This is a genomic window from Vibrio ostreae (assembly GCF_019226825.1).
Taxonomy (GTDB): domain Bacteria; phylum Pseudomonadota; class Gammaproteobacteria; order Enterobacterales; family Vibrionaceae; genus Vibrio; species Vibrio ostreae.
The window spans coordinates 691633-806975 of record NZ_CP076642.1 but is presented as its reverse complement, the minus strand read 5'-3'; the positions used below and the strand labels follow the sequence as shown (position 1 = coordinate 806975).

The 115343-nt window shown below is 50.1% G+C and carries 102 protein-coding genes and 5 pseudogenes (2 of these 107 only partly in view); 59 read left to right on the top strand and 48 right to left on the bottom strand.

The features are described 5' to 3' along the window. Window positions 1-841, top strand: partial view of a 1-acyl-sn-glycerol-3-phosphate acyltransferase gene (locus KNV97_RS03490; protein WP_136483815.1) — the 3' portion only. Its footprint begins 266 nt before the window's first position; only the last 841 of its 1107 coding nucleotides appear in the window; the start codon falls outside the window, past its left edge; it ends in the stop codon at window positions 839-841. A 66-nt stretch (window positions 842-907) separates the two neighbouring features. Here KNV97_RS03490 and KNV97_RS03485 read toward each other — a convergent pair whose 3' ends face one another. Together KNV97_RS03485 and KNV97_RS03480 are read right to left on the bottom strand one after the other, a co-directional pair. Beyond that, on the bottom strand, window positions 908-1507 hold the full coding sequence (locus tag KNV97_RS03485; RefSeq protein WP_218562125.1) for a hypothetical protein: 600 nt from the start codon (window positions 1505-1507) through the stop codon (window positions 908-910). Window positions 1508-1725: 218 nt separating this feature from the next. Next, a complete protein-coding gene (locus KNV97_RS03480) occupies window positions 1726-2028 on the bottom strand; it encodes a YfcZ/YiiS family protein (RefSeq protein ID WP_136483816.1) in 303 nt (100 codons plus the stop codon). A 589-nt stretch (window positions 2029-2617) separates the two neighbouring features. On the opposite strand from KNV97_RS03480, the gene KNV97_RS03475 reads away from it, so the two are divergent. After that, on the top strand, window positions 2618-3079 hold the full coding sequence (locus tag KNV97_RS03475) for a TetR family transcriptional regulator (protein ID WP_136483817.1): 462 nt from the start codon (window positions 2618-2620) through the stop codon (window positions 3077-3079). Between the two features lie 123 nt (window positions 3080-3202). Here KNV97_RS03475 and KNV97_RS03470 read toward each other — a convergent pair whose 3' ends face one another. Genes KNV97_RS03470 through KNV97_RS03460 form a run of 3 tightly spaced genes read right to left on the bottom strand, consistent with a single transcriptional unit; the run spans window position 3203 to window position 5878 of the window. Further along, a complete protein-coding gene (locus KNV97_RS03470; protein ID WP_218562124.1) occupies window positions 3203-3985 on the bottom strand; it encodes a heme ABC transporter ATP-binding protein in 783 nt (260 codons plus the stop codon). Then, on the bottom strand, window positions 3985-5016 hold the full coding sequence (locus KNV97_RS03465; protein ID WP_218561526.1) for a FecCD family ABC transporter permease: 1032 nt from the start codon (window positions 5014-5016) through the stop codon (window positions 3985-3987). Before KNV97_RS03465 ends, KNV97_RS03470 begins: the two co-directional genes overlap by 1 nt. A gap of 7 nt (window positions 5017-5023) precedes the next feature. After that, window positions 5024-5878, bottom strand: coding sequence for a heme/hemin ABC transporter substrate-binding protein (locus tag KNV97_RS03460; protein ID WP_218561525.1), 855 nt, complete (start codon window positions 5876-5878; stop codon window positions 5024-5026). 349 nt (window positions 5879-6227) lie between these two features. Between KNV97_RS03460 and hutX the strand changes: the two genes are divergently transcribed. The 4 genes from hutX to KNV97_RS03445 all read left to right on the top strand — a co-directional run bounded on the left by hutX (window position 6228) and on the right by KNV97_RS03445 (window position 9840). Further along, complete coding sequence (gene hutX, locus KNV97_RS03455; protein WP_136483820.1) at window positions 6228-6725, top strand: heme utilization cystosolic carrier protein HutX; 498 nt, start codon at window positions 6228-6230, stop codon at window positions 6723-6725. 17 nt (window positions 6726-6742) lie between these two features. Next, window positions 6743-7273, top strand: a complete 531-nt coding sequence (gene hutZ / locus KNV97_RS03450) for a heme utilization protein HutZ (protein WP_218561524.1) — start codon at window positions 6743-6745, stop codon at window positions 7271-7273. Between the two features lie 444 nt (window positions 7274-7717). Next, window positions 7718-8179 carry a hypothetical protein gene (locus tag KNV97_RS21900; RefSeq protein ID WP_256611367.1) on the top strand — a complete coding sequence of 154 codons (462 nt, stop codon included), beginning with the start codon at window positions 7718-7720 and terminating at the stop codon, window positions 8177-8179. A gap of 5 nt (window positions 8180-8184) precedes the next feature. Beyond that, complete coding sequence (locus tag KNV97_RS03445) at window positions 8185-9840, top strand: methyl-accepting chemotaxis protein (RefSeq protein WP_256611364.1); 1656 nt, start codon at window positions 8185-8187, stop codon at window positions 9838-9840. A 67-nt stretch (window positions 9841-9907) separates the two neighbouring features. On the opposite strand, the gene yjeH is transcribed toward KNV97_RS03445, so the two are convergent. Next, window positions 9908-11173: an L-methionine/branched-chain amino acid transporter gene (yjeH, locus tag KNV97_RS03440; protein ID WP_218561523.1), complete on the bottom strand. Its 1266-nt coding sequence runs from the start codon at window positions 11171-11173 to the stop codon at window positions 9908-9910. A 301-nt stretch (window positions 11174-11474) separates the two neighbouring features. Between yjeH and KNV97_RS03435 the strand changes: the two genes are divergently transcribed. Both KNV97_RS03435 and KNV97_RS03430 read left to right on the top strand, forming a co-directional pair. After that, the gene (locus KNV97_RS03435; RefSeq protein ID WP_136483824.1) at window positions 11475-11933 is read left to right on the top strand and encodes an Lrp/AsnC family transcriptional regulator; all 459 of its coding nucleotides are present in this window, start codon (window positions 11475-11477) and stop codon (window positions 11931-11933) included. 77 nt (window positions 11934-12010) lie between these two features. Then, window positions 12011-12625, top strand: coding sequence for a LysE family translocator (locus KNV97_RS03430; RefSeq protein WP_136483825.1), 615 nt, complete (start codon window positions 12011-12013; stop codon window positions 12623-12625). Window positions 12626-12766: 141 nt separating this feature from the next. Here KNV97_RS03430 and KNV97_RS03425 read toward each other — a convergent pair whose 3' ends face one another. From KNV97_RS03425 to KNV97_RS03400, 6 genes and pseudogenes are all read right to left on the bottom strand, one after another. After that, window positions 12767-12979: an FxsA family protein gene (locus KNV97_RS03425; RefSeq protein ID WP_218561522.1), complete on the bottom strand. Its 213-nt coding sequence runs from the start codon at window positions 12977-12979 to the stop codon at window positions 12767-12769. Between the two features lie 89 nt (window positions 12980-13068). Further along, on the bottom strand, window positions 13069-14589 hold the full coding sequence (locus KNV97_RS03420; protein ID WP_218561521.1) for an EAL domain-containing protein: 1521 nt from the start codon (window positions 14587-14589) through the stop codon (window positions 13069-13071). 484 nt (window positions 14590-15073) lie between these two features. Further along, on the bottom strand, window positions 15074-18199 hold the full coding sequence (locus KNV97_RS03415; protein ID WP_218561520.1) for a DUF748 domain-containing protein: 3126 nt from the start codon (window positions 18197-18199) through the stop codon (window positions 15074-15076). 288 nt (window positions 18200-18487) lie between these two features. Next, a pseudogene (locus KNV97_RS03410) lies at window positions 18488-19925 on the bottom strand (glyceraldehyde-3-phosphate dehydrogenase). A gap of 355 nt (window positions 19926-20280) precedes the next feature. Then, complete coding sequence (locus KNV97_RS03405; RefSeq protein WP_218561519.1) at window positions 20281-21327, bottom strand: porin; 1047 nt, start codon at window positions 21325-21327, stop codon at window positions 20281-20283. After that, the gene (locus tag KNV97_RS03400; protein WP_240798134.1) at window positions 21324-21764 is read right to left on the bottom strand and encodes a hypothetical protein; all 441 of its coding nucleotides are present in this window, start codon (window positions 21762-21764) and stop codon (window positions 21324-21326) included. The genes KNV97_RS03405 and KNV97_RS03400 overlap by 4 nt, the downstream gene beginning before the upstream one ends. 117 nt (window positions 21765-21881) lie before the next feature. Here KNV97_RS03400 and KNV97_RS03395 point away from each other — a divergent pair, with 117 nt between their 5' ends. After that, window positions 21882-24536: a hybrid sensor histidine kinase/response regulator gene (locus KNV97_RS03395; RefSeq protein ID WP_218561518.1), complete on the top strand. Its 2655-nt coding sequence runs from the start codon at window positions 21882-21884 to the stop codon at window positions 24534-24536. A gap of 14 nt (window positions 24537-24550) precedes the next feature. Here KNV97_RS03395 and KNV97_RS03390 read toward each other — a convergent pair whose 3' ends face one another. Together KNV97_RS03390 and KNV97_RS03385 are read right to left on the bottom strand one after the other, a co-directional pair. Beyond that, entirely contained in the window at window positions 24551-26359 is a 1809-nt protein-coding gene (locus KNV97_RS03390) for a putative bifunctional diguanylate cyclase/phosphodiesterase (protein WP_218561517.1), read from the bottom strand. Window positions 26360-26662: 303 nt separating this feature from the next. After that, window positions 26663-27133 (bottom strand): dCMP deaminase family protein, encoded by a 471-nt coding sequence (locus KNV97_RS03385; RefSeq protein WP_136483833.1) that lies wholly within the window; start codon window positions 27131-27133, stop codon window positions 26663-26665. Between the two features lie 984 nt (window positions 27134-28117). Here KNV97_RS03385 and KNV97_RS03380 point away from each other — a divergent pair. The 4 genes from KNV97_RS03380 to yddG all read left to right on the top strand — a co-directional run bounded on the left by KNV97_RS03380 (window position 28118) and on the right by yddG (window position 31022). Then, window positions 28118-28696 carry an exopolysaccharide biosynthesis protein gene (locus KNV97_RS03380; protein ID WP_240798135.1) on the top strand — a complete coding sequence of 193 codons (579 nt, stop codon included), beginning with the start codon at window positions 28118-28120 and terminating at the stop codon, window positions 28694-28696. Between the two features lie 32 nt (window positions 28697-28728). Beyond that, window positions 28729-29127 carry an OsmC family protein gene (locus tag KNV97_RS03375; protein ID WP_218561516.1) on the top strand — a complete coding sequence of 133 codons (399 nt, stop codon included), beginning with the start codon at window positions 28729-28731 and terminating at the stop codon, window positions 29125-29127. A 343-nt stretch (window positions 29128-29470) separates the two neighbouring features. Further along, a complete protein-coding gene (locus tag KNV97_RS03370) occupies window positions 29471-30043 on the top strand; it encodes a sugar O-acetyltransferase (RefSeq protein WP_136483836.1) in 573 nt (190 codons plus the stop codon). A 52-nt stretch (window positions 30044-30095) separates the two neighbouring features. Then, the gene (yddG, locus tag KNV97_RS03365) at window positions 30096-31022 is read left to right on the top strand and encodes an aromatic amino acid DMT transporter YddG (protein ID WP_218561515.1); all 927 of its coding nucleotides are present in this window, start codon (window positions 30096-30098) and stop codon (window positions 31020-31022) included. Between the two features lie 140 nt (window positions 31023-31162). Here yddG and KNV97_RS03360 read toward each other — a convergent pair whose 3' ends face one another. Then, a complete protein-coding gene (locus KNV97_RS03360; RefSeq protein WP_218561514.1) occupies window positions 31163-32059 on the bottom strand; it encodes a cation diffusion facilitator family transporter in 897 nt (298 codons plus the stop codon). Between the two features lie 385 nt (window positions 32060-32444). Further along, entirely contained in the window at window positions 32445-33323 is an 879-nt protein-coding gene (locus KNV97_RS03355) for a LysR family transcriptional regulator (protein WP_136483839.1), read from the bottom strand. Between the two features lie 272 nt (window positions 33324-33595). On the opposite strand from KNV97_RS03355, the gene KNV97_RS03350 reads away from it, so the two are divergent. The 8 genes from KNV97_RS03350 to KNV97_RS03320 all read left to right on the top strand — a co-directional run bounded on the left by KNV97_RS03350 (window position 33596) and on the right by KNV97_RS03320 (window position 40803). Continuing rightward, complete coding sequence (locus KNV97_RS03350; RefSeq protein WP_218562122.1) at window positions 33596-34177, top strand: class I SAM-dependent DNA methyltransferase; 582 nt, start codon at window positions 33596-33598, stop codon at window positions 34175-34177. Window positions 34178-34409: 232 nt separating this feature from the next. Then, window positions 34410-35027 carry a thermostable hemolysin gene (locus KNV97_RS03345; RefSeq protein WP_218561513.1) on the top strand — a complete coding sequence of 206 codons (618 nt, stop codon included), beginning with the start codon at window positions 34410-34412 and terminating at the stop codon, window positions 35025-35027. Further along, entirely contained in the window at window positions 35024-36532 is a 1509-nt protein-coding gene (locus KNV97_RS03340; RefSeq protein WP_256611350.1) for an AMP-binding protein, read from the top strand. Before KNV97_RS03345 ends, KNV97_RS03340 begins: the two co-directional genes overlap by 4 nt. A 54-nt stretch (window positions 36533-36586) precedes the next feature. Continuing rightward, entirely contained in the window at window positions 36587-37270 is a 684-nt protein-coding gene (locus KNV97_RS21895) for a TenA family transcriptional regulator (protein WP_256611347.1), read from the top strand. A gap of 10 nt (window positions 37271-37280) precedes the next feature. Continuing rightward, window positions 37281-38087, top strand: coding sequence for an SDR family oxidoreductase (locus KNV97_RS03335; RefSeq protein WP_136483842.1), 807 nt, complete (start codon window positions 37281-37283; stop codon window positions 38085-38087). A gap of 13 nt (window positions 38088-38100) precedes the next feature. Continuing rightward, window positions 38101-38739 (top strand): tetratricopeptide repeat protein, encoded by a 639-nt coding sequence (locus KNV97_RS03330; protein ID WP_218561512.1) that lies wholly within the window; start codon window positions 38101-38103, stop codon window positions 38737-38739. Next, window positions 38739-39395 carry a response regulator gene (locus KNV97_RS03325; RefSeq protein WP_136483844.1) on the top strand — a complete coding sequence of 219 codons (657 nt, stop codon included), beginning with the start codon at window positions 38739-38741 and terminating at the stop codon, window positions 39393-39395. The genes KNV97_RS03330 and KNV97_RS03325 overlap by 1 nt, the downstream gene beginning before the upstream one ends. Further along, the gene (locus KNV97_RS03320) at window positions 39385-40803 is read left to right on the top strand and encodes an ATP-binding protein (RefSeq protein WP_136483845.1); all 1419 of its coding nucleotides are present in this window, start codon (window positions 39385-39387) and stop codon (window positions 40801-40803) included. The genes KNV97_RS03325 and KNV97_RS03320 overlap by 11 nt, the downstream gene beginning before the upstream one ends. 373 nt (window positions 40804-41176) lie before the next feature. On the opposite strand, the gene KNV97_RS03315 is transcribed toward KNV97_RS03320, so the two are convergent. Both KNV97_RS03315 and KNV97_RS03310 read right to left on the bottom strand, forming a co-directional pair. Next, a complete protein-coding gene (locus KNV97_RS03315) occupies window positions 41177-42151 on the bottom strand; it encodes a LysR family transcriptional regulator (RefSeq protein ID WP_218561511.1) in 975 nt (324 codons plus the stop codon). Window positions 42152-42252: 101 nt separating this feature from the next. Further along, complete coding sequence (locus KNV97_RS03310; RefSeq protein WP_136483847.1) at window positions 42253-44238, bottom strand: acetoacetate--CoA ligase; 1986 nt, start codon at window positions 44236-44238, stop codon at window positions 42253-42255. A 227-nt stretch (window positions 44239-44465) separates the two neighbouring features. Here KNV97_RS03310 and phhA point away from each other — a divergent pair. From phhA to KNV97_RS03280, 6 genes and pseudogenes are all read left to right on the top strand, one after another. After that, a pseudogene (gene phhA / locus KNV97_RS03305) lies at window positions 44466-45259 on the top strand (phenylalanine 4-monooxygenase). Continuing rightward, window positions 45252-45581 carry a 4a-hydroxytetrahydrobiopterin dehydratase gene (locus KNV97_RS03300; protein WP_136483848.1) on the top strand — a complete coding sequence of 110 codons (330 nt, stop codon included), beginning with the start codon at window positions 45252-45254 and terminating at the stop codon, window positions 45579-45581. The pseudogene phhA and the gene KNV97_RS03300 overlap by 8 nt, the downstream one beginning before the upstream one ends. 674 nt (window positions 45582-46255) lie before the next feature. Then, the gene (gene ectA / locus KNV97_RS03295) at window positions 46256-46804 is read left to right on the top strand and encodes a diaminobutyrate acetyltransferase (RefSeq protein ID WP_218561510.1); all 549 of its coding nucleotides are present in this window, start codon (window positions 46256-46258) and stop codon (window positions 46802-46804) included. Between the two features lie 17 nt (window positions 46805-46821). Continuing rightward, complete coding sequence (gene ectB / locus KNV97_RS03290) at window positions 46822-48087, top strand: diaminobutyrate--2-oxoglutarate transaminase (RefSeq protein WP_136483850.1); 1266 nt, start codon at window positions 46822-46824, stop codon at window positions 48085-48087. 9 nt (window positions 48088-48096) lie between these two features. Then, window positions 48097-48489 carry an ectoine synthase gene (locus KNV97_RS03285; protein ID WP_136483851.1) on the top strand — a complete coding sequence of 131 codons (393 nt, stop codon included), beginning with the start codon at window positions 48097-48099 and terminating at the stop codon, window positions 48487-48489. A gap of 127 nt (window positions 48490-48616) precedes the next feature. Further along, complete coding sequence (locus KNV97_RS03280) at window positions 48617-50047, top strand: aspartate kinase (protein ID WP_136483852.1); 1431 nt, start codon at window positions 48617-48619, stop codon at window positions 50045-50047. A gap of 194 nt (window positions 50048-50241) precedes the next feature. Here the strand turns inward: KNV97_RS03280 and KNV97_RS03275 are convergent, their stop codons facing one another. Continuing rightward, window positions 50242-51582 (bottom strand): aminotransferase-like domain-containing protein, encoded by a 1341-nt coding sequence (locus KNV97_RS03275; RefSeq protein WP_218561509.1) that lies wholly within the window; start codon window positions 51580-51582, stop codon window positions 50242-50244. Window positions 51583-51918: 336 nt separating this feature from the next. Here KNV97_RS03275 and KNV97_RS03270 point away from each other — a divergent pair, with 336 nt between their 5' ends. The 3 genes from KNV97_RS03270 to KNV97_RS03260 all read left to right on the top strand — a co-directional run bounded on the left by KNV97_RS03270 (window position 51919) and on the right by KNV97_RS03260 (window position 54587). Continuing rightward, window positions 51919-52782: an NAD(P)-dependent oxidoreductase gene (locus KNV97_RS03270; protein ID WP_136483854.1), complete on the top strand. Its 864-nt coding sequence runs from the start codon at window positions 51919-51921 to the stop codon at window positions 52780-52782. 26 nt (window positions 52783-52808) lie between these two features. Continuing rightward, entirely contained in the window at window positions 52809-53594 is a 786-nt protein-coding gene (locus KNV97_RS03265; protein ID WP_218562121.1) for a TSUP family transporter, read from the top strand. Window positions 53595-53759: 165 nt separating this feature from the next. Then, window positions 53760-54587 carry a Cof-type HAD-IIB family hydrolase gene (locus KNV97_RS03260; protein ID WP_218561508.1) on the top strand — a complete coding sequence of 276 codons (828 nt, stop codon included), beginning with the start codon at window positions 53760-53762 and terminating at the stop codon, window positions 54585-54587. 138 nt (window positions 54588-54725) lie between these two features. Here KNV97_RS03260 and KNV97_RS03255 read toward each other — a convergent pair whose 3' ends face one another. From KNV97_RS03255 to KNV97_RS03250, 3 genes are all read right to left on the bottom strand, one after another. Further along, window positions 54726-55163 (bottom strand): ribosome recycling factor family protein, encoded by a 438-nt coding sequence (locus KNV97_RS03255; RefSeq protein ID WP_218561507.1) that lies wholly within the window; start codon window positions 55161-55163, stop codon window positions 54726-54728. Window positions 55164-55435: 272 nt separating this feature from the next. Then, window positions 55436-55690 (bottom strand): prephenate dehydratase domain-containing protein, encoded by a 255-nt coding sequence (locus KNV97_RS21890; protein WP_256611337.1) that lies wholly within the window; start codon window positions 55688-55690, stop codon window positions 55436-55438. Next, complete coding sequence (locus KNV97_RS03250; protein ID WP_256611335.1) at window positions 55644-56156, bottom strand: prephenate dehydratase domain-containing protein; 513 nt, start codon at window positions 56154-56156, stop codon at window positions 55644-55646. The genes KNV97_RS21890 and KNV97_RS03250 overlap by 47 nt, the downstream gene beginning before the upstream one ends. Window positions 56157-56331: 175 nt before the next feature. Between KNV97_RS03250 and KNV97_RS03245 the strand changes: the two genes are divergently transcribed. Then, window positions 56332-57180, top strand: a complete 849-nt coding sequence (locus KNV97_RS03245) for a helix-turn-helix domain-containing protein (RefSeq protein ID WP_136483858.1) — start codon at window positions 56332-56334, stop codon at window positions 57178-57180. An 86-nt stretch (window positions 57181-57266) separates the two neighbouring features. On the opposite strand, the gene KNV97_RS03240 is transcribed toward KNV97_RS03245, so the two are convergent. Both KNV97_RS03240 and KNV97_RS03235 read right to left on the bottom strand, forming a co-directional pair. After that, entirely contained in the window at window positions 57267-58376 is a 1110-nt protein-coding gene (locus tag KNV97_RS03240) for a succinylglutamate desuccinylase/aspartoacylase family protein (protein ID WP_218561506.1), read from the bottom strand. Between the two features lie 134 nt (window positions 58377-58510). Next, the gene (locus KNV97_RS03235) at window positions 58511-59281 is read right to left on the bottom strand and encodes a transporter substrate-binding domain-containing protein (protein WP_168796971.1); all 771 of its coding nucleotides are present in this window, start codon (window positions 59279-59281) and stop codon (window positions 58511-58513) included. A gap of 269 nt (window positions 59282-59550) precedes the next feature. On the opposite strand from KNV97_RS03235, the gene KNV97_RS03230 reads away from it, so the two are divergent. Continuing rightward, complete coding sequence (locus tag KNV97_RS03230) at window positions 59551-60525, top strand: GGDEF domain-containing protein (protein ID WP_218561505.1); 975 nt, start codon at window positions 59551-59553, stop codon at window positions 60523-60525. Window positions 60526-60606: 81 nt separating this feature from the next. Here the strand turns inward: KNV97_RS03230 and hemB are convergent, their stop codons facing one another. Then, entirely contained in the window at window positions 60607-61593 is a 987-nt protein-coding gene (gene hemB, locus KNV97_RS03225) for a porphobilinogen synthase (RefSeq protein WP_218561504.1), read from the bottom strand. Between the two features lie 339 nt (window positions 61594-61932). Between hemB and KNV97_RS03220 the strand changes: the two genes are divergently transcribed. The 3 genes from KNV97_RS03220 to KNV97_RS03210 are packed head-to-tail and all read left to right on the top strand — an operon-like array spanning window position 61933 to window position 64785. Continuing rightward, complete coding sequence (locus KNV97_RS03220) at window positions 61933-62967, top strand: TRAP transporter substrate-binding protein (protein WP_218561503.1); 1035 nt, start codon at window positions 61933-61935, stop codon at window positions 62965-62967. Between the two features lie 8 nt (window positions 62968-62975). Then, entirely contained in the window at window positions 62976-63485 is a 510-nt protein-coding gene (locus tag KNV97_RS03215; protein ID WP_136483864.1) for a TRAP transporter small permease subunit, read from the top strand. Between the two features lies 1 nt (window position 63486). Beyond that, window positions 63487-64785: a TRAP transporter large permease gene (locus KNV97_RS03210; protein WP_136483865.1), complete on the top strand. Its 1299-nt coding sequence runs from the start codon at window positions 63487-63489 to the stop codon at window positions 64783-64785. Between the two features lie 106 nt (window positions 64786-64891). Here KNV97_RS03210 and KNV97_RS03205 read toward each other — a convergent pair whose 3' ends face one another. From KNV97_RS03205 to proV, 7 genes and pseudogenes are all read right to left on the bottom strand, one after another. Next, window positions 64892-65107 (bottom strand): hypothetical protein, encoded by a 216-nt coding sequence (locus KNV97_RS03205; protein ID WP_136483866.1) that lies wholly within the window; start codon window positions 65105-65107, stop codon window positions 64892-64894. A 210-nt stretch (window positions 65108-65317) separates the two neighbouring features. Then, on the bottom strand, window positions 65318-66667 hold the full coding sequence (locus KNV97_RS03200) for a magnesium transporter (protein WP_136483867.1): 1350 nt from the start codon (window positions 66665-66667) through the stop codon (window positions 65318-65320). Continuing rightward, window positions 66664-67230 (bottom strand): mechanosensitive ion channel family protein, encoded by a 567-nt coding sequence (locus KNV97_RS03195; RefSeq protein ID WP_136483868.1) that lies wholly within the window; start codon window positions 67228-67230, stop codon window positions 66664-66666. Before KNV97_RS03195 ends, KNV97_RS03200 begins: the two co-directional genes overlap by 4 nt. Before the next feature lie 148 nt (window positions 67231-67378). Further along, complete coding sequence (locus KNV97_RS03190) at window positions 67379-67870, bottom strand: MarR family winged helix-turn-helix transcriptional regulator (RefSeq protein ID WP_136483869.1); 492 nt, start codon at window positions 67868-67870, stop codon at window positions 67379-67381. A 314-nt stretch (window positions 67871-68184) separates the two neighbouring features. Beyond that, window positions 68185-69189, bottom strand: a complete 1005-nt coding sequence (gene proX, locus KNV97_RS03185; protein WP_136483870.1) for a glycine betaine/L-proline ABC transporter substrate-binding protein ProX — start codon at window positions 69187-69189, stop codon at window positions 68185-68187. Next, window positions 69186-70277 carry a glycine betaine/L-proline ABC transporter permease ProW gene (gene proW / locus KNV97_RS03180; protein ID WP_407701881.1) on the bottom strand — a complete coding sequence of 364 codons (1092 nt, stop codon included), beginning with the start codon at window positions 70275-70277 and terminating at the stop codon, window positions 69186-69188. The genes proX and proW overlap by 4 nt, the downstream gene beginning before the upstream one ends. Window positions 70278-70294: 17 nt before the next feature. Next, window positions 70295-71481 (bottom strand): annotated as a pseudogene (gene proV, locus KNV97_RS03175) (glycine betaine/L-proline ABC transporter ATP-binding protein ProV). Window positions 71482-71801: 320 nt separating this feature from the next. Between proV and KNV97_RS03170 the strand changes: the two are divergent. The 3 genes from KNV97_RS03170 to speB all read left to right on the top strand — a co-directional run bounded on the left by KNV97_RS03170 (window position 71802) and on the right by speB (window position 75818). Then, window positions 71802-72659, top strand: a complete 858-nt coding sequence (locus KNV97_RS03170) for a TPR end-of-group domain-containing protein (protein ID WP_136483872.1) — start codon at window positions 71802-71804, stop codon at window positions 72657-72659. Between the two features lie 318 nt (window positions 72660-72977). Further along, window positions 72978-74888 carry an arginine decarboxylase gene (speA, locus tag KNV97_RS03165; RefSeq protein ID WP_168796972.1) on the top strand — a complete coding sequence of 637 codons (1911 nt, stop codon included), beginning with the start codon at window positions 72978-72980 and terminating at the stop codon, window positions 74886-74888. Further along, entirely contained in the window at window positions 74889-75818 is a 930-nt protein-coding gene (speB, locus tag KNV97_RS03160) for an agmatinase (protein WP_136483874.1), read from the top strand. Window positions 75819-75907: 89 nt separating this feature from the next. On the opposite strand, the gene KNV97_RS03155 is transcribed toward speB, so the two are convergent. Further along, entirely contained in the window at window positions 75908-76393 is a 486-nt protein-coding gene (locus KNV97_RS03155; RefSeq protein ID WP_218561501.1) for an Lrp/AsnC family transcriptional regulator, read from the bottom strand. A gap of 153 nt (window positions 76394-76546) precedes the next feature. Between KNV97_RS03155 and KNV97_RS03150 the strand changes: the two genes are divergently transcribed. The 10 genes and pseudogenes from KNV97_RS03150 (at window position 76547) to KNV97_RS03105 (ending at window position 87574) form a co-directional block, all read left to right on the top strand. Further along, window positions 76547-77776, top strand: coding sequence for a trans-sulfuration enzyme family protein (locus KNV97_RS03150; protein ID WP_218561500.1), 1230 nt, complete (start codon window positions 76547-76549; stop codon window positions 77774-77776). 172 nt (window positions 77777-77948) lie between these two features. Continuing rightward, a pseudogene (locus tag KNV97_RS03145) lies at window positions 77949-78759 on the top strand (transporter substrate-binding domain-containing protein). Between the two features lie 75 nt (window positions 78760-78834). Next, complete coding sequence (locus KNV97_RS03140; protein WP_136484010.1) at window positions 78835-79779, top strand: amino acid ABC transporter permease; 945 nt, start codon at window positions 78835-78837, stop codon at window positions 79777-79779. Further along, a complete protein-coding gene (locus tag KNV97_RS03135; protein ID WP_456119789.1) occupies window positions 79772-80524 on the top strand; it encodes an amino acid ABC transporter ATP-binding protein in 753 nt (250 codons plus the stop codon). Before KNV97_RS03140 ends, KNV97_RS03135 begins: the two co-directional genes overlap by 8 nt. A gap of 457 nt (window positions 80525-80981) precedes the next feature. Further along, window positions 80982-82155: pseudogene (locus KNV97_RS03130) on the top strand (serine hydrolase). Window positions 82156-82372: 217 nt separating this feature from the next. Next, entirely contained in the window at window positions 82373-82720 is a 348-nt protein-coding gene (locus KNV97_RS03125) for a helix-turn-helix domain-containing protein (protein WP_136483879.1), read from the top strand. A gap of 536 nt (window positions 82721-83256) precedes the next feature. Next, window positions 83257-83457 (top strand): DUF1656 domain-containing protein, encoded by a 201-nt coding sequence (locus KNV97_RS03120; protein ID WP_136483880.1) that lies wholly within the window; start codon window positions 83257-83259, stop codon window positions 83455-83457. Between the two features lie 8 nt (window positions 83458-83465). Continuing rightward, window positions 83466-84329: an efflux RND transporter periplasmic adaptor subunit gene (locus KNV97_RS03115; protein ID WP_168796973.1), complete on the top strand. Its 864-nt coding sequence runs from the start codon at window positions 83466-83468 to the stop codon at window positions 84327-84329. A 5-nt stretch (window positions 84330-84334) separates the two neighbouring features. Then, the gene (locus KNV97_RS03110; protein ID WP_136484013.1) at window positions 84335-86401 is read left to right on the top strand and encodes an FUSC family protein; all 2067 of its coding nucleotides are present in this window, start codon (window positions 84335-84337) and stop codon (window positions 86399-86401) included. A gap of 456 nt (window positions 86402-86857) precedes the next feature. Next, window positions 86858-87574 (top strand): carbonic anhydrase, encoded by a 717-nt coding sequence (locus KNV97_RS03105; protein ID WP_218561499.1) that lies wholly within the window; start codon window positions 86858-86860, stop codon window positions 87572-87574. A gap of 753 nt (window positions 87575-88327) precedes the next feature. On the opposite strand, the gene KNV97_RS03100 is transcribed toward KNV97_RS03105, so the two are convergent. The 9 genes from KNV97_RS03100 to KNV97_RS21870 all read right to left on the bottom strand — a co-directional run bounded on the left by KNV97_RS03100 (window position 88328) and on the right by KNV97_RS21870 (window position 97274). Next, complete coding sequence (locus KNV97_RS03100; protein ID WP_218561498.1) at window positions 88328-89425, bottom strand: NAD(P)H-dependent flavin oxidoreductase; 1098 nt, start codon at window positions 89423-89425, stop codon at window positions 88328-88330. An 85-nt stretch (window positions 89426-89510) separates the two neighbouring features. Beyond that, window positions 89511-90125: an outer membrane beta-barrel protein gene (locus tag KNV97_RS03095; protein ID WP_136483883.1), complete on the bottom strand. Its 615-nt coding sequence runs from the start codon at window positions 90123-90125 to the stop codon at window positions 89511-89513. A gap of 275 nt (window positions 90126-90400) precedes the next feature. Then, window positions 90401-90766, bottom strand: coding sequence for a SpoIIAA family protein (locus tag KNV97_RS03090; protein WP_136483884.1), 366 nt, complete (start codon window positions 90764-90766; stop codon window positions 90401-90403). Window positions 90767-90896: 130 nt separating this feature from the next. Next, window positions 90897-91529 (bottom strand): response regulator, encoded by a 633-nt coding sequence (locus KNV97_RS03085; RefSeq protein WP_136483885.1) that lies wholly within the window; start codon window positions 91527-91529, stop codon window positions 90897-90899. Further along, window positions 91529-92914: a sensor histidine kinase gene (locus tag KNV97_RS03080; protein ID WP_218561497.1), complete on the bottom strand. Its 1386-nt coding sequence runs from the start codon at window positions 92912-92914 to the stop codon at window positions 91529-91531. The genes KNV97_RS03085 and KNV97_RS03080 overlap by 1 nt, the downstream gene beginning before the upstream one ends. Before the next feature lie 172 nt (window positions 92915-93086). Beyond that, window positions 93087-94646: a methyl-accepting chemotaxis protein gene (locus KNV97_RS03075; protein WP_218561496.1), complete on the bottom strand. Its 1560-nt coding sequence runs from the start codon at window positions 94644-94646 to the stop codon at window positions 93087-93089. A 277-nt stretch (window positions 94647-94923) separates the two neighbouring features. Then, window positions 94924-95964, bottom strand: a complete 1041-nt coding sequence (locus KNV97_RS22310) for a putative transporter (protein ID WP_256611319.1) — start codon at window positions 95962-95964, stop codon at window positions 94924-94926. Further along, a complete protein-coding gene (locus KNV97_RS22305) occupies window positions 95961-96581 on the bottom strand; it encodes an aspartate-alanine antiporter-like transporter (RefSeq protein WP_256611317.1) in 621 nt (206 codons plus the stop codon). The genes KNV97_RS22310 and KNV97_RS22305 overlap by 4 nt, the downstream gene beginning before the upstream one ends. A gap of 558 nt (window positions 96582-97139) precedes the next feature. Further along, window positions 97140-97274: a hypothetical protein gene (locus KNV97_RS21870; protein ID WP_256611315.1), complete on the bottom strand. Its 135-nt coding sequence runs from the start codon at window positions 97272-97274 to the stop codon at window positions 97140-97142. Window positions 97275-97460: 186 nt separating this feature from the next. Between KNV97_RS21870 and KNV97_RS21865 the strand changes: the two genes are divergently transcribed. The 4 genes from KNV97_RS21865 to KNV97_RS03055 all read left to right on the top strand — a co-directional run bounded on the left by KNV97_RS21865 (window position 97461) and on the right by KNV97_RS03055 (window position 99237). Further along, on the top strand, window positions 97461-97784 hold the full coding sequence (locus KNV97_RS21865; protein ID WP_322972657.1) for a 2'-5' RNA ligase family protein: 324 nt from the start codon (window positions 97461-97463) through the stop codon (window positions 97782-97784). Beyond that, a complete protein-coding gene (locus KNV97_RS21860) occupies window positions 97684-98007 on the top strand; it encodes a 2'-5' RNA ligase family protein (protein WP_256611896.1) in 324 nt (107 codons plus the stop codon). The genes KNV97_RS21865 and KNV97_RS21860 overlap by 101 nt, the downstream gene beginning before the upstream one ends. 134 nt (window positions 98008-98141) lie before the next feature. Next, the gene (locus KNV97_RS03060) at window positions 98142-98498 is read left to right on the top strand and encodes a hypothetical protein (RefSeq protein ID WP_218561495.1); all 357 of its coding nucleotides are present in this window, start codon (window positions 98142-98144) and stop codon (window positions 98496-98498) included. Window positions 98499-98658: 160 nt separating this feature from the next. Further along, the gene (locus KNV97_RS03055) at window positions 98659-99237 is read left to right on the top strand and encodes a DUF1294 domain-containing protein (RefSeq protein WP_136483892.1); all 579 of its coding nucleotides are present in this window, start codon (window positions 98659-98661) and stop codon (window positions 99235-99237) included. Here KNV97_RS03055 and KNV97_RS03050 read toward each other — a convergent pair. Next, the gene (locus tag KNV97_RS03050) at window positions 99234-99596 is read right to left on the bottom strand and encodes a DnaJ family domain-containing protein (protein WP_136483893.1); all 363 of its coding nucleotides are present in this window, start codon (window positions 99594-99596) and stop codon (window positions 99234-99236) included. The genes KNV97_RS03055 and KNV97_RS03050 overlap by 4 nt on opposite strands. Before the next feature lie 303 nt (window positions 99597-99899). Between KNV97_RS03050 and KNV97_RS03045 the strand changes: the two genes are divergently transcribed. Beyond that, window positions 99900-100427 (top strand): DUF3750 domain-containing protein, encoded by a 528-nt coding sequence (locus KNV97_RS03045; protein WP_136484014.1) that lies wholly within the window; start codon window positions 99900-99902, stop codon window positions 100425-100427. 234 nt (window positions 100428-100661) lie between these two features. On the opposite strand, the gene KNV97_RS03040 is transcribed toward KNV97_RS03045, so the two are convergent. From KNV97_RS03040 to KNV97_RS03020, 5 genes are all read right to left on the bottom strand, one after another. Beyond that, window positions 100662-101660 carry a branched-chain amino acid aminotransferase gene (locus KNV97_RS03040; protein WP_136483894.1) on the bottom strand — a complete coding sequence of 333 codons (999 nt, stop codon included), beginning with the start codon at window positions 101658-101660 and terminating at the stop codon, window positions 100662-100664. Window positions 101661-101995: 335 nt separating this feature from the next. Then, window positions 101996-103021, bottom strand: a complete 1026-nt coding sequence (locus KNV97_RS03035; protein ID WP_407701880.1) for a phospholipase A — start codon at window positions 103019-103021, stop codon at window positions 101996-101998. 286 nt (window positions 103022-103307) lie between these two features. Continuing rightward, window positions 103308-104210: a protein translocase subunit SecF gene (gene secF / locus KNV97_RS03030; RefSeq protein ID WP_218562097.1), complete on the bottom strand. Its 903-nt coding sequence runs from the start codon at window positions 104208-104210 to the stop codon at window positions 103308-103310. 3 nt (window positions 104211-104213) lie between these two features. After that, on the bottom strand, window positions 104214-106049 hold the full coding sequence (secD, locus tag KNV97_RS03025) for a protein translocase subunit SecD (RefSeq protein ID WP_218562096.1): 1836 nt from the start codon (window positions 106047-106049) through the stop codon (window positions 104214-104216). A gap of 176 nt (window positions 106050-106225) precedes the next feature. Beyond that, window positions 106226-106711: a hypothetical protein gene (locus KNV97_RS03020; RefSeq protein WP_218562095.1), complete on the bottom strand. Its 486-nt coding sequence runs from the start codon at window positions 106709-106711 to the stop codon at window positions 106226-106228. A 338-nt stretch (window positions 106712-107049) separates the two neighbouring features. Here KNV97_RS03020 and KNV97_RS03015 point away from each other — a divergent pair, with 338 nt between their 5' ends. From KNV97_RS03015 to KNV97_RS02990, 6 genes are all read left to right on the top strand, one after another. Then, window positions 107050-107502 carry a pyridoxamine 5'-phosphate oxidase family protein gene (locus KNV97_RS03015; RefSeq protein ID WP_168796974.1) on the top strand — a complete coding sequence of 151 codons (453 nt, stop codon included), beginning with the start codon at window positions 107050-107052 and terminating at the stop codon, window positions 107500-107502. Between the two features lie 219 nt (window positions 107503-107721). Beyond that, window positions 107722-109335 (top strand): sensor domain-containing diguanylate cyclase, encoded by a 1614-nt coding sequence (locus KNV97_RS03010; protein WP_218562094.1) that lies wholly within the window; start codon window positions 107722-107724, stop codon window positions 109333-109335. A gap of 123 nt (window positions 109336-109458) precedes the next feature. Continuing rightward, window positions 109459-110106 (top strand): 5,6-dimethylbenzimidazole synthase, encoded by a 648-nt coding sequence (gene bluB, locus KNV97_RS03005; protein ID WP_218562093.1) that lies wholly within the window; start codon window positions 109459-109461, stop codon window positions 110104-110106. A 550-nt stretch (window positions 110107-110656) separates the two neighbouring features. Next, window positions 110657-111274, top strand: coding sequence for a TetR/AcrR family transcriptional regulator (locus KNV97_RS03000; protein ID WP_218562092.1), 618 nt, complete (start codon window positions 110657-110659; stop codon window positions 111272-111274). A gap of 78 nt (window positions 111275-111352) precedes the next feature. Further along, window positions 111353-112468 carry an efflux RND transporter periplasmic adaptor subunit gene (locus tag KNV97_RS02995; RefSeq protein WP_218562091.1) on the top strand — a complete coding sequence of 372 codons (1116 nt, stop codon included), beginning with the start codon at window positions 111353-111355 and terminating at the stop codon, window positions 112466-112468. Continuing rightward, window positions 112465-115343, top strand: partial view of an efflux RND transporter permease subunit gene (locus KNV97_RS02990; protein WP_218562090.1) — the 5' portion only. It continues 181 nt past the right edge of the window; only the first 2879 of its 3060 coding nucleotides appear in the window; it begins with the start codon at window positions 112465-112467; its stop codon lies off the right edge, out of view. Before KNV97_RS02995 ends, KNV97_RS02990 begins: the two co-directional genes overlap by 4 nt.

Below are 115343 nucleotides of genomic sequence, written 5' to 3'. Positions count from 1 at the left end.
GCATGGTGTGACATACAGTGGCCTCGACAAGCTGGATAAAAGTACCTCGTACCTGTTTATCTCTAACCACCGTGATATCGCGATGGATCCGGCGCTGGTAAACTATGGTCTTTATGTTTCCGGGCATCGCACTGTACGTATTGCAATCGGCGATAACCTGCTGAAGAAACCATGTGCCACTGAACTGATGAAGCTGAACAAAAGTTTTATTGTGAAACGTTCCGCCAAGGGCCCGCGTGAAATGATGAAAGCGCTGGGTACCTTGTCAGCCTACATTAAGCATTCGCTGGAGACCGGTAACTCAATCTGGATTGCACAGAAGGAAGGCCGTGCCAAAGATGGCAACGATTATACCGATCCGGCGATCCTGAAAATGTTCCATGTTGAAGGACGTAAACAGAAAGCTGAGTTTGCTGATTACATTCAGTCACTGAAAATCGTGCCGGTCTCTATCTCTTATGAGAATGACCCGTGTGATATTGCTAAAGCGCGCGAACTGTATGAGAAGGCCACGCACGGCAAGTACGAAAAATCAGAGTTTGAAGATATCGAAAGTATCATTCAGGGTATTGTCGGTGAAAAAGGCCGTATCCATGTCGCGTTTGGCGATGTGATCGATCAGCCGTATGAGACTCCAGAGGCACTGGCGCAAGAGATTGACCGCCAGATCCACACGCACTATAAGCTGTATCCGATTAATCTGCTGGCCGCAGGTGAAGAACATGAAGATATCACGCCAGCGGTGCGCGCTAAGCTGCAGGAGAAACTGGCCCATCTGCCTGAAGGTGCGCATCCTTACTTGCTTGATAGTTATGCCAACCCGGTGCGTCACCGCAAGTAACACCTGATAATAAAGGACAAAAAGAGAAGCAGCTGCTTCTCTTTTTTGTTCCCGAATGGTACTGGCTCAGCGGGCGACAGCGCCGCCCAGGGTAAGATTAGCTGGCCAGTGGCTGATACGGTTACCGCCCAGATAGATATTGCCATTAACGGTTAAGTTATCCGGCAAGGCGCTGATTTGCGAGCCGCCAATAAACAGATTCCCTTCCACGACTAATCCATCCGGCAGTTCGGTTAAAGGGGTGCGCATGACACTCAAGTCGCCTTTCACTCTCAAACGCGGCGGCAATCCAACCAGTGGCGTGTCAGTCAGATTGAGATAACCGCCAAGATTAATTCCAGCCGGCCAGCGCTGGATTTGCGAACCGAGTAAGTTGGCGTAGCCGCGAATAAATGTACCGCGTGGCACTTGTGCCAGTTGACTGTTGGCTGCATCCAGGCTGCCTTCAATTTTCAGCCCGCGAGGCAGTTTAGTGATGCCTGTTTTGGCGATACTCAGATTGCCCTTGAGTTCCATGTTGTCTGGCAGTGCGGTGAAAGGCTTATTGCGTAATTCCAGATTACCGTAGTTATCCAGATAATTCAGGATTTGATAGTGGTCGAGTGGTTCGGCCGATGCAGAGAGGGCGGCCAGTAATGTGAGCAGAGCGATGAGCGGGTAGTGCATGCCGATGTCAGCAATCCAGACAATAGTGATGGCTTCAGTATCGCCAGCGTGCACAGTGGCTGCAATGATAGAGGCGGAAAAATCATCATCAAAGCGCACAATGTCACAAAAATGGTCACAATAATGGTGATAACAAAGCGAGTCCTGACGGCTCGCTCTCCTGTCAGGCCCGGAATGCGGCTCCGGGCTGACGTTAACCATTCCCGATAATTGGGTTATTAACGTGCCAGCGAGCGGGATCTGAGCTCGAAAATTAATTTTTCCGCACTGACTTCAAATTTGAATCGCACGTGCATCTCTTTGGCATCGTCGGCTAACGGCATGACTTCGTGCTCAACGTTTTTGTTTACCTGCTCAGCCAATGTGAGGTACTTGTCCAGTTCTGCGCGCATTTGCGGCTCTGAGTCGGCAAAAATAGTTACTTCAGCGACATCATCCCCTTCGCGGATGATGAAGCCCATTTCACCGGCGACACCACATGCTTCACACACTTCCTGTTCTCGGTAGGTTTGGTTGCTCATCTTACCATCCTCTTACAAATCATGAGGGTATCTTACTCCGCTCGCTCTGGCCCGGCTATGGTTGTTTTAAGCAAAAATGCGCGAAAGTTTGCGCCTGATCAAGGATGAGTGAGTTGCACGATTTTCTGCTGCCAAATCTCTTGGTTTGTGAAAGTTGATCAGATTCTCACTCAGCCTGGAGACGTAGTGAGTGAACTCTTTTTTGGGCGCCTAATCGGTGTGAGTGGCACTTTTGTGACAATTCTGAGTGTGAGTTTAGTCAATTTATTGTAAGTTTGGGTGTCATTAATTTGGCGTAGCTTACTGAAATTTATTGCCTTAACTAAAGGTTTATTAGATGATTCACGGGTCGGAAATATTGATGTGTCGAATTTTATCGGTAACTCACCGATGTTTAAGCGGGTGTTTTCATCCATTCAATGAGTGCATTGGTCACTGTGGAGGTTGGCTGATGTACGTCCTCAGGTGGTTCGAGCCGTTGATGCCACCACGTTGTGCAAGGCATTGATAAAACGTAATCAATGATATTTATCATTGGAAACCAACATTGTATGGAACTACATAAAAGTACATAAGAAGAGCCTTAACCATGCCAAAGCGTAGCAAAGAAGATACCGAAATCACCATCCAGACCATCATGGATGCGGTTGTCGAACAGTTATTGACCCTCGGCTATGACAAAATGTCATACACCACTCTGAGCCAGCAGACCGGTGTGTCACGTACTGGAATCAGCCACCATTTTCCCAAGAAAACCGATTTTGCTTCAGCACTGGACGGCCGTATGTTCAGCCTGTTTGTTGAGCATCTTGATTTTGATAATGGCCAAGAATCCTTTGTTTCAAGCTGGATGAAAGCGCTGGACAACTCAGAATTTGTTGCCATTCTTCGTCTGGTTTTCCAGCACGTCGTGATTGCTGAACGTGCACAGGAGTTCGCCTACAATGGCCTGGAACGTCTGTACAAACTGGCTGACGAAAAACTCGGCTCAGGCAGTGATGAAAAAGTCGAATGGTTGATTGGTAAATCTCTTATTACCATGAGTAAGTAATTCGCATGAGTAAGTAATTATCATGAGAACGTAAGCATCATCCAACGTCAGCATCATGAGAAAAGTAATCAAAAGGCCAGCATGAAGACATGCTGGCCTTTTGATTTTCAATACCAATAACGCTTACTTGGCAGGATAGACGACCGGAAAGGCCAGGGTCGGATGCGCAGCGATGACGGCCCGGAAACCATAAACCTGTTGTATGGTCTGTGTGGTGAGCGCCTGCCAGGGCGCGGCATCACACACCAGTTCACCTTCACTCAGCAGCAGCATACGATCAGCATATTGTGCAGCGAGGTTGAGATCATGCAGTACTACAATCACGGCGCACTGTTCTTCGGTTGCCAATTGACGGACGATTTGCAGCGTGTTGTGCTGATGAGCCAAATCCAGTGCCGAAGTGGGCTCGTCGAGCATTAAAATTTTCTGCGATCCGGCCTGATGAAGCTGGGTCAGCACCCGGGCTAAATGCAGGCGCTGTTTCTCTCCTCCGGACAACGATGGATACAGGCGGTGCGCGAGGTGGGCGACATCGGTGACATGCATATAGTGTCTTGCCAGTTCGGTCACTTGTTGACGACTGACACTGAGCGGAATCGCCCCCAGCTCCACCACTTCCTGTGCGGTGAAGGCAAAGCTGAGGCTGCTCGACTGCGGCAGCAGGCCAACATGGCGTGCCAGTTCACTTTTCTCCCATTGTTGGCGGCGCTGACCAAATACCCGAATCTCTGCTTCGCTGGCTATCTCGCCACTCAGCAGCTTAAGCAGGGTGCTTTTACCGGCACCGTTGGGGCCCAGTAGCCCAATGACCTGGCCACAATCAATATCCACATTAAGATTATTCAGAATAACACGTTGCCCGAATTGAACGTGCAGCCCGCGGGCCTGAATGGCCGGAGTGCTCATCACGACAGTTTTCCTTTTTGTTGAAACAGTAGATAGAGGAAGAAGGGGGCCCCGATCAACGCGGTGACAATACCAATCGGCAGTTCAGCCGGAGCGATAATCTGGCGCGATACCATATCCGCGATGGTTAAGAGCAAAGCGCCGAGTAAGGCCGAAACCGGGACGAGGTTGCGGTGATCCGGGCCAACCAGCATACGCCCTAGATGAGGCACGACCAGGCCGACAAAACCTATCATGCCGACTGCACTAACGGTCACGCCGACACCAAGGGCAGACAGGACAATCATATTGCGTTTGAGACGTTCAACCTCAATGCCCAGATGACGAGCTTCTGACTCACCAAGCAGCAGCGCATTCAGCGCCAGGGTGTGGCGAGAGGCATAACTCAACAACAGCAGCAATGTCACCGCGCACAGCGCGATATTGGACCAACTGGCCGCCGCAAATGAGCCCATCGACCAGAGGGACAGATCACGCAGCATTTGATCGTCGGCGACAAAGTTGAGGTAGCCCACGCCTGCTCCTGATAGCGCACTGATGGCAACACCGGCCAGCAGCATCATGGTGACCGAGGTGCCGAGGGAACTGGTGCCAAGGCGATAGACCAGAATAGTCGTCAGAGCTCCGCCGACAAATGCGAACAGAGGCAGCCCTAAAGTATTGAGCCAGGTTGGACTGCTGCTCAGGTTCGCCAGCATGACAATCGCGATGGCAGCCCCAAGCATGGCCCCCGCGGAAACACCGATAATACCTGGCTCTGCCAGCGGATTGCGGAACAATCCCTGCATCACGGTGCCACACAGGGCGAGAATAGCACCGACCAGCATACACAGCACCGTACGCGGAAAGCGGATTTGATGGATCACCATCTGCACATGGTTAGCCACATCACTGGAACTGAGCAGCAGGCTTTTCAGGCTATCGCTGACACTGATGGCCATCGGTCCGACTGTGATTGAATAGACCGCGCTGAATGTCACCAGCAATGTCAGCACCAGCGAGGTCCATGAAAGGGGGATCTGCCTTAACATTGTTGTGCTACTCCTGAGGGTACAAAATAGTTTGCAGACGCTGGGCTTCCTTCAGGCTGTTGAGGCCCAATCCGCCGACCAGTGCGTGCCCGTCAAGGGTAATGATCTGTTTGTTCTGGCCAGCCGGTGTTGCCGCCAGCAGAGGCAGAGATTGCAGAATCGCGTCCGGTCCGCCCAACTTGTCATAGCTGCGCCCGCTGACCAGGATGACATCGGGTTGCATCTGAACCAGAGCTTCCATCGACAGCGGTTTATAACTGCTCACTTCACCGGCTGCCGGATTGGTCGCGCCCGCCAGATTGATGATTTCGTCCGGTACTGTCTGGGTGCCGGCGACATTGGCGGCTCGTCCTTCATGAATCAGCAAAAACAGAACTTTTTTGCGTGCTGATTGTGGTGGCTGGTGGGCCGACAGGTGATCAATAGTGTGTTGTACGGTTTGTTTGAGCTGGGTGGCATTGGCGGAATGCCCGGTCAGCGCGGCAATTTGATCGATACGCTGCATCAGCCCTTGTGGTGTGACATCGCTGTTAATCACGTCGACTTCAACACCGGCTGCGCGTAATTTCTTTAAGGTCGCCGGTGGCCCCATTTCATCTGAACCAATCAGACGGGTTGGTGCTAAAGATAGAATACCTTCGGCAGATAGCTGGCGATGATAACCGATTTTTGGCAGGGTCAGCATATCTGGCAGAGTACTGGTGACATCAACAGCAACCAACTCTTGCTGGGCGTTGAGAGCCAGCAGCAGTTCCGTGACGCTGGCACCTGCGCTGATAATACGTTGTTCGGCCTGTACGCTATAGGAGAGCAGGGAAAACAGAGTGGCGGCCAGCCAGGCTAAACGTGTGGTGACTTTCATGGCATATCTCATTTTTTGGTTTTGACAGAGAAACTCGGGTTATGTCCCCGTAGCACGACCGGTTGAAAAACCTCTTGCTGCGCAGCACGTGTGGTGTGTTTTACGGCGTTATGGTTCACTTTTACCGGTACGGCGCAAGTATTTAACAAAATGCAAATAAGATCAATTATCAATTGCATTCTCATTTGTGTCGATTTATGCTTTGGCCACTTCTGCACAATGCCTAGTACCTAATGCGTAAGCACAATGCAGGCAAAATGCAGATGGTCAGTTCTGGCCTGTGAATCAGGCAAACATAACGGTCTTGGTGCGCAGGCATCACAAGATCGTCAGCACAGCGGAAACCAACATGGAATCTTTAGCACAACAAGTCGCTCAACTGCTCGAGAGTGAGCCTTCTTTGTTGCCTGCGGCAATAGCCCAACAACTGAATGTTTCTGAGTATGAGGTGGTGAGTGTATTGCCGTCCGGTATGGCGACTATTTTGGATGGCGCACAAGCAGAGTCAGTGCTCACTGATTTGGCCGATTGGGGCCAGGTGACCACAATAGTTCATTCATTTGGATCTATTTTTGAAGTCAAAGCACCGTTGCCAAAAGGGAAAACGGCGCGCGGGTACTACAATTTAATGGGGCGGGAAGGGCAACTGCACGGCCATCTTAAGCTGGATTTGATTGCGCACATTGCTTTGGTCAGCAAACCGTTCAACGGGCGTGAGAGCCACTATTTTGGCTTTTTTACCGAGCAGGGTGACAGCGTATTTAAAGTGTACCTTGGCCGTGATGAGCAACGTCAACTGCTGGCGGATCAGGTCGCACGGTTTAAAGCATTACAACAAAAACAGTGATAGGTTCGGAGAAATATATGAATCAGCAAGTTAAGCAAGAAAGGTTGCAAGGAAGACTGGAGCCGGAAATTCACGAGTTTCGGCAGGAACGCTGCACTTTGCAGCTGGCAACCGTAGATGGAGAGGGTAAACCGAATGTCAGTTACGCGCCATTCGTGCAGAACCAGGCAGGTTACTTTATTTTAATTTCTCATATTGCCCGCCACGCACGTAATCTCTCCGTCAATCCACAAGTTTCCATCATGATGATTGAAGATGAAGTGACGGCCAAACAGCTGTTTGCCCGTAAGCGTCTGACATTTAATGCTGTGGCTCAGGCGGTAGAACGTGACAGCGTGCTTTGGCTGCAAGTGATCGAGCAGATGGCTGAACGTTTTGGAGAGATCATCGATAACCTCAAACAACTGGACGATTTCACCCTCTACTGCCTGAAACCGGAACAAGGCCTGTTTGTGAAAGGATTCGGTCAGGCTTATCAGGTATCTGGTGATGATCTGGTCGATTTTGTTCACCTCGAACAAGGGCATCGAAAAATCGTCAATCAGTAATGTTATCAGTGAAAAGAAAGGCTGCAGGCGCAGCTTTTTTTGTGCCTGTACGCCAGTCCTGAGTGGGTGACGATGGCTTATTGCTGCGCCATAATGGCGCGACTCAGTCTGCATCATAATGAAGCAAGTGGACCGTTTTGTAACTTGTTTCATGGCACAGCATGGTGGCAGGTTTGTTTATCTCATATTTTTCAGTGCATTACGATAATACATTGCGCACCGTTTTGGTGCTTTACCTGGTGTTTGCATCGGTTAACTGCACTCGGGTTGTGCAATGGGCCGGACGTAAGATACCTGACAAAAGACTAAATGACTGCAACGAGTGTCGTTTCATAGCGATCTGTTTTGTTTCAACATGTTAATCCAGAACAGTGTAATAATGTCTCATTTTTGGAACGAGCATTGCATTATCCAGATGAATAACAATAACATGGATGGTGAATTATGCAGTTAACGTTAGAGGAAAAGCGCTGGCTTCCTTGGTTTGGAACGACCGGTAAGTTGGCGATGCGCAAAGCCTGCTTTTTTAACCGCAGTCGCATCTCCTCTTTGCAACAGACTTTTGAAAATATTGCCAACACACGCGTCCAGATACTGACCACCTGGGCTGAAAATGAATGGTCATTTTTACAAGATGCTGCCTTGTATTTAGCCGGTAAACCGCGACACGAATACGGGGAAGCCTTACAAAGGCTACTTAAACGCAGCAGTGACTTTTCCGAACTTTTTCTGGTTTCCCCGCAGGGCATCATTTTTGAATCCACTTATCGGGCTCAGCAGGGAAAAAAGAGCGTTTCTGCCGCCGCGCTTGAACTCGGATTAACACAACCTTTTTGCATGGTCCTTATTGTGATGACGTCACCGAGGCTATCGGCGCCTCAAGCTCATCGTTTCACGATGAGGTGACGCTGATGTTTTATCAGCCGGTGAGCATGGACGGAGAAGTGATCGCCTGTTTATGTGGTCGGGTGCCTAATGATGTGATTGGTGATCTGATTCAACGGGAAGCGGGACATATCTACAGTGAATCGGGAGACAATTACCTGTTTATGGTGCAGTCGCATTTTGACCCATCGATAGCGCCCGGCGTCGCTTTATCCCGCTCCCGCTTTGAAGATAACCGTTTTTCTCATGGCGAAAACCTTAAAGACGGAGTGCATACTCGTTGGGGAACAGTCAAAGTACAGCGTCATACCGAGTTTGAAATCGTGTTTAATGATCCGGCGACCAGACAGCTCCATCCCGGGGTTCGGGAAACCATTCGCAACGGCCACAACCTGTATGTGGAATATCCCGGCTACTCCGATTACCGCCATATTCCTGTAATCGGCAAAGGAGTGACGTTTACTATGCCGGGATCTTTGGATCGCTGGGGAATGATGTGTGAATCCGATCTGGAAGAGGTCTACCGGCATCGCTCGTTGTCGCAAAAGTTGGATCAGCAGTTTGGGTTAAGTATTTTCGCACCGTTACTGTTGCCGTTTGCGATCAGCTATTGGTATCCGCTGGCGGAATGGCAATTGCTGGTGCTCTCACTGCTGATGGGCACGATTGCCGTTGGCTTGTTTCATCGCATGACCTCGCGCCCGATCGCGAATAATCTGGAAAGTATGACCCAGGTGATGCAGATTTTGGCTGAAGGGGATGGAAACCTGACCCGGCGACTGGATGCGAATCGTTTTAAAGCAGATGAAACCGGCGATCTCGGGCGCTGGACCAACAGCTTTATCGATAGTCTGGAGGCGATTATCAAAGAGTTGGTGTTTGCCAGCCGTGAAGTACAGAGTGTTTCCGGATCGATGCTGCGTCGCAGCCAATTGTTGTTATCCAGCAGCGACACTACCGCTACCTCGATTACCGATATGCTGGCGTTGGCGGGAATCCAAAGCCAGGAGATCAACCGAGCCAACGAAACCGCAACCGAAATGAACCTGCTGATGCAGGCAACCGTGGAAGCGGCGCAGCAGGACTATCAACAGGCAACAGAGAGCGCACAGCAGATCAAAGCGATTGTACAGTCGTCAGCTCAGACGGTGAACGAAGTGAATGACGAGATGCAGAAAATCGGTGGCATCGTGGATTTAATTACCGAGATTACCGCCCAAACGAATTTACTGGCACTCAATGCTGCCATTGAAGCTGCCCGGGCTGGTGAGCATGGGCGGGGATTTTCTGTCGTGGCAGATGAAGTACGGACATTGGCCAGCAAGACTGCACAGGCAGCCAACAATATCGGTGATTTAATGAAAGCATTGCACGACCAGTCACAGCGGGCAGTTCAGTCGATGCAGGAAGGGATCACCAATGTAGAAAACAGCACTCAGGTGGTGGACGATTCGGCCCGTAGCGAACAACTACACCACTCTGCCAGCGGACTATTTACCCTTATTCAGGTCATAGCCCGTAATAGCGAGGAACATCGTCAAACCGCAGACTCGGCCCAGCATACCGTGATTCAGTTACAGGAAGCCTCCTCGCAGCTTTCGCGTCGCACCACTCTGATGCAAAATTCGCTGCAGCGTCTGGATCAGTTAGTTGGTCGTTTCGAAGTCAGTAAAGCCTCCTGAGTACAGTGATAAGCCGGATGGAAACATCCGGCTTTTTTTGGCCTGTGTGCCGATGTCGGTATCGTACTTACTGTTCGTCAAAGCTTTGCTGCGGGGATTTAGTCTCCTTTTTCCACGGCACAGCCAACAAGGTAAAAATCCCGAGAGCGTAGAGCATCGACCAACCAAGGCAGATAAACACCGCGGTACAGAGGATAAGCGCGATACTGGCGAGAACTTTAGCTAAGCCGTTGAGTAGCTTAAATGCTGCAAACATCGCCAGCAGATAGACCAGAACAAAAATACCGTTAGCCAGTTTGAGGAACAGTTCCAGATCCAGCCCGGATAATTCCCTGACCCCGCAAAAAACCAGCAGCACTAAACCGACTATCCAGGTGGCTGTTGCGGGAACGCCGCGTGAGGAGAGCCGCGCCAGAGCACTCTTGGGACGATAGTCGCGCGCTTGTGCCCAAACCATGCGCGCCAGGCTTTGAGTATACAGATTAATACTGGCGAAGCAGGCGAGAAAACCAATCACACTGATAACGCTGGCCATCTGGCGGCCAAACAGTTTATCGCTAAGCCACGGAATGGAGGCGCTGTCGAAGTGCGGGCTGCCATACGCCCCAAACTTAAGGATCACCGCTGAGCAAGCCCAGTAAGTGGCACCTGCGACGAAACATCCCACCAGAATGGCGAGCGGAAAATCTCGCTGCGGATTCTTAAATTCTTCCCCCATGTGGGCAAAGGCCTCGATGCCGACAAAACACCAGAACATCACGCCCAGCGCTGCGCCGATTGGCCATAGTGATGAGGCGTTTAAGGCTGGCATTACCAGATCTTTGCTGCCGATATCCCCGACCCAGAAAAATGCGGCAACCAGAGTAAAAATGCTGAGGGCAATCAGAGTCTGCAGTCTGCCAGATGACTTACTGCCTGCCAGATTGACCCCAATCAGCAAAGCAACAGTCAGGGTTTGGGCGATCAGCGGCGCATCCAATGGGGCCGGTAGTACGGGTTGCAGAAAACCGGCGGCGAGGGCAATAGCCGGTGGCACACCGACCGGAATAACACTCACGAATAACCAGGCCACCGCGCGCTCTAAACGAGGACTAAATGCCTGACGTACAAAATATGCGGTGCCGCCGGCATTCGGATAGCGTTTACCTAAAGCGGCGAAAGTGAGGGCAATCGGGCAGATAGCCACGAACAGAATCAGCCATGCCCAAAGAGAGAGATGACCTGCAATACCCGCCGCGATGGCCGGGATCATAAACAGACCAGTGCCCATTAATGTGGTGGAGAGTTGTCCGATACCGGATAATAAAGTGATATCTTGTCTGAGTTGCTGCACCGTGTCATTCCCTGAATTTTTGTTATACCAAAGTCACCGGCCACTTAGTCGAAACCGTGCAGATCACTTGGGTGGAAGCCGCTAGAATACTCGGTTCATCAACAGGATGCAGCAGACAAAGCGCTCGGCTTGACCGTCAAAATGACGGTTTTTAGCGTCGGCAGAGTCACTTTGACGGTTGACTAAGCAAAAGGGGAAAAGCAACGGGTGGCCGGATGACGAAAATTGTGTCAAATTAACCACTAATCAACGGGATAAGTTGGCGGCGGCCTGTAGGCCGACCCAGGCGGAAATAATAACAATGGATAAATTTGATAACCAGATCATCACGTTACTGCAGCGCGACGCACGTATGTCAGTCAGTGATATCGCACGAGAAGTGAGTCTGTCCCGCTCGGCGGTGACGGCCCGAATCAAGAAGCTTGAACAAGATAACGTCATTCTGGGCTACCATGCGCAAATCGCCCACCCCGAACACCACAATAATGTCAGCGCCTACTTTGCGTTGAAATTTGATATGTCAGCGGATCTCTATTCGTGCGAAAAGTATGCCGAAAAGTTGTATCGTATCCGCGGGGTGAAATGGTGCCATGCGATCAGTGGGGAAACGGACCTGATGATTTATGTTGAAGCGCAAAGCATGACGCAGCTGAATGCGATTCGTGATGAGCTGCAGCAAAATCCTCAGTTGCGTAATCTCAGAACCCACACGGTACTAAAAGAGCTGTTTAACACCACTAAGCAGACGGAGTTACCTTAAGTGTTGGCAAGCTTGGACGGCATGGCGGGACTGATGCTGACACTTTTCTCTGATTAATTATTGATAAGGAATTCTCTATGACCTTCACGGTTTGGCTTTCACTGTTTACCATTTGTATTTTAGGGGCGATGTCTCCCGGGCCAAGCCTGGCGATGGTGGCCAAACACAGTCTGGCGGGCGGGCGAAAAAACGGGTTGGCAACGGCCTGGGCCCATGCCTTTGGAATTGGCGTCTATGCGCTGATGACGATTGTTGGTTTGGCCGTGGTATTGCATCAGTCGCCTCTGGTGTTTAAATCCATTAGTTATGCGGGCGCTTTTTATCTGGCCTATCTGGGGTTTAATGCTTTGCGTTCGAAAGGGGGGGTGGCGGCTAAACTGGAGTCCGGCCAGACGGTCAGCGCCTGGCAGTCAGCGAAAGAAGGGCTGATGATTTCGTTACTGAGCCCGAAAATTGCACTGTTCTTTATCGCGTTGTTCAGTCAGTTCGTTGCGGTCGGTCATGACTGGGGCAGCAAAGCGGTGATAGTGGCAACGCCGCTGATTGTGGATGGGTTGTGGTACACCTTGATTACTTTCCTGCTTTCCAGCCCGCGTTTGCTCGATAAATTGCGCGCCAGGGCGGTTGCGATTGATCGCCTCTCCGGACTGGTGCTGATCGCCCTGGCGGTGCGTGTTATTCTTACCGTGTGAAGTCTTTTAGCGGCTGAAATAGTCTGGTCGTGGCGGACATTTTACCGGTGATAAAACGCCGACCCGTGACAAGCCGCTCATAATGAAAATTAGCCTGGTGTAAAATTTAACAGGCCAGCAGTCATCACCGACACAGCGTGTTTATCGCTGCTGGTCGGTAATTTCTTCGAACTCACCTTCAATCACATTAGCGTTATTTTGCGCCGGATTAAACGGGCGACGCTTAAGCTGTTTCTCAATACGCTTGCCGGTGATAATCGCAACCAAGGTCAGCGGGATAGCCAATAACAGACCAAACATGACGGCAAAAAAACCGGTCACCAGCGTCAGAGTGGTAACAATAAATCGCGACATAAGTGGCTCCTTTCTATTCATGAGTGGCCAGCATAACGCCGCCAAGATGAATTAAACATGAACGCCGATAATACTCTTATCTTGCGATGTTAGTGTGAATAAGCCAGTTCGGAAGACGCCACTTGCTGTACATCGCCATGCTGCGCCAGATAGTCCAGCCATAGTGGTTGCGGCAGCGGTTTTGAGAATAAATAACCCTGAATATAATCCACGCCTAACTGCTGGAGGATGGCAAGTTGCTCCTGAGTTTCCACGCCTTCGACAATGACGCGCATTTTCAGGCTCTCGGCTAACTGCAGCATGGAAATCAGCACGTTGTTCAAGTGGGGTTCATGGCCGAGGTTTTTCACAAAAACCTGATCAATTTTTAGGGTATCGAAGTGGAATTGACGCACAAAATTGAGGCCGGAATACCCGGTGCCAAAATCATCCACGAATAAACGCATACCTGAGTGGCTCAAGAGGCGAAAATTGCGGTTCACCATATTTTGCTCACTGTCGCTGAAATCACCATTTTCTGTGATTTCAAAAGCGATATTTTTGGCAAAACTGCTGTGGTTAATACAGCGTCCGATGATCTTATCGGTAAACTCCGTCGAGCAAATTAACTCGCGGGCAATATTGACACTGACATATTTATTCTGCATCAGATGCGGATAGTGCTCGTGTAATGCAGTGGCTTGATCGATAACAAAGTCGGTCAGTTGTTCGATAAAGCCCAATCTCTCCGCGAGGGGGATAAATATATTGGGAGGAATAAATCCCTGAGTCGGATGGTTCCAGCGCAGCAACGCTTCACAACCTGCAACGGAACGGTCAGAGCTTTTTACGATTGGCTGAAAATAGACTTCAAACTGTTTGGCTTCCAGCGCATGTAAAATAGAGCTCTCCAGACTTTTCTTCTGAATCACTATCTTGCGTTTATACAGATAGCAGGAGAGCAGAGAGAAGTAAATGCATAGCAGTACCCAGATTTTGCTAAGTAAATAGCTAATATAGGTCTTAACGGTAAAGAAAAACTCTATTTGTAGCGGAAAGATGTCAGAATTGAAGACCATAGATTTAATATAGTCCTGATGGTTCTGGCCTAAAATGTGGTACTGGTAGACTTTAATATCGAATATCAGGTCTTCCTGATTAATGATGCCGTTAATCAATCGGGTCAGGTAACGCGGCGGAATCACCATGCTGATACCATTGAATTGATTGTCGGAGTAGATATATAAGATCGAATTTTGCTTAGTGATCGCTGTTCTGGTGAAAGCCAGTGTCTCATGAGTCGGAGAATGGATAATTCGATCGAAGATGGTGGAGTAGATCTGAACCTGTGAATAGCCTTCGGTACTGGTGCAGTATATCGTTGGCGATCCTTTAAACACGCCAATCTCTTTGGCGTAGTCAGACATAAACACCGTTTGTCTGAGCTCTGGAGCAAGTTGGCTACAACTTTGATCAGCACTGATTAGATTGAGTATGTGTTTGGTCTCTGTGCGGGTTTGTTCGAGAGCATTTTCGATATCTGCGATGGATTGCTTGCCAAGATGAGTGAATAGCCGTTCGCTGTTGTAGAGACAGAATATAGAAAAAATGATCAAAGATAGGCTGATCATAATAATTTGATGTCGTAGGGGCTGGTTATTTAACTTGCCCAGTAACGAACTGAACTTTGTTTGTGCTGAAAACATAGAGTTAATAAATCCATCACTGCGCACTCTACTTATGCGAAGAGTTATGCTGATATTGGCTAACAATGGATGTCAGTCAACAAATTGTCATTGCTGGAAAATTGACAGGCCACAGTATATACATCGAGATGATCTTATATCACTGAAACGCTGTCAATATGTAAAGCCATTTTCTCGCCTAAGTTGTTTTTCAAGTTTTGTCATTGTAATAAACAGTATTCAAAAACCCTCTGATAATTTTTATGAATAAGTAGTGAGGTCTCTGTCAAATAATTTGTTTTCAACATGATTTGGTATTTATTTTTATCTTTGGATCTGTTTCAACCAGGATGAACTGGCTAGATAAAATAAAACGCCCCGATGAAACGGGGCGTGTGACTTTAATAACGACCTTTAACCACTACCGACGTTATTTAGCATCCAGAGTCAGGTCTGCGCCGTTATCTTCTGTACGCAACCGGGTTTTGCTGTCAAGCAGGAAAACCCGCTCCGGCGCAACCATTGCTTCATCCACTAAATAGGTCTTAATCGATTTTGCCCGCTGTTCGGCCAGGTTCGCCAGCTGGCTATGGCTGATATTGACCGAGTTCACCAACTGGTTGTAGAGGCCCAGCATCAAGGTCGTGTCGATCTGCTCATCAGAAGGTGAATCCGTTTGCCCTTGCTTGAGTTGCTGCACGACCTTATCACGTTCATCGCTAAGGTCGAGATTCAGGTCAGATTCAGCCAGCGCAGTGACGGCATCCGCCAAAGGTTCGGACTGGGCGATATAGCTCGGACTGAAATCCGCTGGCAGGGTATTGAGTCCGCTCTGCTCCAGCATGCGCTGCTGGATATGCTGCTCGGCCATCGCACGGCTGTCATCATGCTCATTCACGGCTGCAGCAATACTCAGCGTCAGTTGCGGACGTGAGGCCAGTGCCTGTGCCAGTTTATCCAGGCGCTGTTGCTCATCAGTGCTCAGAGAGGCGTCTCCTAACGCAAAGGTGACATGATCAAGTTCTTCATCCGAGCCGACCAGATTGGCCAGCAGAGAGAAAGGTGCGGTCACCGCTTTAACAACGATGTTGGACAAGGCTTTGAAAATAATGCTGCCAAAACTGAAGTCCGGATCATTCACGTCTCCTGAAACCTGAACGCCAAGGTCGATGACGCCGTTTCGGTCCTGCAACATGGCGAGCGCCAGTGAAACCGGCAGACTGGTGGCTAGCTTAGATTCGCTTGGTTTACCGAGCTTGAGTTGGTCGATGACCAAATGGTTGTCGCCTTTGAGTTGATTTTCTTCAAGTTGATAATTCAGCGCCAGCGACAGCTGCCCCTTATCGATGTAGTAACCGGCGTAGGTCCCTGAGTAAGGGTTGACCGAGGTCAGCTCGACGCTTTTAAAGATCAGGTTTAAATCCAGGTAAGGATTTGCAATCAATGGGTTAATTTCACCTTTGAGTGACACGGGGGCGTATTTGTCGATTTTACCGGCAATATCAACTTGAGCTGTCGTCCCTGGCGTGGACGACAGGTTGCGGACAGAACCATGCAGCAGCTCAATACCGGAGGCAAAATTCGGGGTCAGTGAGTTGTCAGCAAAATAGGCCGAACCGTTGCTGAACGTAATGGCTTTAACATCAACCGCAAATGCCGAGGAGTCCTGCTTGGCTGTTGTTGATGGGGCTGGATTCACCGTTGATGATTTGGCAGTTTCAGATCGGCTGTTAGCGTCCCTATTGACCACAATATCGCCAATGTTAGTGCGTTTATCTTTCGCGATCATCACCTTGGCATAGGGTGCATCAAAGGCGATGGTGTCGATTTGCAATGACTGCTTCTGAGCATCGAATATCATGCTATTGATGTTCATTTTTTGCCACTGAACCAGCGGCTGATTATGCAGGGTGTCTTTGACCAACAGATTGCTGATATCGGCGCTGCCTTGATAGATAGCACGGCCTTTGTTATCAGCACTGTAGTGGCCCTGAGTTGCCAGTTCTCCTTTGGTGAGATGCAGATTCACATAGGGTGCCAGGTAAGGCTGGACCTGGGTTAAATCCAGTCCGTTAATCGAGAGATCACCTTCTGCGCTGAGTTTGGCAGCATCAACCTTGCCTTTGGTGCTGAGCTCTCCGCGCGCATGTTGCGGGGCAGCGTTGTCGCCTGAGCTGACAGCCAGTGCGATGTTGTAATCGATAGGTTTAGCCAGATCACTTTGGATTGGGCCAGTGGTGACAGAGAGCGGGTAGAACCGCCAGAAAACGCCTTTGCTCTGCACACTCTCTTTAATATTTACATCGGTATCTGTCATGGCAAAGCGTGCCAGTTTGACCAGCCAGGGCGCAGAAGTGGTGCTGGTGTCTGTGGCCGCTTGTTGTTCAGCACTGGTTTGACTTTGTTCATTATTGGCTGTCGGAGACGTGGCTGTCTTCTTAGTGGTAAATAGCTGGGCGAGATCCAGACCCTGTGCTGATGCTTCACCTTCAACCCACAGTCCTTTGAGCTTTATCACATCAACGTCAATCTGCTGGTGATCGCCGTTAACCCGTACGTTTTGCACATCAAGGCTTGGCAGTTTGATTTTAGCCTGGCTTTGATCGCTCACCACCAGATGTTTGAGTTGGAGCTGGCCTTGCGTGACCTGATAGTGGAAGTTGTGATCTCGTTCGCCAGCACTGAACTGAGCGGACAGGTTGATCGCTCCGCCAGTGACGGCGGCCTGCATTTGGTCGGCAGTAAATGGCCAGAAAGGTTTAAGCGTGACCGATTTGAGTTCAAGTGTGCCATCTATTTTAAACGGCCTTAACTGGAACTGGCCATTTAAAGCCAGCTGGCCTTTATCTGCGCCTTCAAGCATCAGCGAATATTGGTTGCTGACAACTGCCGCACCGTGCTTGTCAGCCTTGTGTGCTGCGACTGGCTGACTGATAGCACGGCTGTCGAAGTGGTTTAGGTTGAGATTAAGGCCGGCATAGCTGAGATCCGCGCCAGTAAGGTTGTCATGAAAACGGACCTGACCGTCTGAAATATTGAGACGTTGTACCCGGATGGCCGGGAGTGCTCCTGGCTGTCCGGCCGTTTCAGTTGCGACCGTTGCTTGACTGGCATTACTTGCCAGAGTGTCAAGTATATCGCTGAAATTGAAGCGGGTCTGGTTATCGTCTGCCAGACGTTGCAGCACAATCTGCGGCGAACTCAAGGTTATATGGTCAACAGTTGGAGTCAGCGCAAACAGGCTTTGCCAGAAATTGAACTCCAGTTCGAGTTCATCAAAGCGGGTAAAGCTATCGTTGCCATTGGCTTCCTGAATGGAAAATCCTTCAATGCGTGCTCTGAGCACGAACGGGTTAATGCTCACCTTGTGCACATTCACATGGCGTCCAAGCTGTTCACTTAACAGCTCAGGAGTTTTGGCTTCAATCAGCGCCGGGATGATTGCACCCAAGGTGACAGCATAGAAGGCGTAAGCAGACAAAGCATAGGTTGAATAACGCAATAAGCGCGGTGCTTTCTTAAAACGTAGTAAAGCAGGTGACAGTGGATTTGGCATAGCAGGCGAAGGTCCGGTTAAACATCAATGCGAAGACTCAATGTTATACGGATGGCTGTCATCATGCTACTCAAGGTACTTAATTCCGACGGAAAATTCTCAATAAAAAATCAGGTTTTACAGCTGGTTAACCGATGGCGCAAAAAAAGCCGCCCACATCAGGAAGGGCGGCAAGTACGGGGGATACCGTCAGAGGAGAGTGAAGCAGAGGGACTTACTGGTTCACCGCCATCCTCAGGATGAATTGTTATTATGTTGTGGAGACGAATATGTTTTCAGATGAATAGCTTACACCTGAGGATAGGTTTTGTAGCGTACACCCATCATCTGTTCCATGCAGTGCACTACCTGGCAGCTGTAGCCGAATTCGTTGTCGTACCATACATACAGGACACAACGATTACCCTGAGCGATGGTTGCAGCGCCGTCAACAACACCGGCATAGCGTGAACCAACCAGGTCGGTGGAGACAATTTCGGTCGACTCTGTGTAGTCAATTTGTGCGGCGAGTTTTGAGTTCAGAGCCACGTCGCGCAGATAAGCATTTAGCTGTTCTTTATCGGTTTCTTTTGCAAGATTGAGATTTGCGACCGCCATGGATACATTTGGTGTCGGGACACGAATCGAGTTACCCGTTAGCTTACCCGCCAGTTCAGGCAGGGCTTTAGACACGGCTTTTGCTGCTCCGGTTGAGGTCAGTACCATGTTCAGCGATGCTGAACGGCCACGACGCTCACCTTTGTGGAAATTATCAATCAGGTTCTGGTCGTTGGTAAATGAGTGAACGGTTTCAATATGGCCGGATACCACACCATACTTATCGTTCATTGCTTTCAGCACCGGTGTAATGGCATTCGTGGTGCAGCTGGCTGCAGAAATGATGGTATCTTGCGGGGCAATGACAGATTCATTGACACCGAATACGATGTTTTTGATGTCGCCTTTACCCGGTGCCGTCAACAGTACTTTGGCTGCACCTTGTGAATCCAGATGCTGGCCCAGACCTTCTGCATCACGCCACACACCGGTGTTATCGACCACCAGAGCATTGTGAATACCATAATGGGTATAGTCGACATCGGCCGGGGAGTTGGCGTAAATAACCTGGATATAGTTACCATTGACGATCAGTGCTTTGTTCTCATCATCAATCACGATGCTGCCATTGAACTGGCCATGTACTGAGTCTCGGCGTAGCAGACTGGCGCGTTTCTCCAGATCGCCCTCTTTACCGCCTCGCACGACAATAGCGCGCAGACGCAACGGGTAGCCAGGGCCACTTTTCTCAATCAGTAAACGCGCCAGCAGGCGGCCGATGCGACCAAAACCATACAGAACCACATCTTTTGGCTCGTTCATCACCGCGCCGTTCAATGCTTGTTGCAGTTCAGTGGCGAGGAAATCGTCCAGACCATGCGTATCATTATGAGTTTGCCAGAACCGGTGAGCGAGTTGGCCAATATCAATCCGGCTCGGGGAAAGAGCCATCTGGGTCAACTTTTCAACGATTGGCATGGTTTGTTGTAGTGACAGCGCTTCGCCAGTGTAGCGGCGCGCGATGCGATGAGTTTTGATGATGTCGATGGTGGCGGCGTTGATCAGGGTTTTGCCAAACAGGATGATTTCCACCCCTTTGTTACGATAAAGCTGGGCAATCAGGGGGGGACATTGATTCAGCAATCGTCTGGCTGGCCTGCCAGTCTTGGAGGTGTTTCTCTGGACTCATTTTTACTCGGGACCTTTTCACGTTTTGTTGAGCTTTACGTTGGCCTGTAGGGGGACAAACGTCAGCAATTTCTACCCACAGTTTTTACTGTGTTTGGTATCGGGGGAGCTTGTTGTTTTTGAGTGGTCAGATTGTAAAGGTCGAAGGGTTATTCTGCTAGTAAAAATAATGGCCAGATTTTAAGCTTATATTTGTACATAAATTAGTGAATTTAGTTGCCTTGATCGGTATTTATGCGTATTGACTTTAACAAAACACACAACTTATTTTGTGGTAATTTAGTTTCATATCTACACTTTTTACTCTCATTGCAGCTTTCATTTCATAAAACTGTAATTTATGTCTCATAACCCCCTTAAAAAGTAAACGAGATAGCGGCTGAAAAAACCTCTACCTCGGTTTCTATGTCACCCATTGGATTCTGGATGCGGGTGAAGTGACCATTGATCATATTTTCTTGACTGGTGATGTATTGCCACTCCGCGTTAAGCGCCACATTAGCGGTAATGTTGTAGCGTAACCCGAGCAGATAGGATTCATTATGGTTGAGTTTACGCCGCTGTCCGTACTGAACATAAGGCTGCCACGGGCCGAACTGGCGAGCGACTCCCAGATACCAGTTGGCATAGAGCGTGCGGTCGTAAATGAACTCTGAGAAAACGTGATAATGTGCGAGTGAGTAATTGATGCCGAATGCGAACAGGTCGAGATCATAATGGTCAATGTTAGTGTTGTAGGCAGCAAGATTGGCTTCGCTGGTGATGTAGGTCAAACGATACTGATTCTCTTCCTGATACCAGTCGGCGGTAAAGCCAAAAGCAGCATCCGCAGCCAGGGTATAATTGGTGTCATATAAGCGGTAATCGTTGTCACCGGGGACGGCCATAAAGGTCGACAGCCGCAATTGTGACGCGTCACTGACCGCTTTATTCCACTCAAATGATGCTCCGTCATAGTGGGTGATACCGAGCAGGCTGTCATAGACATCATGCGCCGGACGAATCCACGGATACGCGACGGAAACGTAGTTGTATTCAGACATCATGAACAACGGCAGCCGCAGTCGTCCGACTTTAGCGCTGTATGCTCCCCATGCCGACTCAACATAAGCCCATTCCAGCTCCGGATCGGACAGATGATCCTGTGGTCGCTTAACCGCCTGCACTGAGGCCCGCCAGCGGTTGTTGATGAGCCAGTCGAGCTGCAAGCCGAGCGTCGTGTCGCAATCAAAGCACCAGGCGTCGGCGATTTCTCGATGGACAAAAACCGGCACTTTACTGTCGGAGCGTGTGGCGGACAGGGTGCCAAAACCGCTGAGTCTCAGTTGTTCACCGAGATGAATCTGTGCTGATACCACGGGTGACAAAAGGATTATGCCGAGGAGTGTTGACGCTGTTTTCATAGTGGTTCCTCACTATCAAAGACATAGAGGACAGACAGCTCTTCCCTAAGCCAGGAAACAGGAATATAGGCGATGCCATTCTTATTATGATTGAGCCAGTTAGTCACAGACTGCGGGTTATTCTCCGCCACTTCGGACGGCGCCCGGTTGCGGCCGGAGAACGTCTGGCGGGCCCAGATAGCCTGCATCTGAGCCGGACTTTTGCCCAGTAAGGTGTAATAAAAGCGGTTGCGCAGAGCTGAGCCTTGGGTCAGATCAAGTAATACAATATTGACGTTATCGATATGGCTGACATGACCGCGGTAGATCATTTTGACCTGGCTGCTTTTCAGCTTAGGGAGGGCCTTGTTCAGCGTGACGATGGCATAGCTTTCGGCAAGTGCGCAGGCACTGCACAGCAGCAAACAACACGACAGAAGAAATCGGATTCGCTTCACTACAATGTCTTTCCTTGACCTAACTGACTCAACTTTATTGAAATTATCGGCGCAAACGTAGGGAAGAGTGACTATGTTTAACTGTAGGCTAGGTCTTCTCTTTATCAAGGTGCGGCAATGTTTATTGTTAATCGCTTCTCAATAAAAGCGCGGCTGGTGCTTTTGTGCTTATTACCTATGGTGGTAATAGCTTGGGGAACGTGGACGCTATTTAGTCAGTTTCAGTCCCAGTTATTGGCTTATCAAAGTTCGACCCAGAAAGTGACTGCGCTCAATTATGTTGCCAATGCCACGCACTCGTTTTATCACCTATTAAGTCGTCGGCTGAACGATGACCCGCTGGATTTCTACATTGAACAGTTGGAGTCAGAGCTTAGCCAACTGAGTGAATTTTTTGCTCCTTCAGTGACCCGGCTGGTGGCGGCAAATTCCGATCTGTTAATTCGCAATAATATTGCAGAACTGAGAAGTATGGCGCAGGAGGTTCGGACGGCGCCACTCGAAGATGTCAGACAATATGGCACCTGGGCTTTTGATTTAATTTATGAGCTCAATCTCGAAATTCAGAAAACCATTAATCACGACGCTCCGGCAGAGATCCATCATTTAGATACGATTTATGATGAACTCAGTTGGTTTCTGTACTGGATGCAACGTGAAGCCTGGTTTCTACGCGATTTAGCGCGTTCGGAAACGCTGACCAAACAGCAGGTTGGACAATATTTGCGCATCGCGGAAAATGAACAATTGTATCTGGAGCGCTTTATCGACTCCGGGGCCAGCTCAGTACAGTTGGAACAGATAGTCAAATTGTTTGCTCAGCAGGACTTTAGACAAGGGGCATTAGTGCGGGAAAAAATTCTGCAGCAGGATGTCTCCCCATCTGAGCTGGCCGGTTATGTAAAAACCCTGGATAATCGCCAGGCATCGATTCAGAAGCTGTTTGTCGGTTTCTCCGATCATCTCGCCGCGCAGATCGCTCATCGCTCCCAGCAGGATCAGCAGCGTATCATTCTGGTCAGTGTGGTGGTGTTTCTGGTATTTATGTTGCTGCTGTTCCTCGGACTCGGTACTTTCTATCGTATTTCTACCAAGCTGAACCGTATCCTCGATACTATGTGGCGGATGCAGGACAAACGGGATCAGGTTCAGTTGATTGACATTGATGGTAATGATGAGTTTTCCGACTTCGCCACCAATCTCAATCACATCATCGAAGAAGTTCAACTGCATGAAGCTTCTCTGATTCAGGCCAAAGAGGACGCGATTGCGGCTAACCGGGCCAAAAGTTCTTTTCTGGCGAATATGTCCCATGAAATCCGTACTCCGCTCAACGGTATTATTGGTATGACCGAAGTGTTGGGAACGTCAGGGTTGACGGCTAACCAGCAAGATATCTTATCTGACATTGATAGCTCTTCTCAGGCGTTACTCATATTGCTGAATGATATTCTCGATTTGTCCAAAATTGAGGCCGGCAGTCTGACGCTCACCTCGAATCCGTTTAACTTTGCTGAGCTGGTGTATGACACGGTAAACCTGGTGAATCTGCGTGCTGTAACGCAACACGATGAGCTGTCTATACAGCTCGATCCTGCCTTGCCTTTGTTGGTTGTCGCGGATGAATTCAGGGTCAAGCAGATCCTGATGAACCTGCTGTCCAATGCGGTGAAATTCACCAAAGATGGAGAAATAAGCGTTGAAGTCAATTTTCTTGCCGAGGATACACCGCAAATCCGCTGCAGTGTCACGGACAGCGGGCGTGGTATCGCGAAAGACAAGCTGACGACTATTTTTGCTCCGTTCACGCAGGAAGACGACAGTATTACCCGCCATTTTGGCGGCACGGGGCTGGGCTTGGCGATCTGTAAGCAGTTGATTGAAATGATGCGAGGTACATTATCGGTCAACTCGACCAAAGGGTTGGGCAGTAAATTTGAGTTTATTATTCCAGTAGTGTTGCCTGATGAGCAGCCTGAACCGGTTCAGTGCTTGCAGTTCTCGCTACTGGTGGCAAATGGCACCTCATATGTTGCAGCGATTCGCCGCGAGTACCAGCGCCTGGGAACCGAGTGGGCAGAAGCTCAGACAGTGGCTGACCTGACAATGATGGAATTCAGTAAGCCGGTCAGTCATGTGGTCTATTGTCAAAGTCTGACTCAGCGTAGTGAGGGCGATATTGCGTTGTTGCGGCAACGTTTTCCGCACGCCAGTATTATTTTCTGTCAACATCACCTGTTCACCCATCGCAGTCAGGTGGATAACGTGGATGGTTGGGTTACGCTGCCTTTTCTCGGCACTCGTTTTGAACGTCTTCTTGCCAATCAATCCGATGTCGCACCGGGGGCAGTAGATAGAACGGTACTTGAACAAAGTCCTGCCGCTGAGCCAAGCTCAAGTTGCATCCTGATTGTGGAAGACAACCTGATGAATCAGAAAATCGCGACTTTCTTTCTTGAGAAAGCCGGCCTGAGCTATGTGATTGTCAGCAATGGTCAGGAAGCCGTGGATGCCGTCACCCAGGGCGGTAGATTTGCGGCCATTTTGATGGACTGCATGATGCCTGTGATGGATGGATTTACTGCCACACGCCGGATCCGTCAGTGGGAAGAAGAGAATGGTATGGCCAACACACCGATTATCGCCCTGACAGCCAGTGTCCTTGATGAAGACATTGCGCACTGCTTTGAAGCGGGGATGGATGCTTATTTGCCCAAACCTTATAAGTCCAAACAGCTATTTGATATCTTTAACGAACTCGAAGTGGCTTAGTTGCTTTAAGTGGTTTAGTTACGACCCATTGCAAGTGTCCGAGTCGCCTGCTCGCGCGTAATCAAAGTAATGAATTCTTCTGCTATCAAAGGCGGAGAGTAGTAATAGCCCTGATAGTCGTCACACCCTTCCTCAGCCAGTAGTGACAACTGTTCACGGCTGTTTACCCCTTCTGCGGTGACCACTTTACCGAGATTATGGCCGAGTTGGATGATGGTTCTGACCAGCATATGGTCGTGGTGATCGTCAACACAGTCATCAATGAAAGATTTGTCGATCTTAACCACATCAATGGGCAGTTGTTTTAAGTAATTTAGCGATGAGTAGGCAATACCAAAATCATCGATTGCAATGCGCACGCCAATACGACGTAACTCTTCACAAGTCTGGCTGACACTTTGTGGCTGTTTCATTAGGGTGGTTTCGGTGATTTCGAGCTGGAGTAACCGGGCATCGAGCTCTGTATCCCGCAGAGTTTGGGAGACGACCTGAAAAATATCGTCATAAAGAAACTGGACTGTAGATACGTTAACGGCAATACAGATATCGTGACCCTGTTGCTGCCAGGCTTTGGCCTGGCGACAGGCAGTCTCAATGACCCAGCGTCCGATCGCAATGATTTGCTGGCTTTTTTCCGCAATTGCCACGAACTGCTCCGGGTTAACCTGACCTAAATCCGGATGGTGCCAGCGTATTAACGCTTCAGCACTCGTCACTCGTCCGCTTACAACGTCGACTTTAGGTTGATACTCCAGATGTAACTGCTGGCGGCTAATCGCCGTGCTCAGTTCACGTTCGAGCTGATAATTACGGATGGTTTCTCCGATTAACTCTTCATCAAAATGCTGTACCAGATTCTTGCCTTTTTGTTTGGCGCGCTGCAGTGCGATATCCACATTACGGCACCAGATATCACTGTCGTACATCGCATCGTCAAACAGCGCCACGCCGATGCTCATTGTCATGCTGTAGTAGCGCTGATTGAGAAAAAATGCCTGGCTGCAGGTGGCGAGAATACGGTGTGCGACCTGATCGGCTTTGGCCCGGATGTGTTGGTCACCTTTTATAATGAGCGCGAACTCGTCGCCACTGAGACGGTACAACTGGTCACAGCCAAGATTCAGCTGGTTCAGACGTTGCGCCAGCCCTATGAGCAGTATATCGCCCTGATGGTGGCCCAAAGTATCGTTAATCAGTTTGAAATCATCAATATCCAGCTGCAACAACGCATAATGCTGGTCGCTGTTATATTGGGATTCCAGACGCTTGGTGTCATTTAAAAACGCGGCACGGTTGGCAAGGCGGGTAAGAAAATCGGTCAGACTGTCGCGTCGATAGCGTTCGATCTGAGACTGCAGTTTGTGTTTGTAGTGCACGCCGAGCGTTGCCAGTATTGAAATAGAGACAAGCTCTATCGCATCCAATAAGTAGTCACCGAAATTCGCCGAATTGAAAGAGTGATGAGATAAGCTGGATATGACCAAAAGCAGCGCGGCGATGATTGGCCACAGGGTGCCCGGAAACAGAATCAAATAGCTTAGAGGGATCAGGATAAAGGTTTCCTGAAGCGCGGCAGATGGCGATAGCTGGCTTGCCAGGGTGACACAGCCCAGAGCCGCGAGTGCTGCCAGCATCTTGAGCTTTGCGTTCGCACTGATAAAAGCCAGTAACAGGCACAGCGGATAGGCATACAGATAAGGTGCCACTGTTTGGGGCACCACCAACAATGAATAACTGACAATAGTGACGGCAACAAGATAAAACAGAGGCAATACGCCCCGTAACAGCGATCTTGAGACGGTCTGGCTGGTTGCAGATAACATGTAAGTTCCTGTGAGTAATTCTGCCTTGGCGCGACATTTGTCTCGATTCCAGGCGCGTTGTGACAACAAGATGACGGCGAGCGCCAAAGGTGATGCAACAATTTACTTGGAGTGTAATTCAGGAATAGCGAATGTAAGTCAATATATTGACAGCTTTGGCTGAAACCTAGTGCTAGTCTCATTTGGGAGACGGTCTAACGGCCGGTGTTCAGAATAATCGCTTGAGCGCGAGAGTTTTTCAGCGCAAAAAATAAGCTCTCCGTGTGGAGAGCTTACTGATTCATGATGACGCCGGACAAAACCTTATGAGGGCAGGCGAATCTCTGTAATCGAGCTGAGTTCTTCAATTGGCAGCCAGTTTACTTTTACGCCTGCCTGAAGAAACATATCCTGGCTGACTTGGATCTTGTCACCCCAGCGGGACAAAAAGTCCTCTGATTGTTCCGGACAGTGCACGGCAGCGATTCCTGTCTGGATTATTTTTGCCGCACAGTTCGGGCACGGAAAGTGAGTGACATAGATTTCACAACCGTCGAGATCCCGTTTCGCGAACAAAATAGCATTTTCTTCTGCATGCAATGTCTTGAGATATTTCATATCGCGGTCATCGGTGTTTGCGCTGTCTGAAATACCGTGTGGGTAGCCGTTAAAGCCGACCGAAACGATGCGGTTTTGTTTCGTGATCACCGCTCCGACCTGAGTCGAAGGGTCTTTACTCCAGGAACCAACGAGTTCTGCCATTTGGTAAAAGCGTTGTGCCCATTTAGAAATCATTGTGTGGTTTCCTCACCTGAATCGTTATTGGTAGTCACGTAGGTTATTTATGTGACTAATATCCTTAATTTAACTGAATGAGTCTAGAAAAAATACGTGCTCACAAGGTCAAGATGGGTAATTGCTGGCTTATTGTGCGCTTTATGATTGGTTTCCGCGCATTAATAGTGAGATCCAAATCAACTTTTATTCGGGGGCGACTTTAGTACCGATTGACCATTTTAGGATTGGCTTTGTGCGAGATCTCTTACATGTCATGTAAGATTTTAGCTGTTAATTCGTAAGGTAAGTGAGATGATGTAAATGTAAGTAATTGTTTGTTATAGATTAGTTTTTAACTGATACCGATTCTCAGCTGGAAGGGCTGTTTTTAGCGCTTGCTCAAATTGGCCGATATCGTAATCTCAAGTTGTCAGCAGGATGCAGACATGGAACAGGAAAGACCCAGGGATAGGTCATCTTCAGGATGAAGATTCGGTTATTCAGGATGAATGATCGGCATGGATAGCAAAGGACATAAGCTGGATGCGACGTAACCAGGATGGTTATGAAGGAAGGTTTATGGACGGCTTGAAGGACATAAGCGTATGTCTGTCAGGATGACAGAGTCAGGGACACCGCTAGGACGGCGATGAAACGGAATGCGCTGAAGGACACAGCAAACTATCAAGGAATTGATGCAGGGAGCACCTCTAGTAGCCGGATTGCTGCGAGTAAGAACTGAACCCCACCAGGCGCGAGCTTGGTGGGGTTTTCTTTATGGGCTGATAATAAGCTGACATTGGTGCGCTGAGTTTATGGCAAGTTACATCGCACGCAATCATCGTTATCTCAACGATGCAAATTGTCTTGTTGATGGCAATAGTCTGGTCGATGAAAACAGTATTATGAGTTAAACAGTGTCGTCAGTTAAATAGTGTCGTTGGTTAATAAATAGTGTCGTTGGTTAATAAATAGTGTTGTCGGTTAAATAGTGTGGTGAGTGTGGAAAAAACCTCTGAGTTGTTAGTCAAGACCCTGCAACAGCATCCTGAAACCTACCTTTCGATTGGAGAATTGCTGGAATCGCTCAAACGGCGTTCTTATGGCGCGCTGTTAATCATGTTGAGTCTGGCCGGATTAATTCCCGGCATTTCATTTTTCGCCGGATTTGCCATTTTTTTGCTGGGTCTGCAAATCATTGTTGGCTTCCAGTCCCCGCGCCTGCCAAAACTAGTCCAGCGCCGTCGTCTTAACCGTCATAAAACCCTGCGTTTTATCGAAGAGATGCGGCCTTGGCTGGAGCGGGTAGAGCAATACATCAAACCGCGTTGGGAACCTCTGTCTAACTCAATGGCGCGACGCGTTGTTGGCGTGGTTATTTGTCTGCTATCTGTTGTCGCAGTGATGCCACTGCCTTTTGTGAACTTTCCCCCTAATATCGCGATTATCTTGTTTGCGTTGGGTATCATTGAGCGTGACGGTTTGTTCATGCTGATTGGTGGCGTGCTGAGCGTCTTCGCTGTGTGGGTGGGATATCTGTTAATGCGTATAGCACTCAACTCGCTGATGTTGGTATTATAAGGCGTGTTAACGCAAAAGAAGTGATAGTAACTATGGAAGCACAAGTTAAGTGGGTTGAGGATTTTAAATTTATTGGTGCATCTCAGTCCGGCCATTGTGTGGTGATGGATGGTAACGGCGGTGCGACTGCGCCAAGCCCGATGGAAATGGTGTTGATGGCTGCTGGTGGCTGCAGCTCGGTTGATGTGGTTGATGGCCTTAAATCTGCCCAGCAACAAGTACACAGCTGCATTGCAAAACTGACTACTGAGCGTCGTGATACGGCGCCGCGTCTGTTTACCAAAGTCAATATTCACTTTGTGATCTCCGGCCTGCAACTTGATGAGTCGGTGGTTGAAAAAGTCACCGCGGATTCTCTGCAAAAATACTGCTCGGTATGTCTGATGCTGGGCGCCGGAGTGGAAATGACTCATAGCTGGGAAATTTGCTGATCGGAAGCGTTCCTTAAAAGAAGCAGTGCTTAAAAATGAAAAACCGGGTCAAAGCCCGGTTTTTTCGTTCCTCAAATTCAGTGCTTTGACTATGTTTAGCGCACGTTTGATAAATCTATCATTACTAGTATGGCCGTCAAAGGTCACATCACTGAGTGGTATGCCGATCAGGGGTACGGTTACGTCACTCCTGAGCAGGATGCCCTGCGTATCCAGTTTTACCGACAGGATGTGTCCCCCTCGGTCAATTCTAAACAGGGAAAGCTAACCTGCGAGTTTTTCTCTTTTTTCCGTACGCAATCCGGGTACCCTTGCAGTCATAACATGAAACATGAGGTGCCCGATGAAAGAATTAGAAAAGATGATTGCCGGTGAGGTTTTCGATGCTAACGATGCAGCTATCGCGACTTTACGTCAGCGAGCGACCGAGCTGAAAGTTGAGATCAATCAGAGTGTGTGTGATGTTGAGCGGCACAAGTTGCAAACAGAACTGTTTGCTGCGTTTGGTGCCGACAGCATTGTCCAGGCACCGTTTTACTGTGAATTTGGTAAGACGATTACGATTGGTAGCCGAACTTTTATCAACATGAATGTGACCATGTTGGATAATGCACCTATCAAGATTGGTAATCATGTGCTTATCGGTCCTAACAGCCAGTTTTATACCCCTTCTCACTCTCTTGATTATCGACATCGCCGTGAATGGGAGGCGTTCAGTCAACCGATTGTGGTCGAAGACGATGTCTGGATTGGCGGCAACGTCGTCATTAATCAGGGAGTGACGATTGGTGCCCGGTCTGTGGTGGCGGCCAATTCTGTGGTCAATCATGATGTGCCGCCGGATACTCTGGTTGGTGGTACACCTGCGCGTATCATTCGTTACCTTAATAGTGGTAGGGATACTTCTCTGTGCTGAAAATTTCAGTTAAAGTTCGTTCTCTTTTCTGATTACTTTTCCGGAGCCTGTTTTGGCACTGCACAGATGTACCGTTTACGGTGTTGCAGCCATATTGTTATGGAGTTGCGTTGCGGGTTTAGTTCGTATGGTCGCGGAGCAGTTCAGTCCGACTGGCGGGGCTGCCCTGATTTATACGGTTGCCAGCGTGTTTCTGGTTGGGGTGATGGGGATCCCCCGCATTAATCGTTTCTCCTTGCGCTATCTCATTATCGGCGGGGCGCTGTTTGTCAGCTACGAGATTTGCCTTGCTCTGGCTTTGGGGATGGCACACTCTCGTCATCAGGCGTTGGAAATGTCGGTGATTAACTACCTGTGGCCAGCATTGACCGTACTGCTTACCGTTATCTCCAGTCGGCAGCCTGTCAGCCGTTGGGTTTATCCATGTATTCTGGTCGCTTTTCTCGGCGTTGCCTGGGCGATATCAGGTGATAGCGGTTTATCGCTGAAGCAAATTGCCGGCAATGTGTCGGGTAATCCGCTGGCGTATACCATGGCGGCGCTGGGCGCAGTTATCTGGGCGGTGTATTGCAACGTCACCCGGGTGATTGCCAATGGTCAGAATGCAGTCACTCTGTTTTTCATTGCTACCGCGGTGACCCTTTGGGTGAAATATGTGTCAGGAGATGAACCAGCGCTACAGTTCACCGTGCCGTCCGCTGTGACGCTTGTACTCACAGCTGTGGTGATGGGCAGCGGCTATGCACTTTGGAATCAGGCGATTCTGGCCGGTAATATGTTGCTGTTGGCGACCTTGTCTTATTTTACCCCGGTATTTTCGACTCTCTTTTCCTGCCTGATTCTTGGTGTGGTGCTGGGCAGCCATTTCTGGCAAGGAGTGGTGATGGTGACGCTGGCATCTTTAGTCTGCTGGTGGGTGACACGTCATAGTTCATCGGCGAAGCCGCCAGGAGTATCCCCAACTCAGAGAACGGTTTAGCGATCGCTGCGGTTAACTTGTCACGGCCTGGGGTTCTGGACATGACAAAAGCGACGTGGTTTGGCACGTCGCTTACTATTTGCTTGCTTAATTAACCCTCATTAACCGAACGTTGGCCTGGCTAACCTCAAGTGGCGATCTCAAGTAGCAATGTTGACTGTGATTTGCAGTTTCAGCGGTAGCTTGGCCAGACGTTTCTTAATGGTTTCTCGCGTCTGTTCAATATCTTCCAGCAGAATCATTTCACTGCTGTCCGGGTAAATATCAACGTCGACCCAAAGTTCACGACCTACTTTGGTCACACCGGCCAGTTCAATCTCCTGATCGGACTCTTTACCGGCATCAAACACGCTTTGGTCAACGGTTTGACAAATCTCTTTACTCGGCGCCATCAGGAAGATTTCGCGCAGCGCTGAAGTCAGCATTTGGAACGGTACTTTGATGAAGTAAAATGACATCGCTAACATCATCATCGGGTCTGCATACACAGCGTAAGGTGCCAAAGGCGTTAATGAAATTCCCCAGGCAATGACGAAGCCTGCGGTGACTGCAACACTCAGCATGGCATCCATCTGCCACTGCTTCACTTCAGCATCGATAAGGCCAGAAGTACGGCGTTTATTCAGTGCTGCCATGTACCACCATGCAAAACCACAACCAATAACGTTGATGGCACCGAATGCAGTGGCAATAGACGCATCAACTTCGCGCCCGCCGGTGAACATGGCCCCAATCGCAGAGTAAAGCGAGTAGCCCACCACCAGCAGAATAACGGCACCTTTAACCGCAATCACGGCAGGTTCTAGCACCGCGCGTCCGAACGGAAATCGTTCATCAGACGGTTTCATAATGTAACGTGATGTCGCGAGCGACAATAATGTTAACAGCAGGCTGACCAGTGAATAAACACCATCAAACATAATCACCAGTGAGCCGACGAGCAGACCAATCACTAACCCGCCGCCTGCAAAAAGGGATGCAAAAAGGGCAGAGAGGGTCAGGACACGCTTTTCGTTATAAGTTGTTCGAGCACACATTTGATTTATACCTGTAAGAAACTGACGTTATTCTCGCCTAAAGCGGGCCTTTTACAACGACGATTTGTACTTTTGGTTGGTTGGTGTTTAACCGATTTTACTTTTGTTTAATAAAATCATAGAGATAGAATGTTTTTCTGCTGTCAGTAATATTGACACTGAGTGGCATGTCGCCCTGTTGAGCGGAATAGACAGCGCGTCAGTCAGACTGCTAATGCGCAGCCCAAGGCCAATTCAACGTTGAGCTGCATGTTATCAGTGGCATGAAGAAAGGGGGACTGATGCGATGGTGAACATTGGAACTGGTAGCCGGCGATTAAGTGTCTATTATTAATTAAAACAAATAGTTAAATTCAGACAAGGCCGCAGGGAATCAAACAGATAGCTAGAAATCAAACAGATAGTCGCTCAGTTTATCCGAAAGCCAGGCCATGGCCGGATCTTCAGTGCTGCCGGTCAGGGTAAACATACAATAGTCTTCCTGAGTCAGACCGTAGGTATGGCGAATCACCGCCAGGCGTTGCTCACGCAGATGGTTGCGGATCAGTGGTTCAGGCAGCACCCCCCAGGCGCTCTCGGTCAGTATGGTACTGAGCATGTATTCAAAACTGGAAAATCCGATATAACGGCGTGAAAATGGTCCCAGGCTGGAATTATCCTGTTCGTTAAGATAGACCATGACCGCCTGCATCGATTTACGCAGGTCTTCATCGGTCACTCGCTTGATTTTGGTGAGTGGATGGGTGGCACTGCATACCGACATCATGCGGATTTTACCCAGTGGTTGATAGCTGATGCGCGCATCGTCCAGGCGTTCATAATCAACGCCAAAAGCAAAATCGACCTGTTGGGTCGCGACCAGGCTGGCCAGGTCACCGCTGGAAGCCAGCACCAGGTTAAACGAGGTGTTGGGGAACAGTTTATTGAGCGAGTGGGCGAGCTCCTGCCAAACCGTGTCAGGCAACGAGTCGTCACGGGCAATCCAGACTTCAGCGGCAAATTCATCTGAGACCTGCGAACAGGTGCGTCGAATGCGTGTTGCGGTAATCATTATGCTTTCGCAATCTTTATAGATTGCTTTGCCCGCTTCCGAAAGGCTGACATTGTTGCCGGTACGCACGAACAGTTCGACGCCCAGTTCACTCTCAAACGCTTTGATGGCCATGCTCAGTTTGGTGCGGTTGCACTCCAACTGGCGGGCTGCCTCGGACACCGAGCCGGTGTCTGCAATAGTACAGAATGCTTCAATCTGCGACAGGTTCATAACGGTCTCTGGGAGTTAAAGTGTGTGAATCATATACAATTTTATCTGTGCTGCCTATGTGCTGAATTTATCACCAATTGACACAAGTAGAGACACTGCAGCACAAGATTGTGTGGTAACTCTATGAACTTCGCTTTATTTTGGTTTAATCTTGGAGTGTTTGAGTCGTCTCAAACAGAGGGATTCGTTTGGTTTAACCCCAATCCTGAGTTCGGCTGTTTGAGTTTACTTGGGCACAAAGCCTGAAGACAAGAAGTTACACGGAGGCCATGATGGCACAAAACTGGGACGAATATGCAGCGAGCTGGGAGCAAGATGAAGCGACCGTGGTTTTCGCCAACAACGTCTTTGAGCAACTGAATAAGCTGACTTCCCTTGAGGGCAAGCACGTGCTTGATTTTGGTTGCGGCACCGGATTATTGAGTCAGTGGATGTCGCCGTTGGCGAAAGATATCGTTTCTCTGGATTCGTCAGAGGCGATGATTGAAGAGCTGGATAAAAAAGAACTGGCGAATGTGGAGCCTGTGGTGGATCACCTGACCCGCGGTTTGGTGGCTCAGCATCCGGCATTTCGTAAACAATTTGATTTAGTGGTGGCGTCATCCGTGTGCGGTTATGTCGCTAATCTGGATGAAGTGGCGGAAATTATTTACTCGCTGCTGGATGAAGGCGGTTTGTTTGTGCATTGGGACTGGCTGGTGGCGGAAGATGATCCTGAGTTTGGCCTGAGCGAGTCAGAGGTTAAATTAACGCTGACTAAGGCCGGCTTTAATGATGTTGAAACTGTCACTGCGTTTGAAGTGACCACACCACACGGTGTGATGCCAGTGATTATGGGTATCGGCCGCAAATAAAGCTGCGTGATTCAGCCTTTCAATTTTTTAAACCGCAGCCGTCAGTTGCGGTTTTTTATTGCCAGTCGGTTATTTCTCTCTTCTTTTGTAGTATTTACTCAAATTTATTTTATTACTTTTCAAATGATTACATCTTCCTCTTGCTTTTCTTAAGAAAAATGTGTGTTTCTTAAGTTTTCCTTAAGCTTGTGTTTTTAAGCTCTTTAGGTAAGTCACCAAAGAGGGCTTTTGAATGAAAGATTTTTTTCAGGATCATCCACTGCAACTTGCGATCGTTGATCGTAACCATCCTGATCGCGCACAAGTTGAACACTACATCGCTCAGCGTTATTCGCTGGCGTTTGATGCCCGGCTTGACACTTTTATGCCGACGTTTATGGCACTGATGGATAACAACCAGATTAAATCCTTATGCGGCTACCGTGTCGCCGGTGATGAACCGCTGTTTCTGGAGCAATATCTGGACCAGCAAGCGGATGTTTTGCTGACGCAGGTATTTGCTAAGCCGGTCGACCGGCATCAGCTGATTGAATTTGGTCAGTTAGCCTCTTTCTCGAAAGGTTTCTCTTCGCTGCACTTTTTACTCATGACTCAGAAACTGGTCGAGCAAGGTTATGAATGGTGTGTATTCACCGCGACCGATCCGCTGTACGCCATGATGTCCAGACTGGGGCTCGACACCGTTATTCTGGCCGAGGCTGACCCGTCCCGTATCCCGGACGCAGAAACGATCTGGGGAAATTATTATCAGTATCAACCTCGTATCGTGGCGGGACATCTGAATGGTGCGCTGCAGCAGCTGCAAGCGCTGTTCGCTGCGCGTCAGCACCGTTTGGGCGGCATTTTATGATGAATCAAATTATTACCACTTTAATTCAGCGTGCGCAGCATACGCCGGATGACACCGCATTGAGCGGTTCTCGGCACGGATTACAGCAGCAGACCCGTCTTAGCTACAGTCAGTTACTGGTGCGGGTTCAGCAGGCAGCGGAGCTATTGCAAGCCTGGTCAGTGAATTGTATTGCGCTGCGAGCGGATAACAGCCTCGATTGGGTGATTGTCGATTTGGCCGCGATGTATGCGCGGATCCCGATTGTTCCGGTGCCGATGTTTTTCAGTGAGGCTCAGGTGGCGCATACCTTACAGCAATCCGGTGCTGACCTCCTGGTCGGAGAGTGGCTTGATAGTCATGGTATCGCCGATGATCGGATTGAAGGTTTCGATGTCTGGCGTTTGCCAAGCGGGTTGCCACAGTGGCTGCCAGACAGCAGTAAGATTACCTTTACTTCCGGTTCTACCGGGCAGCCGAAAGGGGTTTGTCTGGGGCAGAAGCAGTTGATTGAGGTCAGTTGTGCCCTTGCTGCTGCGATTCAGGCGGACGTGCGTTGCGAGACCCATTTGATCATGTTGCCGTTATCGACTCTGCTGGAAAACATCACCGGCGTCTACGTGCCGATCTTGCTTGGCGCCAATTCAGTCGTGCTATCTGGTTCGCAGGTTGGCTTATCCGGCTCAAGCCAGTTTGATGCACGGCAATTCGCCGCGGCTCTGGAGCAATATCAGCCCAACAGTCTGGTGCTGACCCCAGCGCTGCTGATGGCACTGATTCAGGTTGCGACCCTGCAACCAGCCCTGACCCGCAGCCTGACGTTTGTGGCGGTTGGCGGCGCACGAGTGTCCCCGCCATTGTTGCAGCAGGCTCAGGCATGCGGCATTCCGGCTTACGAGGGCTATGGCCTGTCAGAGTGTGGGTCGGTGGTCAGTGTGAATACACCATCGCATTCTAAACCGGGTACAAGCGGCCGTGTGCTGTCTCATGTAGCGGTCAGAATCGCTGACGATGGTGAGGTGCTGGTGCGCGGTAATCTTGCTCTCGGTTATATCGGTGAGCCATTCGGTCATGCGTGGCTGGCAACCGGTGATTTAGGGTCATTAGACCAAGACGGTTTTCTCACCATCAACGGACGCAAGAAAAACCAGATTATTACCGCTTTCGGACGCAATGTGTCGCCGGAATGGATCGAATCGGAAGCGCAAGCCATGCCAGCTTTAATGGGCATGATCGTGGTCGGTGAGGGGCAATACGGACTGACAGCCGTTCTGGATGGTGACATCAGCGATACCATCATCGGCAGTGTTACCAGGCTTAATCAGCACCTGCCTGATTACGCACGCATTACTCGGGTGGTGACTGCACCGGGGTTGAAACACAGGGCAGGGCTGTTTACCAGTAATGGGCGTCCGGTTCGCCAGCGTTTAGAGCAGTGGTTGCATCAACTGGATGAGCAGGAGCCGGGTATCGTTTCCACCGCCGTTATTTATCCAGGTTCACGTAATTTATCCAAGTTTACATAGTTTATCCAGGTTCACATAGTTCGTCCGGCGATATCAATTCACGAGGAATCCAATATGACTGCATTTTTTGACCGACTAAAACAAGAAACGTCCGCAGCCCAGCAGGCGATGCTTCAGGCGCCGATTTTTGCCCAGTGCGCACGAGGCGAAATTGATCGTGCCACTTATCTCGCATTTCTGACCCAGGCTTTTCACCATGTAAAGCACACTGTACCGCTGTTGATGGCCTGCGGCGGCCGGTTGCCTGAAAAGTATGAATGGCTGCGTCAGGCGATTGGTGAATACATTGAGGAAGAAAAGGGACACCACGAATGGATTCTCAATGATATCAATGCTTGCGGTGGCGATGCGGCGGCGGTGCGTGCCAATCGGGATGCAGGGCGTGTGGGTGTGTCGGTTGAACTGATGGTTGCCTACCTCTATCACCAGATTGATCGCGCCAATCCGATGGCTTTCTTTGGCATGGTCTGGGTGTTGGAAGGCACCAGTGTCGGGGTCGGTGGTCAGGTTGCGGCTTTGATCAAACAAACGCTGAATCTGCCGGAGCAGGCGATGACGTATCTGACTTCGCACAGCACGCTTGATCAGGAGCATATCCAATTGTTTGAGAGCTTGATGAATCGTATCACGGATCCTGTTGATCAACAGGCGATTATAGATTCCGCCAACATGGTCTTTGGTTTGTACGGCGGTATGTTGCGCCAGCTGACCACAGACCAGTTGCAGGATGTGGCGTAAGGGAATTAGCATGAATTTGCAGGATAAACAGGTATTACTGACCGGGGCGTCGGGTGGTATCGGAGAAAAAATGGCGTTGGCTCTGGAGGCGAAAGGTGCGTCATTGATTCTGGTCGCCCGTAATCGCAATAAACTGGAAGCGTTGAAAAATAGTCTGAATTATCCTCAACGTCACCAGGTACTGTGCGTTGATTTCAATCAGTCCGATGGCATTGAAATCTTGGATGAGTTTTGCCTGGCACAGGTCAAAAAGCGCCGTATCGATGTGTTGATTAATAACGCCGGCAATAATCAATTCAGCTTTCTGGCCCAGCGTTCCGCCCAGTCGCTGCAGCAAGAAATGCATCTTAATCTGATGACCCCGATTCTAACCAGTCAGGCGGCTCTGGGCTGGTTACAGCGTCCGGGTATTATCCTCAATATCGGTTCTACCTTCGGGTCGATCGGTTTTCCTGGTTACACCAGTTACTGCGCGGCCAAAGCCGGTGTGCAGCGCTTTAGCGAAGCGCTCGATCGAGAGTTGGATGGCGCTGGAATCCGGGTGCTGTATCTGGCTCCCAGAGCGACAGCCACCCCCCTCAATGACGACCGTGTTACTGAGATGAACCGTCGCCTCGGCAACCACAGTGACGCCCCTGAGGTGGTCGCACAGCATGTGGTGACAATTTTGGAAAAAGAGCGGGCCGCGATGTGGATTGGCTGGCCGGAAAAACTGTTCGCGCGCGTTAATCAACTGCTGCCCAAGCTGGTCAGTAACTCGATTCGCAAGCAACAGGACACGATTCACCACTACATCAACCAGGCGACATCTAAATAACGAGGGCGCGATTATGAAATGTATCACAACCATTGCTGTGGCCACTCTGACTCTTGGCATGATAAGCAGCGCAGCTGCTGCAGGAGCGGACCCGTTACAGACGATTCAGAAAAAATGGGCGGTGTGTCAGTATCAGTCAAAAGATAATGATCATCAGGTGTATTGCCTGGAAAATCTGATCAAAAGGAACGAAGAGGCCCTGCAACAGCAGCCCAACCGGGCCGAACTGAAAGTGTGGCTGGCGATAAACAAAGCTTCTCTGGCAGGTGCTGACGGCGGTTTGGGCGCCTTGTCCTTGGTCAAAGAAGCGAAAGTGTTACTGGAACAAGTGATTGACCAGGCACCAGAAACGTTAGATGGCTCCGCGTATACCAGTTTAGGTTCGCTATACTATCAGGTGCCGGGCTGGCCAATTGGCTTTGGGGATGACGATATGGCTGAGACCATGTTGCTTAAAGCACTGCAAATCAATCCGGATGGTATCGACTCCAACTACTTTTATGGCGACTTCCTGGCGGAGGAAGGACGTAAAGATGAAGCGATTCAATACCTGACTAAAGCTCAGCAGGCTAAGCCGCGGCCAGAGCGTCCGTTGGCGGATGAGGGGCGGCAGCAAGAAATAGCCAAGAAACTCGGAGAACTTAAACGATAATGCGTTTGCTGCTGGTTGAAGATGATATATTGCTGGGACGTTCCATGGTGACTTCATTGAGTCGCCATGGTTTTACGGTCGATTGGGTTGAACGAGGCGCTGGCGTTGATGTGGCGCTAAAGACCGAGCAGTTCGCTGCGGTGGTATTGGATTTGACCCTGCCGGATATTGATGGCCTGGTGGTGTTGAAAAATATTCGTCGCGCTGGTTACACCCTGCCGGTTTTGATTCTGACCGCGCGGGATGATATCGAAGATCGCGTCAAAGGGTTGGATGGCGGGGCGGATGATTACCTGATCAAACCGTTTGCGCTGGAAGAGCTTATGGCCCGGTTGCGGGTGCTGATTCGGCGCCAGTCAGGCTTTTGTGATACCCGGATTGATGTCGGTGAGCTGTCCTTGTCCTTGTCTGAGCAAGCGGTGGATTATCAGGGAGAGCGTCTCAAACTGACCAATAATGAATTTAAATTATTGGCAGCGCTGATCACTCATGCGGGGCGGGTGATGAGCAAAGAGCAATTACAGCAGTCACTGCATGGCTGGGATGAAGGCAGCAGTGATAATGCGATTGAGGTCCATATTCATAATTTGCGTAAAAAAGTCTCTAATGACGTGATCAAAAATATTCGTGGTGTGGGGTATATCATTGAAAAATAGTGGTCAGAAAGAGTTTTCGATTAAAAAGCGCCTGACGATTACCGTTGTCGTCTTGTCATCGGTGTTGATCCTGATCTCTCTGTTTTTCAGTTTTATGGCATCGCAACACGAAATTGAAGAAGTGTACGATGCGCGTCTTGGCCAATCTGCCAAATTGCTGTTACTTGGTATTCCCCTGGAAGAACAGGGGCTTGAGGCGACTAAAGCCAGACAAATGCTCAATACGTGGATGGAGCGTATTTCCGCCCAGGCTAAGGATGACGATGATGCGACCGCGTTTGGTCATCCTTATGAGCGCAATATTCTGGTTCAGTTTTATCTCAATGGCCAGTTAACCTGGAGCTCAATTCCCGAAATCACCACCACGCCGCATGATCCCCGTTATGCCGGTTTTGGCTATATGACGATTAAGCATCAATCCTGGCGCTATTTTCAGTTGCCTCTGCCTAATGATTATCACACACGTCCCGAATATGTGATTGTCGCCGAAAAACAGTCGATTCGCGATGAGATGGTGCATGAACTGGCGTTATCGACCGCTTTGCCTCAGCTGATAATGATCCCTTGTCTTGCCCTGGTGATGACGTTATTGATTGGTAAACACTTTGAACCGATCACAGAGCTGAGACGGGCGATTGCCCAGCGTAACGTCAATAAGCTCGACACCATTTTTGTTGCCAACCCGACTCAGGAGCTTTCCCCTCTGGTCGCGGCGCTGAACGCATTACTGGAGGAGCTGGAACAGGCCTGGATGCGTGAACGCCGCTTTACCCGCATGGCTGCCCATGAATTGAAGACGCCACTGACGGTGTTAAGGCTCAACGCGGAAAATGCCCTGCTGAGCCAGAACGAAGAGCAGTTGAAATCTGATCTGAACAATATATTGCGCGGCATTGAACGGACTGACCGTTTGATCCAGCAACTGCTGCTACTGGCTAAAGTGGAAAGTATCCATGATCTTAAGTTTGCCAGCCTCAACCTGAAACGGTTGGCACAAAATGTCACGGCGGAATTAGTGCCTCTGGCGCTGCGTAACGGACAGGAATTGTCACTGGAAGGCGATGATATTTTTGTACTGGGTGATGAGCCGCTGCTGCGTATTTTAGTCACTAATCTGGTCGATAACGCGATCCGCTACTCGGGTCAGGGCAGCCAGATCTGTATCAGGGTCAATGAAGATGCCGGCAGTGCCAATCTTTGGGTCAGTGACAGCGGTCCTGCCATTAGTGATGAAACCAGAGAAAAACTGTTTGAAAATTTCTATCGCGCTAATACCGAAAAAGGTGACGGAGCAGGTTTGGGGATGTCCATTACACGTGATATTGCGCGCTTACATCGTGGTGATGTGGCTTTGCTTGAGCGACAAAATGAACACAATACTTTCTGGGTGAACCTGCCTAAAGCCTAGTGCGCCAATCGCTTATTGATAAATTTCCAAATGGTAAATTGAGTATTTACGTAATTTCACTGTCGGAAATCGCGATCTCGCCATACACTTTAGTCATGTAATCGGTTACGGCGCTCGTTCCTGCAAGATTACACAAACAAAATCTGTTTATTGACTAACAACTCATGGCTAGGGTTTTAAAAAATAGAATCAAGAACAGAACAAAAGAGGTCAGCGCAAGCTGACCTCTTTTACTTTGTAATTTCTACGTTACTTTCTGATTGCTACATTTTTACTGCCGGCATAACTTGCAGGCGCTTGTTCGTTGCCGCGCCTGTTATTTACGGCAACTAACGGCTAATGATCACGCAACAATCAATGGCCAAGTGACCTATCAAACCATACCTTCTTCTGACGAGGCAGGTTGGCGTTCACCGCCCGGAGTGACACAGTCACAATGGCCTTGGGTTAAGCGCTGACACAGCCATTTCATCGCCTGATCGTTCATGCTTGGTTTATTCCATACCAGGCTGTAGGCCACGGTACCGTAATCGAATGGCAACGATTTACACACTAATCCCTTGGCCTGTTTCGCATGCTCTGCCCAATGGCGCGAGCAGGTAAATAACAGGTCCGTGTGGTGGCACATAATGGCTGCGGCGCCGAAGTCGGATGTGGTCAGTTTGATGTGTCGCGAGCGGTGATTTTGCGCGAGTGCTTTTTCAAAAAATGGTTCACTGAGCTCTTTGTCCAGAATGGACACATGCTGGCATGACAGATAATTTTCTATCGTCATTTCCTGCTCTGCGAGCGGATGGGAGGGATTCATCAGGCACACCATTTCATCACCGGTGATCACCTGCCACACTAAATCTTTCGCATGAGTCGGGGGTTGACTGATGTCATGAGGCAAAATCATAAAGTCTATTACGCCACGTTGCAGCGATTCGAATCCGTGATGCTCTTTGGAGTGAATGGTCAGCGATAATTCCGGGGAACACTCATCAATGATGTTGGCGATGTCTGCGGCAAACAGCTCCAGAGTACTTTCACGCATGGCGAGGTGATAGTGACCGCTGTATTGGGTTGGTTCAAAATTGGCCTGGTGCAATATTCCGTTCATACTGGAGAGAATACTGTGAACGGCAGGTCCCATCTGGATGGCGCAGGGGGTTGGAATTAGCTGATTCCCGTCGCGATAAAACAGATCATCATCGAGAAGCGCACGTAACTGAGCGAGAATTTTACTGATGCTGGACGGGCTGACACACAGCCTGGCAGCAGTCTGAGTCACGCTGCGTGTACTAAGCATGACGTGCAGTGCCGTAAGGTGTTTTAAGCTGAATCTCGATAGGTGAATATAATCCATAACACTAGAAAGCCATTCATCAATGACGCAAGCATATCATTATTAAGGAAAAATAGTGTAATGAATTATTTTCACTGCGCAGCGGGCGACGTGACATTCCTTCATTCCCGTTGTCTGCCAAGCGATTGGCGGATTTCTTCCAGTACCTGCGGGTTGGCCAGTGCGCCGATATTTTTGACCGCTTCGCCGTGCAAAGTTTGTTTTACCGCCAATTCGACCAGTTTACCGGAGCGGGTGCGTGGCACTTCGCTGATCGCATAAATAAACGCGGGTACATGGCGTGGCGAGCAGCGCTGCTTCAGGATGTGACGTATTTTCTCTTGCAGGTTGTTATCGAGCTGATGGGGTGCTTGCAACTGGACAAACAGCACGATTTCTTCACGATCTCCTTGGTTGTAGCCAACAGCAACCGAATCGACGATCTCAGGTATTTGATTGATCTGCTGGTAGATTTCTGCCGTGCCAATCCGCACGCCTCCTGGATTAAGGGTAGCATCGCTGCGACCGTAAAAACGGTAACCGGCTTGAGCTGTTTGTGCAATTTCATCGCCGTGGTGCCAGACGCCAGCAAATTTATCCCAGTATGCATGGTGATAAGCTTCACCATTATCGTGCCAGAATCCAATCGGTTGATTGGGAAAACTGTTGCGGCACACCAACTCGCCGCGCTGTTCAATAATGGCTTCCCCCTGCTCGTTGAACACAGCAATGTCCATGCCTAATCCAGCTCCCTGGCACTCGCCGCGATATACCGGTGAAATCGGATTGCCAAGCACAAAACAGCCGCAGATATCGGTTCCGCCGGAAATAGATGCCAAGTGTAAATCGGCCTTAATTTGTGAGTAGACGAAATCAAATTGCTCCGGATAGAGTACTGAGCCGGTTGAACAGAGCGTTTTCAATGCGCCGAGGTTAACGTAGCCACAGGGAGAAAATCCGCTTTTCTCTAGGGTGGCAAGATAACTGGCAGAGGTGCCGAAGAGTGTCATATCGCTCTCTTGCGCCAGTTCCCATAATACGCTGGGTTGCGGGTAGAGTGGGCTGCCATCATAGATGACCAGTGTCGCCCCGCTGGCCAGAGCAGATACGTGCCAGTTCCACATCATCCAGCCGCAGGTGGTGTAGTAAAATACCCGGTCACCGGGTTGAATATCACAATGGAGTTGGTGCTCCTTGAGGTGGTTGAGCATGGTGCCGCCCACGGAATGGGTGATGCACTTCGGCTGGCCGGTAGTACCGGACGAGTAGAGAACAAACAGTGGCTCATTGAAACCGACCCGCTCGAATTCGAGCCCGCGCGGCAGATAACTGGCAAGAATCGCCTGCCAGTCGGAAAATGTGTCGTTGAAGACCGGGGTGTCGTCGCGTTGCTGCAGATATTCTATCTGGCAGGTATTCTGGATTGAGCTGATGGTGTTGACGATCTGTGCGTTGCGCTCTTCCATGCGGTGAGTTTTACCGCCAAAAGTATAGCCATTGCAGCAGAACAGGATTTTGGGTTGCACCTGACCAAAACGTTCAACCACGCTGTCGACACCGAAATCAGGTGAGGTTGAGGTCCATATCGCCCCCAGGCTGGTGGTCGCGAGCATGGCAATGACCGACTCCGGTATATAAGGCAGATAGCCCGCCACCACATCACCGCGGCCGACCCCATTTTGTTTCAGCCACTGCTGGACAATCGAAACCTGATCGCACAACTTTTGCCAGCTTAACTTGCGGCTTTGGCCATTTTCATTTTTGAACCACAATGCTACGTCGTTTGGGCTCTGATAGGCATAAGAGAGCAGATTCTCAGCATAGTTGAGCTGCGCCTGTGGAAACCAGATGGTATCCCGGGCGCGTACCAGTTCCTGCCAGCGAGGCATTCCTTCACCATAGACACAATTGCCCCGGTAGCCAATTACGTCGCAGAACTGCCATACTTCCATCCAGAACTTATTTTTGCTGAATACTGACCATTTGTGCAGTTGCTGATAATCCTCAAACGCTTCGCCCTGCATATTAATGTGACGCAGGAATTGCGCCAGATTGGAGGCGGCAACTCTTTGCTCGCTTGGGATCCACAATGGTGTCGGGTTCGGCATAATGTCCTCGTCTGGCGCAATAATTATTCTTTAATGCAACAAGTTTTGACCATATCTGGCTAAAGTCAAACCTGAATGTCAGGATCAGATGGCTGATATTTAAGTAAAAAAATATCAATGTAAAATAAATGTTACGCAGAATGGCAGTGGGGAATAATTGGCCGCGATTGGCGCCAACCAATGAAGGCGATAGGCTTAATGTAACGCAATTGTTAAGGAGAGGAATGATGACACATTATCATTCCAAGCCAGTGAATCACAAAGGGTTGGTGCAATGGAGCGAGCAGGAAGATGCGATATGGCATGATCTGGTTGCCCGTCAGCAATCAGTGATTCATCCCCGCGCTTGTCAGGCTTACCTCGACGGGCTGAGTATGCTGGACTTACCGCTCGACCGGGTTCCGCAACTGCCGGAAATTAACCGGATTCTGCAACGTGAAACTGGCTGGCGGGTTGCGCCAGTTCCCGCATTGATTCCGTTTGATCGTTTTTTTTTGCCCTACTGGCGGAAAAGCAATTTCCGGTTGCCACGTTTTTACGTAGTCGGGAAGAGTTTGACTATCTGCAAGAGCCGGATTTTTTCCATGAAATTTTTGGTCACTGTGCGATGCTGACGCATCCTGATTTTGCTGCTTTTACCCACAAATATGGTCAGCTTGGGCGTGAGGCATCCGCCAAGCAACGTGGTTTTCTGGCGCGGCTCTACTGGTTTACGGTCGAGTTTGGACTGGTACGGGAAGGTGATCTGACCAAGATCTACGGTGGAGGGATCCTGTCGTCTCCGGGAGAGACGATCTATTCACTGGGCAGTGACACTCCTATGCGCGCCGAGTTTGACTTGCAGCGGGTGCTCAGAACACCATATCGAATAGACATTATGCAGCCAATATATTTTGTGTTGGATGATATTCGTCAGCTCTATCAACTGAGTAAAATGAATTTAATGAGCCACGTTGAACAAGCGATGCAGGCAGGTCTTCTGCCGCCGCTATTTACGCCAAAGGAAGAAAACCATGCTTGAAGAACTACGCTGTGAGGCGTGCGGTGCAGATGCCATCGCGTTAAACGCTGCCGAGCAGCAAACATTATTACGTGAGTTGGATGATTGGTCGCTGATGCTGCGGGCTGGTATTCCACAGCTGGAAAAAATCTATCGATTTAAAAATTTTAAGCAAGCCTGGGCGTTTGCTGACCAAATCGCGCAACTGGCTGAAGAGCAGTTTCATCATCCGGCCATTTTGCTGGAGTGGGGTCAGGTCACGGTGACCTGGTGGAGTCATTCGATCAAAGGACTGCACAAAAACGATTTTATCTGTGCCGCGAAATGTGATGCTTTGGTGTGAGGTGATGCTTAAGTTCGAAGTGATGCTTAAGTTTGAGGCCAGGTTTTCATGTGTGAAAGGAGATGTGTTCGCTCACTGACGGGCATCTGGCCGCCTGAAGATTTCAGTCAGCTCTGTCTGTGACTGGGATTACACTGTGAGAACATTCCACCGTTAAGAACGTATTACACCGGGTGGATCGTATTTCGCAGATAAAAAAGAGCCAATCGTAATCATCACGATTGGCTTGATATAAGTTGTGAACAAAAAGTATTCACTAACAACGTCAGTTGGCTAGGTGACCCTCGGCTTAATAAGGGTCATTTCTAATAATGCAGTATATGTGCCAAGTTTTATACCCCCGATTTTACGCTAAATCTCACCTTTTTTCCCCTTTTTCTACTCATTCTGTTGCATTATGCGAATGCAAAATGCGAAACAAAAACAATTTTGCTAGTGACCCTTGTGTTAGTAATGAGATTGAAATTGTTTTGTTATCGCTCTGTCATTTTGTTTACACATCTAAATAAATAACTTCGTTTTAGGGGTAATTTAAATAATTTTATACTTTTCAAAATCAATAAGTTACGTACTAATTTGTTATTGTTGGGTAATATTGAGGGTTGAAATAATCATTTGAGCTGTTAGTTTATAAAAGGAATTTGTTTAGAGCACTAACTGATATGTGGCAGACAATGATTACAGCAGCACCTTGGGTCGCATACCCTGAAATTATGCACAACACTCAGGATGAGTGGGCGTTTCGATCACCGAGTCGAACTGACGGAAAACGCGTTCACGAGTTGATCGCGCAATGTTCGCCTCTGGATGAGAACTCCGCTTACTGTAACTTCCTGCAATCGACACATTTCCGCAGTACCTGTGTGGTAGCGGAACGCAATGGGGATTTGGTAGGATTCGTCTCAGCCTATCGCAAGCCGGACAAACCAGAAGAATTATTCATCTGGCAAGTCGCAGTGCATCAGGATGCGCGCGGAAAGGGTCTTGCTTTCCATATGCTGACCGAACTGTTGACCCGCGATGATCTTGCTGACGTTACGGTCATCGAAACGACAATCACCCGAGATAACCAAGGCTCCTGGAGTTTGTTCAAAAAACTGGATAAAGCCAACGGCGAACGCGGTGAAGTGTCAACTTTTCTCGATCAGACTCGCCATTTCGACGGCGAGCACGATACAGAATACTTGTATCGTATTCCCCTAAATTCTCGAACCAACCGATAAGGATAAATCCCATCGTTATGGATATCTTTAAAAAGAAAGAATCAAACGTTCAATCTTATGCCAACAATTTTCCCGTCGTGTTTTCGACGGCGAAAGGCAGTTGGCTGTATACCAAAGATGGCGATGCTTACCTCGATTTTCTGGCGGGCGCAGGCTCGCTGAACTATGGCCATAACAACGCTATCTTCAAGCAGGCGTTGCTCGAGTACATCGACAAAGATGGTATTACTCACGGCCTGGACATGCACTCTGAAGCGAAAGCGGAATTTCTGCATGCTCTGCAAACTTACATCTTTGCCCCGCGCGAGCTGGACTACAAAGTGCAGTTTACCGGCCCGACCGGCACCAATGCGGTGGAAGCCGCGATGAAACTGGCGCGTAAAGTGACTGGACGCTCGAATATTGTTGCGTTTACTAACGGTTTCCACGGCTGCTCTTACGGCGCTTTGGCCGCAACCGGTAATCAGCATCATCGTGGTGGCGCCGGCTTAGGTTTATCGGGCGTTACCCGCCTGCCATATGACGGCTATGCTGACATCGATGGTCTGGCTCTGTTTGAAGCCATGCTGGCTGACAACTCGTCTGGCCTGGACAAACCGGCGGCCGTGCTGGTGGAAGCCGTACAGGGGGAAGGTGGCTTGAATGCCGCTTCTGATACGTGGCTGCAACGCCTGAGTAAGATTTGTCAGTCTCATGGTGTATTGGTGATTGTGGATGACATTCAGGCTGGCTGTGGCCGAACCGGTACGTTTTTCAGCTTTGAAACTGCCGGCATTAAACCTGACATTGTGACCCTGTCGAAATCGATTGGTGGTTATGGCCTGCCACTGGCTGTGGTGTTGTTTAAGCCTGAGCTGGATGAGTGGAAGCCCGGTGAACATAACGGCACATTCCGTGGTAATAACCATGCGTTTGTTACCGCCGCGAAAGCACTGGAAACTTACTGGGCCGATGACGAGTTTGAGCAGCACATCAAAGCGCGTGCCGAGCAGGTTAGTGCAACCATTGAGCAAGCTCTGAGCCGTTATCCTGAGCTGTTCACCCGCCGTAAAGGTCGCGGTCTGATGCAGGGCATTGAATGTCAGGACGGCGATATTTCAGACAAAATTGCGCGCGAGTGTTTCCGCCTCGGCATGGTGATTGAGACCGCAGGGCCGCAGGATGAAGTGGTCAAATTCTTCTGTCCGTTGACCATCAGCGAAGCTGAACTGGCACAAGGTCTGAGTATTTTCGACAAGGCGGTGGCCAATGTTGCCCCGCAATTCATTAAACAAGCCTCATAAGGAAGAGTCATGATTGTAAGAACCCTGGAAGAATGTCGCCAAAGTGAACGCCGTATCGTTGCAGAAACGGGCACGTGGGAAAGCGTGCGCATGCTATTGAAAGACGATCAGATGGGCTTCTCTTTTCACATCACGACCATCTATCAAGGTACCGAAACACACATTCATTACAAGAATCACCTCGAATCTGTGTACTGCATGTCCGGCGAAGGTGAGATTGAAGTGGTCGGCGGGGAAACCTATCCGATCAAACCCGGCACGCTCTACGTGCTGGACAAGCACGACGAGCATTACCTGCGCGCCGATAAAGGCGCTGATATGGTGATGGCCTGTGTATTTAACCCGCCGCTGACCGGAGCCGAAGTGCACGACAAAGACGGTGTTTATCCGGTTGCTGACTAAGCACTGAGTGATGTATGCCAGTGGCCGGTGAGAATAACCGGCCACTGACTTTCGCAGTAAAGTCCGCTTATTTTCACTTTGTCTTTACTAATGTCTTATCTAAAAAAACAAACAACCAGGAGACCCCATGTCTTACACCGTAGAAAAGATCGGTGGCACTTCGATGACAGCGTTTGATGCTGTACTTGATAATATTCTGCTTAAACCGAGTGACCCGTATAACCGTGTGTTTGTGGTATCGGCTTATTCGGGAATGACTGATGCGCTGCTGGAGTGTAAGCGCAGCGGTAAACCCGGCATCTACCAGATGGTCGCCAAACGCGACGAAAACTGGCCGGATGCGATGTATGATCTCGAAAAGCGCATGCTGATGATCAATGAAAACCTGTTCGCCGATCCTATCACCCGGATTCGTGCCGACAAGTTTATCCGCTCCCGAATCTCTGAAGCGGTCAACTGCATCAATAACATTCTGGACACCTGTCAGTATGGTCAATTTTCGCTGCGCCACTACCTGCCGCAGGTCCGTGAGTTTCTGTCTTCGATTGGCGAAGCGCATAGTGCGTATAACACCAGTTTAAAACTCAAAACGCTGGGTGTGAATGCGCGTTTTGTCGACCTGTCCGGCTGGAATGAAGAATCACGCGGTAGCCTGGATGAAGTGATTATTCAGGCATTTAATGATGTGGATGTGACGACAGAACTGCCGATCGTGACCGGCTACGCCTACTGCGATGAAGGCCTGATGAAGACCTATGATCGCGGTTACAGTGAAATGACCTTCAGCCGGATCGCCGCGCTGACCAATGCCGATCAGGCGATAATTCACAAAGAATATCACTTAAGCTCTGCTGACCCGCGTGTGGTGGGGCCGGACAAAGTCCGCCCGATGGGGCTGACCAACTTTGATGTCGCTGACCAGCTGGCGAATCTGGGCATGGAAGCTATCCATCCCAATGCGGCAGCTGGTCTGCGTCATCAGGAGATTGAACTACGGGTTAAAAATACCTTTGAGCCGGAGCATCCCGGAACCCTGATCTCCGGTCATCATCAGCCACAGGACAATAAAGTTGAGATTATTGCCGGCCGTAACAAGGTGTTTGCGCTGCACGTGTTTGATCAGAACATGGTGGGACACATTGATAACGTCAGTTATGAACTGATGGAGATCATTGCTGATGCTAAAGTGCATCTGGTCGGAAAAGAGATGAACGCTAACTCGATGACTTATTTCCTTAGCGGCACCAGCGATAATCTGAACAAAGTGTTGTATAAGGCAGAGAAACGCTATCCTAATGCGTCGATCTCCGGGAAAATGGTCGCGTTAATCTCAGCCATCGGCGCACATATCAATACCAACCAGGCGCTGGCGCGCGGTATGCACGCACTGGCGGAAGTGGAGGTCAGCCCGATGGCGGCGCACTCGTCAATGCGTAACGTTAATGTGCAGTTTGTGGTCGAAGACAGCGACTACAACAGCGCGATTTGCGCCCTGCATCATGCGCTGATTGATGAGCAGGCTGCGACAGCCCAAGCTAAAGCAGCCAAAGCGGCGTAGTTGTCTGGCCCGCATCGCCTAGTGGCGGGGGAGTCCAAATCGCGGACTGAAGCAAATTAACAGGTTGAACAAGCCGTCCGGGGAAAACCCGGGCGGCTTTTTTATGCTCGATTGATACCGCGCGCCGCGCTGAAGTGACAGAGCGCGCTTGTGCAAACCGGTGTTTGGTGAATACGCAAGGCGTTTGATTCATGCTAAAAAGGGAACAGGCTGCTGACGTCGGAGTCAATCAGTTGCTTGAGGATCAACAGCCCTTCTTGCAGCTTATCTTCACGGCTGACAGACATCAAAGAGAGGCGGATATGGCTGCTGTCGTCGCCGGACACATCAAAGTAACTGCCGCTGCTGACGATAACCTGCCGGTCTTTGGCCGCCATTACCAGACGGTCGGCACGCCAGTGCGCTGGCAGCGGCAGCCAGACATGGTAGCCGTTAAAGCGCTCTCCTACCTGAGGAAAAATATCGCGCAGCATCGCCTGACGCTCAAGCGCGGTGTCACGTTGCTGCTCTGCAAGACGGAAGGCTTCGCCGTGGTTAATTAAATGCGCTGCTGCCACGTAATTGATCGGTGAAGAGAGCCAGGTGTAGGTGCGAATGTGTGCGTTGAGTGTGTGGATCAGGCTGGCGGGCGCCTTGATAAAACCACAGCGCATCGCGGGGCTGATCGCTTTGGAGAGCGAACTGATATGGACAGCACGCTCGGGAATAAAATTGCTGATCGCCGGGATTGGGTGCGGATTGAGAAAGGCATAGATGTCGTCCTCCACCAGCCAGATGTTCCTCTGTTCAATCACCCGGGCAATCTCACGCCGGCGCTGCTCCGGCATGGTCACACCGGTCGGGTTTTGGTGTGAGGGGACAACGATAGCCAGGCTGACCTTGTGCTCGGCAATGATTCTGTCCAGTTGCTGCGGGATCACACCTTCGTGATCCATCGGCAGGCTGACCACGTGCCGACCGGACAGGTTGGCGGCAGTCATGATTCCCGGGTAGGTGAGTTCTTCAACTGCAATGGTGTCACCTGGTTTCGTCAGGGTGTTGATCAGCAGGAACAACGCGTGCTGCGCGCCGTTGGTCAATACCGTATTTTCCTGGTGACCGCCCTCAAGGCCATAATGTCTGGCCCATTCCACACCGGCCTGACGATGTGCAGCATGACCGGAATGTTCGGTATAGCCAATCAGATCGGCGGTCAATTGAGCCGCGGCGTGCTGATAGGCGTGTTGCAGAGGCTGAACATTCTTATATAAGCAGGGCTGCAGAATAGAGAAGTTGTATTCATGCTCATCGTCCGGAGCCTGAATGACCTGATTCAATTCCGACTGGCGGCTGACATAGGTGCCCCGGCCGACGAATGATTCAAGGCGTCCTTTATCAGCCAGTAATTTATAGGCTTTCGCGACCGTAGCCGGTGTGGTGTTCAGTTCTTCTGACAAGGCGCGATGAGTAGGCAGCTTAGTATTGAGTGCATAAATACCTTGCTCGATCCGCTGTTCAATGATCTGGGCTATGTTATGGAATTTTGTATCACTCACCTGGCTCTCCTCACTCAATATTCGCCTCATTATAAACCATGACTTAACTTAATGTGACTTGGTATTTTCCAACTAATTTAATTTTTTAAATTGACATATGTTAATGTGAGGTTTAAGTTAGTTCAAAAGTCAGTGTATCAGTGGTTTGGATTGTCGTTATCGTTGGTATTTTACGATAAATATCTGAATTCATATTAGATTTGACAATCAGCTGGCCAGTTTAGGTCGGGATTGAGCGTTGGAAGGTACAGTGTCCTGGCTACTTAGTTTAATTTGCAATTGACATAGGTTGAGTGCCTGGTTATAGGGCAAAGTGGGATATCACAAGGAGCGGAGATGAAAAGAGCAGCATTTATCGGATTGGGCGTCATGGGAGCGCCGATGGCAGGGCATCTGGCTTTGCGTGGGTTCGAGACCTGTGTTTATAACCGTAATGAGCACAAGGCGATCAACTGGCTGGAGTGTTACCCGGGGCGGCATGCCGTAACGCCTTCTCTGGCAGCCCAGGGCGCGGATGTGGTGCTGGTGTGCGTCGGCAATGATGACGATGTGCGCAGTGTGGTGTACGGACCATCAGGAGTGTTAGGCGCAATGCGGCCTGGCTCGACTTTGATTGATCACACCACCACGTCGGCCGAACTGGCGCAGGAACTCGCCCGGGCCTGCAGCAAGCAGGGGGTACATTTTATTGATGCGCCGGTGTCCGGTGGTCAGGTCGGTGCAGAGCAGGGCGCTTTGACGGTGATGTGCGGCGGTGAGGAAGCCGTGTTTACAGCGATGAAGCCGGTGTTTGATTGTTATGCCCGCCAAGCCACTTTGCTGGGGGAGCATGGGCAGGGCCAGCGCTGCAAAATGGTCAATCAGATTTGCATCGCCGGTGTACTGAAAGGGCTGAGTGAGGCGCTGCTGGTGGCCGATGCTGCAGGGCTGGATATCGGCCAGGTCGTCGAGGTTCTCAAACAGGGGGCCGCCGGCTCGTGGCAACTGGAAAATCGCGCTTTAACCATGAGTCAGCAGCGCTTCGACTTTGGTTTTGCTATCGACTGGATGCGCAAAGACCTGGCGATTTGTCTGGCAGAGGCGGAGCGTCATCAGTTAACACTGCCGCTCACCGCCGAAGTGGATCGTCAGTATCAGATCTTACAGCAACAGGGATTAGGCCGGATGGATACCTCGGTATTGATCAAAGCCTGTCTGTAAAAAATAATATTAAGGATAAGAGCATGATGGATTGGCTGGGTAGTGATATTACGTTTTGGATGTTAGTGGCTCTGATGGCGGCAGCGTTTGCGGCTGGATTCATCGATAGTGTGGCCGGCGGCGGCGGACTGGTACTGGTGCCGGCCTTTATTTTAGCCGGTCTGCCCGCGCAGGTAGCGCTCGGACAGGAAAAGATAGTCAGTACTATTGGTACGCTGGCCGCGATCAGAAATTTTGTGCGCAATAAAAGAGTGGTCTGGATGGCGGTGGCGGCGGGGATCCCGGCCGGATTGCTGGGGGCGTACGCCGGCGCTCAGGCCATACTCTATTTTGAACCGGACACGGTCGGCAACATTATTCTGGCGCTGTTACCTGTCGGGATTGCATTGTCTTTTGTACCAAAAAAAGAGCGGGCCAATGAGGTCAGTGCACCCGTTAATAGAGCGGTCCTTTTGGTTGGTGTGCCGTTAACTGTGTTGGTGATTGGCTTTTATGACGGCTTTTTTGGCCCCGGTACCGGCAGTTTTTTGATCATCGCGCTGCACTATTTGCTTAAATTTGATCTTGTGGCAGCGTCGGCGACGTCCAAATTATTTAATTTTGCGTCTAATCTTGGGGCATTGATTGCTTTTATGCTGGCCGGTCATGTGCTGTATGCGCTGGCGTTGCCGCTGGTGGTGATGAATCTGCTTGGGAACCATGCAGGCAGTTCTTCCGCGCTCAAGTATGGCCCGAAGTTAATCCAGCGCACCATTTCGTTGTCGCTCAGCCTGTTGATGCTCTCATTAGGTTACAAATTCTTGTTGGCTTGAGCATCGCAGCCCCGGATGGCGTGTGAATGTCCGCGACGCGCGATGATTTCATTGCTTGTTCTCTTACAGTTTCACGCCAGACGTTGTACAGTACGGAGATAGTCTCCGCACTGTATGGCGGTGCGGTTGATGATTGATTGATAACAGAAACAAGAGCCCCACAACATGTCACAACCGAATATCAAATTTATTGCCACCGATATGGATGGCACTCTGCTGGATGAAAACGGCCAGCTTGATGCGGAGTTTTTTGCCCTGCACCAGCAACTGGCTGAGCGCGGAATTTTGTTCGCGGCTGCTTCCGGACGTCAGTATTACAGCCTGCTCGACACTTTTGCTGATATTCAGGATCAGATCATGTTTATTGCTGAAAATGGCACCCTGGTGATGTACAAGGGTGAAGAGTTACACAGCAGTACCATAAAGAAAGCCGATATTGAGCAGATCATTCAACAGGCGCGTCAGATTGAGGATGCACATGTTGTGTTATGCGGTAAGCGTTCGGCCTACATTGAGACGACAGAGCGTGAGGCTTTGCAGGAAATTGAAAAATATTATCACCGTTGTGAGTCGGTGACGGATTTACTGGCGGTCGATGATGATTTCATCAAAGTGGCTATCTGTCATTTTGGCGGCACCGAGCAGCACGTATACCCGGTAATCAATCAGGCGTTTGGCGCCAGCCATAAAGTGGTGGTGAGTGCGAAAATCTGGTTGGATGTGATGGATGCTTCGGCTTCAAAAGGCACCGCTATTACTCAACTGCAGCAGTCACTCGGCTTTAGCGAACAGCAAACCATGAGCTTTGGCGACTACTTTAACGACGTCGAAATGCTGGAGGCCAGTTATTACTCTTTTGCGGTTGAGAATGCCCATCAAGAGATCAAAGCTCTGGCCCGTTTCCGTGCCCCAAGTAACCGTGATAAAGGTGTGCTGCAGGTACTGAAAGCGCTGTTAAACGGTGAAGAGCGCCTGTTTGAACAACAGAGTTGAGGTTTGACCAGGCCTGCCAAGGTTTAATGAACACGCTATGTTGTTTGAGCATCGCCATGCTATTTAATCAGTTCTGACAGAAGGCGGGTACCGGTGAAGGTATCCGCTTTTTTACTTTTGTCTGCTTTCAACTGCGCGTTATTGTTGCCATTCGTGCGCTTCCCGTGCCGCACGCGCCTCAGCCAGAGTACAGCCTGTCTGCTGAACCAGCTCCGCCAGGGTAATACCCGGAGATGTCCGGATTAATTCAACCAGCCGGTTTGGCCTCGTCTGCCGCTGGTAAGCTTCGATACCGACAGTTAATTTCTGGGTGACAAACCGAATCGCTTCAGCGTCCGGGCTGGCATGGAGCTCGCGTAGCAGTGCCGCTAGCTGTTCTCCCTGACCGCTCAGTTGCCAGTGACGTGAACGGCGGACTCGTTTGAGCTCACACTGCTGCGCCAGCGCCAGTTGTTTAAGTACCTGGGTATGTAACCGGCCAATGCGATGAATCAACGATGGCAGGGCAATCGTCAGCACTTCGTTTGCCTTATCTGGCAGGGGATTATCTTGCAGTTTGGTGCGGGATTTGGGCATGGGCAGTCATGGGGCTGTGGTGGTAAAAGTGGCGACTCAAGGTACAAGTCAAAAACCATTTATAGACAAGTCACAATTCATAGACAAGTCACAATTCAGAACAAAGAATAACGTTACCAAGCCTGGGAGCAACAATCTATTGGCCAGGTGCTCAGTGAGAATGCTCTATGCATGGCAGTCCGGGCATAGAGCATTCAAAGGATTGTGGTTGATGCGGCGGATTATAGCTCTTGGCAGGCTATAGCTCTTAGTCGACTAAAGCTCTTGGTAGACTAAAGCTTCTGGCCCAGATCAATCGCGGCTTGCAGTTCCTGACGCGCCTGCTGCTGACTGATTGGCGAAACACGTTTTTCGACATCCATTAACAGAAATGACGTGGTATTATTTTTGTTGTCCTGCACGCCTTGCTCAACCACGACTAGGTTGGCGTACACTTTTTCCAGTACACAGGCCCCGATAGCGGCTGTACCATCCGGCATATCACCGTTCGAAACGCGCTGCGCGGCGACTGCAGTGCCTTCCGGCACGGACAGTTCTTTCACCCCCCAGACTCTGTTTCCAGCTCTTGATCTGTTTGAGCGCCGCCGGATGGGAGGCTATTAGCGTAATCGGGTGTTTGGACGCCACATCAGCACGGTTCATTAATACGCACATTTCAATCGGTGTGGTAATGAAGGCTTTGACGTCCACCAGTTTGTATTGCTGTAACGCTTCGACCGTCGCCTGAACCAGGTGTCCATCGATGGTTGAGTTTTCAACTGCGCTGAAAGCAAGAGAATTGTGCAGATCAGCCTGCATAAAAGTGTTGAGCGGTGTACCGGAAAAGTCGACATCCGCTTTTAAACTGGGTTGTTGCTTAAACAGTTTGCTGATCGCTGCATCGTTAAAGCTGCCTTTGGATGCCTGTACGTAGATATGATCACTGCTGGCAGCAAATGTTCCCGATGCGAATAATGCTGTTCCTGCCAACAGTATGGTAGCCAATCGTTTCACGACAATTTTCCTTATTATGGTGTTAAACCACTAGCTTATTATTTAATCCCGGTAACGAGAAGCCTCCGGCGAAGGTTTTTTTACAAAGCCCGATCTGGCTTCACATAAGCCTGTCGCTTCGCAGACGGATGTGTTAAAAAGTGCAGGATTTTGAATAAATATTTGGTTTGTTGGTATGGAATTGCAAAATATAGCAGTCAATCTTCGTCTTCTATGCAGTTATGTAGGTAATGTCACTGAGTGCAGTCGTAAAATCGGCATCAACCGGCAGCAGTTTTCCAAATACCTCAACGGCTACAGTCAGCCTTCGATGCAGAGTTTGCGTAAAATCTGCGATTACTTTGGTGTCGACAGTGATGAAATTTATCTTGAGCCGGAGTTATTCAAAAAGCTGTTATCAACCCAGCCGATCACTCACCAACCTCTGCGCCTGGTGGATGATTCGCCGCAGAGCCAGCGCTATAGCCGGCAATTACAAGGCATGATAGAACATTCCGCTCAGGGGCTGGAGCGTTATCTCGGCGATTATTATTACTACTATATGACCCCGTCTTATCCCGGACATATCAGCAAAAGTTTTGCCCGCCTGACAATGAAAAATGGCATTGGCTATTCGCATTTCTACGAACGGGTCGAATCCGGCCAGGCGATGCAGGAGCATTGTGATATCGGTAAATTTGTTGGTGTCCTGTTTCTGCTGGGCGAACGTCTGCAGATCGTGGATTACAGCGTGCATTGTCAGCGTGCGGTTTCCCAGACGATTCTGTATGGCGCAACCCGCGGCAATGTCCATCTGCTCTCTGGATTGACCATGGGGATTCAGGGGCGCAACTCACGTATTCCGTTCACTTCGCGGGTCGTTTTTGAAAAGTTAAGCAGTGAGCAGCCACTGAAACAAAAATTGCGCGGAGTCAGCCTGGAGCGGATCGATGATAACAACCTATCACCTGCGGTTTTATCGCGCTTGACCGCCTGTGGCAGTCTCGATGACCCGCATATTTTTACAGCGGCAGAAAACTATTGAAGGGATTGGGCAAGCTGTTGCCTCAGAGCTCTCGATAAAAGTTTTATGATCAAAAGGTTCTGTTTACAGCAGCTTGCTTTAACCGGTTAAGGTGCCAGCAGATAGCCGCTGCGGATCACTTTCTCTCCGGCCACATTACCAACCAGCATACCGGCCGTTGCCATGCGACGATTGGTGCGAGAGTAGACTCTTCCTGCCTGGCTGACCCGGATTGGTTCGACTTTATCGCTGACCGGGTCAATCACTTCGGCAAACAGGTCGCCGGCCTGCAGCCAGTCACCTGGCTGTGCATGCAGTACCAATAATCCACCCATCGGTGTCTTCAGAGTCTCAACAGCAGCTAAATCGCTGCTTGGCGCCGTACCCTCCGGCATCATGGTATCGCCGCTGATGATATCCAGGATGTGCAGGTACTGGATGATAGCATTGGCGTCTTTTTCGGCGTATGTGTCATTCACATCAGCCTGGCCGCGCAGCTCAATGGTAGCGCCGAGACAGCCCTGAGGGATCCGTTCGCCGAATTCAGCCTGCAGACGCTGCCAGATCATATCCACGCTGCAGTCAAACGGGCTGCCACCGGTCTCATTCGCCAGCATATTGACTTGTGAATCCAGAGCCCGCGCCAGCGGTTCGATACCCGGCCACGAATAATAGGTACTGTAGGTGTGCAGCATTGCTTCAAAATCACAATGCAGATCGAGCATCACATCCGCATCATGGCTCAGCAGTTGCAGCGCCTGATGATGTGACTGATATTCGGTTGTGACGGTCTGAGCAAGCAGCGCTGTTCTCATCGCGGCGCGAATCAGCTGCTTGTTATGCTGGGTATCGTCACTGAGCTGGTCTGCGATTGCCGCGCGCACGTCACTGTAGGTATCGTAATAATTGCGATTAAAGTTAGCACCATTTTCCAGCTCATAACGGCCAAGGTGAATATCCATGATGTGCTGGTTTTGCCCAATCGGGTTGGCAACCGGCACTAATACCACTTCTCCCAACAGCAAACCATGCTGTTCGAGCTCGAGTAATTGCTGTTTCAGTTTCCAACTGACCAGCATGCCGGGTAATTCGTCAGCGTGCAGAGAGGACTGAATATAGACTTTCTTGCCGGCATCTTGTGGCCCGAAATGAAAGCTGTCTATGCAGCGCTGAGTGCCGGGAACCGGAGCGATTAAAGGGGTCTGAATATGTTTCATAGTGAGCCTGTAGGGTAAAGCCAATGACACAAGGTCACGCGGTCAATAAAACAAAGACAGCCGTGGCTGCCTTTTCATTATGAAATCGACACTCATGTTATCGACGGTCATTTGATGAGTATCGGTAAAATGGGTTAGCGATGATAAAGCTGCAGGTCACCAAAGTATTGGCGCTGGATACGGTCATAAGTACCATTGGCATGGATTTTTTCCAGACCTTCGTTGAGCTGCTGAGTCAGCTTGCGGTCGTTTTTACGCACTGCAATCGCGGTATCGGCCGGCAGCAGTTCGTCTTCAATCTGCAAGTTGGTAAAGCTCGCCTTGTTGCCACGATCAATAAAGTTAAACTGAGCCTGGATCATATCCTGAAAAGAGGCATCGATACGGCCGCTGAGCAGATCGGCATAGACCTGGTCCTGATCCTGGTAGGTCTTGACCTGGATACCATGCTGCTCAAAACGCTGTCGTACAAACTCTTCCTGCATTGAGCCCATCTGAACGCCGACCACCTTGCCCTGTAGCGATTGTGGATTGGCGGCCAGTCCTTCTTCACTGCGGCTTAGCATCGAAGAGTAGCCACTCCACACGACGTTGGTGAAATTCACCTGGCGGCTACGCTGCTCGGTAACCCCTAAAGAAGAGAACACGGCATCAATTTTACGTGCTTTCAGGCTGACGATCAGGCCATCAAAATTCGAAGGTACCCATTGGCATGTTCTGTTGATTTCAGCACAAATTGCGTTACCAAGATCAATTTCGAAACCGGTCAGAGAGCCGTCCGGATTGGTGGACTCAAACGGAGGAAAGGTGGCATCGACGCCGATACGCAGCGGCGGACCACCAGCTTGTGTGGTGGCCGCAAACAGGGTCGAGCAAAGCAGAATAAGGGAACTGATGTGTCTCATGATTTCTTCCGTGATGAAAAAGGCATTAAAAAGTGTCTGATCACTGTATCGGTCACGGTGTGGGAAGTCTACGTCAGGCGGACTGCCGTGCGCTGCATAACGATGCTTAGGAGCATCAACTCGCATCACCTGAGTATAAGCCTTGCCATGGCAAGCGATATTTCCCCCGCGCGATGAATTGTCTCTATCCGGGATGTGGTTGACACGGAATTTGTGGCAGACTAGAGGTTATTCATTGGTTATCAGTTACACGGTGCTAAGTGACGGCAATGCCAGACAGTCAAGATCGCATTCAACAGCTTGAGCTTCGGGTCGAAGAGCTTACCCGGCAGAATGAACGTTTACAGGAAAAACTCAACGCGGCGTTGGATGGTACCGGGCTCTGTTTGTGGGAGCAGCAAGTTCCAACCGGTCAGCTGCGTATTTTCAATATGGAGTGGGGCCAGATGCTCGGCTTTCAGCCCAATGAGCTGGAAGCGAACATTGAGACCTGGAAAAGCAAACTGCATCCGGATGATTATGACCTGGCGGTCGGAGCGTTTGAGGACCATCTCTACGGACGCACGGATACCTACCAGGTGGTGCACCGTATGCTGCACAAAGACGGCAGCCACAGCTGGGTTTCCGATCGCGGCCGGATTGTCGAGTATGCGGAGGATGGTTCGCCGCTGCGAATCATGGGCACTCACATTGATATCACCAATGAAAAACGCTACGAACTGGAACTGTCGCGCTTGGCCAGTCAGGATCCGTTGACCGGGCTATTGAACCGCAATGCACTGCAGGATGAGTTTGAACAGCGGTGCGGACCGGCTCAATCCGGACCATGGTCACTGGTGTTTATCGACCTGGATAATTTTAAGGCCGTTAATGATCATCTTGGTCATAAAGCGGGGGATAGTGTGCTGATGGTGGTGTCACAATGGCTGACCCGCTGCGCGCCTGAACATTCTGTGGTGGCGCGTCTCGGCGGCGATGAGTTTGTGCTGCTGTGTCCGGCGCAGGATGAGGCTGCGCTTAATCAGTGTACCGATCAACTGCTGACGCTGGTCAGTCAGCCGATTCGTCTGGAAAACGGTGCGGCGCAAATTGGTTTTAGTATCGGTATTTGCGAGTTTAGTGCCGGACAGTACAGCTTTGAGCAACTGTATGAGCTGGCTGATCGTGCCATGTATGCAGTGAAAAAATCCGGTAAGAACGGAGTGCAGCGTATTGACGCTACCGAGAAAGGCTATCGCCCGTAACGATGAATAATTAACCGTTAACCATTAACCAGTGCGGGCGATAGAGTGCTGAGGATAAAGAGACTTACCTTAGCCTGTGCATCAGTGCTGTAACCATTGTGCCAGTTCTTTAGCGTAGTACGTCACAATCACGCTGGCACCCGCACGCTTAAAACCGACCATGGTCTCCAGTACGGCGCGCTGCTCTTCAATCAAACCAGCCTGCGCGGCATTTTTCAGCATCGCGTACTCGCCGCTGACCTGATACACTGCCAGCGGCAGACGAGTGTTATCGCTCAGTGATTTCAGCACGTCCAGATAGGGTGTACCTGGTTTGACCATCAGGATATCGGCACCTTCGTCTTCATCCAGCGCTGCCTCGAGCAGAGCCTGACGACCATTGTGCGGGTCGGCCTGATAGGTATTGCGATCGCCTTCCAGTTCACAATCTACCGCGGAGCGGAACGGGCCGTAAAACGCCGAGGCAAATTTAATCGCGTGTGCCATGATACTGACATTCGGATAACCGGCAGCGTCCAGGCCCTGGCGAATGGCGCTCACCTGGCCGTCCATCATCGCGGAAGGTGCCAGCATATCGGCGCCGGCTTTCGCCGCGGCAACAGACTGTTTGACCAGGTTCGTCACGGTCAGATCGTTATCGACATAGCCGTCGTGCACGACGCCGCAATGGCCGTGCGTGGTGTATTCACAAAAACAGATGTCCGGGATCACAATCATATCCGGACGGGCTTCCTTAATCGTGCGAATCATCCGGGTCAGCAGGCCATTGTTATGCCAGGTATCTGAGCCGTATTCATCTTTGTGTTTCGAGATGCCAAAGGGCATCACATAACGAATACCCAGTTGATATAACTCGTTCACTTCACGTGCGATATCAGATTCCGGAATACGATTGACGCCCGGCAGTGAAGGAATGGCAACTGGAGCTTCGATGCTCTCTTCAATAAAAATTGGCTGAATAAAATCACTGACCGAAAGCTGAGTTTCCTGCACCATCTGGCGGATATGAGTGTGAGCTCTTAAACGACGCGGGCGCTTTACGGGCGCAACAAGAGATGGGTTTTCCATTCGGGACACCTTACTGATAATTCTGTGCTTGCCGGTATGGCTGGGCCGATGTCCGTATTCAGCGCCTGGGGAATGGGTCTTCATGACGCCTGAGTCTCGGCAAGCAGCTTAGATTGAGCGCTGTATCGCCATGATGGCGCGTTCAGAAATGAATTGGTAGCTTTATATCAAAATCAAATAAGTGGTTGGTTATTATCAGAACAGTTAATTAATTACCGCTTAAATTGATATAGCAAGTATGTCGTGAACCGTTGTGCTGGCGTCGTGCCGGGAATACCGGGGCTATGACTTCCTACTTAGAGTGAAAGTTGAGGATTCATTTTGAGAAGGAAATCAACAATGTTGCTTAAAAGAAACACCAGATTACTGAAAAAAAACACCACATTCATGAAAAAGCTGGCCTCAGTGGCCATGCTGTCCGCGTTATCAATATCCATGGCATCTGTGGCTAATGCTCAGGTTAAACTCGATTTTTCCAACGAATACAATACGCAGTCGATTCACGCTCAGGGCGATATGTACTTCATTGAGCAGGTCAAGGAACTGACTAAAGGTGAAGTCAACATTACCCTGCATACTGGCGGCTCGCTGGGCTTTAAGTCGGTCGATCACTTTTATGCCGTTGCGGATGGCGCGGTACCGCTGGCCGATACTCTGGCAGGCAGTATGGCGGGGATTGACCCGATTTTCCTGCTGTCTTCATTGCCGTTTGTGGTTAAGAGCGAGGATGACGCAGAAAAGCTGTATCACATTGCCAAGCCATACTATGAGCAAGTGTTTGCCGATAATAATGAAATTCTGTTGTACGCCTCACCATGGCCGGCCAGTGGTATCTGGTCCAAGCATGCAGTCAACAGTGAACGTACTTTAAAAGGCCTGAAAATCCGCACTTACGACAAGAATGGTACGCTGACGTTTAAAACCGCTGGTGCAGCACCGGTTAATCTGTCTTGGGGCGATGTGGTACCGCAATTGTCGACTGGCGGGATCGAAGCGGTACTGACTTCGGCTGATGCAGGCGCGAGTGGCCGCTTCTGGGAAAATCTCAACTCTTACAGTGCGATTCAGTATGCGATTCCACTCAATATGGTGCACATGAATCGTGATGAATTTGATGCTCTGAGCGATGAGCAGCAGGAGGCGATCATGCAGGCGGCGCGTAACACCGACCAACATAACTGGCAAACAGTCCGTACTCGCGTCCAGAACAATTATGCTGAATTACGTGCCAACAATGTCACTATTCTTGAAGATCTGCCGGCTGATTTTATTTTGCAACTGCAGCAGGCGGCTCAACCGGCCTTGAAAGATTGGCTGGAAGAGACAGGTGAGCGCGGCAAAACCATCATGGACAAGTTTGCGCAGAGCAAATAGGGACGCCGATGAAGACACTAATCCGTTTATCTCATGCGCTGAACCGACTGTGCGGAGGAATGGCCATTGCGCTGATTCTGTACATGTTCGTGCATATTATTGTTGAGATCGGCTTGCGCTTTTTTGGTATGTCGACTTTTGTTCTGGACGAGTTTGTCGGCTATGCCGTTGCGGCTTCGACTTTCTTTGCTTTGGGTTACAGCCTGGAGCGGGATGGTCTGATCCGGGTCAATGTGGTACTGGACCGAATTGCTGAATCGAAGCGCTGGATACTGGATTTGTTCGCCTCGCTTCTGGCCAGCGCGTTCTTTCTCTGGGTCGGCTATTATTGGTGGCTAACCGTAGCGCGTAGTTTTGTGCGCGGTACTACCAGTCAGTCGCTGGCAGAAACACCGTTGTGGATCCCGCAGGGAATGGTGCTGATCGGGATGGGCATGTTGTGCCTGACTCTGATCGTGCGGATTGCCGCCCTGATCTGTTATCAGCAGGCTCCGAAACCTGCTGCGCAAGGAGCCTGATATGGACATGTTATTTATTGCGCTCGGTGTGCTGGCGCTGCTGTTTGTGGTGCTCGGCAGCGGTATCTGGGTATTCGCCGGTCTGGCGGTCGTGTCATTTGGATCCTTGGTGTTGTTTGGCGATATGTCACCACAGCGGGTCGGCAGTATCCTGAGCCGGATTCTCTTTCGTGCCGGTAACTCCTGGGAATTAGCGGCGATCCCGCTGTTTATTCTGATGGGTGAACTGATTTTCCGCTCGGATATTTCCGATCGTCTGTTTAAAGGCCTGGAGCCCTGGACCCGCTTGATCCCGGGAGGCATTTTGCATACCAATGTGTTTGGTTGTGCCATGTTTGCCGCGGTCAGTGGTTCCAGCTCGGCGACAACAGCCACGATTGGTAAAATCACCACCACCGAGCTGCAAAAGCGTGGCTACGATCGCCAGCTGTCGATCGGCTCTCTGGCCGGTGCCGGTAGCCTGGGATTACTGATCCCGCCTTCGATTGTAATGATCGTGTACGGTATTCAGGCCGAAGTCTCGATCAGTAAGCTGTTTATGGCGGGTATTCTGCCCGGCATTCTGATTGCCATGCTCTATTCCGGTTATCTGATGCTGCGCACCTGGATGTCACCAGAACTAGTGCCGCAGGATCAGAGTAGTGATATTACGAAGCTGCAGAGTGTAGGTTACCTGGCACCGGTACTGCTGCTGATCTTCGTGGTACTGGGGGCGATCTATACTGGGATTGCAACGCCATCGGAGGCTGCTGCGGTCGGCGTACTGGCGACCTTGATTTTGCTGGTCTTCGAGCGCCAGCTCAATGTCGCGATGCTGAAAGAGGCGCTGATTTCGACCGTGCAAAGCTCGACCATGGTGTGCAGTATCATGGTGAGCGCCGCGCTGCTTTCTACTGCGATGGGCTATCTGCATCTGCCGTCTGAACTGGCCAAATGGATTGCCTCCATCGATCTGACACCGGTTTTGCTGCTGTGCGCATTGGCGCTGTTCTACATCATTCTGGGCCTGTTTCTGGACGGGATCTCGATTACGGTGATGAGCCTGCCAATTACGCTGCCAATCATTGAACAGGCCGGTTTTGATCCGCTCTGGTTCGGGGTCTTTCTGGTTATCATGGTCGAGCTGGGCCAGATCACGCCGCCGGTGGGCTTTAACCTGTTTGTATTGCAAGGTTTGACCGGAGAGAAGATCGGCCGTATCGCACGGGCTTCTCTGCCGTTCTTTGTGCTGATGTGTCTGGCGGCGGCTATTCTGTGTGCCGTCCCGCAACTGGCGCTCTGGCTGCCTAGTCTGGCCTGATGCAGGAGCGTTGACGGTTCCGTCCCCGTAACTCAAAGCGATAACCGGCTCCGTCAGGAGCCGGTTTTTTATCTCATTGACATGACGTTAGGTGTTCTGCCCCCTGTCAATGCACGGTGACATTCAGTTGCTCAGCCAGTTTGCTTATATCCAGCGTAATCAACCACAAGATAGGTTTATGTGTTGGGTACCGCAGCGCCGGCAGGCTGAAAATAGCCTCATGATGGTAACGTGGAAATGATTGTGCTGCAGGCCATATGCTCGGTGCCGGGCCTGAGGCTGGTTCAGTGATGTGCAACTGCACGGTTGGATAAGAGTTCATACACACCTCCTTAAAAAGAGGGTGCAGACGTACCCTCAAGTTAACAAACTGCGTGGGCGAAAGCAGCGTTGCCGCTGGCCACTTACCCATATATGTAAGGTCGTTGTTGCTGACTTCAAGAGGCCGGTGTGGATTTAATTTACTCTTGCAGTAACCAAAATGCCCTGCAGCTGCAGGGCATTTGACAACATGCGCTAATAAAAGAGGTCGTTACAGCATCACCAGGCTGGCGGTGCCAAGGAAAGCGAAGAAACCCACCACATCCGTGACTGTGGTCAGAATCACCGATCCTGCCAATGCCGGATCGAGCTTCAGTCTATCCAGAATAATAGGGATCAGCACACCAAACAGTGCCGCGGTAATGATATTGACCACGATCGCCAGCGAAATGGTGTAGCCAATCATAGGTGACTGAAACCAGAGCCCGGCGACACCGCCGATGATCAGTGCCCACACTACGCCGTTAATGGCGCCGATGCCCAGTTCGTTTTTCATCAGTGCAATGCGGTTACCTGTCGTGACCTGATTGAGTGCCATGGCTCGTACCATCAGAGTCAGGGTCTGACTGCCGGCGATACCGCCCATTGATGCGACAATCGGCATTAACACTGCCAGGGCTACGACCTGGGAAATGACATCTTCAAACAGGCCAATTGTGACCGAGGCCAGAATAGCGGTCAGCAGGTTGATACCGAGCCAGACACCACGGCGTTTGGAACTGCGCACGACCGGAGCAAACAGGTCATCGCCTTCATCCATACCGGTACCCGCCATCAGGCGCGCTTCGTACAATTCACGTTGCGTACTGAGGGCAAACTGCCAGTCAACCGCACCCACCAGAGTATCATCGTCACTGACCACCGGCACCATGGGCAGGTCAGCATGCTCCAGCGCTTCGACGGCATCGGACAGGGATTGACGAGCGTTGATCAGGACCAGTTCATCCTTTTTCAGCTCTTTGATCGGTGTGCTGCGCTCGGCTTGCAGAATATCACTGTAGGCCACCACTCCACGGAATTTACGCGCTTTGGTAATCAGATAAATGTATTGCGGTGATTCCAGATGGTATTTATCGATCAGGGCCAGAGCTCGGGTTACGCTGATCCCAAACGGCAGGGTAAACAGCTTTCTGTCTGCCCAGTGGCCGATTTCGTCATCTTCAAATTCATTGGCCTGATCATACAACTCAAGCTCGTCACGGCTGATAAGACGCAGTGCTTCCGAGACGATCTCATCCGGCAGAGAGTCTTCCCATTCGATCAGTGATAAGTTGTCCAGATTGGCCAGAGTCAGTTTCAGCTCGGCTTCGGACAGGGCTTTGATAACAGAAACCCGCACGTCGGCACGCATTTCGGTCAGCACATCGATGTGCATCTCCATCGGCAGGCTACGCCATAAACGTACCCGGTCATCGACCGGAAACGCTTCCAGAATCAGTGCCAGTGAGCCTTCATCCAGTCCGTTTTCGACCATTTCCCCAAGCAGAGCCACTTGATGCTGATCGTCGTCAGCCTGGGCCAGGGTTTGAATTTGTTGTGACAGATCCTGGTACTCGCTCAACGTTTCACTCCATTCGGTAATTGCTTTTTGTCTGCTTTCTTGAGCGCTTTTTCCGGTGCTTTGCTCAGCACAATCACGGGGCGAACAATAAACAGATTATTCGGGTAAAGGATGCGGTTGCCATCAACGGTATCGAGTACGACATTGAGGAAGGTCATATCGACAATTCGGCCCTCAACATGGTTAGCGCCATCGACCACGCGGACCCACAGGCCAATCCGGCAATGATTTTGAATAAACAGCGCCAGGAACGAGGTGACATTGCTCAGCAGCGACCAACTGGCGAACAGGCCGACGCCCAATAAGGCAAACAGAGACGAGCCCACCACCAGCAAGCCGCGTAGCTCAATCCCCCACATCATCATTAAGGTCAGTAGCAGGGTGATCAGCATGGCTGCTTTGATCAGCCAGCGCGCGCGCTTGATGCGATGAACGTCATGACGATCGCTCACGGTGCTTTCAAACAGGCGCAGCAGCACCTTGGCAATTTTAGGGTAAATGAGCAGAGCAACAATGGTGATCCACCATTGGTAATAGTCTTGTAATAAAGCGATGTAATCCATAGTGGCAACGCACACAGAAGTTTGCTTCAAAATAACTGAATTACAGGGAATTACAAATTGAATTATCCCCTTAACCGGGGATGTGCTGTTTTATTGGCCGAAGTACAAATAAAACGGCGTCATGACGGTGCGCAAGATTAGTTGAGCCTTACGGAAGTTTGAGCGGCTCTGCATCTTCATTCTCTATGGTGAGTAATAAAGCGTCGGGAGTGATTTCCGGCGCATTCATCATCCGTGCTAAACGCTGCAGCGAAGAAAGAATCAGGGTCTGCTCCCATTTGTCCAAGGCACGAAACTGGTGCACAAAGTCATCCTGCAGCATTTGCGGCGCGGCTGAAAGAATCTTCTCTCCTTCTGACGTGAGATGGGCGTGCACCTTACGTTTATCGGTGGTATCGCGTTCCCGTTTCACCAGTTCACGTTTTTCCAGTCGATCCAGAATGCTGGTGGCTGTTGCCTGACTCATGTTGGTCGCGCCAGACAACTGACGTATGGTCATGCTCGGTTCGGCTTTGATTGCTCTCATCAACAGCAGTTGCGGGCTGGTCAGTCCAAAGTCTTTGTTGAGTTTTTTGGAGTGCAGATCAATAGCGCGTATGATTTGTCGTATCGCGACTAATACTTCCTCGTGGATATCCAAGTTATCCTCCATCAAGTCTTATTGGCGTTCTCCGTCCTATCGCTCTGAAGAGAAAACTGCCTGACTTGTCGTTATCATTATAATAGTTGGGTACTGAATTGTTATTTGGCACGCAATATCGGCGTGGTGCGAAATATATGTTTGGGGCTGAAATGCCCGCTTATCACTGAGTTACCTGAGTTATCTGAATTAACTGAATTAACTGAATAGTGATAAGCGTCTGATGTTCATGACCGGGCAGGCTAATCTCCCCTGACGTTAGTGAGCTCGATTAGCCCGCCGGTGCCTATCACTTCACCTTTGCCTGGTGGTGATTACATCGCGGCCTGTTTAGCGCTTTCAATCCATGAATTGAACAGTTTCTGGTGCGCTTTAATCCAGCCATCGGCATGCGCTTCAATATCCTGCTCGGAATTATGACCCTGACTCATCATCATGTTTTCAGCACTGACATCATTGATGTTGAGTTTCATCACTTCGAACAGTTTCGCTGCGGCCGGGTTGTTGTCAGCAAACTGCTTGTTGGCGACGATTTTCATCGAGTTCATCTGGAAGCCGTAATTTTTGCCATTCGGCAGTGTGGTATCTACGTCGCTGCGATCGCCAGGCAGAGCAGAGAAGGGCACTTCCAGCCACACAACATCTTTACCCGGAACCAGCACACCACTTACCCAATACGGAGTCCAGGTGTAGTAGAAGATTGAATCGCCTTTTTTATAGCGCGAGATGGTATCGGCTATGATTGCGGCATAGTTACCCTGATTGTGAGTGACAGTGTCACGCAGGCCAAAAGCATCCATCTGATGTTCTATTACACCTTCACAGCCCCAGCCCGGAGTACAACCGGTTAAATCCGCTTTGCCATCATCGTTGGCGTCAAACAGCTTGGCGATTTTCGGATCTTTGAGCTGTTCAATATTGGTGATGTGGTACTTGTCTGCGGTTTTTTTATCAATCAGATACCCTTGTGCAGCGCCAGAAATATACTCGCCTTTACGATAAAATTTAGCGTCACCGCCGGCTGCCTGATATTTGTCTTTGTGCAGCGGCGCCCAGTTAACCGCCAGATAGGTGGCATCGCCTTCGCTGATCGAGGTGTAACCGACGTTGTAATCCACTTCTTTGGTTGGTAATACGGTGTAACCTAGTGCTTCCATCGCTTTATTAACGATCAGCGTCTGGAACGTTTCTTCAGCCACTGTCGACTGAACCGGTTGCACTGTAATACCCTCACCAGGCAACTTGGCAAAGGCCGGGGCTGCGAGTGTTGTACCGGCCACAAATCCTGTGGTGAGTATTGTCTTCCATGCTAACTTCATTTCTGTTCTCCTAGCGTGTTTTTACCTTCTGTGTGAATCAGTTTCTGTTTCAGGTGGTATACCAGTGAGGCCGGGCCTTTCTGGTACCAATGGGTTTTCTTGTCACGGCTGTTTGCGCCTATGGACTGAGTAATCCGGTCGAGAAGAATCGCCAGAATGACGATACCCAGACCACCGACTGCGGCTAAGCCCATGTCGAGACGGCCAATACCACGCAGCACCATCTGACCTAAACCGCCGACCGCAATCATGGATGCGATCACGACCATGGACAGCGACAGCATCAGCGTCTGGTTGACGCCGGCCATAATGGTTGGCATCGCCAGCGGTAACTGAATGCGATACAACATCTGTTTCGGACTGGCGCCAAAGGCGTGACCGGCTTCAATCAGCTCCTCAGGTACCTGCTGGATACCCAAGATAGTCAGACGCACGATAGGCGGCAGGGCGAAGATAATCGTCACCACCACGCCCGGCACGTTACCGATACCAAACAGCATTACAATCGGCACCAGATAGACGAAGGCGGGCGTGGTCTGCATCGCGTCCAGCACCGGCCGGATAATTTTGCCTGCGGTCTCACTGCGTGCCAGCCAGATACCCAGCGGCAGCCCGATCAGCAGGCAGAAGAACACTGAGGTCATCACCAGTGCCAGTGTGACCATGGCTTCATCCCAGGCGCCGATCAGGCCGACGACCAGTAATGAGCAGAACGTCGCGATGCCCATTCTTGAACCAGCCAGTTGCCAGGTGATCAGAAACAGAATCAGCAGCATGACCGGAGCAGGGGTGGATACCAATGCGGTTTGAAATGAGGTCAGTATTAAGTCTATCGGGATGCGAATCGCCTGAAATACGGGGCGTCCGTGGGTCACGAGCCAGTCAAGAGTGGTTTCAACCCAGCTGTCAAAGGGCAGAATCGCGTCTTTGAATGGATGTAGCCAGTCAAAAGGCGTGGCATCAGGAGTGGCGGTATTAAGCCAGTCTGCCCCTGAAGATGTGGCATTGCCAGCCCAGGGATCGCTGTTTGATGACGCAGCCTGATTCGCGGCGCCCCAGGGATCGGCGGCTTGTGCAGCCGAAGTTATCGTTTCCGTCGTCATGATTATTCCCTATCTAAAGTTTGCAGTAAGCGGCTTTTGGTGATCACACCATAGTAGTGACCTTGGGCATCGACGACTGGCACTGAGTAAGGCACTTCGGCGACCTGGCCTATCAGATCGCCCACAGAGACGTTCGGGTCAATAGTGATGGTGTCATCTAGCAGGGCACTGCTGAGAGAGCGTTGCTCGCGTTTGGCGGCTTTGAGAGAATCGAGGGAAACGATCCCGGTGTACTTATTGCTGCGATCGACCACGATGCCGTATTCGCGATCGTTGTCCATCAGCAGTTGCATTGCCGCCGCAGGACCATCGTTATCGTGTTTTTGAACATCGCAGCCGGCTTTTTGCGCGCGATATCTTTGGCACAGAAGACGCTGGCGACATTGACGCCGCGGAAGAAAGAACTGACATAATCATTAGCCGGATGATGCAGGATTTCATCGGGTGTTCCGACCTGGACCACAACCCCGTCTTGCATGATGGCGATGCGGTCACCGATGCGCATCGCTTCATCCAGGTCATGAGAAATAAAGACAATGGTACGTTTATCGTCATTCTGCAGTCGAATCAGTTCGTCCTGCATTTCGGTTCGGATTAACGGGTCGAGAGCAGAAAAAGCTTCGTCCATCAGCAGGATGTCCGGGTCATTGGTCAGTGCACGTGCCAGCCCGACCCGTTGCTTCATCCCGCCTGACAATTCATCGGGGTATGAATCGCAATAAGCCTCCAAGCCTACTCGTTGCAGAGCGGCTTTGGCGGCAGTGTGGCGTTGCTGCTCGGCAACACCAGCCAGCTCCAGACCGAAGGCGGCATTTTCAATCACTGTCATATGCGGCATTAGCGCAAAGTTCTGGAACACCATGGAAATGTTTTGACGCCGAACTTTTCTCAGTTCGTTATCCGAGATCTGGGCAATGTCTTTACCCTTGAGCAATACACTGCCACGGGTGGGTTCAATCAGGCGGTTCAGCAAGCGGACCAGGGTCGATTTACCGGAACCGGACAACCCCATAATGACAAAAATCTCACCCTCATTGATCGAGAGAGACACGTCCTTAACCCCCACAGTAAGGCCGGTTTGCTCGAAAATCTCATCTTTGTTGAGCCCCTTATCGATCAGGGCGAATGCCTCTTGCGGTGTCTCTCCAAACACCTTATAGAGGTTGTTAACTTCTAGCATGGTTGACATCATTTACATCCTTTGTTGTCGTCAAAAATTAGCGACGATAAATTGTAAATATGTATAGTACACTAAACATTAACTTCGCAGTTATCAAGTTGTTAAAGAGAGAAAGATGTTGCGATCTTTACTTATTTCTATGATTTATAAGAAAAATTAAATTTTCAAAAAACTTACAGTTAATTTGAGTTAGAATGTTTTGTATTAGTAGAATAATCGGGTAACACACCGACAAAATACAGCATTCAATCTGCTTTCCACTGACAGGAAATGCATCATTTAAGGAGCGCTACGTGCATAAAATTTGGCTAATAATCAGCTGTTTGGCTATGTTGTTCACTTTCGGAGTCTCAGCCGAAGAGGCCGAAGAAGCCGCGCAGGACACAGCACAACAACAGGCGCCGGCTTACTCAGAATCAGCATTACTGGATCGGCCACTGATGGAACGTTACATTCTTGATGAATTGAAATCTTTGCGTCAGGACCAGCAGGATCTCGAGCGCAGGGTGATCACCCAAATTACCGATCGTGAGTTGACGGTGGCGGATAAATCGATGAACTACGCCAATGTTACCGTGACTTATTTCTTCTATATCATCGCCGGAGTTGCATCGCTGGTGGCGTTAGTCGGCTGGCAGTCGTTACGGGAAGTGAAACATAACACCCGTGAAATGGCGGATAAGCGTCTCAACAAAATTGCCATGGAATATGAGAAGAAGTTCGTGGCACTGGAGCGGGATTTGAAGCGTAAAACCCGGATGCTGTCGGAGAATAACCGTGAAATCGAAATTATTAACGAGATACACAACCTGTGGCTGCGAGCGCAGAACGCGCAGACCGCTGACCAGCGCATCGAAGTGTACGATGAAATTCTTAAAATCCGCCCTGGTGATTTGGAAGCATTAACCTACAAAGCCGATGCTGCGATGGAGATTAAAGAGTACCACTGGGCAATGAGCCTGTGTAACCGAGTGCTCGAACTGGATGAAAATAATGGTCCGGCCCTGTACCAGCGTGCCTGTGCTTATGCGCGTTTGGGGGCAGAAGAACAAGCGATGGAAGACATGACCCGCGCGCTGGAAACTACCCCTTCGCTGCGCGAACTGATCGCTGATGAAGCAGATTTTGAGTCCCTGTATGGCAATAAAAAGTTTGATGCGTTAGTCAAAGCAACTCAAGCGGATTAAATATATACAAGCAATTGAATAATAGTCACAATTACTTTATGCATTAACTTAGCGCGCTCCCGGAGCGCGCTTTTCTTTTCCACTCTCATCTGACAAGGCTTCATCTTGATCTATTCTTTGATAGGGCACCGGGCAAATTTGTTGATTACTCATTAATTTGCAAAGTTATGCGCTATAACCAAAGCTTGTCCTGACGACAAATTATTATCATTAGACACCTAGGGTGTTTTGCCTGATAAAGCGCGTGACATTTAGGGTGTCGGGTGTGGCTTTATCGCAAAGCCACAGACAAATTCTCTTGATATTGTGAGACTTGATGTGGAGCAACAATCCAAATTAGACAGCGTTCGAGCTGATTACAACGTTCATTACTGGAGCCAGGGTTTTTTTGGCATTGACGATCATGGCGAAGTGTATGTTTCGCCCCGTAAAGACGGAGCTCACCCCACTCAGTTGAGTTCTATTGTAAAGCAACTCGAAGCGCGTAATTTGAATTTGCCGGTATTGGTGCGTTTTCCGCAAATCCTGCATCAGCGTGTGCACAACATTTGTGATGCGTTTAACCAGGCGATTGAAGAGTACGATTACCCGAACAAATACCTGTTGGTTTACCCGATTAAAGTGAACCAGCAAAAAGAAGTGGTGGATGAAATCCTCGCCAGCCAGGCAGAGCTGGAAACCAAGCAGCTCGGTCTGGAAGCAGGCAGTAAGCCCGAGCTTCTAGCGGTGTTGGCCATGGCACAGCAAGCCAGCTCTGTGATTGTATGTAACGGTTACAAAGACCGTGAGTACATGCGTTTGGCTCTGATCGGTGAAAAACTGGGCCACAAAGTGTTCATCGTGCTGGAGAAACTGTCTGAGCTGGATCTGGTTCTGAAAGAGGCCAAAAGTCTGGGTGTGAAACCACGCCTGGGCCTGCGTATTCGTCTTGCGTCTCAGGGAGCGGGTAAGTGGCAGTCGAGCGGTGGCGACAAATCTAAGTTTGGTCTGGCGGCGGCTCAGGTGCTGAGTGTGATTGACCGCCTGAAACAGGAACAGCAGTTAGACGCGCTACAGTTAGTACATTTCCACCTCGGTTCGCAGATGGCGAATATTCGCGACGTGCGCAACGGTGTGAATGAATCGGCGCGTTTCTACTGCGAGCTGCGTGAGCTGGGTGCACAGATCCAGTACTTTGATGTGGGGGGCGGTTTGGCGGTGGATTATGACGGCACCCGCAGCCAGTCATCGAACTCGATGAACTACGGTTTGCTGGAATACGCCCGCAACATCGTTAACACAGTCGGTGATGTGTGTACTTTGTACAACCAGCCGATGCCAACCATTATCTCGGAATCCGGTCGTTCGGTAACGGCGCATCACGCTGTGCTGATTACTAACGTGATTGGTGCTGAGTCGTACCAGCCGGAAGCGATTGAAGCGCCGGAAGAGGACGCCCCGATCCTGCTGCAGAACATGTGGCGCAGTTGGGAAAACCTGAGCGAAGGCAGTGATGCCCGTGCTCTGATTGAGTTGTTTAACGACACGCAAAGTGACTTGTCCGAAGCGCACAGCCTGTTTGCAACCGGTGTGATCAATTTGCAGCACCGGGCTTGGGTGGAGCAGCTGTCACTGCGTATTTATCATGAACTGCGCCAGAAAATGAGCACCAAAAACCGTTTCCACCGTCCAATCCTGGATGAACTGCAGAACCGGTTGGCGGATAAGTTCTTCGTCAACTTTTCGTTGTTCCAGTCGCTGCCGGATGCCTGGGGTATCGATCAGGTGTTTCCGGTCCTGCCTTTGTCAGGACTGGAAAACATGGCCGACCGTCGCGCGGTGATGCTGGACATTACCTGTGACTCGGACGGCGCTGTGGAACAGTACGTGGAAGGCCAGGGGATTGAAACGACTCTGCCGGTACCCGCCTGGAACCAAGATCAGCCATATCTGATGGGCTTTTTCCTGGTGGGGGCTTACCAGGAAATCCTGGGCGACATGCACAACCTGTTTGGTGATACCCACAGTGTGGTGGTCAACATTACCGATCAGGGTGAGTCAGACATTACCTTCGTCAATGAAGGTGATACGGTCGAAGACATGATGCGTTACGTACATATTGATGTGGATGCGATTCGCACCAATTATCGTCAGCTGGTAAGCCAGCGAGTGGCGGCGCAGGAACAAGCGACTGTTTTGGCCGAACTGGAACAGGGCCTGAACGGTTATACTTATCTAGAGGATTTTTAAATGAATGATTTGTTTACTAAAACTGATTATTCACTCTACTCCAACGCGATGACGTTCGTGCGTCGTCCGTACCAGCGTGATCCGCTGGAAACAGACGCCGATATCGTCGTGCTGGGTGTACCGTTGGATATGGCAACGTCCGGCCGTCCCGGTGCGCGTATGGGACCGGATGCCATTCGTCGCGCTTCGGTTAACCTGGCGTGGGAAGGCAAGAAATTCCCGTGGGATTTCAATCTGTTCAAGCGCATTAACGTAGTTGATGCCGGTGATTTGGTGTTTGATTGCGGTGACGCAGAGGATTTTACCTATCGTCTGGAAGCAGCCACCAATGAGATCCTGAAGAGCGGTAAAACCATGCTGGCTCTGGGCGGGGATCATTTTATTACCCTGCCGATTCTGCGTGCGTATGCCAAGCATCACGGCGAGATGGCGCTGATTCACTTCGACGCTCATACCGACACTTATGCCAATGGCAGCGCCTATGACCACGGCACCATGTTCTACCATGCGCCGAAGGAGGGATTGATTTCTCCGCGTCATTCAGTGCAGATCGGTATTCGTACAGAGTATAAGCAGGAAGGTCATGGCTTCAACGTGATCAATGCAATGCAGGCTAACGACATGGCGGTGGATGAAATTGTCGGTCAGATTAAACACATTATCGGTGATAAGCCGGTTTATCTGACGTTTGACATTGACTGCCTGGATCCGGCGTTCGCACCGGGTACTGGTACGCCGGTGTGCGGCGGCCTGAGTTCAGACAAAATTCTGAAAATCATCCGGGCGCTGAAAGGCATTAATCTGGTGGGTATGGATGTGGTTGAAGTATCTCCGCCATACGATCAGAGTGACTTGACGTCACTGGCCGGCGCAACCATCGCACTGGAACTGCTTTACGTGTGGGCATCCAATAAGTCCGACGACGAATAGTTGCAAAGAGCCAATCAAAACCGAGGTCTGTCCTCGGTTTTTTTACGCCCCCGTTTCGGTGGCCGTGTTGCCTCTGCAATGCGCTCAACTTAAGCGGTGATATCTTCGTCGCAGACCGGTACGTAGAGGCTTTTTTTCGGTGTATCCAGCACTACATTGGTGGTGACTCGTTTGATCTGCGGATAAAGTTGCATCAGTTGTTCGATAAAGGCGTCATAAGCCCGGGTATCCGGCGCGGTGATCACCAGCATCAGGTCGACATGGCCGGTGACGTAGAACACTTGCTGCACGGTATTCTGTCCTTCTGCCCAGCGTTTGAAGCGGCTCAGTACTGCGTAGTTATCACGGTCAATCTCAACCCCGGCCAGAAACGTCATCTTATGGCTGGTCACTGCCGGATCGACAATCGCCACTTCAGCCCGGATTACCCCCTCTTCACGCAGTTTTTTAATCCGGCGCTGCACCGCTGAGGCGGACAGTCCAACCTGCTCAGCTATCACATCTGCCGCCAGGCGACAATTACGCTGCATCAGTTCGAGAATCTTCTGATCAAACGTATCCAGTGGGGAACTCATAGTCATCCTTGTGCGGTCTGGCCGCATCATTGACCGCAAAAATGCGGCGATTGTGCATCTTGGCGGCTAGGATAGCCGATTTTTGTGCGCCAATCGAATTGACAATGGTGCTCAACCTCCTATTTAAACCCGTGTAAAAGGAAATGAGTAATTATGCACTATCATGATGCTGACCAGACTGAACCAGAGACCTATGCGCCGCAGACTCAGGCGTTGCATGCTATGTTGCAGGCCGACCCGGTTCATCAGGCGATCGCGCCCAGTATCGTCATGTCAGTCAATCACAGTTTCAGTCCGGAAAGTGGCGCATTTTCGGCCTGCGGACTGGATGACATTGCGGATGCGCCTTACCTGTATGCCGGATGGACCAATCCTACGGTGCGCCTTTTAGAGCAAAGGCTGGCAGTGCTGGAACACGCAGAAGAAGCCCTGGCTACCGCAACGGGTATGGCAGCCGCTTCCGGTCTGTTTCTCTCGGTACTCAAAGCAGGCGATCACCTGATAGTCAGTGATATGTGTTACGCCGCCGTGTATGAATTTGCCACTCAGGTGTTGCCTGGATTTGGGATTGAAGTGTCGGTAGTTAATACTGAATGCACTAATAATGTGCAACAGGCGCTTAAAAAGAACACCAAGTTAGTGCATATTGAGACCCCGAGTAATCCTTTGCTTCGCTTAACCGATATTGGCGCGCTGGCGCAGTGTCTGAAATCTCACGGAGTACGGCTCAGTGTCGATAGCACGTTTTCTACCCCGGTTGTGACCCGTCCACTGGATCTGGGAGCGGACTTTGTCATCCACTCGCTGACCAAATTCATCAATGGTCATGGCGATGTGCTGGGGGGCTGTATCCTGGGCAGTAAAGCGCTGTTGTCACCCATCAGAGCGATGGCAGGCGTTTATCTGGGCGCGACACTCTCGGCACAAAGTGCCTGGCTAATTATGCGCGGGATGGAGACGCTTTATCCGCGGATGAAAACCTTGTGTGACTCCGCGTTACAGATAGCTCAGTGGCTGGAAAGCCATCCGCGTGTAGCACGAGTTTTATACCCCGGATTGGCCTCACACCAGCAATTTAGTCTGGCGCAGCGTCAAATGGATCATTTTGGCGGCATTATTGCATTCCAGGTCGATGACATTGATTTGATCGAGCAGCGTTTTGCCCAGGAATCGGCGCTTTTTTATTATGCTTATTCTATTGGTCATCAGCGCAGCCTGGCTGTGGTAATGAGAACCGACGACTTAGATGCGTCAACTTACCGCTTTACGCCGCAACAAAAAGCCGATTTTTGTCGCGATGCCGGACAAGGCGTGGTGAGACTTTCGATTGGCCTGGAGGCCGCGGAAGATTTAATTCGGGACTTGCAGCGTTTACTCAGGTAGTGGTTGCATATTTATACCACGCTATTGGTTATAAATTCGAAAAGTTGGTGGAACTCGGCGATAAAATATCGCATTATCTGCAAGACGTTAATGTCAGTCACATTTGTGTCGTCAGACAGCGTTTTTGTCATAGGACGAACGACAAAATAACAAGATCTACATAAGGGATAATATGAAAAAGTTCATTAAATCTTCTGCAGCCGGGCTGCTTTTCGCTTGCTCTCTGTTAGGTGCCTCTCAGGCTTCTGCGGCGGAGTCTGCGCTGGAAAACATTTTAAATACAGGTGAACTTAAAGTCTGTTTCGATGCGGGTTACATGCCGTTCGAAATGAAAACCAAGGATGGTCGCTACATCGGTTTTGACATTGATATCGCGAAATATATGGCGCGTTCAATGGGGGGTGAAGTTTACGCCGGTCAACACGGCATGGGATGGCATCATTCCTGCGATGCAAACCGGTAAATGTGACATCATTATGGCGGGTATGACGGTAACAGCGGAACGTAACCTGAAAGTGAACTTTGCCACGCCATACATCGTTATCGGTCAGTCTGTGGTGTTGTCGCCAAAACTGGAAGGAAAAGTGACCAGCTACAAAGATCTGAACGATCCGAAATACACCATCGCTACTAAGCTGGGGACTACAGGTGCTGAAGCGGCGAAAAAATACGTACCAAACGCGAAGCTTGACCTGTATGACACGGAAGTGGATGCTGTGCTGCAGGTCGTTAACGGCAAAGCGGATGCCTTCGTTTATGACTTGCCTTACAACGCGATTTACAGCGCGCAAAACAAGGGCAAAGTGGTGCACCTCGAAAAACCGTTTACCTATGAGCCGCTGGGTTGGGCAATCCGTCAGGATGACCCGAACTTCCTTAACTTCCTGAACAACTACCTGCGCCAGATTCAGGGCGATGGTACTTATGATCGTATCTACGATAAGTGGTTCAAAAGTGACAGCTGGCTGAGTGACGTACAGTAAACGTCGTCACTTAAGTTGCCAAAGCCGGGCGGCCCGACTGCCCGGTTCATTCCAAGAATAAAGAGAATCTGAGTGATGCAGTCAAAATCCTCAAATTGGGTCGGACATCTGATTTATGGTCTGATCATGCTAATGCTGGTCAGCGCGGTGTATTTTTCCGGGCGCAGCATTAATTACAACTGGCACTGGGATCGTTTGTGGCCATACGTCATTAATACCGAAATGCAGGAGATCCGTGCAACCGGTGATGGCACAGCAAGCATCAAAGACGGCCAGCTAGTCATAGAATTCGATAACCAGGCTTCGCCGCAGGTTATCACAGACTACACTCAACTGATGGTGGGTGAAGGCGACCTTATCTTCCAGGGCGATACCGTTGCCAAACTCAACGAGTGGCAATTCGGCCCTATTGCGACCGGATTGTGGGTCACGATCGAAATTTCATTTATTTCATTGATATTCGCGGTCATTCTCGGGCTGATATTCGGCCTGATGCGGGTGTCCAAAAACCTTACGGTGCGCAATCTTGCCATTACTTACGTGGAATTAATCCGCGGCACGCCGTTACTGGTACAAATTTTTATTGTTTACTTCTTTATCGGCACGGTACTCGATTTTGAGCGCTTTACTGCCGGTGTGGTTGCGTTGTCGGTATTTACCGGAGCGTACGTTGCAGAGATCGTGCGTGCCGGTATTCAGGCCATCCCGAATGGACAGATGGAAGCGGCTCGTTCACTGGGCATGACTTATCCGAAAGCGATGCGTTATGTCATTTTGCCTCAGGCATTGAAGCGCACTCTGCCGCCACTTGCCGGTCAGTTTATCAACCTGATCAAAGATTCTTCACTGGTCTCAGTGATTTCCATCACCGACCTGACCAAGGCCGGACGTGAAGTGGTCAGCGGCAGTTTTGCGCCATTTGAAGTCTGGTTTACGGTAGCGGCACTTTACCTGGTGGTCACCGGGACCTTGTCGTGGGCTATCCAACGTTTAGAGAAGAGGTTATCGGCCAGTGACTAGTGAATACAACGGCGAAGATATGGTTTATGCCAGCGAAGTTGACAAATATTATCCGAACGGATGCCACGCACTTAAGTCAGTCTCCACCACGGTTAAACGGGGTGAAGTGGTCGCGATCATTGGTCCGTCCGGCTCTGGTAAATCGACCTTCTTACGCACGCTCAATCAGCTCGAAGAAATTTCTTCCGGCACCATCATAGTGGATGGGTTTGATATGTACGCGAAGTCGACCGATATCAACGTACTGCGGCAGAACGTCGGCATGGTGTTCCAGAGCTTCAACTTGTTTCCGCACATGACGGCATTACAGAACGTGATGTTAGCACCGCTTAAAGTGGCCAAGCGCCAGAACAGCGATGTTATGGTGGATGCCAAAAATCTGCTTAAGCGGGTGGGGTTGGAAGATCGCATGAACAACTACCCGTCTCATCTGTCCGGTGGTCAGCAGCAGCGTGTGGCGATTGCCCGTGCGTTAGCGATGAAGCCTGATCTGATGTTGTTCGATGAGCCGACATCGGCACTGGACCCGGAGATGGTGGGTGAAGTGCTGGATGTAATTAAAGGTCTGGCGAAAGAAGGCATGACCATGGTGATCGTAACCCACGAAATGGGCTTTGCCCGTGAAGTGGCGGATCGTGTCCTGTTTATGGAAGAGGGCAAACTGCTGGTGGACGACCAACCCAAAGCGGTGTTTGATGACCCTCAGCATCCGCGGCTTAAGCAGTTCCTGGCTAAGGTGCTGTGACGTTTTATGCGCCCTCACCCGACACTTTGGCGATCAGATTATAGTTTGTAACCATTTGCCGGGAAATAATCACAAACCGAGCCTCAACAGGCTCGGTTTTTTGTTATCCAAAGCACACTTTCTGTGCCATAGCCTGAATTTTAGCCCGCTTTGGCGCATGATTTCTCTCAGTTTCAGGTGGATTGTAACGATCATTTACAGCTGCGTAAGTCTAAGTAAAGAACACAGCCTTACCGGGTGACTCGGGTACAATAACCACCGTAATGCCCGGCCCTGATGGCCTTACGTCGCGCTGCTTTTTACAGGCGTAACGGATCATCGTATTGGCGCAAACATTTCTGATTGTGATGCGAGTCGTCATGTTGTCAGCACCACAATCAAAAGCCCGATAGCCTGATTATCAGGTGGCTGGCAGTACTACAACGTTAATCAATATTAATGGTTTTGGATGCGGGTTATGAAAACAACTGGATGGATGGTCGCCATTTCTGCGACCGGTATGAGCTTATTTTCTGCATGGGCGTCGGCCGAGCCGATCGTGATTCCGAATCCGCCGCAATTGTCTGCCAAAGGGTATGTGCTGATGGATTATCACACCGGGCAAGTCCTGGTTGAGCACAATGGCAATGAAAAAAATGAATCCGGCTAGTTTGACTAAGCTGATGACGTCTTATGTCGCTGGTCAGGAGATGAAAAGCGGCAAAATTTCCGCCAGTGATAATGTCACCATCAGCGAACATGCCTGGGCCAAAAACTTCCCCGATTCTTCCAAAATGTTTATTGAGGTAGGGACCAGTGTCAACATGATGGATCTCTACCGCGGCTTAATTGTCCAGTCCGGCAACGATGCCAGCGTCGCGATTGCCGAACATGTGGCAGGGTCGGAAAGTGGCTTTGTCGATTTGATGAATTCATGGGCGCAGCGCCTCGGGTTGAACAATACCGCCTTTACTAACCCGCACGGACTGGACAGCGATGGCCTCTACACCACGCCGTATGATATTGCCAAGCTTGCTCAGGCGATTATCCGTGATTTGCCGGATATCTATCCACTGTATAGCGAAACGTCTTTTACCTACAACGGTATCACGCAGTATAACCGCAATGGTCTGTTGCATGACCGCAGTATGAATGTGGATGGGATGAAAACCGGTTATACCAGTGGCGCTGGTTACAGTCTGGTGACTTCAGCCACCAATGGTAACATGCGCCTTATCTCTGCGGTCATGGGTTCAGGCAGCCAGAAAGGACGTGAGTCGGACAGCAAACAGTTGTTGAGTTATGGCTTTCGTTTTTTTGAAACCGTGGCTCCCCATCAGCAAGGTGAAGCCCTCGAACAGGCACCTATCTGGATGGGAGAGAAAAGCACTGTGGCGGTCGGTGTGCCGCAAACCACATATATTACGGTCATGAAAGGGGAGCTGGCGCAGCTCAGCGGCCTGATTGAAATGGATAAAGAGTTAGAGGCACCAATAGAACAAGGTCAGGTTGTGGGTAAAGTGGTCTATCAGGTGGATGGCCGCAGTGTAGGAGAATCACCTTTGGTCGCACTTGAAAGCGTGCAAAAAGGCAGTTGGTTCAGCCAGGCGATGGACTGGATTAAGCGCTTGTTTGCCAGTCTGTTCTCCTGATTCTCTCAACTGGAATGACTGTGTTCTCAATGCCCGCGATTTGCGGGCGTTACTTTTTGCGGCGTTACTTTGGTGACAGAGAGCTGACATTGAGGGCGATTTGGCTCGCAAACAGAGGCTCGCGGGGCAAACTCTGGACAGAAACTCACTTTCGATTGACATTGTGATTAACTGTTTTTGTCATTTTTATCGCATTGAGTTCAAGCGAGGAAATACGATGGAATTTGGCCCAGAAGATCGTCATGCACTGTACGATATTTGGATGTCCCAAAAAGCAAAAATGCATTTAACCCAGATGGAAATGGCAAAACGGCTGGGTGTCAGTCAGGTGGAATTTTCTAACCTATTACGCGGTAACGCTCCGCTGACCATGTCCTTTGTGACCACCTTCTGCCAGCATTTGCATGTCGAGCCTTACAATGTGCTGCCGACATTAAAAAGTAAGTTTACCTCCGGTGAGCATTTAGTGCGTTTGCAAAATCGCATTACTGTCGACGGTGAAATTCAACGCGTTCAGGTTGATGGCAACCAGGTCATTATCGAATATACCCATCTGTCTCACTAGTCGAGCCGTCTTAGGCCTGTATCACACGTGAGTCGTCACTTCACAACGGATTAAGCAATCCCGCATCAGCCGGATATCCGCTCGTTGTTTGAGCGGGCGATATCCTTTCCTTACAGGCCTTATTCTGACGCTCTGCGGAATCATTTATTCTTTAAAGTTAATAGTCTGCGTCCTGACAGGTGCTTGATGGCTGGCGGCCAAATAGGCACAATGGTGTAATTAGTCACAATTCATTAAGAAGTAACAACTCATTAAGAAGTAACAATTCATTAAGAATAAGCTGTCTTCGTCTGTTTATCCCATTTCGTTCTCTCTTTTTGATGCTGGCACTAAACGGTGGTTACCTGGCGGGATCGCCGATCCAGCAGCCTGCGCTGTCATTGAGTTCTTCAGAATTACGAAAGCGATGGTTGATTGTAACTGAGACCTGCTTATTCAGCCGGTGTGATCTGCCTGCCGGCGGAGTGTCACCAATTCGGCATATTGTCCTGACTTGGGTATATACTATTAATCTAACCTACTGAGATGATTTCGTTATGTTTGAAGAATTAGCGCTGGGAGGCTTGCTGTTCAGCCCGTTGGTGATGTTTGCACCTATGGCCTTTGCGCTCTCCTGTGTGTCCAGGCTAGTGCTGCACAAGACGGGCGTGTATCAGAAACTGTGGAAAGTAGCTTGGTTTGAGGTCGGGCTGTTTGTCTGTTATCTGGCGATTATTATTCATTTTTTCGGGAGTTAATGTTGAATATGGGAAAAGTATTGCGTATTTGTCTCACTCTGGCGGTGGTTATCATTGCCGTGATTGCCGGTCACTGGGTATGGGATCATTATCTCTACTCACCCTGGACCCGTGATGGCCGAATCCGCGCCCAAGTGATCACCATAGCTCCGGACGTGTCTGGCTGGGTTGATACCCTCAATGTGCAGGATAACCAGCAGGTATCAAAAGGGGAACTCATCTTTAGTGTCGATCCCACCCGCTATGCGGCCAAGATCAAAGAGCTGGAAGCGGAAGTAGAAAACAAACAATACGCGCTCGATCTGGAACGTCACCGCTATGTTCGTCGACAGCAATTGACGGGTAAAAACCTAATCAGCGAAGAGACCGTCGAAAGCGCTCGTATTAATACCGAACTGGCAAAAGCAAGCCTGGATATTGCCAAAGCACAGCTCAATACCGCGCAAATTAACCTCGACCGTACCCAGATTCATGCCCCGGCAGATGGCACGCTGATTAACCTTAATTTACGTGAAGGTAACTACGTCAGTCAGGGGAGTTCGGTCCTGTCGCTGGTGAAAAAAGACTCTTTTTACGTCACCGGGTATTTTGAAGAAACCAAACTGCCGATGATTAAAGTCGGCCAGTCGGCCAAAATCACCCTGATGAGTGGTGGTAAACCGTTAACCGGCAAGGTGGTCAGCATTGGTAAAGCCATCGCGGATACCAATACCAGCAGTAATGGTCAGTTATTGCCTCAGGTGCAGCAAACCTTTAACTGGGTTCGTCTTGCACAGCGTATTCCGGTCGATATCAAGCTCGATCCGCTGGATGAAAATGTCAATATCAGTGCCGGTATGACGGTCTCGATCTATCTGCAAGAGGCTGAGTGAACGTCATGGGTGTGCTGCTTAACACCTTACTGATGCCGAACAAACAGTCGGTGATATTTGCGATAAAAGGGGTGGTCGCGATGGCGCTCTCCCTCTATATCGCCATGTTTCTTAATCTTGATCGCCCATACTGGGCGCTGGTCTCTGCGGTGTTTCTGCAGATCCGCCCGGAAAGTGGTCTGGTGATTGAAAAGGGTATCTGCCAGATTGTCGGTACTCTGGTCGGGGGGATTGTCGGGATCACGATCCTGCAATGGTTTATGCCTTATCCGGAACTGGCGATCGGTTGTCTGGCGCTGTGGCTGGGAATCAACTCAGGCATGGGCGCGATGGTACGTCGTACCAACTTCATATATCTGTTTGCGATGGCAGGTATCACGGCATGTCTGATTGTGTTGCTGGTGATGGTGTCTCCGGCCACCGCCAGCAGCCAGACCATCTTTGCAGTCGCCCAGGCCCGGGTCAGTGAAATTATTGTGGGTGCGATTTGTGCCGCCCTGGTCAGTAAACTGGTCTTTCCGATGCAGGTTAAAGACGGGCTGCGTGCCCACGCCCGTCATGTGATTAACCAGACCCTGAGTTACCTGAACCTGGAGCTGGATCCGAACGGTTCTCACGATGGCCGCCATCAGCATGTCGATACCATACTGGAGTCGATTGCTGCCATGAGTGATGACCAGAGCGCGGTCGTCTACGAGGGCCCGGATGGGCCGGGTCAAAGCCGCGCTGCCAGCCAGATATCCAATAAAACCCTGTCTCTACTGGCGATGATTCAGATTTTCGGCCGCTTGCAACGTAACCATCCTGATTTGATCGGCGAATATCTGGCAGAAATGCTTGCTGACATGCGTGACTCTTTCAAACGTATGGAAGAAACCAACGACTACAACGAATGTTACAAACAGGCGCAATCTTTGCGCCGCCGCCAGTTGGTGTACAGTAATCAGGCATGTGATTTGACGCCGCTGCAATCAAGGCTGATGAAAGTTTCGCTCGAACTCAGCGCCGATTTGGTGATGATCCTGAAAGGTTATAATGCGCTTATCAGTGCTGTTCCTGTGCGACTCAACGCGCCAACCCAGAAAAGCTACAAGGATCCACTGGTGGGGCTGGTGACTGGCGGTCGAACCATGCTGGTGTTTCTGGTCGGGGCTGGCTTGTGGATTGGCACGGGCTCGACAGCGGTGCTGATGATGATGATCCTGCCGGTTATTTTCTCGATTATGCTGGCACGTCTGCCAATGACGATTCTGATGATCGTTCTGCAGCGTCTGTTAGTCGGGGTCATGATTGCCGTGCCGGTCGCGGTGTTTTACGGCCTTAATCTGTTGGCTCAAAGTAGCGGAGATTATGAAATTCTGGTCATGGTGCTGGCCGGCCCGTATTTCTTTGGCCTGATGGCATTGGCCAACCGGGCGACCATGCCATATGGCCTGGGCTTTTGTATTCCGTTCACGATTTTGATCAGCCCGAGTAATGATATGAGCCGGGCTTTCTCAGTCGATTACACCCTGAGTAACTCGCTGTCGATTTTTGTCGGGGTGACGGTGTTGTACTGGATGTTCAAAATGATCACCGGACCTGGACTACAGCTTATGCAATACCGCCTGCTGCGTGCCACCAAGCAGGATCTGAGTGAGATCATGAATCATCCTTCACCTGAACACTGGTTCAATGCCCGCATGGGCGATCGCTTGTTACGGATTGCGACGTACGATAAAAGTATGGCGGCCCGCACTCGTGATATTACCGAGCTGGCTTTGACCGGTCTTAACCTTGGGCACGTGTCGGTACGTCTGCGGCGTATGGTGGGCAGCGTGGTGGATGAGAATCTGCAGCAAGGTCTGGAGAACTGGCAGAATGCGTTAGCTGAGGCCTTTATGCAGTGCTCAAAAGGGCAGTTCTCCTCGCAATTTAACAAGGCGTGTAATGACTTGCTGACGCAATTACGTTTTTATCCTCTGTTGCCGGGTCAATACGAAATTGTGGAAGGGATGTGCGAACGTCTGACCATGACGTTTGAGCGCCTGACGCAAACCATTGCCGATAATCAGACCCATATCAGCGATTAAGGAAAAATTTGGCTTAAGCTATCCCTTCTGCTTAAGTGATCGTCTGACTGCTTAAACCCGCTCAGTTTCTTTTACCGGAAACGGAGCGGGTTTTTCGTTGGTAGCAGCCAAGAAACTGTGTGTCGCACATGACGAGATTTAGCTTCCAGTTTTACTGGCCACACTCATATTAGCAGTGAGATGTGTGCGATAGTCCTTCCAACTCTCCGCTTCAATCTTATATTTCATCATTCACACAGGATAAAAAGGGTTTTACTGTCTGACGAAATTGACAACCCGTTGTTTTAAATCAAATCCGATACCGGCAGCTGTTGATAACTTACTGCGCATCGATGGATTACCAGTAGGGAATCGTTGTAACCGATAGCTCGCTGTTTATCATTGGGTTGATTGCAACGTGTTGACAACTTACAACGTATTTAACGCCTCAGGGCAACAGAAAACCAAGGAGATACAATGAACAAGCTTTTGCTGGCAATGTCTGTGTGTGCTTTTTACAGTGCCGGAGCGGCGGCATCGGAATGGGGATATGAGGGGAGTCATGGCCCGGCGCATTGGGGCGGTGTTTCACAGACCTGTGCGAAGGGACAAAATCAAAGTCCGGTCGATATTGAAGGCGCCTTACCCGCTAATCTTTCCGCACTCAATGTCAGTTATCAGGGGCAGGTAACCGCTCTGACTAACAATGGTCACACCTTGCAAGCGACGGTAGAAGGTAATAATCAGCTGCAAGTTGATGGTAAAACATTCACCCTCAAGCAGTTTCATTTCCATACTCCGTCGGAAAACCTGATTAAGGCCTATCAATACCCGCTGGAAGCGCATTTTGTGAATGCCGATGAGCAGGGAAGTCTGGCCGTGGTCGCGGTTATGTTCGATATGGGTTCAGAGAATCCTGCTCTCAAGCAATTGACCGAGTCTCTGCCTGATAAGGGGCACACGGTCGATCTGGCTCATCCGTTTGCCGTCGACACGCTGCTGCCGGAGACCAATCATTACTACCGTTTCAACGGTTCTCTCACGACACCACCCTGCAGTGAAGGTGTGCGTTGGTTTGTTATGCAGCAGCCCAAAGCATTGTCGGAGCAACAACGGGCGGTCCTGACCGGTATGATGGGCAAAAACAATCGTCCGATTCAACCGCGTAATGCGCGAATTTTCGTCAGCAACTAACTCCAAACTTACTTATCTCGCGATATTTTTCAGGGTTGAAGAGAAAATTGTTCAACCCTGATATATTTGAGTGATGTTATTTATTGATATGCATTGAATGAAATATAGGTTTACTATTTATAATGATTTATTTTGCTATGGTTCAAATTTAAACATTATTTAAATAAAAATCCACTCTGAATAAATTCATTCAGAGTGGTGATTAATATAAATCAGAGTTAGCTTTTATTTGGGTTAATAAACCAATACCCTATAAATTGAAAATCGCAAATGATGTTAACATCACCCGTGTCTGCATTAATTTATAACCTTGTGTTTACTTTATCGCTTTATTTTTGCAAAAACAAATGAATCTCATCAGTAAAAATGAAATGATAAATTTCATATTTATCGATATGCCTGTTGTTTGAAGGCGGTTAGGGGACGGCGTGTGAAATTTTTGTCTGAGAAATTAACTGATTATGGAGAGAGTTTCCTGCCAAGTTTAAATTTCTTTGCGGTTTTAATCTTACGTATATTTAATACACCTGAATCGCTATTTTAGTGCGCGTTAACGATCATTCTCAGCAGTGTTTGAATTTAGGTCATGATAGCGCATATCAGCCAGCGCTATTGACGAAGAAATTAGGTTGATTTCTGTGCAAGTTTGATCTTGATGATAACGGTTTGATATTCAGTAACGTCAAAGACTAAGGATACAATAGTGACTCTTTTTCACGTTTGTGTCTGGTGATGAAAATGGTGAGAACTAATTCAGATTGAGTAAGGGTAGGGCTCATCATGCAGGTACTGACAATCGATCATTCCGCTTTCACACGCCAGCAGCAGGGTCAGCTCCGCTGCAGAAATTTCAACGCAGCCGGATGGGTTTTGCCCGCACCATAGTGGAGAAAAGTCATCAAGGCCCTGGCTTTCCGCCAGTTTACGCAAGGCAGTGACTTCGCTGGCGGCATACGGGAAATCAGCGACCGAATCGCTGAGGTAACCTTGCTCGCTCATTAACCGATTGACGATGCCGCGTGCCGGACGACCGGAAAACAGGTTGGTCAGGGCCGTATGTTGCGAGCGCTCACTTTTAATCGCAGCACGATGCAACGACGATGTTTTTGCCTCTGTACACAGCAGGTAAGCCGTGCCGAGTTGAACGGCGCTGGCTCCCAGCATCAGTGCCGCCTGAATACCACGGCTGTCAGCGATGCCACCGGCAGCAATGACGGGTACCCGCACTTGCTGAGCGATTTGTGGCACCAGTGCGGTAGTACTGATTTGGGTGCTGGTGTCTTGACTGAGGAACATACCGCGATGTCCTCCGGCTTCGACGCCCTGAGCAATAATGGCATCAACACCGCGAGCTTCAAGCCAGTGTGCTTCCTGTAAGGTGGTCGCGGAGGCGAGAATTGTACAGTCCCAATGCTGGATTCGTTTGAGCAGATCCGGCTCCGGCAGCCCGAAATGAAAACTCAGTACCCGGGGGTGAAACGGCTCGATGGCATCGGCGATATCGTGGCTGAACGGCATCCGGCTGGCCCCATTCTCTGCCGCCGGTAACTCGGCGTTCAGTTGCTGAAAATAAGGGCTCAGTGTGGTTTGCCAGCGTTGTTGCTTTTCAGGATCGAAGGCAGGCATGGAGTGGCAGAAAAAGTTGAGATTAAACGGTTTATCCGTTGAACGTTGAATGAGTTTAATTTCCTCCACCATGCCGTCTGCACTCAGCATTGCGCAGGGCAGGGAGCCCAGGCCCCCGGCCTGACACACCGCGATGGCCAGTTCGCTGTCTTGCACACCAGCCATCGGCGCTTGAATAATGGGCAGTTCGCACCCCAACAGCTCGTCAATGTTTCCTGTGTACATACGATCTCCTGAACAATAGCGGCCTGCGAAGATTTTAGATTTTGGTAAAAATAGATGTTGATCGCCGGCAGGCCTGCTCTTTAGATTAAAACTGGTAACCTATACCAATGTAGCCAGTCGACACTGTGATATCTATGTCTTCTACATCTTGTGCTTGAGCGATACGGTATCCGGCATGCAGACTCATGTTGTTGCGAAACGCGACGCCGATCTCCGCACCATACTGGAAGCCGCCCTTAGACGCTGACGCGGAAGCTCCGGTTGATGTGTTTTCTAGTTCAAAGTCAAGATGCCCTATGCCGCCAATCAGACTAACATAAGCATCTACTTGCTTGTAATGCTTAATGAAACGAGGCTTGATGTTAAAAAAAACTGCATCGCCGTCTGCATCAACTAAATCAGCATATTGTACTGTGCCGAAATGGCGGTACTCAATTTCTACGCCCAATTTTACATCGCGATGGGTGTTAAATTCGTATCCGGCGGCGAGGTTGTATCCAAAATCGCCAAAGTCACCGTTTTCTTTGATTTTGCCGTTACCACTTTCCAATTCAGCATCGTTAAAAAATGCCAAGTCTGCGTTTATGTAGACATGGCCGATATCCTGTTTTTTGTCAGTATTGTTATCTTCTTGTGCAAATGCCGCAGCATTGAGACCAAAGATTGTAATTACAGGAAGTAACCAACTGCTTAATTTCATTATTGCCTCTTTATAATATTTTTAGCTCAAATTGCATGAATAGACAGGCTTCTACCTTAGCATAACTGCAATGAATTGATATGTAACTGCTTGTTTTAAAGATGATATGGATAACAAAAATTATCGTCAATGGTGATGCTTGGCAGGAAAGTTAAAAGAATGACGGGAGAGTGGAAGAATGACAGAGGAGTGAAAGATGGGGCAAAAGAAGCGGATTAGCCGCAGCGGCCGGGGTAGCCCGGCCCTTCGTCGAACGGCTGCTTCGCCAGAACTGATCAGCTGTTTAGCCAGGCTTCAGCCTGCGCTTTTTCGCTGCGGTCAAACGCCTTGATTTCGATATGGGGCATCAGTTTCCCCTCTAGTTCACTGGCGGTTTTGATCCACTGTTTATCGGACAGAATCGCGGCCTTATTGAAACGTCGCATTAGGGCAATTAATTCAGGCATCTGTTTCAGTTCAACCCAGATGGCATCCAGTGTTGGCAGATGATAATCGATGACATCGTACAGCATCACGCCATTTTGCATGCCTTCCCCCTGGGTCAGCAGTTGATCCAAAGCGAAAGTCATGCCTTCTTTATCAAGAGTACCGCTGATTTGAATATCGAGGCGGTTTTCTCCATGACGGTTAACGGAAAACATAGGTCACCCCCTTTCTGGCTTGAAACAAGCTCCATTTAAAGAATAGGGCTTAGGGTTTCACCTTGCCAATAAGGGCAAGGTGAACTTGTGCGACTTACGCTGTCCGCGCCGCGTTACACGTGATCACGATTCACAGCAGCAAGCTGGCGTATATTTGCTGGCCCTGTGCGGTCAGAGAATAGACCCGCTTTTCTTCTTTAACCACCAGGCCGCTGTTGACCAGTTGGCGTAAGTGAAAGTTAAATTTGGTATGATCTTCGACCCCCACCATGCGACACAAATCCATAAATTTGACTTTGCGGTGTAATTTGAGCTGTTTCACCACGGTGCGTCGAATCGGATTGGAGAGGGCGCTGAAGATCTGGTCATGATGACGTTCTTCAATCTGGGCTTTCGGGCTGCGCTCAGCATGGACCCGTTTCAGAGTTACCGACAAGGTGGCCAGATTAAACGGCTTGGTGAGAAACTCATCCGCGCCTTTTTTCATGGCATCAACGGCCAGATCGACGGTGGCAAAAGCGGTGGTGATGACAATGCCGATGTTAGGTTGCAGGCGGCGTAGTGTTGTCAGCGCATCAATACCTGTCATGCCACCCATCACGACATCAAACAGAGCCAGTTCGAACGGCTGCCTGGCCGCGGCATCCAGGGCATCTTCAGCATTATCAAAAGCAGTCACTTCAAACGATTCCAGTGCCAAAGCTTCAAGCAGGACTTCACGCAGTTGCGGATCGTCTTCTGCCAGTAACAGTTTTAAAGTCATCAAATACTCCTCGGAATGCGAACTTCCACCGTCAGGCCGTTATCGTGGTTATAGAGCAGTAGTTCGCCGTTGTGTTGCATAATGATTTGTTTGCATAGCGCCAGGCCCATACCGGTTCCTTCACCTTTGGGTTTAGTGGTAAAAAACGGTTGGGTCGCCTTATGTAACAGGGCATCCGGCATTCCACTCCCACAGTCAGTGAAGGTGACGATGGCGTATTGTTGATTCTGAATAGCCCGGATACGCAATACCTTGGTGTCATGACTGGCATCAACGCTGTTACCAATCAGGTTGCTGAACACTTCTTCCAGCAAGCCGGCATCACCGGAAATGCCCAACTGATGGTCAACGTCAACCTGCACATCGAACTCTTCCAGCCGGTATTGATTGAGCGTTAAAGCTTGCTCAATGACCTGTGACAGGTTGACGGGCTGACGCTGAATCGGTCTGTGATGTGCATAGTTGAGTACCTCCTGGCTGATTTCTGCAGCGCGGTTTAAGCCAAAGCGGATACGGTCAATCTGGCGCTTGTGATTGGCATTATCTATCAGTTGGCGCTCAAGTAAATCACAGCTCATCATGGCACTGCTAAGCGGCGTTTTGATCTCGTGGGCAATCGCCGAGGTCAGTTCGCCAAGCTCGCGCAATTTGGCATCCTGCAGAGACAATTGCAGGTTTGACTGCAACTGCTGGTCGTGCTCACGGTCAAAAACACGCAGTGTATGCCAGAGGCTGAGCATCACGGCATAAGCACAGACCAGACGCAGAAGATGTACCCACAAAGGTTCAGTGTCCTCTCCGAGCAGGCTGGCGCAAAGCGCGTAGCTGATCAGTGATAATCCTAGTGCCTGAAACGGTAGCGGTGAGCCGTAGCCGTTGCCAGCGATACGATGTGCATAAGAAAAAAGCGTGTAGCCAGCTAGAATGCTGAATCCGACGCCCAAGGTCCAATAAAGATAGTTACTGGCATAGTGCACAAACACCGGATAGCTGAATTGGCTGTATATCCAGCACAGGTGGCTGAGTAAAATGATTGTCAGCAGCCCGATAACACGTTTAATCCGGCGTAGCAGAGACGCTTTCCAGCGTGTCAGTTCCAGCATGCGCCAGGCAAAGTAAGCCAAGGGCATAAATGAGAGCGCCAATTTGAGCACTAGGAATGTTTCCAACTGCCGGGTCAAAGCGAATTCATGCTGATAGAGATCGAAATAGAGTTCAGACCACAGATGCGCAGCATGAACAAGCCCGAACAGGGCGAAAATCGGCAGTACTTTGGCAATCAGAATTTGGCTGTTGTTGAGGTTACGCGAGAAAATAGCGAAAGCGATGGCAAAAAAAGCCAGTCCGGAAAGAAGATAAAGTTTGAAAATGATAAGCAGGTCCATGTCGGGAGTCTAATTAACCTGGTCAACACTATCAATTGGCAAACTTGCTCAAAACCTCACAGTTAGATTGCAGTAATCGCAGGTGTGGCACGCTTTCACCGCGGTGGAAATGAAAAATTCGCCCCGCCGATCAAAGCAGACGGGCCGAATGAGGTCTCAAGGTCAGGCCGGATTACTGTGGTGGTGCATAACCAAGGCGCATTCCGCCCCAGTGACGGCCGTTAACGTAAACGGGTACCGAGATATCGTGCATCACTTCTCCGGTGTCGCGTTTATAAGTTTGCAGTAACATGGTCTGCTGATGCTGGCCGCATCGCATGCCGACCCGGTCCGAAAAGATACGCTTGGTGCGGTTGCCAACCATATCCTGCTGCGGGTTGCCGGTCAGTGGCTGACAGAACTGATTATTGTGAGTCGGGACGTAACCATGGTCGTCGGTCGCAATGGCATAAACCATCTCTGGACGCTGAGTCAGAACCGGCTCCTGCATGGAAGGAAGGACCGAGTCACAATACTGATCAAATGCGGTCTGATATTTGGCCGGCTGGGTGTTGCCAACGGGTTGATACTGACGGTCAAACAGCGCCTGCTGCGATATCACGCCACTGGCGATGTCCTGTTCGAATTTTTTACCCACCGCCGTTGCCAGCGTCGAGGCCAGTTCATAGAAAGGCCGGTGCATGGATTGCGGATAGTGTTCGACCAGGACCGCGTTACTGTGCTCGGCAAGTTGCATTAAATGTTCTGCTTCGGTCTGTAGTTCGAGCAGTTCGTGATCACTGGCCGATAATTCCTGCTGACTATGGGTTATGGAACGGGCGATCTGACGCAGGCTCTGTTCATTAGTGGCTACGTCGTCACTGATGGCACTCATCTGTTGTTCTACCTGTTGCGACTGGCTGGCGATCGTTTCCAGGCGTTGGCTGACACTTTCCACTCGTGCGACACCTTGTGTCACATTGGTAGACAACTCACCAATCGATGCGGTCACCTGACGCGTCTGAGCGAAAATTTGCCCGACAATCGTCGAAACTTCTTCGGTGCTGCGGGCGGTGCGTTCTGCCAGATTACGCACTTCATCGGCAACCACAGCAAAACCGCGCCCACTTTCCCCGGCCCGTGCCGCTTCAATTGCGGCGTTGAGAGCCAGCAGGTTGGTTTGAGCGGCAATACTTTCAATCACCTCGACCACGGTTTCGATACGTTCAACCTGAGATTCCAGGGTCTTGATTTGATCGACCGATGCGTCTGTCTGATGACTGAGCTGCTGCATACTTTGCACCGCTTGATCCAGCTCTGCTCGCCCTTCTTCACTGGTCGCCCGCATCACTTGAGTGGCCTGTAGCGCTGAGCTGGTGTGCGATGCGCTGACTGCCAGCGTGTCGGTAATCGCTTCTGAGCTGTCAGAAATCCGCTCGATTGATGTAACCTGACGCGATGTCTGTTGTTTTACCGTATCAAGTGCATACGACACTTTCGCAGCACTGACGGCATTTTTGTTCAGTTCAGCACCGATCTGAGCAGCGATCAGGGCATTGTCGTCGCTGGCGTATGAGTCGGTTTGCCCGTCTGTATGCTGGCTGCGCATTTGCCAGGGAGCGAGTAACAGTGGGATAGCAGCGCTGAGAAAAATGAAGCCGCCACTTTCGATGCCGAGCCGCCAGCCACCCGCCAGAGTGAGCGCCGCACCCAGTGTGGTTGCCAAGGCTAAACGTTGTTGAGTCGATAACATACTTCGTCCTAATCATTATTATTGTGTTTCGTTTGTTGGACTATAACGTGATTAGTGTGCCGGAGCGGTGAGCTTGTGCCGTCTTTCACTAAAGTATGATGGTGAGCTTGACTGAAATATGCTGACAATGCGGCGCTGTTAGCACTCTTGCTAGGCAAGTTTGCTGAGTGAGTTCACAAGCGCCTGAGTGAGAAAATGAGTCATGCGGCGGGGCCAATACCGCGGTATTGGCCGACCTGACACCGGGACAAAGAGTCACAGGCTCTACAAAATCGAGTCACAGGCTCCACAAAATCAAGGCCAGAATTTGTGGTGAGAGGATGCGTAGACACATAACGAGAGGATAAACTGTGGCATAGGCCAACGCCGAAGCACCGCTCTCTTCATGGATCGCATTGGCAAAGGCCAGTGCTGGTGGATCGGTCATCGAACCGGCCAGCATGCCGCAGATGGTCAGGTAATTCAACTGACCGAACAAACGGGCCACAATGCCAACAGTCAGTAATGGGATTGCGGTGATCATCATGCCATAACCCATCCAGCTCAGGCCGTCACCCTCCACCAGCGTGGCGACAAAATTGCCGCCGGATTTGAGTCCGACTACGGCCAGAAACAGCACAATACCGATTTCGCGCAGCGCCAGGTTGGCGCTGGGTGGCATAAACCAGTACAGCTTACCAATGCTGCCAATGCGGGCCAGAATCAAGGCAACGATCAGCGGGCCACCCGCCAAACCGAGTTTTATCGCGGCGGGAAAGCCGGGCAGATAAAACGGAATAGAGCCAAGCAGCACGCCAAGACCAATGCCGACAAACACTGGCAGTATCTGCACCTGTTGCAGTTTTTGGTGAGCATTACCGACAATACCGCTCACCGCTTCAATGGCGTCCTGACGGCCGACCAGATTAAGAATGTCACCGAATTGCAGTGTCGACTGACTGGTCGGCACCAGCTCAATCCCGGCGCGGTTAAGACGAGAGACCACCACATCGTATTTCTGTTTTAGATCGAGATCGCGCAGTTTCTTACCCAGTACGATCTCATTGGTCACCACCAGACGTTGGACCCGCAATTCTGTGCCTCGGGTCGACAGGGATGCATCGACTTCTTCGCCGATCACCAGCCGGGCTTTATCGAGCGCCTTTTTATCGCCGACCAAGTGCAGCAGATCGTCGACTTCGACTCTCGATTCTGGTTTAGGGACATGCAGAGTATCGCCCCGTTTGAGGCGCGAACACACAATGTCGCCTTCACTCAGGGCCGGAATGTCTTGGAGGAATAAGCCATTCAGGTTGGGGTTACGCACCGCCACGTTCATGGTGTGCAGGCTCTCTTTTTATGCCCGTTGTGCGTCTCGAACTCCTGAGCTTCGTGATTAATATTGACGCGAAACATCATTCTTAGCAGCCACATGGTCAGCAAAATACCGCAGATACCAAACGGATAAGCGATAGCGTAGCCCATCCCGGTCAGGTCAAGCAGGCTGCGTTGTTCACCCAGTTCGGTCAGAATCTGCTGGCCGGCACCCAGCGAAGGGGTATTGGTGACGGCACCGGAAAAGACGCCGAGTATCACCGGCAGAGGGACATCAAACAGATAGTACAGACCAACCGTCACAGTGCAGCCGAGCAGCACAATCAGCACGGCAAAGCCATTCAGCTTGAGGCCGGAACTGCGCAGCGAAGAAAAGAAGCCCGGCCCTACCTGAATGCCTATGGTGTAAACAAATAGGATCAGGCCGAATTCCTGGATAAAGTGCAGGGTCTCATAGTTGAGCGTGACGCCCCACACCCCGGTATAGTGACCAACCAGAATACCGCCAAACAGTACTCCGCCAATCCCAAGACCAACGCCGTAGATCCGCCAGTTCCCAATCCATAAGACCAGCACTGCCACCAGCGCCAGAATGCTGATAGAAAGCGCAATATCACTCATAGTGAAGCTCCTGATTTCATTTAAAATCGCGGGAGGGCAAATCACCATGAACGGCGGACAGAGGCAGGCTTTCGCACAGTACTGTGTGCGGCGCCCGTATAGACGGCACCGTATTACAGCGGTTACACCGGTAACAACTGCAACCATAACAGTGTTCAGGTCTGCGGCTGAAGGGTTCAAATACTGCCAGCGATTTCCAGCAGAAGAGTATTCTGTGCCAACCTGCAATCTGAGTCTCGGTTATGTTGTCCCGGTATCAGGTCATGACAGTTTTGGTATTGCCCTTAACTGATACTGAGTATGAATGTATTACGGGGGCAAAGTTAACCGGGTTGATGCAAAATTGTGCGCCTGGGCAAAAATAAATTCTACGTGATAACTAACTGTTAAATATAAGTAAATGGTGTTAACTGGCTGGCGTGATTGATGCTGGTTGGCTGTCTTCATGCCCAGCACAGGTAGCGCAGAAAATATGTGCCCAGGTTGTACTTTTGACACAAATTACCTCGCCAAAAGTGCAACCTGAAGATGAGTATTGCGCACCTTTAGCGTTCTGGCTTAGTCGAGCTGGCCGCTGGCGTGTTGCAGCAAACGCATGATCAGTTCGGTATGATGCAGTGACAGCCCCTGCGATTGTAACGCTTTGAGATGTTCATCCCGGGCAACAAACACAACCGGATGTCCGGCCTTCATCAGGCGAGTGCGTAATAACAGCCGATGCCACCGGCACCGGTCATGGCAAATTGGACCTTATTCTCTCCTTGAAACTTGGTCTCTTTTAAAGATGATGTTTATCAGGTTAAATCATTTGCATATCAGAACCAGAGCTGTATGCCATGATGAGGTATGCTTATATCGATCATCTGAAGGAGAACGGCGATGTCCGACAACACACGATGCTTCTTTGCGCTGACTTTCGATACGAAGGCGCAGGAGATGCTGCAACGCAGCCGCGATACACTGAAAAGAAACGCTGCACACGGCAGTTTTACCCACGATGGCAATTTTCACCTCACGCTGGAATTTATCGGCGCAGTCAGCGATGCCGATTTAGCACAGTTGGGGGGTATTACTGACTCAGTTGGAGAGCGAACCACCCCATTTGCTACACAGTCGTCAACTGGGTCATTTCGATATCAAAGGCGGGCGGCTGATCTGGCTGGGTGTAAAGCCGGACGACAGGTTAATGGCGTTGCAGGCTGAGCTGCGCGGGTTACTTGCATTAAATGGCTTTACACCGGAAAACCGGCGCTATCGCCCTCATATCACACTGGGGCGTCGTGTCGAGCTGTATCAGTCGATGGATGCGCTGGGTATGCCGGACACGGATTTGTCAGTGCATTCTGTGGCTTTGATGGAAAGTGCTCATGTAAACGGAAAACTGCGCTATCAGCCACGGTATGAAAGGCTGGTGGCTCAAAGTTAACGCATGCGGCGGTTGCATGATGGAGAATGGACTACAATTGAGGAGATCTTGGCGGCGACTTTATTCGATCACGATGCGGTTGAACATTGAGTTCGTCAGCAAAGCAAACCTCATAACAAGAAGCGAGAACGGCAATGAAAAATGTAACCTCAGTCATGCTGCTTGGATTGGTGCTGGGATTTTCCGCCAGTGCGATGGCCAATCATCATAAGCAGGGTGAAAACATGATGTCTGACAGTGCGAAGCAGAATAGTCAGGGCATGATGATGTCGGATCAAGAAATGGATCAAATGCACAAAGATATGATGGGCATGTCCGAAGAAGAGCGTGCGCAGTATAAAATGAAGCTGCAGGACTGCGAAAAATCAGGCCGCAGTGCTAAAGAGTGTGAAGCTAAACTGGAACGTCATATGGATCGTGATGACAACAAAGATAAAATGATGGATCAGGATAAGATGATGAAACAGGATAAAAAGAGTAAAACCTATTAAACCTCAGTCATCCCTTAGCGCCAGAAAGGCGAACACGGTTGTTCGCCTTTTTTAATGCCTGTTTTGCGCGGATTTACGTCAAACTGACTTAGCGCTTGTCTCTAACGCTCAGATATCAGTTAAACTCAGGCAAAACAACAGGCTGGGAAATTCCAATCATATGCAGGGTAAAATCAGCGAGTGGTATGACGATAAAGGCTATGGTTTTATTGTGACGCCGGAGCGCAAACGCAAAATCTTTGTCCATGTATCGGAGCTGAGAAAAAAGGGCTTACGGCCCAAAGTGAATGCCAAAGTCTGCTTTGAGCTTGGGCGTGACAGCCAGGGGCGTATCAATGCGGTGAATGTTAACATGCAAGGGGCCGCCAGCCTTCCGCTAGCGGTGGTATTCGGCTGTGCGTTTGTAGTGTTTGTCAGTGGTACTACCCTGCTGATGGGCGGCGCGGTGGTCTTTATCCCGCTCTATCTGCTGCTCAGCCTGGTTACCTACCTGGTGTATGCCAGGGATAAAAATGCGGCGCTGCAGGGCACCTGGCGCATACCGGAAAAAACCTTGCACCTTTTAGCGTTGGCAGGCGGCTGGCCCGGAGCGCTGTGGGCACAAAATCAGTTGCGGCATAAATCGCAAAAGCAACCGTTTAAGGCTATTCTCTGGCTGACCATCGTTTTGAATATCGCGGCCTTCAGCTGGACGTTGTCTCAGCCAGGCCACGCCTTGATTCAGCATTGGTTACCTTAATGCTCTCCGGTTTGTAAGGAGCGTAAGTAGCGGTGCAAGAAGCGGGTGTCCACACCTTGCATCCGCATTCGTAGTTCTAATTGGCGCAGTTTATGTTCTGCATCACAGCGCTGCGGTGATCCTTCCGCGCAACGGGCCATTAGATCACATAACGACATTGCCTGATTACGCTCAGCAAGCTCCGGCGGAATATAACCGGCATTCTTCAACACCCGATAGCCCATACGCAGTTGCTCGGGCACCATGCTGTCATCATCTAACTGCAATGGTTCACCTTTGCCGGGTAAATCATCCATGTTGCCGTTATCAAACGCCGCCTGAATGCGCTGTTCTGCGATTTTGTCGACCAGTGTACTCATCAGTTTCTCCTGTTTGAGTGATCAGCTTACTCACTCAAGGCCGTATATCAATAGGGGGATAGCCTGTGGCCTGCTGCATAACTGACCCTGGTGGTGAATGAAATACCATGCAACATTTTTGTTGTTTATTGATGATTTTAATCAGGACTCCGGGTTTGATAGGGTAAAAGGGCGAAGGTAAAGAAAGCGTTAAGATAACCAGAGGCTACAATAACGAGAGTGCTTCAGATCAACGAGAGAGCTTCAGAACAATAAGTGATGGCAGAGGGGATGAGCATGAGGAAGAAGCTGGGTTTTAACCGTATGGTGCAGATTTTATTGGTGTCAGTCGCGGCGATGCTCAGTGGTTGTACTCAGAGCGACTGGCGTTCTGCCAGCCGTGAACCGGCAGGCATCGCCCCTGATCCGCAGAATGACAAACAGGCGGTGATTGAGTTTTACGCCGCTGATGCGTTCAGTTGGCGCGGCTGGTTTGCCGTGCATACCTGGATGGCGCTCAAACCGCAGGATGCTGAAGAATATACCGTGTACGAGGTGGTTGGTTGGCGGGTTGACCGCGGTCAGCCGGCACTCTATCAGTACCAGACGGTAACGCCTGACCGTTACTGGTACGGAGCAAAACCTGAAAAAGTACTGTCGATTCAGGGCGAAAAAGCTGAGCAGTTGATCCCGAAAGTACAGAAAGTGGTAGGCTTGTATCCGTGGGCCAATGAATACACCCTGTTTCCGGGACCAAACAGCAACACTTTCCCGGCCTGGGTCGGTAAGCAAGTGCCGGAACTGGGGCTGAAAATGCCGTTTCGTGCCATCGGCAGCGGCTACGCAGATTAACCCTTAATATCAAGCTTGCCTAAGCAAACGTATATTGGCTAAACAAGGTAAGAGTGATCAAGCAAACCAAGCTTAGCCAAATAGGCAAAAATTGCGCAAAACAAAAAGCCCGCTATGACAGCGGGCTTTTGAGCTTTCGTGGTTGGCGTATGACGGCTGTCAGGTCAGTCACTTTAAACGAACGACTGATTTAAGTGATGGACCTGTCCGGCAAACGACACGGCTAACCCGACACTAAGCGATTTTAGTCAGCCAGTTGTGGGTATCTGGCGCTTTACCCCACTGAATATCATTCAGTGTCTGGCGCAGTTTCTGTGCGATAGGGCCAATCTCGCCGCTGCCGACTTTGTAATCTTTACCGTTGTGGATCAGAGTGCCGACAGAGGTCAGAACTGCAGCCGTACCAGACAGCATGGCTTCCACTCCTGGTTTAGCAGCGCGCTCCAGCAACTCTTCAACAGAGACTTCTCGTTCAGTGACCGTCATGCCCAGATCTTTAGCAATGGTCAGGATGCTTGAACGGGTTACGCCGTGCAGGAAGGTTGAGTCCAGTGCTTTGGTGATGATCTCGTTACCGTCAACCAGCAGGAAGTTTGCCGCGCCAGTTTCAGTGATGTAACCGTTTGGACAAAACAGAACCTGGTCGGCCTGATATTTTTGTTTTGCTTCCAGAGTTGGAGCCAGAGCACTGGCATAGTTACCGCCGCTCTTGATCATACCCATGTGTGGTGCGCAGCGCTGACCTTCTTCGTCCAGCAGCAGACGCAGAGCGTGTGCGCCGCCAGCGAAGTAATCACCTACTGGCGACAACAGGATATACATCATTGAAGAGACGGAAGCTGCCGCCGCCTTACCAATAGCAGGCTCTGTACCAATGTGCGTTGGACGAATGTACATAGAGCCTGGTGGTTGTGGAACGTCAGAAGCGAATTCTGCAACGATATCAGTGATCATCTGCGAGACTTGCGCCTTGTCCAGCTCAGGTAGAGATAGCAACTTGCTGCTTTGTGAGAAACGCTCAACGTTCTGATCCATACGGAAAACATGCACACTGCCGTCTTCGTGACGGAATGCTTTCAGGCCTTCAAAACAAGTACTTGAGTAGTGCAGTACGTGTGCGCCCGGATGCAGTGAGATGCTGTCTGATGAAACGATCTGAGCGTCAGTCCATTGATTATTTTCGTATGTTGCTAAAGCCATTTTAGGCATGAACACGCTACCAAAAGCCGCCATTATTATGATTTCCTAATTACTGTATTTATTTGATGAAGTGTTAGATTAAGTTTGGGCAGGCGAGAGATTAGTCGTCCAAGACTTAATATCAAAATACTAAAACAGATTCCGTCAGTAAGAAAGTAAAAGTCACAGATTCGGGCGTTCTGTGTGCCAGTCCCTTTAATCGCAGGGCTGTGCTTACCGGGCAGAGGGGAGGAAAGACGTCAATTCACCGCTTTTGGCTATATGTTATCAGGACAATGATTGATGGTATTAATCATTGTGCCTGCTTGTCGACGGCGAGCAGAAAAGGGCTTAGCGTTGTCGCTCAGCCCTTTGAGCATGCTCGCTGATTAAAGGATATCGGTTATCGCGATCCCGAGGCCAAAACGCTGCTGCTTATGGTTGTAATCAATCAGGTTCTCACCGTAGCCGGTGGAGTATTTCGCATAGCCGCGCACCTTGCCCCAGATAGGGAAGGTCATGCCTAGCTCCGCGTAGCCGTTGTGGGTCTCAAAGTTTTCCCGGCCCATGAAGTTCAATGCCACACTGTCCCATTTATACACTGCGCTGAGCTCGAAATTGCCCATGTAGTCACGGATATCCGGGTTGTCATCACCGTCCGGGTCGTCGGCGTAACTCTTACTGTCTTCCGGAATACGCCACCAAGGGCGGAAGTTGACCGCCAGACGATTCTTTTCATAGGTAAATGAACCGTAGATACGGTTCCAGCTGCGTGACAGATCCTGACGCTGGCCGTTGGACTGATGCTCAATGCCAACCCCGAGCCAGGTGTTGCCGCCAAAGGGTTTCCAAACGGTCGGCGTGAAGTAGAACAGTTCCGGCTGGTAGTTGGTTTCACGGAAAGGGCGCGAAATGGAACCGGCGTAAACCTGCCAGTAGGAACGCAGGGTGAAACCAAAGAACAGGGCATCATCTTCAAACAGCAGATCGGTGTAATTCAGCGGGATTTTAAAACTGATTTGAAATTCGGCTTCCGCTTTACGCAGATCCTCGGCCCAGCCAGTGTCCTGATAAGCTTCGCGGTTAACGCTGTCGGTATAGGTGAGCGGCAGAATATAGTTCATCTTGTGTGGGGTTATCACAAACGGCTGGAACTCGGTGCTTTTTTCTAATTCCCGCCGTTGAGTCAGCAGCTCCGGCTCCTCAGTCGGTTCTTCTTCCTCTGGAAGTTCACAGCGCTGACGCACTTCATCTATGGTCATTTCACCGCTCTGTCCGCGAGTGGCGTTAAGCAGACAGCGGTCATAATCGGACAGTTCTTCCGCTTCGATTAATGGTGACAGAAATAGTGTGGCTAGCAATGTCGTCTGTAGCATCGTCGTCTGCAGCGTCGTCATCTTTAGCGTCGCTTCCATGTGGGTTCCTTGGCAAAAAGTGGTAGTTAAACCTCTGAAGTATAATTGCTATTTTCTTGATTGTTGTAAAAGCAGTGTTATTGCTACGCTAAATATCCTCTCTTAGCAAGAGATGTATCACAGTTATTTAGTCGGATTATCACTGACCGGTATTTCAAAACTAACGTTTCTTTATTGCAAAATTGACGTGGTAAAAAAGGGACATGCGATCAGGCATGTCCCTTTTTGCTGCCTGGCAATCCGTTGAGATTAACAGGCCAATATGGTTGTTTAGGTTTAACCCGGTTTACGGGGCTAAATCCACTTCCACCGGCAGGTAATGACGAGGCTCAAGTTTGAGCCATTCCGGCAACACGGTACCGATTGAAATCGAGGACCAGGTGCCTGAAATAATCCCGATGAACATGGCGGTTGCAAAACCTTCCAACGGCGCGCCGCCCATCAGCCATAGTGCCGCAACGGTGATTAGCGTCGTACCTGAGGTGACCATGGTGCGCGAGAACGTCGCGACAACGGCCTGATCGTTAATCTCCTCGGTTGGCGTGCCCTGTCTGGCTACCAGCAGTTCACGAATCCGGTCAGCAATGATGATCGAATCGTTGAGTGAGTAGCCGAGAATTGCCAGCACTGCGGCGAACACCGTCAGGTTGAATTCCATTTGAGTCAGAGCAAAGAAGCCCAGTACCAGTACCACATCGTGGATCAGCGCCAGTAGCGCGCCACTTGCCAGACGCCATTCAAAGCGGAAACAGAGGTAACCAAGGATACACAGCATACTGATCAGCAGAGCCAGGCCGCCCTGATCAACCAGATCCTGGCCGACCTGCGATCCGACCATACTGTTGCTGATGATGTCTACGTTATCAGACACCTGGTGCAGAAGCTGATTGATATCCGCTGCGGCCTGGCCTTCAGCTGCCAGCGGGTAGCGAATCACCCAGCGACCCTCTTCGCCGGATTTGGTGACCGATGTGGACTCTCCCAATGCCGGCTGCAGTACATTGAGTAAATCATGGTTGGTGACCGTCTGGCTGATCACGGCTTCTGTAACCATACCGCCGGTAAAATCCAGTCCCATATTAAGGCCACGCATGGCAAAAGCGGCCAGAGAAATCACCATTAGCGCGATAGACACCAGGCTGGTGATGCAGCGAATACGACGAATGCGAGTTTTAAGAAATTGAAGCATGATTTATACCCTTACATCACGACGGCCGTCGCGTCCCCAAATCAGATTAATTAGTGCGCGTGAAGCGAACACGCCGGTAAACATACTGGTCAGCAGACCCAGTCCCAGAGTCAGAGCAAAGCCCTGAATCGGACCGTTACCGATGGAGTAGAGGATAAGTGCCGTGATCATGGTGGTGATATTGGCATCGAGGATAGTACTGAACGCGCTGCTAAAGCCGAGATCAATCGCCTGAGCGAAGCTGCGCCCTTCAGCCAGCTTATCTTTGATACGCTCAAAAATCAGTACGTTGGTGTCGACCGCCATACCGACAGTCAGTACCAGTCCGGCAATCCCCGGCAGGGTCAGCACTGCACCCGGCAGCAGACCAATCAGCCCGAGCAAAGAGACCATGTTGATCACCAGCGCGGTATTGGCAACCCAGCCCAGGCGGCGGTACCACAGCGCCATAAAGGTCAGGGTCATGGCAAGGCCTAACGCCAGGGCGGCAAAGCCATTGTGAATGTTCTCTGCACCGAGTGAGGCGCCGATAGTGCGTTCTTCGACAATGGTGACCGGCGCTGTCAGCGAGCCGGCACGCAGCAGCAGAGCCAGCTGCTGGGCTTCATCGGTCGAACCTGCTCCGGTAATGCGGAACTGACTGCCCAGCTGTGACTGGATGGTCGCGACACTGATTACCCGTTCGCTGCGCTCGGTTTCACCGCGCGCGTTGGTTTTGTATTCGCGATACACGGTCGCCATCGGTTTGCCGATGTGTTTGCCGGAGAAATCACTCATTACCTTGCCGCCAGCATGATCGAGAGAAATGTTGACTTCAGAGAAGCCCATTTTATCGACCCCGGCACGGGCATTGACAATGTGATCGCCGGTCAGAACCGGACGTTTATTGAGAACGACGGCTTTACCGTCGTTATCCTTGAGTACCAGATTATCGCGTGACAAAGCTTCGTCGCCGGTTTTGGCTTCATAGAATGCCAGGCTGGCGGTTGCACCAATCACATTTTTTGCCTGGGACGGATCCTGAACACCCGGCAGTTCGATACGGATGCTGTGTTCACCCTGGCGTTGGACCAGAGCCTCCGTAATGCCGAGTTCTTCAATTCGGTCACGCATGATTTTCAGGTTTTGCTGAATCGTCGCAGACTGAAAATCGAGCTTATTCTGTGCGGTCGGCAGCACGCTGAGCGTATTTGACTGACGCTTGATTTCCCAACCGGTGTAGTTCTGCTTCAGGTAAGTGGTAATTTTGCCCAGCGCTTCATCTGACTGGGTATCAACCTGCAATCCCTCCACACCCTGCGCAGCGACACGTACGCCACGCAGGCGCTCGCTGCGCAGCATATCTTTGACCTCGTCAATCATGGTATCGCGCTGCTCCTGGAATGCTTTATCGACGTCCACATTGAGCAAAAACTGTACGCCGCCACGTAAATCCAGGCCAAGCTTAATCGGATTAAAGCCCAGATTCTGCAGCCATTGCGGCGCAACCGAAACATAAGAGTAAGTAATACTGTCATTGGCGCTGAGCTGCGTATCCAGCACTTTGCGGGCATGGGCCTGATCGGTCTCGTTATCAAATACCAGCACCAGACTGTCGCCTTGCTGGGTAATTTTTTGCGCCTGAATGCCTTGCTGGCTCAGATACCGGTTGACGGAAGTTACATCAGACAAAGTGCTGTTAGGTTGTGATGACTGAATCTGGATCGATGGTTGCTCGCCATACCAGGTTGGAATTGCACTCAGGGCCAGCACCACCACGGTGACGACAAGCACCACGTATTTCCAGGCCGAATAGTGGTTAAGCACACGTTTTGGTGCTTTGGTTGGGTTTTTCTTCATAGATATCCCCTCGGCAAACGAGCCGAGTTTAAAAGCGGTAATGTGCAGCGTTGAAGAGGGCTTGTTACGTCAGTGCAATGAATATCGTATTCGGCACTGCGCTGGGTACGAGCACATCATGCAACGCTGGAATGATCAGCGCGTGTTATCAGGCGCCGATAATGGTTTCGGGAATATCAGCAGAAATACTGGCTGTTTAACGCCACATACATGGCATTGGTCTCTTTCCAGCCGGAAAGACGATAGGAGGAATGAAAGTCCTGATATGGAGCAGGAGAAGTCGACTGCGCCAGATGGATTGTCTGGTGAGGATCGGTAACGGGATAGAAGGACGCGACAGTATCAAGCAGATCCGGGTCGCCATCGTAGCTGTTATAACCTTCTCGTCCGTTATAGCCTTCTCGTCCGTTATAACCTGCGCTCCGGGCCCAGCGAACAGAATTGATCAGTGCCGCTTTGGATCCGGCGTGATGGGTTTCGCTCTGTGGTGCCTGAGGCTGGGCCGGAGATTCTGGCTCGTCACTCTGTTGTAGCAGCGCGCTCAGCGTTGCGGCGGCTTTACCTGATGCTGATTTGTTATTATCCAGCGACGCCAAGGCCTGCGCAGGCAAAACCAGCGCAATCAGCGATAACCAGAAAATACGAATCATGTGCCAGGACATACAGCGCCTACTTCAATAACAAGCTCGCAGTGTAAGGCCGGGCGTGACGGGGCTCAAGTAAAATTTTGGTCATTTGCATCGGGTTTTGCATGCGGCCGCTCTGATTTCAGCTGACTTATCAACCTGTCTGGTGACTGCAAGATGGCACCCTCATCAAAGTCACACTGACAAGAATCATGTTATTGCACGTAAAATATGTGCTTGGTTGCAAAAGTTAAAATAACTTTAAGCATGGCATATTGTATCTGGCCAGACGTTAATCTATGGTTTTGAATGTATTTTGCGCAATTTTACTCGCCTAGAACTGCAGAACGACAGAGCCACAAAGCGAACGGGAGATGATGATGAACCTTAGGGAATATGCACAAAAAAGTGTGCTGTGCTGGCTGGCGACAACGGATGCGGATGCCACACCCAATGTTTCACCCAAAGAGATGTTTACTTTTGTCGACGACGAGCTGATGCTGATCGCCAATATCGCATCACCACAAAGTGAACAGAATATATTCTCCAATGCCAAAGTGTGCGTCTCATTTATCGATATCTTTGAGCAACGCGGATTCAAAGTGCAGGGTATCGCGCGAGTGGTGAAAGCGCAGGACAGCTGCTGGGAAGGGTATTTAACGCACTTGCGTCAGATGGCGGATGAGCGTTATCCGATACAGAGCATCTTTGAAATTCGCGTTGAGTCAGTGGCAAAAGTGCAGGCGCCGAGTTATTTCCTTTTTGCCGATACTACGCCAGAGAGTCAGGTTGAAAGCGCTCTGAAAACTTATCAGGTAGAGCGTTGATTGCGATAAATCAGGGTTTACGGCGTTAAAATACCGAACTTGGTCGCCATCATTCGGCTTGGGGAGGCGCTTATCCAATCTTAAAATTGTTAACAAGCTGCAATGGTTTCGAATTGAGAAAAAGACGTTATAAGACATTAGTTGCAGGTTCAGCTGGAGTCGTTTAGATTGGGTGCAAAGGCCAGTGACAGGCCAGCGAAAGATGGAGACAGTGGGCACATGTTGGATAAATTAAATTTGGGAAAACTGATCCTGGTTTTGTGTGTATTCAGCGTAGTGGTGACCCTGTTTAATGCGTTTTACTCCATTTATCGCGTACAGCATGATCTGATCATCAATAACACGCTGGAATCCAATCGTGTTTACGCGGAAAAAATGGCAGAAATGACGGATGCATTTATCGATTCGGCCATGTCGCAGCTTAAATACAGTGCCCAGTCGCTCAGCACGGAAATGCAGGACACTAAATTCCTCAGCAAGGAAGTGGATCGGCTGAAAAACCAGACCGATTCCTTTAACTCCGCCTTTATCGTCAATGCTGACGGCGTGATCGTGTCCATTTCGCCCGAAACCATTGAGGTGAAAGGGATACGTTTAACCAGCGACAGGGCTTTGCAATCCCTGCGCTCACAAGAGCCGCTCGTGACCAATCCGTTCGTTTCACCGGCCGGCAACTACCTCATCAGTATTTCCTATCCCATTTTTGCCGCAAATGGTGACTACTTAGGCTATGTGGCAGGTAGTATCTATCTGGAACAGAAGAACATTTTAACCACCTTACTTGGAAAACACAGTTATAAAGACGGTTCTTATCTGTATGTTGTCGACCGCGGGCATACACTGATTTACCATCCGGATAAGCGCAGAGTCGGCCAGGTGATTGTGAACAACAAGGCAATTAATACCGTACTGGAAGGTGAAAAGGGCAGCCAGACTATGTTGAACTCGCAGGGCTTCGAAATGCTGGCGGGTTACGCTCCTGTAGCCCTCGCTGGGTGGGGCATTGTCGCCCAGCGCCCCAAAGAGCTGACCCTCTCCACTCTGGATCAGCAGATGTGGAATGTTGTTCTGGAAACGCTGCCAATCGCCCTGCTAACCCTGCTGATTATTTGGATCTCGGCGTTCTTCATTTCCAAACCGTTATGGCAACTGGCGAGCGCGGTGAGAAACTTCGACAGTCACTCCGCGGCAATGGATGATCTGACCCAGATAAAACCGTGGTACTTTGAAGCCTCGCATCTGAAGCGCACCTTCCTTAATGCGTTGGGTATTGTGTCTAACACCATAGATCAACTGCAGAACGATACACTGACCGACCCGATGACCGGTTTACTCAACCGCCGTGGTTTAGAGAAAGCCGTTGACCGCCTGTGTGGGCAGCATACCCCGTTTGCAGTGCTGGCTTTGGATGTGGATTACTTCAAACGAGTCAATGATACCTTTGGTCATGATGTCGGGGACGAACTGCTCAAAAGCGTCGCCCAGATAATTAAGAAACAGGCGCGTGATAACGATGTGGTGTGCCGGGCGGGTGGTGAAGAATTTATTGCTTTCCTCACTAAGACCGATGTAAACCAGGCGTTTAATGCCGCGGAGCGGATTCGTAAAACGATTGAAAACTATCCGTTTGACGCCGTAGGGCAGGTCACCATTTCGATTGGTGTCTCTTATTGGGACAGCGCCGGTGAACCCATCAATGCCATCCTGAAAAACGCCGATGATGCACTGTACCAGGCGAAACATAACGGCCGTAACCGAACGGAAATCAAAGCGTCGTCGGCAAGAGAAGACACGCCTCCGCCCTTGGGGGCAAAAGGCTTGCCTTTACGCTGATAATTGATGCTATTGAAAGGTGCTATTGCTAATTTGGTCATTAAAGTTGGCTGCTTTGGAGATTAAAAGTAGTAATATGCTCGCGTTAATTGCAGAATCCCCGCTTCGTGTTACGAGGTGACTATGAGAATTAACGAAACCGAGAGAGATGCCCTGTATAAAGTAATTTTTTCGCGCCGCGATGTGCGCCGCGACTTTATACCTGAACCGATACCGGATGAGGTTGTAGAACGGATACTCATGGCCGGGCATCACGCACCGAGCGTAGGCTTTATGCAGCCGTGGGATTTTATCCTGGTCACCGATCCTAATACCAAGCAGGCAATTAAGGCCGGCTACCAAGCTGCCAGTGCGGAATCTGCCGAGCAGTTTGCCGCTGATAAGCAACAAACCTACAAGAGCTTTAAGCTGGAAGGTATCATGGAAGCCCCGCTCGGCATCTGTGTGACCTGCGATCGCCAACGCAATGGCCCAGTGGTAATTGGCCGGACCATCAAACCAGAAATGGACCTCTACAGTACCGTGTGTGCGATCCAGAACATGTGGCTGGCGGCGCGTGCGGAAAACTTAGGTTTTGGCTGGGTGAGTATTATTCATGATGAGGTCTTGCGCGATACGCTGGATATTCCGGAGGAAATCGAAATCATCGGTTATCTGTGCCTCGGCTATGTATCGAAATTCAATGACAAACCCGAGCTGGAACAATTTGGCTGGTTACCGCGGGAAGACATCAATTCGCTAATCCATAGAGGAAAATGGTCACAGAAATAACGTAAACCCTCTGATACATCAAGAATCGCAATAAGTTATAGGCCATCAACATTCCCCAAAACTCTTGTGTCACGAGTTCTGGAGTGTTACTTCTCAGGTAAGCTGATTTTGAAGCATGTCCTGTGTCATTCCACGATATCCCAGCTCAATTTCACAACGATGACTGTCAAGCTCCGCTATATCTGCTCCCGGATATTTCGTTGCGTTCGTCATAGACGTTAATAAACGGACTTCTTTTCCTTTGATGGTCTTGGCGATTAACCTTACTTGGATTGTTTTGGTGGCGTCTACCCACTGCGTTGAGCTTGCAGTGGCAACGTAAGTTCAACCAACTCTCGCCCTCGACCTAGTTTGGCTATCACTGTAAGTTGTTCTTCTTGGAATCCTCGCCATCAAGTTTTGAGGGAAGCGGCGATAGTAGCCACTTGTTGCGGACGGAGGATTATCTTTAGAGCGAGTGTGACTAAATTACAATTTATTCACTCGTTGTTATCGTATCCATGAAGGGTTAGAATTTACAATTTAATTAATGAAAGTCAGAGATAAGGCTATGAATGACGAATATAACCACTCCAGTTTGAAGCGAGGCCCAGTCGCGCATGATGTGCGGGATCAGATAGTTATCGCCGCCACAGAACATTTCAGCCGCTACGGTTACGGTAAAACCACTGTCTCAGATTTGGCAAAATCAATTGGTTTTTCAAAGGCATATATATACAAGTTCTTTTCTTCTAAACAGGCTATTGGCGAAAGTATCTGTACAAACTGCTTAGGTGGGATTGAGGCCGATGTTCGAAAAGCGATAGAAGATGTTGATCAGGCGCCAGAGAAGCTGCGTCGGATGTTTAAAGAAATTGTTCAGGCAAGCTTTCGTTTATTTTCTCAAGACCAAAAGCTCTATGAAATTGCAGCATCCGCTGCCGCTGAACGTTGGCAGGCAACCATTCAGTATGAGCAAAACATCAAGGCGTTACTGCAAGAAATTCTTCGAGAAGGGCGCCAAGCAGGGGATTTTGAGCGTAAAACACCATTAGATGAAATGACGGCAGCTATTTATCTTGTCATGCGACCTTATATGAATCCTCTTATGCTGCAATACAATTTTGACGTGATTGAAGAGGCCCCGGTACAGCTCTCTAATCTGGTTCTTCGCAGTCTTGCTCCGTAGTCTAAAAGTGACTATTGACTAAATTGGTCACTAGAATGATAATTGCACTCCTGAACAGTCCTTCATGGAGGCTTATGTATGTCTCGTCACAACATACTGAAAATCGCAATTATCACTGCTTTACCGCTGGCCTTAACGGCTTGCGGTGAAGAAAAGCAAGCCGATCCCCGTACTGAAGCGCCTCTGGTGCGGACCGTTACGATCGGTGCGTCCAGCGCCGAATCGCGCTCTTTCACTGGTGTCATAGCGGCTCGAATAGAAAGCGACCTTGGTTTTCGTGTATCAGGTAAGGTACTAAAACGCCTGGTGGATACCGGACAGGTTGTGAAAAAGGGACAAGTGTTGATGCAGCTTGATCCTATCGACCTGCAACTTGCCGCTCACGCCCAACAAGAAGCTGTTGTAGCGGCTAAGGTAAGAGCCAAACAAGTGGCAGAAGATGAGGCTCGTTACCGAAAGTTACGCGGTACTGGGGCTATATCAGATTCTGCTTATGATGAAGTAAAAGCGGCGGCGGATACCGCACAGGCTCAGCTTCGTGCAGCCCAAGCGCAAGCGGAAGTAGCAATCAATGCTACCCATTATACGGATCTTGTTGCCGATGCTGATGGGACCGTAGTTGAAACCCTTGCTGAGCCGGGACAAGTTGTGAGCGCCGGTCAGATAGTGGTCCGAGTTGCGCATGCAGGAGCTCGGGAAGCGGTGATCCAGTTACCTGAAACCTTGCGTCCTGCATTGGGTTCCCCTGGGCAAGCTCATCTTTTTGGCCGTCCTGATATGACGTCGGTTGCAACGCTCAGACAGCTTTCAGATGCCGCAGACCCCGCCACCCGTACTTTTGAAGCAAGATATGTGCTTAACGGCGCACTGCAAAATGCGCCTTTGGGCTCAACCGTTACCATTAACGTAACCAACGAACGTTCCGTTTCAACAACAGGGTTGCAAGTACCGATTGGTGCGTTGTTTGATGCGGGTAAAGGAACTGGCGTTTGGAGTGTCGATGGCGAGCCAGCCAAAGTCTCTTGGCATCCCGTCACGGTTATAGATCTTGACGATGATTCTGCGCTTGTTAGTGGCTCAATCCAAAATGGTGCTCAAGTCGTCGCTCTCGGCGCTCATCTGTTACGCGACGGTGAACAGGTGCGAGTTGCGGTTTCTTCTTCCGGGTCTGTTGCAGAGGGATCGCGTCCATGAGCGAGAGTCGTTTCAATCTTTCCGCGCTCGCAGTACGTGAACGCGCCGTCACGCTATTTCTCATACTGTTGATTTCTATTGCTGGCGTAACCTCATTCTTTAAGCTAGGCCGCGCTGAGGATCCTTCTTTTACCATCAAGGTGATGACAATTGTCACCGCCTGGCCCGGAGCGACTGCTCAGGAAATGCAGGAGCAGGTTGCCGAGAAGATCGAAAAACGGATGCAGGAGCTAAGTTGGTATGACCGTACCGAAACCTTCACGCGTCCGGGACTCGCCTTTACCACGTTGACCTTATTGGATAAAACGCCTCCATCTGAAGTTCAGCAGCAGTTTTATCAGGCCCGCAAAAAAATCGGCGACGAAATTCGTAATCTTCCTGCTGGTGTCATGGGGCCATTCATTAATGACGAATATTCCGATGTGACTTTTGCGCTGTATGCACTCAAAGCCAAAGGCGAGTCGCAACGATTACTGGTTCGTGATGCAGAATCTCTGCGCCAACGTCTGCTTCATGTCCCTGGGGTTAAAAAGGTTAATATTATCGGTGAACAGCCAGAACGTATTTATGTGGAGTTTTCTCATGAACGTTTGGCAACATTAGGGGTAAGTCCACAAGAAGTTTTTGCTGCGCTCAACAATCAAAACGTGCTGACGCCCGCAGGTTCGGTTGAAACCAAAGGACCAGAAGTTTTTATTCGTTTGGACGGGGCTTTCGACAACTTAAAAAAAATACGCGATACCCCTATTGTTGTGAAAGGGCAGACGTTAAAGCTGTCAGATATTGCCACGGTAAAGCGCGGTTATGAAGATCCGGCTACATTCATGGTCCGTAATGGCGGCGAGCCCGCGCTGTTACTGGGTATCGTTATGCGTGATGGCTGGAATGGCCTTGATCTGGGCAAATCGCTTGACGAGGAAGTTGGCGGGATTAACGCCGAAATGCCTTTGGGTATGAGCCTATCCAAGGTAACCGATCAGGCCGTGAACATTCATGCGGCAGTCGATGAGTTTATGATCAAATTCTTCGCGGCATTGGCTGTTGTGATGCTGGTAAGCTTTGTGAGTATGGGATGGCGTCCAGGTATTATTGTTGCTGCGGCTGTGCCTTTAACGCTTGCCATTGTTTTTGTTGTCATGCTGGCGACGGGGAAGAACTTTGACCGTATCACGCTCGGCTCTTTGATTCTGGCATTGGGGTTACTGGTGGATGACGCCATCATTGCTATCGAAATGATGGTGGTGAAAATGGAGGAAGGTTATAGCCGTATCGCCGCGTCATCCTATGCCTGGAGTCTGACTGCAGCTCCCATGCTATCAGGAACACTGGTTACCGCGGTTGGATTTATGCCCAACGGTTTTGCACGTTCTGCTGCCGGTGAATATACCAGCAATATGTTCTGGATCGTCGGTACAGCACTCATCGCATCCTGGGTTGTGGCAGTGGTATTTACGCCATACTTGGGGGTGAAGCTATTGCCCGACTTTAAGAAAGTCGAAGGTGGGCATGGCGCAATTTATAATACGCCACGTTACAACCAATTCCGCCGGTTTCTGGGGCGGGTCATTGCTAAAAAATGGTGGGTAGCGTTATCAGTCGTAAGCCTGTTTGTTATCGCTGTACTGGGGATGTCGGTCGTTAAGAAGCAGTTTTTCCCTATTTCTGACCGACCGGAAGTGTTGGTTGAAGTGCAGATGCCTTACGGTACTTCCATCACTCAGACCAGCGCTGCTGCAGCCAAAGTTGAACAGTGGTTAGCGCAACAAAAAGAAGCCAGGATTGTGACCACTTATATCGGTCAAGGGGCGCCAAGGTTCTTCTTCTCGGTGGGCCCAGAGCTCCCTGATCCTTCTTTTGCCAAAATTGTTATTCGTACTGACAACCAAAAAGAGCGCGAGGTGTTAAAACATCGTCTGCGCCTAGCTATCGCTGATGGTTTAGCGCCGGAAGCAAGAGTGCGTGTGACTCAACTGGTATTCGGCCCTTACTCACCATTTCCAGTGGCGTATCGGGTAACCGGTCCTAATCCAGATACATTGCGCGACATTGCGAATGAAGTACAACAGGTTATGAAAGCAAGTCCCATGATGCGCACTGTGAACTCAGATTGGGGAACTCGTGTGCCTACCGTACATTTCTCATTGCAGCAGGACAGACTTCAGGCTCTGGGGTTGAACTCCAGTAGTGTCGCTCAACAGTTACAGTTCTTGTTAAACGGTGTTCCCGTAACGAGTGTGCGGGAAGATATTCGTACTGTTCAGGTGATCGCTCGCTCATCGGGCGAAACACGGTTTGATCCGTCTCAAATAGAAAACTTCACGTTAGCAGGTGTCCACGGGGAACGTATTCCTTTATCCCAGATAGGAAATGTTGAGATAAGAATGGAAGAGCCGATCATGCGCCGTCGAGATCGGGTGCCAACGATTACTGTGCGCGGTGATATTGCCGAAGGCTTACAACCGCCAGACGTATCGCATGTTATTACTCAGCAGTTACAACCTATTATACAAAAATTGCCTAGCGGCTATCACATTGTGGAAGCGGGTTCTATAGAGGAATCAGGCAAGGCCAGTGTCGCCATGTTGCCGATTTTCCCCATCATGATTGCTATCACGCTACTGATTATCATCCTCCAAGTGCGCTCATTTGCCGGCATGGTGATGGTGTTTTTAACCAGTCCTTTGGGACTCATTGGTGTGGTGCCTACTTTGCTTTTGTTCCAGCAACCGTTCGGCATTAATGCATTGGTTGGATTGATAGCATTGTCTGGCATTTTAATGCGTAACACGCTCATTTTACTTGGCCAAATCCGTCATAACGAATTATCCGGATTGGACCCGCTCAATGCAGTCGTTGAAGCTACGGTTCAACGTGC

Excerpts from the sequence above, each read along its gene's own strand:
- KNV97_RS03485 (WP_218562125.1), bottom strand. The coding sequence starts at position 1,507 with ATGCACTACCCGCTCATCGCTCTGCTCACATTACTGGCCGCCCTCTCT.
- KNV97_RS03480 (WP_136483816.1), bottom strand. The coding sequence starts at position 2,028 with ATGAGCAACCAAACCTACCGAGAACAGGAAGTGTGTGAAGCATGTGGT.
- KNV97_RS03475 (WP_136483817.1), top strand. The coding sequence starts at position 2,618 with ATGCCAAAGCGTAGCAAAGAAGATACCGAAATCACCATCCAGACCATC.
- KNV97_RS03470 (WP_218562124.1), bottom strand. The coding sequence starts at position 3,985 with ATGAGCACTCCGGCCATTCAGGCCCGCGGGCTGCACGTTCAATTCGGG.
- KNV97_RS03465 (WP_218561526.1), bottom strand. The coding sequence starts at position 5,016 with ATGTTAAGGCAGATCCCCCTTTCATGGACCTCGCTGGTGCTGACATTG.
- KNV97_RS03460 (WP_218561525.1), bottom strand. The coding sequence starts at position 5,878 with ATGAAAGTCACCACACGTTTAGCCTGGCTGGCCGCCACTCTGTTTTCC.
- hutX (WP_136483820.1), top strand. The coding sequence starts at position 6,228 with ATGGAATCTTTAGCACAACAAGTCGCTCAACTGCTCGAGAGTGAGCCT.
- hutZ (WP_218561524.1), top strand. The coding sequence starts at position 6,743 with ATGAATCAGCAAGTTAAGCAAGAAAGGTTGCAAGGAAGACTGGAGCCG.
- KNV97_RS21900 (WP_256611367.1), top strand. The coding sequence starts at position 7,718 with ATGCAGTTAACGTTAGAGGAAAAGCGCTGGCTTCCTTGGTTTGGAACG.
- KNV97_RS03445 (WP_256611364.1), top strand. The coding sequence starts at position 8,185 with ATGTTTTATCAGCCGGTGAGCATGGACGGAGAAGTGATCGCCTGTTTA.
- KNV97_RS03435 (WP_136483824.1), top strand. The coding sequence starts at position 11,475 with ATGGATAAATTTGATAACCAGATCATCACGTTACTGCAGCGCGACGCA.
- KNV97_RS03430 (WP_136483825.1), top strand. The coding sequence starts at position 12,011 with ATGACCTTCACGGTTTGGCTTTCACTGTTTACCATTTGTATTTTAGGG.
- KNV97_RS03425 (WP_218561522.1), bottom strand. The coding sequence starts at position 12,979 with ATGTCGCGATTTATTGTTACCACTCTGACGCTGGTGACCGGTTTTTTT.
- KNV97_RS03420 (WP_218561521.1), bottom strand. The coding sequence starts at position 14,589 with ATGATCAGCCTATCTTTGATCATTTTTTCTATATTCTGTCTCTACAAC.
- KNV97_RS03415 (WP_218561520.1), bottom strand. The coding sequence starts at position 18,199 with ATGCCAAATCCACTGTCACCTGCTTTACTACGTTTTAAGAAAGCACCG.
- KNV97_RS03405 (WP_218561519.1), bottom strand. The coding sequence starts at position 21,327 with ATGAAAACAGCGTCAACACTCCTCGGCATAATCCTTTTGTCACCCGTG.
- KNV97_RS03395 (WP_218561518.1), top strand. The coding sequence starts at position 21,882 with ATGTTTATTGTTAATCGCTTCTCAATAAAAGCGCGGCTGGTGCTTTTG.
- KNV97_RS03390 (WP_218561517.1), bottom strand. The coding sequence starts at position 26,359 with ATGTTATCTGCAACCAGCCAGACCGTCTCAAGATCGCTGTTACGGGGC.
- KNV97_RS03385 (WP_136483833.1), bottom strand. The coding sequence starts at position 27,133 with ATGATTTCTAAATGGGCACAACGCTTTTACCAAATGGCAGAACTCGTT.
- KNV97_RS03375 (WP_218561516.1), top strand. The coding sequence starts at position 28,729 with ATGGAAGCACAAGTTAAGTGGGTTGAGGATTTTAAATTTATTGGTGCA.
- KNV97_RS03370 (WP_136483836.1), top strand. The coding sequence starts at position 29,471 with ATGAAAGAATTAGAAAAGATGATTGCCGGTGAGGTTTTCGATGCTAAC.
- KNV97_RS03360 (WP_218561514.1), bottom strand. The coding sequence starts at position 32,059 with ATGTGTGCTCGAACAACTTATAACGAAAAGCGTGTCCTGACCCTCTCT.
- KNV97_RS03355 (WP_136483839.1), bottom strand. The coding sequence starts at position 33,323 with ATGAACCTGTCGCAGATTGAAGCATTCTGTACTATTGCAGACACCGGC.
- KNV97_RS03350 (WP_218562122.1), top strand. The coding sequence starts at position 33,596 with ATGGCACAAAACTGGGACGAATATGCAGCGAGCTGGGAGCAAGATGAA.
- KNV97_RS03345 (WP_218561513.1), top strand. The coding sequence starts at position 34,410 with ATGAAAGATTTTTTTCAGGATCATCCACTGCAACTTGCGATCGTTGAT.
- KNV97_RS03340 (WP_256611350.1), top strand. The coding sequence starts at position 35,024 with ATGATGAATCAAATTATTACCACTTTAATTCAGCGTGCGCAGCATACG.
- KNV97_RS21895 (WP_256611347.1), top strand. The coding sequence starts at position 36,587 with ATGACTGCATTTTTTGACCGACTAAAACAAGAAACGTCCGCAGCCCAG.
- KNV97_RS03335 (WP_136483842.1), top strand. The coding sequence starts at position 37,281 with ATGAATTTGCAGGATAAACAGGTATTACTGACCGGGGCGTCGGGTGGT.
- KNV97_RS03330 (WP_218561512.1), top strand. The coding sequence starts at position 38,101 with ATGAAATGTATCACAACCATTGCTGTGGCCACTCTGACTCTTGGCATG.
- KNV97_RS03325 (WP_136483844.1), top strand. The coding sequence starts at position 38,739 with ATGCGTTTGCTGCTGGTTGAAGATGATATATTGCTGGGACGTTCCATG.
- KNV97_RS03315 (WP_218561511.1), bottom strand. The coding sequence starts at position 42,151 with ATGGATTATATTCACCTATCGAGATTCAGCTTAAAACACCTTACGGCA.
- KNV97_RS03310 (WP_136483847.1), bottom strand. The coding sequence starts at position 44,238 with ATGCCGAACCCGACACCATTGTGGATCCCAAGCGAGCAAAGAGTTGCC.
- KNV97_RS03300 (WP_136483848.1), top strand. The coding sequence starts at position 45,252 with ATGCTTGAAGAACTACGCTGTGAGGCGTGCGGTGCAGATGCCATCGCG.
- ectA (WP_218561510.1), top strand. The coding sequence starts at position 46,256 with ATGATTACAGCAGCACCTTGGGTCGCATACCCTGAAATTATGCACAAC.
- ectB (WP_136483850.1), top strand. The coding sequence starts at position 46,822 with ATGGATATCTTTAAAAAGAAAGAATCAAACGTTCAATCTTATGCCAAC.
- KNV97_RS03285 (WP_136483851.1), top strand. The coding sequence starts at position 48,097 with ATGATTGTAAGAACCCTGGAAGAATGTCGCCAAAGTGAACGCCGTATC.
- KNV97_RS03280 (WP_136483852.1), top strand. The coding sequence starts at position 48,617 with ATGTCTTACACCGTAGAAAAGATCGGTGGCACTTCGATGACAGCGTTT.
- KNV97_RS03270 (WP_136483854.1), top strand. The coding sequence starts at position 51,919 with ATGAAAAGAGCAGCATTTATCGGATTGGGCGTCATGGGAGCGCCGATG.
- KNV97_RS03265 (WP_218562121.1), top strand. The coding sequence starts at position 52,809 with ATGGATTGGCTGGGTAGTGATATTACGTTTTGGATGTTAGTGGCTCTG.
- KNV97_RS03260 (WP_218561508.1), top strand. The coding sequence starts at position 53,760 with ATGTCACAACCGAATATCAAATTTATTGCCACCGATATGGATGGCACT.
- KNV97_RS03255 (WP_218561507.1), bottom strand. The coding sequence starts at position 55,163 with ATGCCCAAATCCCGCACCAAACTGCAAGATAATCCCCTGCCAGATAAG.
- KNV97_RS03245 (WP_136483858.1), top strand. The coding sequence starts at position 56,332 with ATGGAATTGCAAAATATAGCAGTCAATCTTCGTCTTCTATGCAGTTAT.
- KNV97_RS03240 (WP_218561506.1), bottom strand. The coding sequence starts at position 58,376 with ATGAAACATATTCAGACCCCTTTAATCGCTCCGGTTCCCGGCACTCAG.
- KNV97_RS03235 (WP_168796971.1), bottom strand. The coding sequence starts at position 59,281 with ATGAGACACATCAGTTCCCTTATTCTGCTTTGCTCGACCCTGTTTGCG.
- KNV97_RS03230 (WP_218561505.1), top strand. The coding sequence starts at position 59,551 with ATGCCAGACAGTCAAGATCGCATTCAACAGCTTGAGCTTCGGGTCGAA.
- hemB (WP_218561504.1), bottom strand. The coding sequence starts at position 61,593 with ATGGAAAACCCATCTCTTGTTGCGCCCGTAAAGCGCCCGCGTCGTTTA.
- KNV97_RS03220 (WP_218561503.1), top strand. The coding sequence starts at position 61,933 with ATGTTGCTTAAAAGAAACACCAGATTACTGAAAAAAAACACCACATTC.
- KNV97_RS03215 (WP_136483864.1), top strand. The coding sequence starts at position 62,976 with ATGAAGACACTAATCCGTTTATCTCATGCGCTGAACCGACTGTGCGGA.
- KNV97_RS03210 (WP_136483865.1), top strand. The coding sequence starts at position 63,487 with ATGGACATGTTATTTATTGCGCTCGGTGTGCTGGCGCTGCTGTTTGTG.
- KNV97_RS03205 (WP_136483866.1), bottom strand. The coding sequence starts at position 65,107 with ATGAACTCTTATCCAACCGTGCAGTTGCACATCACTGAACCAGCCTCA.
- KNV97_RS03195 (WP_136483868.1), bottom strand. The coding sequence starts at position 67,230 with ATGGATTACATCGCTTTATTACAAGACTATTACCAATGGTGGATCACC.
- proX (WP_136483870.1), bottom strand. The coding sequence starts at position 69,189 with ATGAAGTTAGCATGGAAGACAATACTCACCACAGGATTTGTGGCCGGT.
- KNV97_RS03170 (WP_136483872.1), top strand. The coding sequence starts at position 71,802 with ATGTTGTTCACTTTCGGAGTCTCAGCCGAAGAGGCCGAAGAAGCCGCG.
- speB (WP_136483874.1), top strand. The coding sequence starts at position 74,889 with ATGAATGATTTGTTTACTAAAACTGATTATTCACTCTACTCCAACGCG.
- KNV97_RS03155 (WP_218561501.1), bottom strand. The coding sequence starts at position 76,393 with ATGAGTTCCCCACTGGATACGTTTGATCAGAAGATTCTCGAACTGATG.
- KNV97_RS03150 (WP_218561500.1), top strand. The coding sequence starts at position 76,547 with ATGCACTATCATGATGCTGACCAGACTGAACCAGAGACCTATGCGCCG.
- KNV97_RS03140 (WP_136484010.1), top strand. The coding sequence starts at position 78,835 with ATGCAGTCAAAATCCTCAAATTGGGTCGGACATCTGATTTATGGTCTG.
- KNV97_RS03125 (WP_136483879.1), top strand. The coding sequence starts at position 82,373 with ATGGAATTTGGCCCAGAAGATCGTCATGCACTGTACGATATTTGGATG.
- KNV97_RS03120 (WP_136483880.1), top strand. The coding sequence starts at position 83,257 with ATGTTTGAAGAATTAGCGCTGGGAGGCTTGCTGTTCAGCCCGTTGGTG.
- KNV97_RS03115 (WP_168796973.1), top strand. The coding sequence starts at position 83,466 with ATGGGAAAAGTATTGCGTATTTGTCTCACTCTGGCGGTGGTTATCATT.
- KNV97_RS03110 (WP_136484013.1), top strand. The coding sequence starts at position 84,335 with ATGGGTGTGCTGCTTAACACCTTACTGATGCCGAACAAACAGTCGGTG.
- KNV97_RS03105 (WP_218561499.1), top strand. The coding sequence starts at position 86,858 with ATGAACAAGCTTTTGCTGGCAATGTCTGTGTGTGCTTTTTACAGTGCC.
- KNV97_RS03100 (WP_218561498.1), bottom strand. The coding sequence starts at position 89,425 with ATGTACACAGGAAACATTGACGAGCTGTTGGGGTGCGAACTGCCCATT.
- KNV97_RS03095 (WP_136483883.1), bottom strand. The coding sequence starts at position 90,125 with ATGAAATTAAGCAGTTGGTTACTTCCTGTAATTACAATCTTTGGTCTC.
- KNV97_RS03090 (WP_136483884.1), bottom strand. The coding sequence starts at position 90,766 with ATGTTTTCCGTTAACCGTCATGGAGAAAACCGCCTCGATATTCAAATC.
- KNV97_RS03085 (WP_136483885.1), bottom strand. The coding sequence starts at position 91,529 with ATGACTTTAAAACTGTTACTGGCAGAAGACGATCCGCAACTGCGTGAA.
- KNV97_RS03080 (WP_218561497.1), bottom strand. The coding sequence starts at position 92,914 with ATGGACCTGCTTATCATTTTCAAACTTTATCTTCTTTCCGGACTGGCT.
- KNV97_RS03075 (WP_218561496.1), bottom strand. The coding sequence starts at position 94,646 with ATGTTATCGACTCAACAACGTTTAGCCTTGGCAACCACACTGGGTGCG.
- KNV97_RS22310 (WP_256611319.1), bottom strand. The coding sequence starts at position 95,964 with ATGAACGTGGCGGTGCGTAACCCCAACCTGAATGGCTTATTCCTCCAA.
- KNV97_RS22305 (WP_256611317.1), bottom strand. The coding sequence starts at position 96,581 with ATGAGTGATATTGCGCTTTCTATCAGCATTCTGGCGCTGGTGGCAGTG.
- KNV97_RS21870 (WP_256611315.1), bottom strand. The coding sequence starts at position 97,274 with ATGAAGGCCGGACATCCGGTTGTGTTTGTTGCCCGGGATGAACATCTC.
- KNV97_RS21865 (WP_322972657.1), top strand. The coding sequence starts at position 97,461 with ATGTCCGACAACACACGATGCTTCTTTGCGCTGACTTTCGATACGAAG.
- KNV97_RS03060 (WP_218561495.1), top strand. The coding sequence starts at position 98,142 with ATGAAAAATGTAACCTCAGTCATGCTGCTTGGATTGGTGCTGGGATTT.
- KNV97_RS03055 (WP_136483892.1), top strand. The coding sequence starts at position 98,659 with ATGCAGGGTAAAATCAGCGAGTGGTATGACGATAAAGGCTATGGTTTT.
- KNV97_RS03050 (WP_136483893.1), bottom strand. The coding sequence starts at position 99,596 with ATGAGTACACTGGTCGACAAAATCGCAGAACAGCGCATTCAGGCGGCG.
- KNV97_RS03045 (WP_136484014.1), top strand. The coding sequence starts at position 99,900 with ATGGTGCAGATTTTATTGGTGTCAGTCGCGGCGATGCTCAGTGGTTGT.
- KNV97_RS03040 (WP_136483894.1), bottom strand. The coding sequence starts at position 101,660 with ATGGCGGCTTTTGGTAGCGTGTTCATGCCTAAAATGGCTTTAGCAACA.
- KNV97_RS03035 (WP_407701880.1), bottom strand. The coding sequence starts at position 103,021 with ATGGAAGCGACGCTAAAGATGACGACGCTGCAGACGACGATGCTACAG.
- secF (WP_218562097.1), bottom strand. The coding sequence starts at position 104,210 with ATGCTTCAATTTCTTAAAACTCGCATTCGTCGTATTCGCTGCATCACC.
- secD (WP_218562096.1), bottom strand. The coding sequence starts at position 106,049 with ATGAAGAAAAACCCAACCAAAGCACCAAAACGTGTGCTTAACCACTAT.
- KNV97_RS03020 (WP_218562095.1), bottom strand. The coding sequence starts at position 106,711 with ATGTCCTGGCACATGATTCGTATTTTCTGGTTATCGCTGATTGCGCTG.
- KNV97_RS03015 (WP_168796974.1), top strand. The coding sequence starts at position 107,050 with ATGATGATGAACCTTAGGGAATATGCACAAAAAAGTGTGCTGTGCTGG.
- KNV97_RS03010 (WP_218562094.1), top strand. The coding sequence starts at position 107,722 with ATGTTGGATAAATTAAATTTGGGAAAACTGATCCTGGTTTTGTGTGTA.
- bluB (WP_218562093.1), top strand. The coding sequence starts at position 109,459 with ATGAGAATTAACGAAACCGAGAGAGATGCCCTGTATAAAGTAATTTTT.
- KNV97_RS03000 (WP_218562092.1), top strand. The coding sequence starts at position 110,657 with ATGAATGACGAATATAACCACTCCAGTTTGAAGCGAGGCCCAGTCGCG.
- KNV97_RS02995 (WP_218562091.1), top strand. The coding sequence starts at position 111,353 with ATGTCTCGTCACAACATACTGAAAATCGCAATTATCACTGCTTTACCG.